At 46.4% G+C, this 115343-nt stretch carries 96 protein-coding genes, 2 tRNA genes, 1 other RNA gene and 2 pseudogenes (1 of these 101 running past the window's edge); 34 read left to right on the top strand and 67 right to left on the bottom strand.

From position 1 onward, the window contains the following. From clpX to VNN20_01520, 18 genes are all read right to left on the bottom strand, one after another. On the bottom strand, positions 1-1245 hold the 5' portion of the coding sequence (gene clpX, locus VNN20_01605) for an ATP-dependent Clp protease ATP-binding subunit ClpX (GenBank protein ID HWP90880.1). It extends 36 nt beyond the left edge of the window; the window shows 1245 of its 1281 coding nt (coding positions 1-1245); it begins with the start codon at positions 1243-1245; its stop codon lies off the left edge, out of view. Beyond that, the gene (clpP, locus tag VNN20_01600) at positions 1242-1841 is read right to left on the bottom strand and encodes an ATP-dependent Clp endopeptidase proteolytic subunit ClpP (protein HWP90879.1); all 600 of its coding nucleotides are present in this window, start codon (positions 1839-1841) and stop codon (positions 1242-1244) included. Before clpP ends, clpX begins: the two co-directional genes overlap by 4 nt. A 41-nt stretch (positions 1842-1882) precedes the next feature. Next, positions 1883-3169 carry a trigger factor gene (gene tig / locus VNN20_01595; GenBank protein HWP90878.1) on the bottom strand — a complete coding sequence of 429 codons (1287 nt, stop codon included), beginning with the start codon at positions 3167-3169 and terminating at the stop codon, positions 1883-1885. Positions 3170-3367: 198 nt separating this feature from the next. Continuing rightward, a tRNA-Leu gene (locus tag VNN20_01590) sits at positions 3368-3450 on the bottom strand. 65 nt (positions 3451-3515) lie between these two features. Next, positions 3516-3589 (bottom strand) — tRNA-Lys (locus VNN20_01585). Positions 3590-4032: 443 nt separating this feature from the next. Continuing rightward, entirely contained in the window at positions 4033-6723 is a 2691-nt protein-coding gene (locus VNN20_01580) for a pitrilysin family protein (protein HWP90877.1), read from the bottom strand. Between the two features lie 117 nt (positions 6724-6840). After that, positions 6841-7695, bottom strand: coding sequence for a CDP-diacylglycerol--serine O-phosphatidyltransferase (gene pssA, locus VNN20_01575; protein HWP90876.1), 855 nt, complete (start codon positions 7693-7695; stop codon positions 6841-6843). Beyond that, complete coding sequence (locus VNN20_01570) at positions 7692-8348, bottom strand: phosphatidylserine decarboxylase family protein (protein HWP90875.1); 657 nt, start codon at positions 8346-8348, stop codon at positions 7692-7694. Before VNN20_01570 ends, pssA begins: the two co-directional genes overlap by 4 nt. Positions 8349-8450: 102 nt before the next feature. Continuing rightward, a complete protein-coding gene (gene ilvC, locus VNN20_01565; protein HWP90874.1) occupies positions 8451-9467 on the bottom strand; it encodes a ketol-acid reductoisomerase in 1017 nt (338 codons plus the stop codon). A gap of 3 nt (positions 9468-9470) precedes the next feature. After that, positions 9471-9965, bottom strand: a complete 495-nt coding sequence (gene ilvN, locus VNN20_01560; GenBank protein ID HWP90873.1) for an acetolactate synthase small subunit — start codon at positions 9963-9965, stop codon at positions 9471-9473. A gap of 98 nt (positions 9966-10063) precedes the next feature. Beyond that, complete coding sequence (gene ilvB, locus VNN20_01555) at positions 10064-11794, bottom strand: biosynthetic-type acetolactate synthase large subunit (protein HWP90872.1); 1731 nt, start codon at positions 11792-11794, stop codon at positions 10064-10066. Positions 11795-11816: 22 nt separating this feature from the next. Continuing rightward, positions 11817-12038 (bottom strand): DUF465 domain-containing protein, encoded by a 222-nt coding sequence (locus VNN20_01550; protein HWP90871.1) that lies wholly within the window; start codon positions 12036-12038, stop codon positions 11817-11819. A gap of 4 nt (positions 12039-12042) precedes the next feature. Then, entirely contained in the window at positions 12043-12726 is a 684-nt protein-coding gene (tsaB, locus tag VNN20_01545; GenBank protein HWP90870.1) for a tRNA (adenosine(37)-N6)-threonylcarbamoyltransferase complex dimerization subunit type 1 TsaB, read from the bottom strand. A gap of 7 nt (positions 12727-12733) precedes the next feature. After that, positions 12734-13885, bottom strand: coding sequence for a type IV pilus twitching motility protein PilT (locus tag VNN20_01540; GenBank protein ID HWP90869.1), 1152 nt, complete (start codon positions 13883-13885; stop codon positions 12734-12736). Between the two features lie 9 nt (positions 13886-13894). After that, the gene (gene recA, locus VNN20_01535) at positions 13895-14938 is read right to left on the bottom strand and encodes a recombinase RecA (GenBank protein ID HWP90868.1); all 1044 of its coding nucleotides are present in this window, start codon (positions 14936-14938) and stop codon (positions 13895-13897) included. Positions 14939-14962: 24 nt separating this feature from the next. Next, entirely contained in the window at positions 14963-16204 is a 1242-nt protein-coding gene (locus tag VNN20_01530) for a competence/damage-inducible protein A (GenBank protein ID HWP90867.1), read from the bottom strand. Positions 16205-16335: 131 nt separating this feature from the next. Further along, on the bottom strand, positions 16336-16797 hold the full coding sequence (locus tag VNN20_01525) for a phosphatidylglycerophosphatase A (protein HWP90866.1): 462 nt from the start codon (positions 16795-16797) through the stop codon (positions 16336-16338). Further along, positions 16798-17289 (bottom strand): methylated-DNA--[protein]-cysteine S-methyltransferase, encoded by a 492-nt coding sequence (locus VNN20_01520; GenBank protein ID HWP90865.1) that lies wholly within the window; start codon positions 17287-17289, stop codon positions 16798-16800. It abuts the gene before it with no gap. Positions 17290-17422: 133 nt separating this feature from the next. Here VNN20_01520 and VNN20_01515 point away from each other — a divergent pair, with 133 nt between their 5' ends. From VNN20_01515 to cysS, 3 genes are all read left to right on the top strand, one after another. Next, positions 17423-18019 (top strand): hypothetical protein, encoded by a 597-nt coding sequence (locus tag VNN20_01515; GenBank protein HWP90864.1) that lies wholly within the window; start codon positions 17423-17425, stop codon positions 18017-18019. Between the two features lie 766 nt (positions 18020-18785). After that, positions 18786-19595 carry an SDR family oxidoreductase gene (locus VNN20_01510; GenBank protein HWP90863.1) on the top strand — a complete coding sequence of 270 codons (810 nt, stop codon included), beginning with the start codon at positions 18786-18788 and terminating at the stop codon, positions 19593-19595. A gap of 97 nt (positions 19596-19692) precedes the next feature. After that, positions 19693-21135, top strand: a complete 1443-nt coding sequence (gene cysS / locus VNN20_01505; GenBank protein HWP90862.1) for a cysteine--tRNA ligase — start codon at positions 19693-19695, stop codon at positions 21133-21135. Between the two features lie 577 nt (positions 21136-21712). On the opposite strand, the gene VNN20_01500 is transcribed toward cysS, so the two are convergent. Beyond that, complete coding sequence (locus tag VNN20_01500; GenBank protein ID HWP90861.1) at positions 21713-22681, bottom strand: radical SAM protein; 969 nt, start codon at positions 22679-22681, stop codon at positions 21713-21715. 215 nt (positions 22682-22896) lie between these two features. On the opposite strand from VNN20_01500, the gene VNN20_01495 reads away from it, so the two are divergent. The 7 genes from VNN20_01495 to cimA all read left to right on the top strand — a co-directional run bounded on the left by VNN20_01495 (position 22897) and on the right by cimA (position 29709). Continuing rightward, a complete protein-coding gene (locus tag VNN20_01495) occupies positions 22897-23193 on the top strand; it encodes a hypothetical protein (protein HWP90860.1) in 297 nt (98 codons plus the stop codon). Positions 23194-23281: 88 nt separating this feature from the next. Next, positions 23282-23449, top strand: coding sequence for a hypothetical protein (locus tag VNN20_01490; protein ID HWP90859.1), 168 nt, complete (start codon positions 23282-23284; stop codon positions 23447-23449). Positions 23450-23471: 22 nt separating this feature from the next. Further along, positions 23472-24476: an ectonucleotide pyrophosphatase/phosphodiesterase gene (locus VNN20_01485; GenBank protein ID HWP90858.1), complete on the top strand. Its 1005-nt coding sequence runs from the start codon at positions 23472-23474 to the stop codon at positions 24474-24476. A gap of 157 nt (positions 24477-24633) precedes the next feature. Beyond that, the gene (locus tag VNN20_01480; GenBank protein HWP90857.1) at positions 24634-26190 is read left to right on the top strand and encodes an NAD(P)H-hydrate dehydratase; all 1557 of its coding nucleotides are present in this window, start codon (positions 24634-24636) and stop codon (positions 26188-26190) included. A 46-nt stretch (positions 26191-26236) separates the two neighbouring features. After that, positions 26237-26773, top strand: coding sequence for a tRNA (adenosine(37)-N6)-threonylcarbamoyltransferase complex ATPase subunit type 1 TsaE (tsaE, locus tag VNN20_01475; protein HWP90856.1), 537 nt, complete (start codon positions 26237-26239; stop codon positions 26771-26773). After that, a complete protein-coding gene (locus tag VNN20_01470; protein HWP90855.1) occupies positions 26716-27945 on the top strand; it encodes an aspartate kinase in 1230 nt (409 codons plus the stop codon). The genes tsaE and VNN20_01470 overlap by 58 nt, the downstream gene beginning before the upstream one ends. A 162-nt stretch (positions 27946-28107) precedes the next feature. Further along, the gene (cimA, locus tag VNN20_01465; protein ID HWP90854.1) at positions 28108-29709 is read left to right on the top strand and encodes a citramalate synthase; all 1602 of its coding nucleotides are present in this window, start codon (positions 28108-28110) and stop codon (positions 29707-29709) included. 60 nt (positions 29710-29769) lie between these two features. Here the strand turns inward: cimA and VNN20_01460 are convergent, their stop codons facing one another. From VNN20_01460 to dtd, 20 genes are all read right to left on the bottom strand, one after another. Beyond that, complete coding sequence (locus tag VNN20_01460) at positions 29770-30480, bottom strand: hypothetical protein (GenBank protein ID HWP90853.1); 711 nt, start codon at positions 30478-30480, stop codon at positions 29770-29772. 213 nt (positions 30481-30693) lie between these two features. After that, positions 30694-31071: a PIN domain-containing protein gene (locus VNN20_01455; protein HWP90852.1), complete on the bottom strand. Its 378-nt coding sequence runs from the start codon at positions 31069-31071 to the stop codon at positions 30694-30696. Next, on the bottom strand, positions 31072-31290 hold the full coding sequence (locus VNN20_01450; GenBank protein ID HWP90851.1) for a DUF2191 domain-containing protein: 219 nt from the start codon (positions 31288-31290) through the stop codon (positions 31072-31074). Positions 31291-31408: 118 nt separating this feature from the next. Next, positions 31409-31942, bottom strand: coding sequence for a YIP1 family protein (locus VNN20_01445; protein ID HWP90850.1), 534 nt, complete (start codon positions 31940-31942; stop codon positions 31409-31411). A 329-nt stretch (positions 31943-32271) separates the two neighbouring features. Continuing rightward, complete coding sequence (locus VNN20_01440) at positions 32272-34437, bottom strand: amylo-alpha-1,6-glucosidase (protein HWP90849.1); 2166 nt, start codon at positions 34435-34437, stop codon at positions 32272-32274. 13 nt (positions 34438-34450) lie between these two features. Then, positions 34451-35491, bottom strand: a complete 1041-nt coding sequence (locus VNN20_01435; protein ID HWP90848.1) for a glycosyltransferase family 4 protein — start codon at positions 35489-35491, stop codon at positions 34451-34453. A gap of 184 nt (positions 35492-35675) precedes the next feature. Continuing rightward, positions 35676-36089, bottom strand: a complete 414-nt coding sequence (locus tag VNN20_01430; GenBank protein HWP90847.1) for a thiol-disulfide oxidoreductase DCC family protein — start codon at positions 36087-36089, stop codon at positions 35676-35678. Positions 36090-36720: 631 nt separating this feature from the next. Beyond that, positions 36721-38970 (bottom strand): penicillin-binding protein 1C, encoded by a 2250-nt coding sequence (pbpC, locus tag VNN20_01425; protein ID HWP90846.1) that lies wholly within the window; start codon positions 38968-38970, stop codon positions 36721-36723. A 262-nt stretch (positions 38971-39232) separates the two neighbouring features. Beyond that, positions 39233-44746 carry an alpha-2-macroglobulin gene (locus VNN20_01420; GenBank protein HWP90845.1) on the bottom strand — a complete coding sequence of 1838 codons (5514 nt, stop codon included), beginning with the start codon at positions 44744-44746 and terminating at the stop codon, positions 39233-39235. A gap of 722 nt (positions 44747-45468) precedes the next feature. Further along, positions 45469-46077, bottom strand: coding sequence for a hypothetical protein (locus VNN20_01415; protein HWP90844.1), 609 nt, complete (start codon positions 46075-46077; stop codon positions 45469-45471). 449 nt (positions 46078-46526) lie between these two features. Then, complete coding sequence (locus VNN20_01410) at positions 46527-47942, bottom strand: DEAD/DEAH box helicase (GenBank protein ID HWP90843.1); 1416 nt, start codon at positions 47940-47942, stop codon at positions 46527-46529. A 202-nt stretch (positions 47943-48144) separates the two neighbouring features. Beyond that, positions 48145-48411: an RNA-binding protein gene (locus VNN20_01405; protein HWP90842.1), complete on the bottom strand. Its 267-nt coding sequence runs from the start codon at positions 48409-48411 to the stop codon at positions 48145-48147. Positions 48412-48586: 175 nt separating this feature from the next. Then, the gene (gene malQ, locus VNN20_01400; protein ID HWP90841.1) at positions 48587-50080 is read right to left on the bottom strand and encodes a 4-alpha-glucanotransferase; all 1494 of its coding nucleotides are present in this window, start codon (positions 50078-50080) and stop codon (positions 48587-48589) included. A 171-nt stretch (positions 50081-50251) separates the two neighbouring features. Then, positions 50252-53104 (bottom strand): malto-oligosyltrehalose synthase, encoded by a 2853-nt coding sequence (treY, locus tag VNN20_01395; GenBank protein ID HWP90840.1) that lies wholly within the window; start codon positions 53102-53104, stop codon positions 50252-50254. After that, positions 53104-55530, bottom strand: coding sequence for a DUF3536 domain-containing protein (locus tag VNN20_01390; protein ID HWP90839.1), 2427 nt, complete (start codon positions 55528-55530; stop codon positions 53104-53106). Before VNN20_01390 ends, treY begins: the two co-directional genes overlap by 1 nt. A 303-nt stretch (positions 55531-55833) precedes the next feature. Beyond that, positions 55834-56199, bottom strand: coding sequence for a YXWGXW repeat-containing protein (locus VNN20_01385; GenBank protein HWP90838.1), 366 nt, complete (start codon positions 56197-56199; stop codon positions 55834-55836). Between the two features lie 426 nt (positions 56200-56625). Then, on the bottom strand, positions 56626-58527 hold the full coding sequence (treZ, locus tag VNN20_01380; protein ID HWP90837.1) for a malto-oligosyltrehalose trehalohydrolase: 1902 nt from the start codon (positions 58525-58527) through the stop codon (positions 56626-56628). A 614-nt stretch (positions 58528-59141) separates the two neighbouring features. Continuing rightward, positions 59142-59496, bottom strand: a transfer-messenger RNA (tmRNA) gene (ssrA, locus tag VNN20_01375). Positions 59497-59807: 311 nt separating this feature from the next. Then, complete coding sequence (smpB, locus tag VNN20_01370) at positions 59808-60260, bottom strand: SsrA-binding protein SmpB (GenBank protein HWP90836.1); 453 nt, start codon at positions 60258-60260, stop codon at positions 59808-59810. A gap of 181 nt (positions 60261-60441) precedes the next feature. Next, positions 60442-60891: a D-aminoacyl-tRNA deacylase gene (gene dtd, locus VNN20_01365; protein HWP90835.1), complete on the bottom strand. Its 450-nt coding sequence runs from the start codon at positions 60889-60891 to the stop codon at positions 60442-60444. A 150-nt stretch (positions 60892-61041) separates the two neighbouring features. Between dtd and VNN20_01360 the strand changes: the two genes are divergently transcribed. Next, positions 61042-61359: a hypothetical protein gene (locus tag VNN20_01360; protein ID HWP90834.1), complete on the top strand. Its 318-nt coding sequence runs from the start codon at positions 61042-61044 to the stop codon at positions 61357-61359. Between the two features lie 50 nt (positions 61360-61409). On the opposite strand, the gene VNN20_01355 is transcribed toward VNN20_01360, so the two are convergent. From VNN20_01355 to VNN20_01325, 7 genes are all read right to left on the bottom strand, one after another. Beyond that, positions 61410-62375: a ParB N-terminal domain-containing protein gene (locus VNN20_01355; GenBank protein ID HWP90833.1), complete on the bottom strand. Its 966-nt coding sequence runs from the start codon at positions 62373-62375 to the stop codon at positions 61410-61412. Next, positions 62376-63359 carry an MlaD family protein gene (locus tag VNN20_01350; protein ID HWP90832.1) on the bottom strand — a complete coding sequence of 328 codons (984 nt, stop codon included), beginning with the start codon at positions 63357-63359 and terminating at the stop codon, positions 62376-62378. Then, positions 63356-64186, bottom strand: a complete 831-nt coding sequence (locus VNN20_01345; GenBank protein HWP90831.1) for an ATP-binding cassette domain-containing protein — start codon at positions 64184-64186, stop codon at positions 63356-63358. Before VNN20_01345 ends, VNN20_01350 begins: the two co-directional genes overlap by 4 nt. Before the next feature lie 14 nt (positions 64187-64200). Further along, positions 64201-64968 carry an ABC transporter permease gene (locus tag VNN20_01340; GenBank protein HWP90830.1) on the bottom strand — a complete coding sequence of 256 codons (768 nt, stop codon included), beginning with the start codon at positions 64966-64968 and terminating at the stop codon, positions 64201-64203. Further along, positions 64961-66460 (bottom strand): hypothetical protein, encoded by a 1500-nt coding sequence (locus tag VNN20_01335; GenBank protein HWP90829.1) that lies wholly within the window; start codon positions 66458-66460, stop codon positions 64961-64963. The genes VNN20_01340 and VNN20_01335 overlap by 8 nt, the downstream gene beginning before the upstream one ends. Before the next feature lie 76 nt (positions 66461-66536). After that, positions 66537-67625, bottom strand: coding sequence for an alanine racemase (alr, locus tag VNN20_01330; GenBank protein HWP90828.1), 1089 nt, complete (start codon positions 67623-67625; stop codon positions 66537-66539). Positions 67626-67670: 45 nt separating this feature from the next. After that, positions 67671-69203: a VWA domain-containing protein gene (locus tag VNN20_01325; GenBank protein HWP90827.1), complete on the bottom strand. Its 1533-nt coding sequence runs from the start codon at positions 69201-69203 to the stop codon at positions 67671-67673. 265 nt (positions 69204-69468) lie between these two features. On the opposite strand from VNN20_01325, the gene VNN20_01320 reads away from it, so the two are divergent. The 4 genes from VNN20_01320 to VNN20_01305 all read left to right on the top strand — a co-directional run bounded on the left by VNN20_01320 (position 69469) and on the right by VNN20_01305 (position 73804). After that, on the top strand, positions 69469-70752 hold the full coding sequence (locus VNN20_01320) for an ABC transporter substrate-binding protein (GenBank protein HWP90826.1): 1284 nt from the start codon (positions 69469-69471) through the stop codon (positions 70750-70752). A 346-nt stretch (positions 70753-71098) separates the two neighbouring features. Then, the gene (locus VNN20_01315) at positions 71099-71947 is read left to right on the top strand and encodes a sugar ABC transporter permease (GenBank protein ID HWP90825.1); all 849 of its coding nucleotides are present in this window, start codon (positions 71099-71101) and stop codon (positions 71945-71947) included. Further along, positions 71944-72756 carry a carbohydrate ABC transporter permease gene (locus VNN20_01310; protein HWP90824.1) on the top strand — a complete coding sequence of 271 codons (813 nt, stop codon included), beginning with the start codon at positions 71944-71946 and terminating at the stop codon, positions 72754-72756. Before VNN20_01315 ends, VNN20_01310 begins: the two co-directional genes overlap by 4 nt. 4 nt (positions 72757-72760) lie before the next feature. After that, positions 72761-73804, top strand: a complete 1044-nt coding sequence (locus VNN20_01305) for an ABC transporter ATP-binding protein (protein HWP90823.1) — start codon at positions 72761-72763, stop codon at positions 73802-73804. A gap of 6 nt (positions 73805-73810) precedes the next feature. Here the strand turns inward: VNN20_01305 and VNN20_01300 are convergent, their stop codons facing one another. Beyond that, the gene (locus VNN20_01300; protein HWP90822.1) at positions 73811-74236 is read right to left on the bottom strand and encodes a putative toxin-antitoxin system toxin component, PIN family; all 426 of its coding nucleotides are present in this window, start codon (positions 74234-74236) and stop codon (positions 73811-73813) included. 12 nt (positions 74237-74248) lie between these two features. Beyond that, positions 74249-74518, bottom strand: a complete 270-nt coding sequence (locus tag VNN20_01295; GenBank protein HWP90821.1) for a type II toxin-antitoxin system prevent-host-death family antitoxin — start codon at positions 74516-74518, stop codon at positions 74249-74251. Between the two features lie 535 nt (positions 74519-75053). On the opposite strand from VNN20_01295, the pseudogene VNN20_01290 reads away from it, so the two are divergent. Further along, positions 75054-75385 (top strand): annotated as a pseudogene (locus VNN20_01290) (IS481 family transposase). A gap of 516 nt (positions 75386-75901) precedes the next feature. Here VNN20_01290 and VNN20_01285 read toward each other — a convergent pair. After that, positions 75902-76144 carry a hypothetical protein gene (locus VNN20_01285; protein ID HWP90820.1) on the bottom strand — a complete coding sequence of 81 codons (243 nt, stop codon included), beginning with the start codon at positions 76142-76144 and terminating at the stop codon, positions 75902-75904. 44 nt (positions 76145-76188) lie between these two features. On the opposite strand from VNN20_01285, the gene VNN20_01280 reads away from it, so the two are divergent. The 7 genes and pseudogenes from VNN20_01280 to VNN20_01250 all read left to right on the top strand — a co-directional run bounded on the left by VNN20_01280 (position 76189) and on the right by VNN20_01250 (position 79402). Further along, complete coding sequence (locus VNN20_01280) at positions 76189-76500, top strand: hypothetical protein (GenBank protein ID HWP90819.1); 312 nt, start codon at positions 76189-76191, stop codon at positions 76498-76500. Next, positions 76482-76724, top strand: coding sequence for a DUF2283 domain-containing protein (locus VNN20_01275; protein ID HWP90818.1), 243 nt, complete (start codon positions 76482-76484; stop codon positions 76722-76724). Before VNN20_01280 ends, VNN20_01275 begins: the two co-directional genes overlap by 19 nt. Next, on the top strand, positions 76724-77308 hold the full coding sequence (locus tag VNN20_01270) for a hypothetical protein (GenBank protein HWP90817.1): 585 nt from the start codon (positions 76724-76726) through the stop codon (positions 77306-77308). The genes VNN20_01275 and VNN20_01270 overlap by 1 nt, the downstream gene beginning before the upstream one ends. A 149-nt stretch (positions 77309-77457) precedes the next feature. Continuing rightward, positions 77458-77544, top strand: a pseudogene (locus VNN20_01265) (protease). A gap of 40 nt (positions 77545-77584) precedes the next feature. After that, on the top strand, positions 77585-77866 hold the full coding sequence (locus VNN20_01260; protein HWP90816.1) for a hypothetical protein: 282 nt from the start codon (positions 77585-77587) through the stop codon (positions 77864-77866). A gap of 114 nt (positions 77867-77980) precedes the next feature. Continuing rightward, complete coding sequence (locus VNN20_01255; GenBank protein ID HWP90815.1) at positions 77981-78562, top strand: DJ-1/PfpI family protein; 582 nt, start codon at positions 77981-77983, stop codon at positions 78560-78562. Between the two features lie 693 nt (positions 78563-79255). Continuing rightward, positions 79256-79402, top strand: coding sequence for a hypothetical protein (locus VNN20_01250; protein HWP90814.1), 147 nt, complete (start codon positions 79256-79258; stop codon positions 79400-79402). A 273-nt stretch (positions 79403-79675) separates the two neighbouring features. Here VNN20_01250 and VNN20_01245 read toward each other — a convergent pair whose 3' ends face one another. Further along, on the bottom strand, positions 79676-80167 hold the full coding sequence (locus VNN20_01245; GenBank protein HWP90813.1) for a caspase family protein: 492 nt from the start codon (positions 80165-80167) through the stop codon (positions 79676-79678). 227 nt (positions 80168-80394) lie between these two features. Between VNN20_01245 and VNN20_01240 the strand changes: the two genes are divergently transcribed. The 7 genes from VNN20_01240 (at position 80395) to VNN20_01210 (ending at position 88172) form a co-directional block, all read left to right on the top strand. Then, positions 80395-81561: an MFS transporter gene (locus VNN20_01240; protein HWP90812.1), complete on the top strand. Its 1167-nt coding sequence runs from the start codon at positions 80395-80397 to the stop codon at positions 81559-81561. 127 nt (positions 81562-81688) lie between these two features. Beyond that, the gene (locus VNN20_01235; protein HWP90811.1) at positions 81689-82174 is read left to right on the top strand and encodes a tetratricopeptide repeat protein; all 486 of its coding nucleotides are present in this window, start codon (positions 81689-81691) and stop codon (positions 82172-82174) included. A 227-nt stretch (positions 82175-82401) separates the two neighbouring features. Further along, positions 82402-83151 (top strand): 3-oxoacyl-ACP reductase family protein, encoded by a 750-nt coding sequence (locus VNN20_01230; GenBank protein ID HWP90810.1) that lies wholly within the window; start codon positions 82402-82404, stop codon positions 83149-83151. Positions 83152-83205: 54 nt separating this feature from the next. After that, positions 83206-83496: a HigA family addiction module antitoxin gene (locus VNN20_01225; protein HWP90809.1), complete on the top strand. Its 291-nt coding sequence runs from the start codon at positions 83206-83208 to the stop codon at positions 83494-83496. Between the two features lie 199 nt (positions 83497-83695). After that, the gene (locus tag VNN20_01220; GenBank protein HWP90808.1) at positions 83696-85159 is read left to right on the top strand and encodes an NADH-quinone oxidoreductase subunit N; all 1464 of its coding nucleotides are present in this window, start codon (positions 83696-83698) and stop codon (positions 85157-85159) included. A 37-nt stretch (positions 85160-85196) separates the two neighbouring features. Beyond that, positions 85197-86291 (top strand): calcium/sodium antiporter, encoded by a 1095-nt coding sequence (locus VNN20_01215; GenBank protein HWP90807.1) that lies wholly within the window; start codon positions 85197-85199, stop codon positions 86289-86291. Positions 86292-86432: 141 nt separating this feature from the next. Beyond that, positions 86433-88172, top strand: a complete 1740-nt coding sequence (locus tag VNN20_01210; GenBank protein HWP90806.1) for a hypothetical protein — start codon at positions 86433-86435, stop codon at positions 88170-88172. 369 nt (positions 88173-88541) lie between these two features. Here the strand turns inward: VNN20_01210 and VNN20_01205 are convergent, their stop codons facing one another. The 3 genes from VNN20_01205 to VNN20_01195 form a co-directional block, all read right to left on the bottom strand. Then, positions 88542-88997 (bottom strand): DUF488 domain-containing protein, encoded by a 456-nt coding sequence (locus VNN20_01205; GenBank protein ID HWP90805.1) that lies wholly within the window; start codon positions 88995-88997, stop codon positions 88542-88544. A 321-nt stretch (positions 88998-89318) separates the two neighbouring features. After that, positions 89319-90812 carry a multicopper oxidase domain-containing protein gene (locus VNN20_01200; protein HWP90804.1) on the bottom strand — a complete coding sequence of 498 codons (1494 nt, stop codon included), beginning with the start codon at positions 90810-90812 and terminating at the stop codon, positions 89319-89321. Between the two features lie 530 nt (positions 90813-91342). Further along, positions 91343-93307 (bottom strand): acetoacetate--CoA ligase, encoded by a 1965-nt coding sequence (locus VNN20_01195; protein ID HWP90803.1) that lies wholly within the window; start codon positions 93305-93307, stop codon positions 91343-91345. A 747-nt stretch (positions 93308-94054) separates the two neighbouring features. Between VNN20_01195 and VNN20_01190 the strand changes: the two genes are divergently transcribed. Continuing rightward, complete coding sequence (locus tag VNN20_01190) at positions 94055-94366, top strand: hypothetical protein (protein HWP90802.1); 312 nt, start codon at positions 94055-94057, stop codon at positions 94364-94366. A 72-nt stretch (positions 94367-94438) separates the two neighbouring features. On the opposite strand, the gene VNN20_01185 is transcribed toward VNN20_01190, so the two are convergent. The 8 genes from VNN20_01185 to VNN20_01150 form a co-directional block, all read right to left on the bottom strand. After that, positions 94439-94951, bottom strand: coding sequence for a quercetin 2,3-dioxygenase (locus VNN20_01185; GenBank protein ID HWP90801.1), 513 nt, complete (start codon positions 94949-94951; stop codon positions 94439-94441). Positions 94952-94968: 17 nt separating this feature from the next. Then, positions 94969-95829: a GNAT family N-acetyltransferase gene (locus VNN20_01180; protein HWP90800.1), complete on the bottom strand. Its 861-nt coding sequence runs from the start codon at positions 95827-95829 to the stop codon at positions 94969-94971. Between the two features lie 93 nt (positions 95830-95922). After that, positions 95923-97560, bottom strand: coding sequence for a hypothetical protein (locus VNN20_01175; GenBank protein HWP90799.1), 1638 nt, complete (start codon positions 97558-97560; stop codon positions 95923-95925). Between the two features lie 60 nt (positions 97561-97620). Then, complete coding sequence (locus VNN20_01170) at positions 97621-98346, bottom strand: MBL fold metallo-hydrolase (GenBank protein ID HWP90798.1); 726 nt, start codon at positions 98344-98346, stop codon at positions 97621-97623. Positions 98347-98389: 43 nt separating this feature from the next. Beyond that, entirely contained in the window at positions 98390-98914 is a 525-nt protein-coding gene (locus VNN20_01165; GenBank protein HWP90797.1) for a shikimate kinase, read from the bottom strand. Between the two features lie 142 nt (positions 98915-99056). Further along, the gene (locus VNN20_01160; protein HWP90796.1) at positions 99057-99689 is read right to left on the bottom strand and encodes a riboflavin synthase; all 633 of its coding nucleotides are present in this window, start codon (positions 99687-99689) and stop codon (positions 99057-99059) included. Between the two features lie 2 nt (positions 99690-99691). Beyond that, complete coding sequence (lspA, locus tag VNN20_01155; GenBank protein HWP90795.1) at positions 99692-100177, bottom strand: signal peptidase II; 486 nt, start codon at positions 100175-100177, stop codon at positions 99692-99694. A gap of 430 nt (positions 100178-100607) precedes the next feature. Then, a complete protein-coding gene (locus VNN20_01150; protein HWP90794.1) occupies positions 100608-102845 on the bottom strand; it encodes a hypothetical protein in 2238 nt (745 codons plus the stop codon). A gap of 215 nt (positions 102846-103060) precedes the next feature. Here VNN20_01150 and VNN20_01145 point away from each other — a divergent pair, with 215 nt between their 5' ends. After that, complete coding sequence (locus tag VNN20_01145) at positions 103061-104284, top strand: copper amine oxidase N-terminal domain-containing protein (GenBank protein ID HWP90793.1); 1224 nt, start codon at positions 103061-103063, stop codon at positions 104282-104284. Between the two features lie 79 nt (positions 104285-104363). Then, the gene (locus VNN20_01140) at positions 104364-104723 is read left to right on the top strand and encodes a plastocyanin/azurin family copper-binding protein (protein HWP90792.1); all 360 of its coding nucleotides are present in this window, start codon (positions 104364-104366) and stop codon (positions 104721-104723) included. 51 nt (positions 104724-104774) lie between these two features. On the opposite strand, the gene VNN20_01135 is transcribed toward VNN20_01140, so the two are convergent. The 3 genes from VNN20_01135 to VNN20_01125 all read right to left on the bottom strand — a co-directional run bounded on the left by VNN20_01135 (position 104775) and on the right by VNN20_01125 (position 109193). Next, positions 104775-105488 (bottom strand): TonB family protein, encoded by a 714-nt coding sequence (locus VNN20_01135; protein ID HWP90791.1) that lies wholly within the window; start codon positions 105486-105488, stop codon positions 104775-104777. Between the two features lie 120 nt (positions 105489-105608). Continuing rightward, on the bottom strand, positions 105609-106757 hold the full coding sequence (locus VNN20_01130; GenBank protein ID HWP90790.1) for a hypothetical protein: 1149 nt from the start codon (positions 106755-106757) through the stop codon (positions 105609-105611). Between the two features lie 312 nt (positions 106758-107069). Then, positions 107070-109193 (bottom strand): TonB-dependent receptor, encoded by a 2124-nt coding sequence (locus VNN20_01125; GenBank protein HWP90789.1) that lies wholly within the window; start codon positions 109191-109193, stop codon positions 107070-107072. A gap of 1160 nt (positions 109194-110353) precedes the next feature. Between VNN20_01125 and VNN20_01120 the strand changes: the two genes are divergently transcribed. Next, positions 110354-110704, top strand: a complete 351-nt coding sequence (locus tag VNN20_01120; protein HWP90788.1) for a DUF3147 family protein — start codon at positions 110354-110356, stop codon at positions 110702-110704. A gap of 12 nt (positions 110705-110716) precedes the next feature. Here VNN20_01120 and VNN20_01115 read toward each other — a convergent pair whose 3' ends face one another. The 3 genes from VNN20_01115 to VNN20_01105 form a co-directional block, all read right to left on the bottom strand. Next, positions 110717-111484, bottom strand: a complete 768-nt coding sequence (locus tag VNN20_01115; protein ID HWP90787.1) for a transporter — start codon at positions 111482-111484, stop codon at positions 110717-110719. A gap of 85 nt (positions 111485-111569) precedes the next feature. Further along, a complete protein-coding gene (locus VNN20_01110; protein HWP90786.1) occupies positions 111570-113945 on the bottom strand; it encodes a sulfite exporter TauE/SafE family protein in 2376 nt (791 codons plus the stop codon). After that, the coding region (locus VNN20_01105) for a tetratricopeptide repeat protein (protein ID HWP90785.1) at positions 113938-115343 on the bottom strand (1406 nt) is incomplete at its 5' end. The genes VNN20_01105 and VNN20_01110, both read right to left, overlap by 8 nt.

Here is a 115343-nt window from a genome sequence, read left to right as displayed (position 1 = left end):
GAAAAGGGGATTACCCGTGCCTTTTATTACTTCCTCGGTTATTATGCACCGTCTAAGGCCATTTATTGACGGAACTTCATAGGCTATATCAAGCATAGTGGACTCTATTATTGCCCGAAGCCCGCGTGCACCGGTCTTCCTCTTAATAGCCTCATTTGCAATAACCCGGAGTGCTTCCTCGGTAAACTCGAGCTCAACTCCTTCTAGTTCCATCAGTTTCTGGAACTGCTTAATGATTGCGTTTTTGGGCTTCGTAAGGATCTCAATAAATGCCTTTTCGTCGAGCTCATCCAGAGTGGCAATAACTGGGATTCTTCCGACAAATTCTGGAATAAGGCCAAATTTTATCAGGTCTTCCGGCTGAACCTCTTTAAGTGTCAACCCCAAGTCTTTTTCCTCATTTTTTCTTATATTAACCTCGAATCCGATAGACTTTTCTCCGATTCTATGCCTTATGATGTCCTCAAGTCCGCAAAAAGCGCCACCACATATAAACAATATATTAGTAGTATCGACCTGGATGAAATCCTGCTGAGGATGTTTTCTGCCACCCTTGGGTGGTACATTAGCTTTCGTACCCTCTATAACCTTCAATAGCGCCTGTTGAACACCCTCGCCCGAAACATCCCTGGTTATTGACGGACTGTCGCCCGATTTACGGGCCAACTTATCTACTTCATCTATATATATAATACCTTTAGATGCTCTTTCAAGGTCATAATCTGCAGCCTGAAGAAGGCTAACAATCATGTTTTCTACGTCTTCGCCTACATAACCAGCTTCGGTGTAGCAAGTTGCATCAACGATTGTGAATGGCACATCCAGAAATTTAGCCAAGGTTTGAGCCAGCAACGTCTTTCCGCATCCAGTGGGGCCGATCAAAAGTATGTTACTTTTCTGTATATCAACATCATTATTTCTCTTGCCATTGCTAAAAGCGCCAAGCTCTACCCTTTTATAGTGGTTGTAAACGGCTACCGCCAATATCTTTTTGGCTCTTTCTTGTCCAATCACATACTCATCCAAAAATAATTTGATATTTGAAGGAGTAGGCAGGGTCGAATAGCGCTTCCGGAGATGCCCCTCTTTCGCTTCTTCATCAGCTATGATCTCGTTGCATAACTCTATGCACTCGTTGCAAATATAAACAGTTGGGCCGGCAATCAGTTTTCTAACTTCTTTCTGGCTCTTGCCGCAGAATGAACAGTATAGCTTTCCGTCTTTTCCTTCACGCCTTGTGGTCACTTTACCGTTTCCTCCCTTCTAGTAATTATAGCATCAACAATTCCGTACTCCGAAGCGTCTTTAGCGTTGAGGAAGAAATCCCTCTCCGTATCTCTTGCGATTCTATCAATTGGCTGGCCAGTATGCTTAGCCAGAATTCGATTTAACTCCTCGCGTACTCTTAAGATCTCCTTCGCATGAATTTCCACATCAGTAGCCTGTCCTTCAAACCCGCCCAACACCTGATGAAGCATTATTCGGGCGTGAGGAAGAGCATATCTTTTACCCTTAGTACCCGCAGCCAGAAGCACCGCTCCCATGCTGGCCGCCTGTCCGATACACATCGTGGCGACGTCCGGTTTTATATATTGCATTGTATCGTAAATCGCCAAGCCGGCAGTGACATGGCCGCCTGGTGAATTAACATATACATAGACATCTTTTTCTGGATTCTCGGATTCCAGGAAAAGCAGTTGGGCAATTACCACATCCGCAACCGCATCGGTTATAGGAGAACCAATAAAAACGATTCTATCTTTTAGAAGACGGGAAAATATATCATATGCCCTCTCTCCCCGGCTTGTCTGCTCGATCACAATGGGCACGTAACTGGTCATTTCGTAGTTCTAGTATACTGATTATAGATTTTCTTGTCAATTTAATTTTGGTCTCCTTGTACCTCTTCAATATTAGATTTTTCTAGCAGGAAGTCGAATACCTTCTCCTCTATCAACTGCGCTTCCAGACTGGGGATCATGTTATTATTCTGGCAAACTTCCTTAACCTTCTCAACAGGAACTTCATAGGATTTGGCGATTTCCCGAAGCTTGTTGTTCAACTCCTCTTCACCAACTCTAATTCCCTCTTTCTTGGCAATTGCACTAAAGATAATAGAAATCCTGACGTTGCGTAATGCCCTTTCTCTAAACCGGTCCTCCCAGTCCTGGTCCAAATGTGGAATATCCAGCCCATGCCTCTGGAGGTTATGCAAGAACTCGCGTTTAATACGAATCAACTCATCTTCAACCAAGCTTGACGGGACATCAAAAGTGTTTTTCTCAAGAAGAAACTTGACGATTTCTTCCTTAAGCCTCTTCTGAGATTGTTCTTCTAATTTCTTCGCTATGTCCTCTCTGATCTTGTTTTTTAACCCTTCAAAATTTTCCTGACCCAAATCCTTTGCGAACTCGTCGTCTAATCCCGGTAAGATTCTCTGGAGTATATCTTTTACCTTTAGAGTGAATTTTACTGTTTTCCCGGCGACTTCCTTCATGGCAAAATCTTCCGGATAACGGACCTCAAACTCCTTTTCCTCTCCCTTTCCCATCCCTAGCAGTTTATCCTCGAACTCGGCTATAAGCTTTTCCTCGCCGACCAGAAACTGGACATCCGTCCTCTTCAAATCCTTAACCGGCTTCCCATCGAGCGAACCCTCATAATCAACTATGACATAATCCCCCTTTCTTACCTCTCGATCCTCTTCCAGCGGCTTTGCCTCCGCCTCCCGCTCCCTCAACTGATTAAGTGCCCGCTCAACGTCCTCTTCTTTCACCTCGTGCTTTTCCCTCTTTAATTCTATCCCGGTGTAGTCCGTTACCTCGAAGTCCGGGATCACTTCAAAGGCAGCCGTATAATGAAAATCCCTGCCTGATTCAACCTTGTCCGGTGTGATATTCGGCCTGGAAACAGGGATTACCGATACCTCGTTTAGCGCATTTTCGAATGATTCAGATACCAGTCTCGAAGATACTTCCTTCAGTATATCCTCTCGGTACATGGATTCGATTACACTTCGGGGAATCTTACCCGGGCGAAACCCCTTGACTTTAGCGTTCTTTTGAAGCTCCTTTATAACCGCCTCTATTTTCTCCTTCACCTGTTCCGCCGGAATAAACACCTCTAGCTTTCTCTCTACACTGCTTATAGATTCAACATCAACTCTCATGGAAATAATGCCCCTTTTTTGAGTTTGTTTAGCCACTAATGAACACGGATTTACACCAATAAGATGATACATGATACACGGTGCATGATTCACGATACATGAAAGTTTTTACATGCATCCTGTATCTTGCGTCGTACCACTAATTCTACTCATCCTTTGTGCCGTGGTGTCTTCGTGGTTGACTTATGCTTATCTTCATGCGGAAGGGGGGAGTTGAACCCCCACGGGTTTTGCCCACTGGATCCTAAGTCCAGCGCGTCTGCCAGTTCCGCCACTTCCGCTAACAGCAGGTCAAACCCACTATCTCAAGTGACCTACATTAAACCACTTTGTATTTATCCCAGAGTGGGCTGCGAGGGATTCGAACCCCCGACCCGGTGATTAAGAGTCACCTGCTCTACCAAACTGAGCTAGCAGCCCGCCATAAGCTAATTTAGCCACTAATTCACCCAGTGAGATAATCTTAAGCCATCTCTCTAAGCAAACACGAATTTACGCAAATAAGTTTCAGAAAGTCAAAGCTTTCCATCACTTACCGGGAGAATTTTATTATAAATGCGCTATTCCCAAAATCAACATTCCTTTGCCCATATCAAGGAAGGCAAGATTTTCGAAGCCTTCCTGTATCTCGTGACTGCCTGGAACGGAAATTGAGACGGGGCAAGGCTAGTGTTTAGCAATTAGTATTTAGAAAAGCGTCTTCCTTATTGTAGACTCAGATTTAGAAGCCGATAATAGCGAGGGGACGGTTTTCCCCCAAAACTAAACACCAAATACTAAAAACTCTCTTCTGAGATTGAATAAATGGAGATACGAGTTGTGAAGGAACGTACTTGTGCATTCCTATATCAAAAAATGATCTTCTAACTACTCCCCTCCGGCTTTACTATGGCCAGTGTATATTTGTCGAGGTGGATGTATTTTCGGGCAACCCTTTGAATGTCGTCCTTAGTTACCGAGTAAATCTCCTCCGGGTAGCGCTTGTACTCGTCCCAACCTAAGCCATAAAGCTCATCAAAGGCGATCTTTGCAGCCTGGGCGGAGTTCTGCTGTAGTCCTATCTCAAAATTTCCTACCAGGTAATTCTGGGCACGCTTTAATTCCTCATCTGTTACACCCTTTTCCAGCACCAGTGCAAGTTGTTCTTTTATTCCCTGAATGGCCTCCTCCTGTTTCTCCGGGGCGCATCCTATGTAGACGCCGAAAAAGCCCGGCTCGAGCCCGGGAGTAAAAAACGATGTAACAGTATAGGCAAGGCTTCTTTTATCCCTGAGTTCTAGGAAGAGCCTACCCCCCTGACCAGAGAGAATGGCATTCAAAACCTCGAATGGATACTGGTCCGGGTCTTTGAGCGTCGGGGCAAGAAAGCCGAGGATGATATGGGTCTGCGCTTTGTCTTTCTGTTCAACCTCGGCGGTCCTAATCCGACTGGGCGGTGACTCCGGCTGAACTTGGGGAGGAGAAAAACGCCCTTTTCCCATTTCTCCGAAATAGCTCTCGAGCATGCTCAAGACTCGGTTTTCATCGACATTCCCGACAACGGAGATAACCATATTCTCCGGGCGGACGTATTTTTGGTAAAAGTTTATCAAATCATCTCTGGTCATATTGGTAATAGTCTCTTTCGTTCCGAGAACATCAAAACGGTAAGGATTCTCTCGGTATAGCGTGCTGAGAAAAAGGTTTATGGTGGTCCTTAGGAGGTTGTCTCCCTGGCGATTTATGGCTGAGAGTATGTCCCTCCTTGCGCGCTCGATCTCCTCAGGGTCAAAAGACGGATTCATAATCACGTCTGCAAATATGTCTATAGCCTGGTCGAAGTTTCTGCTCAGTGATTCCACAGTCACTCCGAAGCTGTTTCTCCCAGAAAACCCGCTTACTTCTCCGGCAATAGACTCGATCTCCCTGGCTATATCTTCTGCGCTCCTGTTCTTGGTACCACGGGTAAACATCTCCGAGAGAAAATTAGACACACCGTTATCCTTTTCGTCCTCAAACCTAACCCCTCCCAAAAAAGCGGCTCGGGCGGCGAAGAGAGGAACGGAGTGATTTTGCTTGATGAGCACCGTTATGCCGTTGTCGAGCATCGCCTTTTTCACATCGCCGGACGACTTAATAGACAAAAGGCTAAGTTCCTTCTCGAGTGCTTGGGCCGAGCGGTTGGCTATGTCGATTATTTCTTTTTCTTCAATTGTCACCTGGCCGGTGGGTAGCAAAAAGGCGGTGGTCAGGTTAGAATTCCGGAAATACTTTCTGGCCACACGCATTATATCCTCTTGAGTTACCAGGGAAACCTTTTTCAAGTATTCATCCTCATACTTGTAATCACCAGCCTCTACCTCGTAATAGCCAAGCTTCTGCGCCTGTCCCTGCATCGTCTCCTTCGTGTATATAGAGTTGCTTTCTATATTAACCTTAGCCCGGGAAAGCTCCTCGTAACTGACCGGCTCGTATTTTAAAAGATAGGTCTCTTTTATAATCTCGGAAAAAGCACTGCTCGCTTTATCCGGGTCGAGAGTGCCGCCCACCGCAAAAAGTCCCGGATACTTGGGCGTGAAGGAATAACTATAAATGTTACTTACCAGCCCTTTATCCTCCTTTACTCTTCGGTAAAGCCGGGAACTGTCTCCCCCTCCGAGAATATTCGAAATCACGTCGAGGACCGGGGTATCATCGTTTCTGGCATCAGTAGTATGAAAGGCCAGAGAGAAATAACCCTCCTGTACTTTCTTGTCAAAAACGACCGCTCTCATTTCCTTTTGGACAGGTTCTTCAGGTATATGACAGTTCGGCAGGGTGCGTGGTTTGAGAGTGCCGAAGGTCTCCTTAATTTTAGGGACGACCTTGCGCGTATCGAAGTCGCCAACCACTACCAGAACCATGTTGTTCGGCGAATACCACTTCTTGTAGAAATTGACTATTTTCTCGCGGGTAAAACCGCTTACGCTTTCTTTGCTCCCTATAACCGGCCTTCTATAGGGGTGAGCAGTATAGGCCTCGGAGAAAAGCCTTTCACTAAGATTTCTCTGCGGAGAATCTTCTCCTCGCCTTATTTCTTCGAGCACCACCTGAAGCTCCTTTTGCAGCTCCTCAGCATCAAACGATGAATTTTCCATAGCATCGGAAAGGACATCTAGCGCAGTATCCAGAAAACGACCGGCAATGACAACGTAGTAAACCGTTTCGTCGAAAGAAGTGAAAGCGTTGATATCCCCGCCGTCGCCCTCGATGATCCGGGCTATCTCCCCTACGCCCCTCTTCTCCGTACCCTTAAAAACCATGTGCTCATGCACGTGGGCTATTCCGTATTCGCCATCTTCTTCGCACGCACTTCCAACCTTAACCCAAACATTCACCGCGACGACTGGCGCCGAATGATTTTCTTCGAGAAGCACGGTCAAGCCATTATCGAGCTTAAATTTGGTAACACCCGTATGATTTTGAGTAAAGTCAGCGAATTCCTCTCCCGACCTAGTCCTGTCATCGGTCATTCCTTTTCCCTCCAGAATATGTATGAACATCATTATACCCGCTATCAAGATGAAATAACGCATAAAACCTCCTTCATCATTAGGGCCTCCAGCAGATGCTTTTCATCAATTGTTGTTATGAGGTTGACCCCAGCGTTCAAAACTCGACGGATTCGGTTTTTCTGCTTTCAAAGCAAGCTATTATAAATTATCCTCGGGTTGTTTATTGGACTCAACTTCTGGAGTAATTTCAGGTTTTTTTCTGAGCTGCTCGATTAAATAGAACGACAAGCCAAGCAAGCAATAAAGGTATACTAAAAAGAGGAGCATGATTTCCGGGTTAGTGATAACGGCAGCTATGATAATCGAGGCCACAACCAAGGCGTTAAAGGGTCCGGAAAACCTTATCCGGGGATATTTCCAATATGGAACATCACTGACCATGAGAAGACCGACAAAAGGGGCGGAAACGAGATAAAACCACATTATTGCCTCATCCGAAGGAATTTTGAATCCGGAAAATAAAAGCACGGGTGAAAGCATAAGCCCAGCGGCCATTGGGCTAGGTAGACCTATGAAATTGTATCTCTCGACCGTCTTGGATTGAACATTGAATCTGGCGAGCCTTAGCGCTGTGCAGACAATATAGAACAAGACAGCCATCAGCCCGAGTTTTCCAGAATCAAGCAGCACCCAGACATAAATCAAGATACCGGGGGCAACGCCAAAAGAGACCAGGTCAGAGAGTGAATCATAGGAAATTCCGAAGTTGCTTTCTGACTTAAAGATCCTGGCTAACTTTCCATCAAGCATGTCCAAAAAGCCGGCAATCAAAATAAACGCCGCAGCCCACCAGAACTTCCGGTATACCCACTCGTTTGAAGTCTCCGGAATAGCATGTACAGTGGCCAGTTGAATGGAGGTCATGATAGAGAGGAGACCAAAAAAAAGATTTCCGGTAGTAAAAAGGTTAGGTAAAAGCGGTATTACCCTTTCTCTTCTCGATTTTTTCTTTTTGGCTTCGCCGAAACCTCCAGCCGTTACCGGTATTTTCATGCTTCTCCCTCTTTAAGCCATCCTATAACCGTCTCACCACCCCTAACCTTGTCCCCCAATACCGCAGTTATCTCGCACCTAGTTGGAAGGTACAAGTCCACCCTGGAACCGAATTTGATCATCCCGAACCTCTCCCCCTTTTCAACAATGTCACCAACCTTTAAGTAAGAAACTATCCTCCGAGCTATAAAGCCGGCAATCTGAACGATAACCATCTGCTCCTTGTCTTCGGTCTCGATTAATGTGGCCAGCCTTTCGTTCTCTTTGGAGGCAGTACCCGAGTAGGCTTTGTTAAACTGGCCGGGTGTATACTTGGTGCTAATCACCTTTCCGGTGACTGGAAACCGGTTTATGTGGCAGTCGGTAATGGATAGGAAAATACCTATGCGCATCATTTCTTGGTTCAAGAAATTGTCTTCAAAAGCCTTTCCAATCTCTAATACCTTTCCGTCTGCCGGGGCAATAACAGCATTAGGATCCGTAGGCGTTTCTCTGTCCGGGTCCCGGAAAAAATAGGCTGTAAAAAAAGTAGCCACTGCCAAGATCAATGAAAGTAAGGACAGTCCCAGGAGCGCAGTGAACCAGGCGAGAACTCCTAAAACCGCAATCATAGTAAATCCTTCGACGGCTATTTTGCTTCTTGGCTTAGTCATGGGATGTTGTTATTTGACCACCGACGGACAGAAACAAGGATGCACCATGTATATAAATATCATGTATCCTGCATCCTGCATCTCGCATCCTGTATTCCGCACTCAGTTTTTGGCCCTATCTACAAGCCTCTTTTTGAAGAGAGAGCCCATCATCTCGCGAAGCTTTTTCCCCACTTCCTCCACCTGATGAGATTCTCCCTTTTTGAGAAGCGCATTGTAGACCGGCCGTCCGGCCCTGTTCTCTAGTATCCACTCCCGGGCAAACTCCCCGGACTGGACCTCTTTGAGGATGCGCCTCATCTCCTGTTTCACTGCCTCGTTTACGACCCGTGGACCTCTGGTTATGTCTCCATACTTGGCAGTATCGCTTATAGAGTATCTCATGTTTGATATTCCGCCCTCGTAAATCAAATCAACTATGAGCTTTACCTCATGCAGACACTCAAAATAGGCCATTTCTGGCGGATATCCGGCCTCGACCAGGGTTTCAAACCCGGCCAGAATCAAAGCAGTGAGCCCCCCGCACAACACACACTGCTCACCAAAGAGGTCAGTCTCGGTCTCATCCTTGAACGTAGTCTCGATTATACCGGCTCGTCCCCCACCTATCGCCCCAGCATAGGCAAGGGCGGTCTCTTTGGCACTACCCGTTGCATCCTGGTATACCGCAACCAGCATAGGAACTCCTGCTCCTTGAGTATACTCGTTTCGCACGGTGTGACCGGGCGCTTTCGGCGCCACCATAAACACGTCCACGTTGGGTGGCGGGACGATTTGTCCGTAATGTATGTTAAATCCGTGTCCAAAGGAGATAGCGTCGCCCGGGTTGAGATTCTCCGAAATATGGTTTGAGTATATGCCTGGCTGGCTGGTATCGGGAGCGAGAATCATGATAACGTCCGCCCACTTCGAAGCCTCATCCACAGGAAGAACCTTAAAACCGGCGCTCACCGCCTTCTCCCAACTGCTACCCTCTTCCCTGAGGCCTACTACTACGCTCATTCCACTGTCTCTCAGGTTCTGAGCATGAGCATGTCCCTGGCTTCCATAGCCGATAACGGCAATTTTTCTGGATTTTAGTTTCTCGATATTGACGTCTCTTTCATAATAAACCTTCATCTCTCATCTCCTCTTGTTATTTTGGATTTCCCTGGCTAACGCTACAGAACCGGTACGGGCAATCTCCTTTATTCCCATCGGTCTCAGAATCTCTAGGAAAGCGGTTATCTTGTCCCGGTCACCGGTGAGCTCGAGCATGTAAGACCTGGGTCCAACATCTATTACCTTCGCTCTGAAGATATCGGCGGTTCTCAAGATCTCCGGCCTGGTTTCCGGGGTTGCCTCCATCCTTACCAGGACCATTTCCCGTTCCACATGGGTCAACTCGGAAAGGTCCTGAACCTTTATTACATTTATCATGTTGTTGAACCTTTTTATAATCTGTTCGATTATCCAGTCGTCACCGCTGGTGACCAGGGTTATACGGGATGTGGTCGGGTCGAGTGTTTCCCCAACGCAAAGGCTCTCGATGTTGAAACCCCTGGCGCTAAAAAGTCCAGCAATCCTGGCCAGAACACCAGGTTCGTTATCCACGAGAATCGAAATGGTATGCCTCAAAAGCTTTACCTCCAGAAAGTTTTAGGGGTATGGTAATAGGGATTTGAAACAAAGAGTCACAAAAGCCAACAATATAAATCCCGAACCTTTATCGCAGCCTAAGCCATATCCACGGACTCAACTATCATCTCTCTCTCGATGTCCTCGAGAATCATCTCATTCATCGCCCCTCCCGGAGCAATCATCGGGTAGACCATCTCCTCGTAATCAACGACAATCTCCATAAGAACGACTCCGTCAGAGTAAAGCCCTTCCTTGAGAGTAGCCTCTAGCTCTTCCGGCCTTTTTGCCCTCAATCCCTTAGCACCAAAGGCCTCCGCAAGCTTGACGAAGTCCGGCATCACGTCGAAATGGGAGGCGGAGTAGTTCTTGTTGAAGAACATGGTCTGCCACTGCCTTACCATTCCATGATGTTCGTTGTTGATCAGTACGATCTTCAAGTCCATCTTGTTCTCCACCGCTGTGGCTAACTCTTGCATATTCATCTGGAAGCTTCCGTCCCCGGCCACGCATATAACCATCTCATCCGGACGGGCAAATTTTGCACCCATAGCCGCAGGGAAGCCGAACCCCATTGTGCCCAGCCCGCCGGAGGTAATATGGGTCCTTGGGCGGTTAAACTTATAAAATTGAGCAACCCACATCTGATGCTGCCCTACATCGGACACAATTATGGCATCCCCATTAGTGATGTTGGAAAGCATATCTATAAGATGGGAGGTCATTATCTTATCACTATTTTCTTTGGGGAGAAGAGGATGTTGCCGCCCCCACTCGTCGATCTTTCCAAACCATTCCCTTCTATCTATATTCAGGTCCTTGGGGATAAACTCGAGCATCTGTCGTAAAACATGCTTCGCGTCCCCTACGATTGGGCAATGGACACGGATATTTTTGTCTATAGTCGATGGGTCGATATCTATGTGCACTATCTTAGCGTTGGGGGCAAATTTAGGGAAATTCCCACCGGTTGCCCTGTCGTCAAACCTGGCCCCTATGGAGATAATCACATCGCTCTCATGTACTGCCATATTTGCCTTGTAAGACCCGTGCATACCGAGCATGCTCATGAAATAAGGGTCGTTTGCCGGATAAGCCCCAAGGCCCATAAGGGTAAGGGCAACTGGAATTCTCAACCTATGAACTAATTCTATAAGCTCTGGAGTCGCCCCAGACCATATAAGCCCGCCGCCCCCAAAGACCACTGGCCTCTTTGCCGTCATTATGATTTCGACCGCTCGTTTTATCTGAGCTATATTTCCCCTGATAGTAGGCTTATATCCCCTTAAACTAATCTCATTCGGTATCTCTAGCTCGTCCTCACCAATAAGAACGTCCTTTGGCATATCCACCAGCACTGGCCCCGGACGACCGGTAGTTGCTATGTGAAACGCCTCCTTTATAGCCCGAGGCAGTTCTCTTGTACGTCTTACCAGGCTATTATGCTTTGTACACGGACGGGTAATTCCTATATGGTCTGCTTCCTGAAAAGCATCGCTTCCCAGATAGGGAGTGGGGACCTGCCCGGTGAATACCACTACCGGCGACGAATCCATCTGGGCCGTAGCAATTCCTGTAACCGTATTGGTTGCGGCTGGGCCAGAAGTACAGAGCACCACACCCGGCCTTCCCGAAGCCCGGGCGTAACCATCGGCCATGTGTGTCGCTCCCTGCTCGTGTCTTGATAGAACATGCTTGATGGCCTCACCGTACTTAGGCATAACGTCGTATACCTTGAGTACATATCCACCAGGGAGGCCAAATATTACGTCTACCCCCTCGTGGATTAAAGTTTCAAAAAACATCTCTGCACCAAGCATTCTGGCCATCTCCGTTTACCCCCGTAGAATTTTACGAACTTTTCTTTAATTTACTAATTTTTCTCTCCATCTCGTCCTTCAGGGAAAGCTTTAATTTCTTTAGTTTTTTGATCTCCACTTCCTCATCAAGTGAAAGGGAGCCCTTTTGTTCGAGGTCCTTTACCATACCATCCAATTTTCTATGTTCAAGGTAGAGCCTCTTAAACTCCTCATCCCCCTCCAGAAGACTTTCTATTATTTCTGATTCCTTCATCAGATCACCTCTCCCTAAGAATTTCAGTGTCAGCCCTTCGTAAATATCGAGGGACAAGATGTAACAAATCATCCCTATAACCCTTATTTAATTTTTGTGCACCTAGAAATGCGCAGCATGCCGCTCTGGGCATGTTAAGATGCGGCGGGCAAAAAAGGGCAAACCCTCCTAAGGCCGAATCAATAGAATCCCGGTAAATCATCGCTCCGTCACCAACAAATATGGTTTTCTCCTTAGTTATGTTGGGAATAATCTCCGGGGCAATTAGCATTTCATCAGAAACCCTTTCCAGTCTCCCGTCGGACGACCGGAAAAAACCAACAAAAACCTCCTTCTTCCTAGCATCTATTATAGAACATATAGTAAAAGGTGTAAAAATCAAATTTGAAGCCAGGACCTCGAGTGAAGAAACTCCCACGATTGGAATCTTCAGCGAAAAAGCCAGTGCCTTCGCCGTGGAAATGCCTATTCTTAATGCAGTGAAAGAGCCAGGACCTATAGATACTGAGACTGCTTCAATCCTTTTTTTATCTACATCCGCTTCCTTGAGGAGCCATTCAATTACGGGTAGGAGTTTTTCTGAGTGTACAGGTCCAACATTTAGAGATAACTCCCCCAGAACCCGGTCGTCATCTAAAATTGCCACACTTCCCGAAATGGTTGAGGTTTCAATTCCTAGAACTCTCATTTTTCTGCTAAATCTTGTCTACTTTCAACCCCCCCTCAAATTTGGGTTTATCCGCTTCCATCTGATCCCTGGCCAGCCCGGATGACCCTGAAGTAATACCCCTAATCCTGAGCGCAAGGTCGTCCTTATTGGTAGCTTGCCTCATGGCTTCATCGTAGGTAATTAAGCCGCTCTTATATAGATTGTATAGACACTGGTCAAAGGTTTGCATACCGTAGTGTAAGTGTCCTTCCTCAATCGCAGTTCTTATTTCTTTGGTTTTTAACGGGTCGGATATCAGGTCTTTGATTCTGGCAGTTCCAATTAGTACTTCGACTGCAGGAACCCTTCCCTTACCATCAGCCTTGGGCATTAGGCGCTGCGAGATAACAGCCTTCAGAACCTGGGCCAGCTGGTAGCGGATCTGATTCTGTTGATGGGACGGAAATACGGCGAGTATTCTATTAATTGTTTCTTGAGCATCCAAAGTGTGAAGCGTCGAAAATACGAGGTGCCCAGTTTCGGCGGCAGCTATGGCGATTTCTATGGTCTCCAGGTCACGCATTTCACCAACCAGTATCACATCCGGGTCTTCCCGGAGTGAAGCCCGGAGAGCATTGGCGAAAGAAAGTGTATCAATCCCCACTTCTCGTTGGTTTATGTAGCTCTTCTTATCTTGATGGGTAAACTCAAGCGGGTCTTCAATAGTGATTATGTGCCTAGCCTTCGTCTCGTTTATATAATCTACGATTGCCGCCAGCGTGGTCGATTTGCCACTACCAGTTGTCCCGGTGACGATTACCAAGCCGCGTTCCTCCTGGGCTATCTTTTCCAGTATTGGCGGTAGATTAAGGGATTGGAAGGACATAAGGTTAAAAGGAATTGCCCTTATAGCCATAGAGAGCGTTCCCCGCTGCTGGAAGACATTTACCCGGAACCGAGAAAGACCAGGGATGCTGTAAGCCAGGTCCATTTCATACGATTTTTCAAACTTTTCTTTCTGCAGGTTGTTCATCATAGAAAAAGCAATCTTTTTGATGTCGTCGCTGACGAGCTGAGGAGCCTCTTTTATGGGAATCAATCGCCCATTAACTCGAAAAACCGGGCAACTACCGGACTTAAGGTGAACATCGGAAGCTCCTACCTTGAGCGCACCCCTCAGAAGATCATCAATATTTATCTCGGCCATTCATTCCTCCTCGGGTTTTATCTCCTTTATAATCCCGGACTTTGAGAAAACCTCTTCTTTGATTTTCTGCATAATCTCGGGATTTTCTTTGAGAAAAACCCTTGCGTTTTCCCTTCCCTGTCCTAGTCTTTCTCCGTTATAAGAAAGCCAGGTCCCACTCTTTTCTATTACCCTATATTTAGTGCCGAGGTCTATCAACTCACCTTCCTGAGAGATTCCACTGCCAAAAATGACGTCAAACTCGGCTTCTCTAAACGGAGGAGCCACCTTGTTTTTCACCACTTTGGCTCTCACCCTATTTCCGGAAACCTCATCCCCGTCCTTTATAGACCCGATCCTTCTTATGTCTATTCTTACCGAGGCGTAAAACTTAAGCGCTGTCCCCCCAGTGGTAGTTTCTGGGTTGCTATAGGCCGGGGCACCGATTTTCATTCGAGTTTGATTCACAAAAACGACGATAGTTTTCGACCGGTTAACGTTGGCCGTGATTTTTCTCAAGGCCTGAGACATGAGCCTAGCTTGAAGCCCGACATGCGCGTCTCCCATATCTCCCTCTATTTCAGCCCTTGGAGTAAGCGCCGCTACCGAATCGAGAACGATCAGGTCAACGGCACCGCTTCTTACGAGTGTATCGACTATTTCTAGTGCTTGCTCTCCAAAATCGGGCTGCGAGATTAGGAGGTCCTCTACCTTCACGCCAAGCCCTTTAGCGTATTTTGGGTCAAGGGCATGCTCCGCATCGACAAAAGCGGCAATACCTCCCAGCCTTTGTGACTCGGCTATAGCGTGAAGAGCCAGCGTGGTCTTCCCAGAAGCTTCAGGGCCAAAGATCTCTACGATTCTCCCCCTCGGCAACCCTCTCACACCGAGAGCAATGTCTAACCCTATCGAACCAGTAGGAACCACAGAGATCTCCGGAACGGAGGTTTCTGCTCCCATGCGCATAATCGCGCCCTTACCGAATTGTTTTTCAATGGAAGATATAGCCAGATCTATTGCTTTTTCTTTACTTGCCGGCTCTTTTGAAGCTACTTCTTTGGACATACCATCCCCTCATTTATCATTGGATTATACACCATTTAACACAAATTTTCTAATCCAATCAAGGGCTACCTCCGAGCTGATCAGTTTTATCTCTTCTCTCGAACCCTTGAACTGAAACTTCTTAGAAAACGTTCCTCTTTCTCGATGAGAAATCCCTATACAGACAGTCCCAACCGGCTTTTCCTGTGTACCTCCGCCGGGCCCGGCGATACCAGAAATTGCCACGCCCAAATCTGCATTGGAAAGCTTCCTTACCCCATCCGCCATAGCTCGGACCACCTCTTCACTCACCGCGCCGTATGACTCTATAAGGAATCTAGGAACACCCAAAACTTCTATCTTAGCTTTGTTGCTGTATGAAACAATCCCCCTATCAAAGTAATCAGAACTTCCAGGAATATTAGTGACCCGGTTAGCAACGAGGCCGCCTGTACATGACTCGGCTAGGGCAAGGGTTAACCCTTTTTGAGATAGCAGTTTTCCTACGACCTCTTCCAGCGTTTCGCCCTCGGTGGAGAATACATATTCTCCTAACCTCAATTTAATCTCCTCAAGCCCATCGGTCATTATTTTTTTCGCTTCTAGCTCCGTATCTCCGAATGCCGAGAGCCTCAGGTGGATTTCCGGGAAATGAGCCCTATAACCTATAGTCAACCCATCCCTCTCTACTCCCTTAAGCTTCTCCGCAACCTCAGATTCCCTGAGACCGAAGGTCCTCACCAGTCTGAATTCATACCTTTTTCTGCCAACAGCCCTTCTCTCCAACTCAGGAACCACATAATTTTCCAACATCTCTTTGAATTCTTTTGGAACCCCGGGAAGAAAGAAAAACACCACGCCTTCTTTTTCGTACTGAAACCCCGGAGCGGTACCCCAGAAATTTTTTAGAACTTTAGAGCCCCGGGGTATGTAAGCTTGCTTCCTGTTTATATCGAGTAATGTTCGTCCCTGTTCCTTGAATCTATTCTCTATCATCTCAAGAGCTTCGTTATTAAGCTCTAAGGGAACACCAAAGAATGTAGAGGCGACGTTAGCGGTCAGGTCATCAGGGGTAGGGCCAAGACCCCCCGACACTATGACTGCCTTTGCTCTAACGTAAGCAGTCTTGAACGCTATCATAATATCCCCTTCATCGTCTCCTACACTGGTATGAAATCTCAGGTCAAAACCCAGGCTGGTCAGCTTTTCTGCAGCCCATCTGAAGTTGGTATCAAGGGTTATGCCGCTCATTATCTCATCACCAGTAGTTATAATCTCGATTTTCATAAAATCACTCCTTCACCACGATGCAAGTTAGAAGATGTAAAAGACGTTTGCGTATCGCGCATCATGCATCTTGAATCATGCATCGTGTTTCAAGCATCCTGTAACTTGTTTATTTTCATTCATGCGTCCAGTTAATTCGCTGGAAATATGAACCTCACAACAACCTGGAGTACTATATTCGCATATATGCCCGCAAGAACATCATCGGCCACTATTCCCAATCCACGAGGCAGGTTCTCGGCGCTTTTTATCGGAGGAGGCTTTAGGACATCGAAGAACCGGAAGAGAAAAAAGCCCAAGAATATGTTCAGTAAACTAGCCGGAACGAGAAACATCGTCACTAAATAACCGCAAACTTCATCCAGCACTACCGAAGAAGGATCGGTCTTGTTGAATATGGCGCTAGCCTCGGTGGAAATCCATACAGAAAAAATTATAAACCCGAAGAGAATTAAAAAATAGGATAAAGGTGACAGGTTTGATATCAGATAAAAAGGCAGGATTGCTCCAATCGTGCCGGCTGTACCCGGTGCAACCGGCGAGTAACCTAAATAAAAGAAGGTGGCCAGAAGCTTTACGACCCATTCTCTCAATTATCGGATTACCCCTTCAGTTCGAAGAAGCCTCTTCTTGATCTCGATGCCACCGGAATAACCGCCCAGGCCGTTTGTGGCGACCACCCTATGGCAGGGGATAATAATAGGAATTGGGTTTGCTCCTACCGCGTTGCCCACCGCCCTTGCCGCACCAGGTTTGCCAATCTTATCGGCGACCTGGCCGTAAGTCTTAACCTTGCCGTAAGGAATATTCAGCAATTCTCTCCAGACAGATATTTGAAATGATGTTCCGGAAGATAAATCTAACCTCGTGTGAAATTCTTTTAATTTGCCCTCGAGATAGAGTTTGATTTCATTCGCCGACTCTTGAACCCTGCCATCTTCGACAAGCGCAGTTCCATTAAGACCGCTCACATATTCTTCGAATTCATACCTCCCAAGCACAACCCTAGAAAGACCATTTTCTGTGCCGATAACAAAAATAGTTCCAATTTCAGTATCAAGCTTAGACAAACTATATGTATCCATATACACACCTCTTAATTAACGTGAACCAACCCATCGACTCATAGTTTTCATACACGTATAAGGCTTGTCAAGAAAAAGCTCTTTTCCCGCACGGAAATCCAATCTATAGTTAATGAAAATGGGAAAAAAGGATATGAAAAGGTTTATTCTCGGCCTAAGCCCAGGGAAAGCCGAGGGTCATGCGGCTATAGCCCTAGTGGAGACCTTCGGGAAGTATCGAATAAACAAAAGATACAACCTGAGACGTGTAGAGCGATTTAAGTTTAAATCCGATGACGATATCGTAAACCGAATCATTGAGTTTTTAGATAACGATCAGCTTAAAGAGAACCTCGACCTGATAGCAGATACCACCGTTTGTGGACAAAAATTAATTGACTCCTTAATTAAAGCCAAATTAAATCCCGTAGCCGTCACCATGATCGACGAGGGTACGGCAACAAGTAACGATGTGGACCGTGTTCTACTAAAGAAAGAACTTCTCACGAACTTGCAAATGTTATATGTTGCCGAAAGGTTAAGGATAAACCCCCAATCGGCTCTAGGAAGGGTAATCGCCGAAGAGATTTTGAGATTCCGCGTACACAAAACCCCAAAGAATGATGATATGGGCAAGTCTGATAAAAAACCAGAATATGAAGACCTCATTTTTGCCCTGGCCTTAGCCTGCTGGTATGGACAAGAAACTAGTAAAGAAGAAATAACATTTTCAAGCAATAAAAGAGCCTGAATCTCCAGCTTAGTCATTATTTCATAAAATCTGGAGGATTTTTTACAAAGCAATTTTCAAATCTCAACCTCTCATCCTCGGAAAAGTTTTGTGGCAGTTACACCAAACAGCTACTTGCATCACATAAGGCAAAGCATTGTGGGCATAGTTTTATCCAAAAGAAAGTCAATAGTGCTAACTTTCAGTGAGCAACTTAGAAATTTTCCGCCATCTACATAGTCAGGAGAGTCAGAAGCCTTTAACTGGGCAAAAAAACTCTCTTATATCCTCTTTTTCAACAATAGTAACAATAATATCCCAACCATAATCCTTCTCAGATACATTAATTACCCACACTGTGGGTGTACAATATCGAAATACATCAAGGGCTCTGTCCCCAATAACGTGTGTACGCGGTCTTTGAGGTAATTTTTCCTATGATTGGTCATTTCTTATATACTATTTTTTAATAATAAATCTCGGGCTATTATAATCTTAATAAGTAGCTTGCAAAAGCAAAACAATTGGGCAATTGTTAAATGTTAAGTTTACGTAATCTTTCCTAAATCAAATGAAAATAACTATCTATATGATCTGGAATAGAATTCAATATTTTTCCCAAGCATTATCGCCAAATAATACCTGAGGTATTGCGATTTATATTCCCTAGCCAGTATGCTTAAACCTTTATCACTAAGAAATTTGGATTCTTGAATTTCCACTCAAAATGCGTAGAATCTCTACTATTCTTAACCCATCTAAAGCAACAAAATGAGGAGGAAAGGCATTGACTGCCGATAATAGTTTGATAGACAAGTGGGCTCTTATACTGGGGGCTTCTAGCGGTTTTGGCGAAGCCATCAGCCTAGAACTGGCCGAAGCCGGAATGCACATCTTCGGCGTCCACTTAGACAGAAAATCCACCATGGAGAACGTAGAACGAATAATCGGTCAGATAAAGGATAAAGGGAGAAAAGCGGTTTTTTTCAACATTAACGCATCCGACCCGGAAAAAAGAAAAGAGACATTGGACCAGATAGAAGAGACCCTGAAAAAAAATGACAACCCTTCCGGAATAAGGGTTTTGGTTCACTCGCTTGCTTTTGGAACCCTTAAGCCGTACATTGCCTCCTCACAAAAGGAAATGGTGACCGATACGAATATGAATATGACCCTCGATGTCATGGCTCACAGCCTAGTCTACTGGACTCAAGAACTGGTCAGCCGGAAACTGATGGTCGAAGGGGGAAGAATATTTGCTATGACCAGCGCCGGAGGACACCGGGTTTGGAAAACCTATGGTCCCGTTTCCGCCGCCAAAGCAGCCCTTGAATCCCATATCAGACAACTTGCCGTGGAACTTGCCCCCTTGGGAATCACTGCCAACGCCATTCAAGCCGGGGTTACCGAAACCCCTGCCCTCAGTAAGATTCCAGGAAGCGATATTATCGTGGAGAATGCACTTCGGGTAAACCCGAGCGGAAGGCTAACCCGACCCAAGGATGTAGCGGAAGCCATTGTTTCGCTCTCCGCCAGGGGTACACACTGGATAACCGGAAACGTAATAAAGGTAGATGGAGGAGAGGACCTGATTTAAGCTGATTCAAGATAGGGGATGCGGGATACCAGGATTAATCATCTTGTATCCTGTATCATGCATCCTGCATCATGTATCTATATCCAAGCCACATTCCATGGAAAAAAAAATAAGGCTATACAACACTCTCACTCAAAAAAAGGAAGACCTGGCCCCATTCGAGGGTAAAAAGGTAAGAATATACGTATGCGGTCCGACCGTTTATAGCTCCGCTCACCTGGGTCATGCCCGGGCGGCGGTGACCTTTGATATTATACAGAGATTCCTTAAGAAGATAGGTTATGACGTAACCTACGTCCGAAACTTTACCGACATCGACGATAAAATAATAAACAAATCAAAGGAGACGGGAATCCCGTCAGAAGAAATATCGCGAATATATACGGAAGAATACATCGAGGACATGGCCTCCCTCGGGGTGCAAACGCCTGACTTTCAACCCAAGGTCACCGAACACATAGCTGAAATAATCGAGCTTATCAAGACCATCATTGATAAGGGTTACGCCTACCGATCCGGAGACGACGTTTTCTTTTCCATAAAGAAGTTTCCCGGATATGGAAAGCTTTCCAAAAGAACACCGGAGGAAATGTTGGCCGGGGCAAGGATAGACATAAACGAGCAGAAGGAGGATCCGCTTGATTTTGCCCTGTGGAAAGGAGCAAAGCCTGGAGAGCCGTGGTGGGAAAGCCCGTGGGGGAAAGGGCGCCCGGGTTGGCATATCGAATGCTCGGCGATGAGTATGAAGTATCTCGGAAAAAGTTTTGAGATACATGGGGGAGGAAAGGACTTAATATTCCCCCATCACGAGAATGAGATAGCCCAGTCCGAATCGGCAACCGGTGTCGAATTCGTCAGACACTGGGTGCATAATGGGCTTATCCAAATCAACCGGGAAAAGATGTCAAAATCCGTCGGCAACATCATAAATGTGAGGGAAGCCCTGTCCCGATGGAGTAAAGAAGCAATAAGGTTGTTTTTCCTATCCCATCACTACCAGAACCCGGCTGATTTCTCGGATAGCACCATGGACGAGAATGAGTCAGCATTAGAGAGAATCTATATAACTCTCAAACGGGCAGAAGACCTGAAAAAGGATAAGGAAAGAGTAGACGTCGAGCTGGCAAGCAATCTAGAAAGATTCAGGACGGCTTGGCTCGAAGCAATGTACGACGACTTTAACACAGCGGATGCACTCGGAAACCTATTTGACCTGGTCAGGGCAATCAACCGGTCTATCGACTCTACCGGATGGTCCTCCACCCTGTCTGAGAGTATAGAAGAACTGAGAGCTTTCGGAAGCACTATGGGAATATTAGAGCTTGCCCCGGATGACTATTTAAAGAGAGAGAAGCTGGCTAAGATAAACCTTGAAATCACCGAAAGAGAGATTCAGGAACTAATCAAAGAGAGAAATAAGGCCAGAACGGAGAAGAACTGGAAACGGGCGGACGAAATCAGAGAATACCTGAGCGAGAAAGGAATATTACTCGAAGATTCTAAAGAAGGAACCATCTGGCGGGTAAAAAGCCAAACATAAAAGGATGCAAGACTTGTCGTGAGCTCAGTCGAACGATGCACGGTACAGAACACATTGTATGTGTAATAGCCAGGATTTAATCAAACGGACACTACCTTAGCAAGTTGTATTTAATAGAATGATTTCCTTTTATAAATGTCACTCTGAGCAAAGCGAAGAGTCTGTTAATCGCATTTTCTAGTAAAACCCCGTTCATTCTGAGTAGGGCGGAAGGGCAAACACCTTAATAACCCATCCTTCGACCAGGCTCAGGATGAGCGGATATATATCAGCTAAAATGATTAATGAAATAAAAACCGTTCATTCTGAGCACAGTCGAAGAATGAACACCTCAAGAAATTTCGTACTTCTATCGACCCTTCGATAAATCCCAGGGCATGCTCAGAGCCTGTATCAAGTGAAACTAAGGAATGAGCGGATTTACAAAGTGATTGCGGTAATTTATTGGAAAAATGTAACTTATCCCGACGCTCTCTGACAAATTAAATCTTGATTTTTACACATATATGCTAGATAAGTTTTACATGCATCGTGCATCTTGAATCCTGCATCATGTATCCTGTATCCCGCATCTTGCTTAAAGCCATATTCCCATATACTCCAAACCTCTCCTAATGTTTATAGGAGTCTGGGTTTCGCCGCGACAGCTATACCAGCATGCTTCACACCTGGTCTTGCCGTATAAATCCGGACTGTAGTCGCTATAATGGGCAGTAACCGGCATCTCCGAGCATCTCTTTAGATGACCGCTTGGGGTTACCTGAATCATGTTTATACCGGCCAGACAATCGGGAACCCCACCCCTCTCGAAGTATTCCGGCACTTCTTTGAGATAGTATTCGGTGGAAACGATAACCCCTTTCCATTTTCTCCTGAGCTCTATCAAGTTATTGACCACTTCCCTAATTTTTTCCAACTTCTGCTGTTTAATGAAGTGGCTGCTGTTGTTGGTCTTCATCACCGAGTAGGAGCTGAAGGAAATACTTACTCCCCACTCTTTTGCCTTGTGTGCAATGTCGATTATCTGGTCCAGGTTGTCTTCCATAATTATGGTATTCAACACTATGCTCTTTTTACTGAATCTCCTTGAAAGCTCCGGAAGGAGATTGGACAGGTGATTCCATAATCCGGGAATTCCCCTATAGGAATCGTGTTTCTCCCCGGGAAAATCTAGGGATACGGCAATCTGGTCAATCCCGGCAGCGAAAAGCTCCTCTGCTTTCTCCAGGGTCAACAGGTCACCCTTAGTAACCATGGAGGTAAATATGAAGATCGAACACTCTTTCACCTGCCTGACTATGTCCGGCAGGTCCTTTCTGAGCATCGGCTCTCCGCCGGTAATCACTACAACCAGCGGATTAATCTTCTTTATTACCGGGCGATAATCGGATAGTCGGGTTTCATGTCTGGTCTGCCAATAGTCGCAAAAATCACACTTGGCGTTACAAAGCTTGGTTATCTCCAGATTAACCAGCTTGGGTCTTCCGGTGGCCTTGGTGTAAAGATACTTTAGTGCCCCGTTTACACCCTGTTTGACTGTAAGCATTTTGAAATTATTACAGAAGGGCCTCTAGTAATCAAGTGGTAATTTACCATGACAATCGAGAGAAGCCGGAGGACTCGCTCCATTTCAGGCTAAAAAACAACATCACTATTGACTTGTCATGCTATTTTGATTAATTTGAGAGAAAAATTTTATTTGAGCTGAGCCCGTAGCGGTTCTACAAGGTACCAGCCTGCAAGGATTTGATGGAGGGAGAAATGTCCAAGAAAATCGTGAATATAGAGGTATTCGAGTGCGACCACGTAGATGAGAAGGGGGTTCGGTGTGATAGCGAAGGACAGAGACAGGCAATAAAGGAATGCGCGGTGTGCAAGAAAGATTTATGCAGTAGACACTACCAAACCTTTTCCATATCCAGCCTCTCCAGCCCTGCCGGAACCGGGGTATCGCTTACCTATTTTCTCTGTTGGCAACACGCCGAAGAGTTTGTGAATACCGTGGTACAAACCCTCGGTGATTCAAGACCGGTTCCATACGGAGGAATGGCAAAGTAGAAGGTAGCGATATCGAATAATTTACGAGCAATCTTCTCCATGGCCTAATTTAGTTTTCCATCCGCCGGATCCAGGTTAGTATTAAAGTATGGGAGAAAGACATCGGAAGGATAAGATAAGGTCCAGATTTGAAGGCTTCTTTAAAATCAGGAAAAAAACTGCCAAAGCCGGAAAGGTCATAAAGTCAAAGAAGGACAAAGAGAAAGAAAAAAGGGTTAAACACCGGGAGTTAATCAGCGAATCAGAAGAGACTTAATCAACGTTTTTCCTGTCTCGCCTTGAGATATCCAAAATTTCCAACCAAAGCATTACTCATCATTATCATACTGATAAACATATCTAGCTGGGTTAGATACGCTCAAACCAACCAGCATAATCCGGACCCGGATCATACGAACGATGCAAAAGCAAAGTACGTTATAATCATAACCATCGACGGCTTGAGACCGGATGCAATTACTGAAGGGAATGTCCCGCACATACAGTCACTCATCAAGAAAGGTTCTTGCTCACTTGAAGCTAAGACAGTGATTCCTGCCCGCACCTTACCCGCACACACCTCATTACTTACCGGACTTACTCCCGAAAGACACGGCATGAAAATAAACTTTTGGGTGCCATTCATGAAGCATGTAGACATAGAGACAATCTTCAGCGTGGCAAAGGAGAAGGGATTAAAAACAGCTATGTTTGTGGGCAAGGATAAACTTCGATATCTGGCAAGGCCGAACACTGTAGACCACTTCGAATCTACCGGAGAGGCACCGGGTAGCAACGATACGATAGCATCTCGATTCTCCTCATACATGAAAACGGAGAGGCCAGAGCTAGTTCTTATCCATTTTCCCGAACCGGACCTCACCGGACACCAGATGGGCTGGATGTCGGAAGATTACATTAAAGCACTCGAACAGGTGGACAGAGCAATAAAAGTGATTCTCGAATCGCTCGATGAGGCGGGAATATACGAGCATACATTATTGATCATTACCTCCGACCACGGCGGACAGGGAAAGAATCATATCGGCTCTGATTCGGAGGTTATCACCATACCCTGGATTGCAGTTGGGCCGGGGGTCAAGAAAGGCTACCGGATTAACGGGAATGTTAACATCTACGATACGGCGGCAACTGTACTTGTTGCCCTGGGCATAAAACCACCTCCAAAGTGGGAAGGAAAACCTATAAAAGAGGTTTTTATAGCTCCGACTCAGCCTTTGGGAAAGACAAGATGTAAGCGAGGGGTATCTATACTCCTAAATATGATAGGTGCAAAACTTTAATTTGAGATACCCGATTCAACGAATCTGAGTTCGCCACAAATTTTGCAACTCCTACATACGCTTAAAAAGTCACAAATTCAAGGCAGGTTAGCTGATTTATTAAAAGTAATTTATCATATATACTTAATAACTTATCAAATTATTTACTTCTTCTCAGATGAAACTAGCGACCCGCGAGATTGTCAGGGAAATAGACAGAGCATCGATCGAGGAATACGGTATTACCGGTCTTATTCTCATGGAAAATGCCGGGCGGGCAGTGGCAAATGTGCTGCTCCAAGAATTTCCCCAGGCTAAAAGGGTGGCCATATTCGCCGGCGGCGGCAATAACGGGGGAGATGGCTTTGTTGTGGCCAGGCACCTTATCGGAGAGGGCTTGGATGTAACCACTTACGTCTTATCCGACCCCAAAAAGTATAAAGGTGATGCACTCACCAATTATCAGTCACTACGTAAAATCGGCGGCCTATTGGTCGAGAACAAGGGTACACTCTCGGAATACAAGCAAGCTGACGTCATAATCGATGCCATTTTTGGCACCGGACTGGATAGGGAGGTCGAGGGGTTTTATAAAGAAGCCATAGAATTCATAAACAGACAACCCGTCCCCCGAGTCTCGGTCGACCTCCCATCGGGACTGGATGCTAACACCGGGTATCCACTCGGTCTATCGGTAAAAGCGGACGTTACGGTGACATTTGTCTTACCAAAACTGGGACTGTCAATCTACCCGGGAATAGAGTACGCAGGAAAGGTTTATGTGGTCGACATTACCACACCTAAGTTTCTCGAAAAGGATATCCCTTACGAACTCATAACTTATGATACAGTTAGAAAAATATTAAAACCGAGACAGCCAAACACCCATAAAGGCACCTTTGGGCATCTATTCGTTCTCTCCGGCTCCCCCGGAAAAACAGGAGCCGCTACCCTTGTCGCGGAGGGAGCGCTTAGGGTTGGAACTGGCCTCGTCACAGTCGGAGTACCCAGGAGTCTTAACCCTATTCTGGAGGAGAAATTAACCGAAGCCATGACTGAGCCTCTCCCGGAAGCCAAAGATAGCACCTTTGGAAAAGAATCCGTAGAAGCAGCTCTTAGGATCATGTCTTCGAGAAAAACGGCGCTGGCGATAGGGCCGGGGATCTCCACAACCGAGGACACCGCCCATTTCTTCTACCAGATTCTCGGAAGGTCGACATTGCCGACGGTGGTCGATGCGGACGGGATTACCTTGATAGCGCAAAATCTTGATATTCTGAAGGACCTAAAAGCGCCCATCATCCTCACCCCTCATCCCGGTGAGATGTCCCGGTTAATTGGCAAGACCACCGAGGATATACAAAAGGACCGCATCGGCGTTGCTAGGGATTTTTCGTCTATGTATAATGTCTTCACTGTGCTTAAAGGCGCAAGGACAGTAGTTTCAACACCCGATGGAAGGGTATTCATAAACCCCACCGGTAACCCGGGTATGGCTTCAGGGGGTATGGGAGATGTACTAACCGGGATTATAGGGGGATTCCTGGCTCAAGGGTATAGCCCCGAATACGCCTGTATTTTGGGAGTTTTCTCCCACGGCTTGGCCGGTGATTTGGCCGCCGATAAAAGGGGGCAAGCCGGGATCATTGCCGGGGATGTTGCCGATTCTTTGCCTCAAACATTAAAAACGATTCTTCACGGGCAGAGGGAGCAGTTCTTCCATAGAATTCGCTAAATTGTAGGGAATGCATATATGCGCTCCCCACAGGTTTTCATCACAAATGTCATTAGTTGAGCATTCCAAAAGGAAAGCGGTAGCAGAAAGTATTTACATACACACCTCAAAGGTAGAGGAAACGATTAAACTGGGAGAGCTAATAGCTTCCTTGCTCAAGCCGGGTAGCATTATAGCCTTAAAAGGCGAACTTGGTGCCGGGAAAACGGTTCTGGTAAAGGGAATAGCAAAGGGATTAGATACCAGAGAGGAACCTAATAGCCCTACTTTTGTGATTATGAACGCCTATGAAGGAAGATTGCCCCTTTATCACTTTGACCTTTATCGAATTTCCGGGGTGGATGAACTCGAAGGAATAGGGTACGAGGACTACTTCTTCGGCGACGGCGTTTCAGTCATTGAATGGGCAGATCGCATAGAAGAGATTCTTCCCGAGGAAACCATAAGGATAGAAATTGTCATCCCGGAAGAAAATAACGGGGAATTTGAGACCGAACGCAATATAACAATCGAAGGAAACGAAAAATGGCTCTCATTGTTCAGAAGTACGGTGGAACGAGCGTTGCCAACATCGACAAGATAAAATGGGTTGCCGGGCACGTAATCAATACTAAGGAGAAGGGACACAAGGTAATAGCAGTTGTTTCGGCCATGGCCGGGGAAACGGACCGCTTGATTAAACTCTCCCGCTCGATCATGGACCCGCCCGATGAAAGGGAATTGGATGTGGTTACATCCAGCGGAGAACAGGTTTCAGCGGGGCTTTTAGCCATGATGATCAAAGCCCTGGGGCATGATGCTATATCTTTTCAGGGACATCAGGTGAGAATCATAACCGACAATTCACATTCAAAGGCAAGGATAGTGAGGATCGACGACCAGAAAATAAGAAAGGCACTCCTGGAGGGAAAGATTGTGGTCGTCGCCGGGTTTCAAGGAGTGGACGATGAGGGAAGCGTTACCACCCTGGGGAGAGGCGGCTCCGACCTCACCGCTGTCGCACTTGCCGCAGTGCTTAAAGCGGATGCCTGTGAACTATATAAGGATGACGTGGACGGGATTTACACCACAGACCCGGGCGTTTGCCGGAGTGCCCGGAAGCTGAGAAAGATTTCATACGAAGAGATGCTGGAGATGTCGAGCCTGGGGTCTAAGGTGCTACAGGCCAGGGCTGTTGAGTTTGCCAAGAAATTCGGCGTTCCGATACATGTGCGCCCGACGTCGAAACCAGACGCAGAAGGAACATGGGTCGTAGAAGAGGAGGAAGCAATGGCAGAAATGGAAGACATGGTCATATCCGGGGTCACATCCGACAAGAACCAGGCAAAGATCACCATAATGCAGGTCCCGGACCGGCCCGGCATTGCGGCAAGGCTTTTCACGCCGCTAGGCGATGAAGGCATTGTCGTTGACATGATAGTGCAGAACGTAAGCTCGGAGGGTTATACCGATATGACCTTTACCGTTCCCCGGACGGATTTCAAAAAGGCGATCAAGATAACCGAGAATTTGGCAAAGGAGCTCGGGGCGAAGGGCGTGGCATCAGACGATAAAATCGCTAAAATATCTCTAGTCGGATTGGGTATGAAAACCCACTCCGGGGTAGCTTCCCGGATGTTTTCGACACTTGCGCGCGAAGGAATAAACATTATTATGATAAGTACGTCTGAGATAAAGATATCATGCGTTATAGACGAGAAATACACGGAGTTGGCGGTCCGCTCGCTCCATGATGCATTTAATTTGGGAGAATGAACTTAGCTACCAAGACACGAAGGCACTAAGGAAATTGTTAACTAGTTTACGAGTTGATATGTTCACATGTTTGTTTTTAACCCGTTAACCAGTAAACACGCTAACACAGCAACATTAGTGTCTTGGGGCCTTTGTGATTAAATAATTAGCTTGGAGAAGGAAATGACGGAGAGGATGGTAAAGATATACGACGTAACGCTCAGGGACGGAACCCAGGGAGAGAATATTTCTTTTTCCATTCATGATAAAATCCGGATCGCCTCGAAGCTTGACGAGATGGGCATCCACTACATCGAAGGAGGCTGGCCCGGCTCCAACGAGAGGGACGAGGGATTCTTCAAAGAGGCTAAAAAGCTGAGACTAAATAAATCGAAGATCGCTGCATTCGGAAGCACCCGCCGGGCAGGCCAAAAGTGTCATGTAGATGGAAACATTCAATCGTTACTGGAAGCGGAAACCCCGGTCGTTACCATCGTGGGCAAGAGCTGGGACTTCCACGTAAGGGAAGCCCTCCGGATTTCTCTCGAAGAAAACTTGGAGATAATTCACGACTCCATCTCATATCTTAAGGAGAGGGTGGACGAGGTATTTTTTGATGCGGAGCATTTCTTTGACGGCTATAAGAAAAACCCCGAATACGCTCTAGCCGCCCTTAAAGCCGCCCTGGACGGCGGGGCGGATACGCTCGTTCTTTGTGATACCAATGGTGGGACTCTTCCCTGGGAGGTCGAATCAACAGTCCGGGAAGTGAATTTAAAACTGGGGAATCCCAGTCTTGGAATTCACACCCATAACGACGGAGAATTAGGGGTTGCCAATACCCTTTATGCCGTATTGGGCGGAGCGAGCCAAGTCCAGGGCACTATGAACGGATACGGAGAGAGATGCGGGAATGCCAATCTGTGCTCCATCATCCCCAATCTTAAGCTGAAACTAGGTATCAACTCTATAAGCGATGAAGGACTCAAGAAATTATATGAGGTTTCGCATTTTATTCACGAACTTACCAACCTACCTCCAATCAAAAACCGCCCCTTTGTGGGAGAAAGTGCCTTTGCCCACAAAGGGGGGCTACATGTTAGCGCGGTCATGAAGAATGCCGAGACCTACGAGCATATAAATCCGGAGGTCATCGGGAATAGAAGGCGTGTGCTTGTCTCCGACCTCTCCGGGAGAAGCAACATACTCTATAAAGCTAAAGAGCTGGGAATAGAGCTTGACCCCAACGACAAGAAGGTGCAGAAGATTTTAAGCGAGCTTAAGAAGCTGGAAAACCAGGGATACGAGTTTGAGGGTGCAGACGCATCGTTTGAACTTCTCATCAGAAAAACATTAGGTCAGTACAAAAAACACTTTGAACTCAAGGGTGCCAGGATAATAGTGGAAAAACACAAGGACGACGAGGAGCCTATCTCCGAGGCTACGGTCATCGTCCAGGTAGACGGAATAACCGAACATACGGCGGCGATCGGAAACGGACCGGTGAACGCGCTTGATAATGCCCTACGGAAAGCGCTTGAGAAGTTCTACCCGGCGCTAAAAGAGGTGAAGCTCAAGGATTACAGAGTGAGAGTGGTCTCGACGCTCCAGGGTACTGATGCGGTGGTTAGGGTGCTCATCGAATCGGGAGACGGCGAGAGCGACTGGAGCACAGTGGGCGTCTCCGAAAACATCGTCGAAGCAAGCTGGAAGGCCATGGTTGACAGCATTGATTACAAACTACTCAAGGATGAGGCGAAGAGGGCGGCGAAGGCAAGGGGATAAGCTGTTGATTATTTCAAATTTATGCTAGCATCGAACAATTTGACTGGCATAATCAGAAATTCATGGCTTAGATAGCAAACCCATTTCAAAATATGTACCAAATATTAAATTCTCAACACGCGAAATTTGATCACTCAGAACTGGTGTAAGCCTCACTGTGGCAATTTCTCCTTCTTGCAGAACCCGTGGTTCAATACCCACTTCAGAATCCCACGGACGAAGATTTTCTCCGCCACCACAAATGGCAATTAGAATCCGGTTACTACCATAAGCACGAGTAATGTTAAATACGCCCGCATCAACAGCTCTCCAGTGAGCAAGCTGGTCTCGTACAGATCTTTCCTTATTATCAGGAGGCAAAATGTCCGATAGTTTCCGCAAGGATTCTTCGAGTACTAAGCTAACCTTTTCACTGATATCTCTGGGCTCTGCTCCGGAAATGATATGTGCGAGCTTAGGGATTCTATGCACATCATGTTTGAAGAATGCACCGACCGAAACTGCAAAATATTCCAAAGTGCGCCGAAGAGCAAATACAAATGCCTGATACTCAAAGTTCATTCGGCGAGTATTACCTCCTGCAACTGCCGTTCCCTCACCGATTTGTATAATGGGCAAGTAAGCTTTTGCTAAGTTAAGCAATTGCTGTTCCATTGATTCGACAATAGCAAGATGGTAGTAAGATGCGGCAAGTCCCTCTTGAACATATCCCAGAACAGCTTCTGAAAAGATAGTTAGCCAGTCTCGACGTGAACCACCCTCAACAGTCAATCTCGCTAGATTGGGCAGGCGTGGAATAGCGGTGATCGAGACATGAACAGCAGTGAACTTCTATTTCGATAGATTGGGCAACTCAAAGCCTGCTATTTTCTCAAGAGCACTGAAAAGAGTTTGTACTCTAACCGCCATAGAATGAAGATCTAAATTTGGTTCGTTTTTAGCGTTCATATTTCTTTTGCTTAATATTAATCCGGCACGAGAGAACTACAACCTGAAAACTAATTCCTTATTTAAAAGTTTGAGAAGTTTCTTATCCAAGGTCCAAACGCTTGATTTTGCGCGTTTTGCTAAAACCAAAATTACAGTATCAATTAACCCAACACCCTTGGAAATCAAATTGTTTCTTCCCGAATACTCCCCAGCGTCGATCCAAACGTTTCTTTCGTTAACCTTAGGTACATTATGCCAATACGATCTTATTATGCTAATCTCTCTCTCAGTAGAACAACCTTGCAGTAGTTCACCAAATACACATTCAATTCCGACTATTTCTCTAGAGCTCAGCTTTTCTTCAAAAACGGAAAAAATTGGTTCTCTTTTCATTAGGAATTCAATCCAGACTGAAGTATCTGCTATTATCATTTAACCTAATTCTCTGTTAACAGACCTGACCTTATCAGCAGAAAAATCTTTCTTGAATTTGAGAGGTTCTTTTTTGATCCGTTGATTTAACTCCTTGATCTTCTGTAATGCAATCCAGTCTCTCAAGGCAATAATCAAAGACTCAGTAATATTTTTGCCTTTGGAATAACGTTTTATCTGATCAACCAAATCATCCGGTAAAATAGCAGTTACTTTCATACGACTTAATATACGATATATGGTCGTATTGTCAACTGAACCCTAATACAAGAATAAAAACAGAACAGTCCCGCTCACCATTTGCATAAAAGACTTTTCCCTATAAATAAAACCCCTTTTACTCGATCTGCGGTGCGCCGCCCATAAGGTAAAACAATCCTCCGAGGATTATCGCCTGGACGATCCAGCCGATTAGGCAAACTCCGACTGCCCTCCAGGTACTGCCGTAATCAAGCGCCTGTTTGACGGCGATTATCATCGCCACCAGCATCCAGATCGACGCAACAAAAAATATTATCCCCCCTATAACCGGGATAAAACCTAATACCCGGAGCAACCCCGGCGAACTGGAAAAGCCGATAGTCCTGAGCAACTCGCCGATATCGGCTTTGGTCTGCGGTTCAGGGAGGAGTCTTGTACCGATGATATAGGTGAGGAATGCCCATACCAGCCAGGCAACCAGAGCGGCTATTGCTCCTATAAAAACTCCGGAACCCCCCACCTCGCTAATACTGCCTATCCCCGCCGCTATACTGGCCAGAACAACAACTCCTAAAGCTTGCCCCATAGCGCCGGTGTCTGCCTCTACCTCTTCATACAGTGTTGAATCCAACTTTACCGCACGAACTATCCGATCTGTAAAACTAGCCATTGTAACCTCCTTAGGGTTTATTTACCGAAAAACGATATTGCCTTATTCTACCGGCATACTGTCGATAGCTAAGTCAAAAAGTAAGAGAGCGTTGAGCAGTATCGAAAAATCGTACCAATCAGAATAACCTGAGACTAATAGTGATAGCGGCGGTCAATTAGCTTGGAGCTTATTTTACTATTTTGCTCACTCCGAGTCTAGTAGGAATAAACCCATGATCTTTTATTTCTTGGATTTCCACCCGCGTCTTTTCCGACCCAGGCACAAAAACCGCTCGATAAATCAGAGTAATCCGTTATTACTCTTCTTTGACGGAACCGATTCAAAAACTACCTCGCCACAATTATTTTAACGTTGCCTACTTTCTTGGTTACATTGATTCCGACGTCATGTTCATATCTCTGTAGTGTAAGGTCTAACGAGCCACTTCCCACCCTCAGACTTTTGATATCGATTTTCTGAAGGAACTCCGGAAGCACCGGATAAGAAAAGCACACCCGCGACTTAGAGCCATCTATCGATAGTCCGAGACAGGACTGCAGAAGCAAAAATACCGAGGCGGCGGCCCAGGATTGCGGAGAACAAGCAACCGGATAAAGGGTTGGCCCCTCACCAGTCCGCCTGGCAAATCCACAGAATAACTCAGGCATTCGGTGAAGGTCAATGAAGAGGGAGGCATCAAAAAGACCGGTCAATATCTTGAGGACCAAGTCCTTGAAACCATAACTAGCTAGCCCCTCAGCGATGAGCGCATTATCATGAGGCCAAACGGAGCCGTTATGGTATGACATAGGATTATAGCGAACCTCCGAAGCCGCCAGTGTACGTATACCCCAACCGGAAAACAGGTCATAAGATAAAAGGGTTTCGGCAACCCGTTTCGCCCTTATCGGGCTGGCAATCTTGGCAAATAAACAGTGCCCAGCGTTTGATGTCTTAACGTAACAAGGACGCTTTTTGCCATCCAAAGCCAAGGCATATGTCGAAAGTTCTTCGCACCAAAAAGACCACTCGAATTTTTCCTGGAGATTTTGTGCTTGATGTTTAAGTTCCTCGGCCATTTGCTTTTGTCCCAACATGGAGGCTAGCTTTGCTACGGCAAGCTTTGCCGCATACACATATGCCTGCACTTCACAGAGCGCTACAGGACCCTCTGCCAACGTACCGTCGGAATGAGACACCGAATCCGCAGAATCTTTCCAGCCTTGGTTGACCAGGCCCTTTGGAGAGTGTCTGAAATATTCTACAAATCCATCACCGTCCAGGTCTCCGTAAGTATCGATCCACTTTAAGGCAAGCTCTATATTCGGCCATATCGATTGAATGAAATCCCGGTCACCGGTTCGGTCATAATATGCCCCGGCCAGCATACAAAATAAGGGGGTGGCATCCACACTGCCATAGTAGCGTCCGAATGGGACTTCTCCCAATGCAGCCATCTCTCCCTTTCTAGTCTCATGCAGTATCTTCCCAGGTTCCGCATCACCTTCCGGAATAGATTCCCTCGCCTGCGTCGACGATAGATACGCTAACACGCCCCTGGCAATTCCAGGATTAACCCATAAGCATTCCAGAGCGGTTATGATTCCATCTCGGCCAAAAGGGGTACTGAACCAAGGCACTCCGGCATAAGGATAAGGACCTTCCGGCAAATCGGTAATCATCATGTGAAGATCAGCTAAAGAGCGGCCAAGCCAATCGTTAAACTGCTCGTTAGATGTGTAGATCTTACATTCGCCAGTTCTTGCCGTCTTCAAAGCATAGCCGGCAGAGGAAAAGGCTTCGTCGTAAGATAGAGGGTGTGAAATCGAACCGTTTGATTCACAAGAAATGACCAGGAAAAGGGTTGTTTGCTCCTTTTGCTGAAGGGATACATCAAAAATAACCCCAGAGCCGGACATCTCCTTCGGGCTTGGAGAAAACTCTAGCCTCGTCCGCCGTGTTATATCATCAAGACCACGGTAACTCAGGAGAACTGTTCTCTCCTCTAAGATATCGTCTAGGTGCTGTCCCCTTTTCTCTCTCTTTAGCCCGCGTACCTCGAAGATGTCGGCAAAATCAGCCTGAAAATAAAAGGAAAGAGTGACGTTAATCGGGTTAAGACCGTAGTTCCATATTCGCAGACGCTCGTAGCAGACACCCTGCCAGATGAATTTGGCACGGAATATGTGGAGCGTGCCACGCGGTATTAAAACTTGGCTACCGAGATATAGGTCCGGATTTGTAAGGTCAACCGCTAAAAGTGCGTTATCTTCTTTCACCGTCGAGCTTAGGAGTAACGGACGATCCTTACCTAGCCTGAACTCCAGCCTGGATAAAAACCTTGTCCCTTCATGATAGATGCCCTGCTCGCCTACTCCAACCGGCTGTATGTCCCCGTAGCGGTCAAAAACAGCAAAGGTATCACCGTGTTTAAGCACCCGGGTCCGGTCATCGGCTAGGGACGAAGTTGCCAGTATATAAAACTGGTCCTTTACCCGAATTATCTCTTCCATAGCAGATTTTTGCTTATATCGTTTGCTTTTTCCTTTCAACTACCTGCTGATAGAGAGCTATGTAATCTCTGGCCATACGGGAGGCGGAGAAGCGTTCCTCAAAAACCTGTCGGCAGCGCTTACGGCTCAGGGTAGGAATTCGGTGCACAGCCTCAATGGCATCCTCAAGCCCCTGGACGATAAAACCGGTAGCTCCTTCTTCCATCACCTCCGGAACAGAGCCACGACGGTAAGCAATAACCGGAGTGCCGCAGGCCATTGCCTCTATCATTACCAGACCAAAGGGTTCGGGCCAGTTTATGGGAAAAAGCAGAGCATAGGCGTTCCCCAGAAACTCGTCCTTCTCCCCCTCTCCTATCTCCCCTACATATTCGACCAGCGGATTTCGAAGAAGAGGCTCCACAACATCCTCAAAGTAGTCTTTATCTACTTTGTCCACCTTGGCCGCGATTTTAATGGGCATGCCGATACGCTTGGCGATCTCGATTGCTCGATCCACCCGTTTTTCTGGAGCGATGCGGCCTAAAAACGCCAGATAGTCTCCCGGCTTTTCTCGGAAGTTATATAGATCCTCGGGCAATCCATGATAAACAGTCCCTAGCCAATTTAGCCAGGGAAGCGGCTCGCGCTGGGCATTAGAGATGGAAACCACGGGCATATCGCAAAATTCCTGATAGAGCGGAACCAGGTCCGGAATATCCAGACGCCCGTGTAGGGTAGTTAGATGTGGGATCTTGTATCTCCGCGAGAGCAAGAAATGTAAGTAATCAATATGGAAATGAATGATGTCAAATCGGTCTGGATCCCTGAACACCATCTCCAGCATCAAAACATGGTGGGCTAGCTGGTCTACGCAATGCTTGTCCAATCGTAGCGACCTTCGGCAAGGGGCGACAAGATGTGCCTTAGTCACCGAGTCTCCGCTGGCAAAAAGGGTCACCTCGTGTCCTTGTTTTAGCAGCTCCTCGGTAAGGTATGAAACAACGCGTTCCGTACCCCCATAATACTTGGGCGGGACACTCTCATAGAGCGGTGCAACCTGAGCAATCTTCATGACCGTCTACCTCCTCAGAAATTTATTCTAAAGGGATAAATGTAGTCCTAATAAACCTTCATTGCTCCGTTGCCAATATGTGACACAACCGGTTAAACAAAAGATTACGGAAGAATTACGACTAGTAGTAATCATAACAGTTAGAGGAAGAAAAAGGAATATTTCGATAAACCGCTTTACTTATTCATTCCAAAAACCGGCTTCTTATTTCAGGCGTTGGAATCAAGCATTCCTCTCTCTTCCCAAACCACTTATAACGATTCTTGACCACTATGTCGTAGATAAAATCCCTGACCGGTCTCGGAAATAACACAAACAGGTAAAGGAGGGGCCAGAGTCCTTCGATCCTCCTAGCTATCCTGAGAATCGCAGTTGATTTCTGATAACATTTATTTCCTTCAACCAGGATAAAAGAGTTAAAATCATCAGTAGGTAGACCAAAATGTCGCAATAAGCCCTGCCCCGCTTCTGATTGCAGGGGAGCGTATTTAAATATCCCTTCCGGGTCTCTTCTGATGGTGAATAGCACTATACCGCTACAAAAATTGCAGACACCGTCAAATAGGATTATGGGCTGTTCTTTGGGAATTTTATTCATTTGCTTGAATCAGCAATTCAAATTATTTTCACATTTCCAAACTTCATTGTCATGCCCGTCCCACAGTTTAACCGAGGGATCAATCGGTATCCTCTGCACATGTCATCCCCGAACGTTCCCCGCTAAAGCTTGTATCCGAAAGTATTAATCGGATAACACGCGGAGACAAGCTTAATCGGGAATCCTTCCTCCTTGTCATTCCCGAGATCTTTTAATCGGGAATCTATAAATGAACCACCCTGCAGCAAGGAGGCTGTCAGGGTATCCGAAAATTTCCCCTCCCTTGATGGGAGGGGATAAAGGGGAGGGTGAATCACCCCCACTCCTTCGGCTTCGCTCAGGACAGGCTTAATCCTCCCCCATCAAGGGGGAGGATGGATGGAGTGTAACCCTGTGCAAGCCACAGGGAATTCTCAAGTTAAAGAATGGATTCCCGTTTCCACGGGGATGACAAATTGGTGATTCCTACTCCCCGCTTGCCCGAGGACAAGTTTCGTGGGAATGAGGAGAAGGGGAGAACTCCCAAACCCGAATAAGATTCCTCACCTGCTCCCTCATATTCATTCGGGAAAGGGTTCGGAATGACGGTCCAATCCTGCTAATTGCAAGGATAATTGCACAACCATAATCATCAATTTGTTCCCTCAATCAATACCCTCTCATCTCCCTCTACTCGATAAGTAATACCATCCGACCGCCCCGTACAATCCACCACGACTAGCTGATGGACTCCTATTTCTAGCGGTATGAACAACCGAACATCTGGCTTCGTGCTTGCCACGAGCTTTCCGTCCTGATACCAGTAGAGACGCTCAACTTCCGGGCTTGTCCTGGCGATAAGCTGAACCTTCTGATAATCAGTAGGCGTGCTCATAAGCATCCGGTAGGGGGTTGCTTCATCGGGCGACACGATCTTCGGTGGAAGCTGTGGAGGCACGTCCTTGCAAAAAGGACTAAGAGGAGGAACGGATGGAACATCTCTTCCCTCTGCCCTCCACCAGGCAACAAGCTCCGGAGGATAGGTGTTAATGATTTCGGCCCGGTGTGGACGGATGGCAATACAGTCGCCGAGCAGCATCTCGCCGGTTTCAGAATCTATAAATACCTGCTTTGAGTAATTATCCACCGGTATACGCGAACGGCCGGGGATATAAGTCACCAAGACCCTTTCCTTACAAAAAGGGGTGGGAAGCATATGACTCTCCTTGCATACCTCGATTGTTCCCAGCCTGAGCCCCACCGGCTTCTCCGGTTTTGCACCGTTTCCCTCTATGGCCCGGAAAAGGTCAAAAAGAAGAGGAGCGGCATGCTCCCCTCCTGAGATTCCCTTTTGTCCCCTTCCGCTAGGATTTCCCACCCACACACCTATCGTGTACTTACCCGAATATCCGACCGCCCAGGCGTCTCTATGTCCGTATGAGGTACCTGTCTTCCAAGCCACCTGCGGTACATCCCTGGTCAGCTCCCAGGTAGGAGAAGGCATGTCCGGACGGCCAAGCTCGGTAAGTGTCTGTGTAATAAGGTATGACGCCTCTTTAGAAAAAAGCTCTTTTTCTTCATAACCGCTGCTCTCATCGGTCGTGATTCTCACCGGGTAATGAATACCTCCCTGGGCAAGCGTTGCGTAGAGGTTGGTGAGGTCAAGGAGTGTTACTTCCCCAGACCCTAATATCAAAGGAAGACCATATTGCGACACGGGTCTATCCAGTGTGGTGAGCCCACCCTCCAGAAGAAGCTTATGAAAATCATCGAGGCCGACTTCAGAAAGCAGTCTCGCCGCCGGTACGTTTAACGACCTTATCAGCGCCTCACGCATGGTGACCTGTCCCCGGTATACGCCGTCATAGTTTTTTGGTACGTAGCCGGAGAAATCTGTGGGTATGTCTAGCATGAACGTTGCCGGAATTACCAACCCCCGGTCAAGCGCCATAGCGTATAGAAAGGGCTTGAGGGCCGAGCCCGGCGAGCGCCTGGCCAATGCATTATTCACCTGCCCGGCGTAATGCTTTTCAAAGAAATCACTCGAACCTACCATTGCCCTCAACTTACGCTCCTTGTTTTCGATAACTACTATCGCTAGGTTATCAATCCCCTGCCCTCTCAATCCCTCGATTCTTCTCCTCGCGGATTCCTCAGAAATTTTCTGTATGGATAAATCGAGTGTGGTTTCTATTCGGTCCTTATGGCGATACTTATCCCAGGCAAACTGAGTAAAGTGAGGAGCATTAAAAGGAGCATTCCTACGTCTCATGGGCACAGATTCTTTCATTGCCTCCTTAACCCTACTCGCCGTGAATACCCCTCGTTTTTGTAGTTGCATCAACACTCGGTTTCTCGCTCCAAGCGCTTTCGAGGGATTGACCACGGGGTCGTATGCGGTGGGTGAGCGAGGGAGAACAGTGAGAAGGGCAACGTCTGCCGGAGAGAGCGCCCTGGGGTCCTTGCCCAGGTAAAAATATGACGCTGCCCCTATGCCTTCTATGTTCCCTCCATAGGGTGTAATGTTCAGGTATATTTCGATCAACTGGCTATCGTTAAGGTGCCACTTGAGCTGAAGCGCACGAAAACCCTCTTCCAACTTAGATAGAAGTGTTCTTGGCTTTGGGTTAGAAATACGCGCTATCTGCATGGGGATAGTGGAGGCGCCAGACACTACCTTCCCGGCTTTTATGTTTGTGTATAGCGCCCTTATCACCGCAAACGGGTTGATACCTGGATGATAATGAAACCACCTGTCCTCGGAAGCTATAACCGCTTTGATCAGGTCTGGGGATATATCCTCTAGCCTTATCGGAAGACGCCAGTGTTCATCTCTGGGCAGGAAAAACCTGACCGGGTTCCCGTCCTTATCGGTTACGACAACAGTCGGAGCCCTTCTCAACGAATCTCCAGGAAAAGGGAAGAGGAAATCAAGGGTGATGAATAGGGGTAAAGGTGCAAGAATCGCAATGAAAAACAGTCTGAGTGAAATGCGGGGAGAAGAAAATGTACATCTTGTCAACTTCTTATCTCCACAGCGATTACTCCTTCCCCACCTGTGGGGGAAGGTCGGGATGGTGTTTCTCCCCCTCAAGTGGGGAGAACGTATCATTTATCGTAGTAATGCCGGTTTGTTTCAATCCGCTGCCAATTCAAAAACTTCTTCAATTCTTTATCTCCACCCTAAATGGCTTTTCTAAGCCTCCGGTAAAACGAATATTGGGCGCATACATGGCCTCCGCTTGAACCGGCGGGACAGAAAATACACCCGGGTTGACCACACGAAGAAGCGTGTAGTAGCTGTACCACTTATTATCGTTCAAATCCGTAAATATGAGCACCCGGTCATCGCGGATGTCCTGATAATCCGGTTCTAGCTTCTCACCTGTGGCCCAGGGCAGAATCTCGGTGGTCTTTAGCCTTGGGTTTTCTACCTCAAATCCCGAAGGTAATAGATTCTGGATCACCACGTTTTGCAATCTTCCGGACATGCTCCTTACATCCGTGCGTACTACTAGGAGGTCTCCCTGCTTGATATTGTTCGGGTCGATGGGGACTCCGTCCTGCGTGTGGTATTCCTTCTTTAGCTCAAGCCCGTTTTGTACCGGCTTAAACCCCTTGTCCGTTGGAACCGCGCTGGTAATGATGGAGTAGAAAGCGCTCCCCTCCTTGTATCCGTTATCCATGACTATCTTGACCGGCTCCGTACCCTCGATCTCCGGGATGGCGAGGACCTTGTCGCTTTTAAACTCAGCGATTGATTTGTCACCAAGATAGACAGTGCCGGTGTAGGGGGGAGCCTGGGTTTGCCTTTTTATAAACTGCCCGATTGCCAAGAGCGCAAACGAGGTTTCCTGGGTTGTCCACCAGGTATCAACCGTAGCATCACGAGCTAGTCTTTCCACTAGCTCGGGCGCACGCGGGTCGTTTGGTGCAGCATCCATGAGCGCCAACAGAAAAAGGGCGCGGTTACGAACGGTGGAGTTAAAGTTTCCTCCGGTTTCTCTATTAATGCGCTCTACGTCTTCTAAACCTTTAGTCATCTCCTTGATCGCCTCGGTGTTTCCCATAGACGCATACGTAGCGCCGAGTAACGCCCGGGATTCCACACCGAGCTGGTCTTTACCGTTCTTACGAATGTAATCCATAGTACCAGTATCGGCCTTACCTGCTCTCCCCAGCACATAAAGCGCATATACCGCCCGCTCAAGCTCGCCGGTGCCGTAGGATTGCTTAGCCTTCGCCTCGCTTTTTGTGAAATCTATGGCCCCGGAGTAAAGGGAGTTCTCGACGTAATATCCGGCGCGTCTGGCTTCTACCAGGAAATGGGCCGCATAAATGCTTGCCCATGGTTCCACAGAGGTTCCTCCCGGCCATAGAGAAAACCCTCCTCCGGTTATCTGCATGGTTACCATACGCCTTATCCCCTCTTGCACCAAAGCCTCCGGGTTTGATTTCTCGAATAATTCCGGCTCAAGCTCTCTCGATATATCCGCTAGATATAGCAACGGAAACACCGTGGAAGTTACCTGCTCAAGACATCCGTAAGGATAGTTGAGAAGATAATCCAGCTTCCCGGAAAACTGTATAAGCGGGAGACGGCTTAACCGAAGTTCTCTCTTGATGGTCTCTGGCCGGAACGAGCCTTCGTCCTCGATTCCTAGTTCAGTTGTTTGACCGGCAATTCTTCCCGCTTTCTCCATTCTCTCTACCGGCAAATCCGGGCGTATAGAGAGGTCAGTTGTCGAACTTGTAGTCTCGCCGTTCCCGGATGCACTGATATTGAGACTGACATTCCCAGTCTCATCAAAGGTTGTTATCGTAAAGTAAACCGTCCTCTCGCTTCCGTTTGGTATGGCTATCTCTTTTATCGACTGCTTCTTTTGTTCATTGTCTCGTTCTCCCTCGATTCCGAGAGCCCCAAGCAGGTCTAATTGCACTTTAAACGTCCCGTCCTTTCCAGTGTCGTTTCTCACCGATACGGGTATTACCACGGTCTCGTTCAAGGACAAAAACCGGGGTATCGTCGGAAACATCACCAGAGGCGATTTAACTCCGGTAAAACTCTCGCCCGAGCCAAATCTTTTGTCCTTTGAGGCCACCGCCATGATGCGTATCGCTCCCTGAAACTCCGGTATATCGAATTTAACCTTCAACCTTCCATTGGCATCGGTCTTCAATACCCCAGACCAGAAGGCCACGGGCTTCACCCGCCTTATTCCTTCTGTACGCACGAATTGTCCAGCCTTTAGCGCATCGGCTCCTCCGCCTGGCGGCGAGGCCCCCTCTATCTTGGGCACATCGGGTAAGAGAAGTGAAAATGTATCGTACTCCATCACGCCGAGGGCTAATTTTTGATAAAAGAAGGAAAAAGGGTCGGGTGTCTTCTGGGCTATCAACTGTAATATTCCCTCATCCACCGCCGCCACGGTGACGGAGGCTTCGGGAATAGTGCTCACCTCTATCTCCAGCGGGGTGAGCGGCCTTATTTCTTCAGGCGCCTTGATATCCACGCCTATCCGGTTAGCACTTCGGTCTACGTTTATAGGAATCGCGCCAAACGCCCTGCCCGGAGAGCCAGGCTCGAGGTCCTTTGCGCTTCTTATCACCGTAGCAGTGATATAGGCGTTAGGGCGATATAACTCCGTTACTGGAATGGAGAGCTTGGCACTGTTCCCAGAGAGGGTATGAATTTCGGTGTGATAAATCTCGTCACGCTCCACGGTAACTAGTAGTTTTCCGCTGAAAGGAGCGCGAACCTGTAGCACCGCCCGCTCGCCGGGCATGTACTCATCCTCTTCCAGGTCTAGTTCAACCCGTGCCGGATTTTCAATAGCCCATGCTGAAAACCCCCAACCGCTGGCATAGAATTGAACCTCGGTAGAGGCGCCCCCTTTAGGATCGGTGAGCACGACACGGTAGCTTCCAAACTCGGAGGGGGTGAAACCGAAGCTTCCCTTGGAACTTCCCCCCTCCAGGATTTTTGATTCCAAAAGAGCAGAGTCACGGATAGATTCGTATTTATAATTTCCGGCAGGGGTACGCCTCAAAACGGTGTTCCACCTGTCGATGAAGAATTCGGCGCGAAGTGTATCCGTTTTTACCTCCTTTAATTCACTATCCGCCTCACCAGGAGAAAGCGCAACATATTCTAACACCACCTCTTTTCCCGGGTCCGCATACTGACTGCGGTCCTTACGCTTAATTCCGAGGTAAAAGGGATAAGGGTGGACATTAATTATATTTCTGGCGGCAACTCCTCGACCGCCCGTTTCCTGGACACGCGCAGTGATCCAGGCTTCGAGTGATGAAGGTGGCCTCAAATCCTCGGGAACCTTAGCCGCAAATTCCTTTATCCCCTCCTCGTTTAATTTCCCTCTTTCCGAGAATATCTGTCTAGGGTCGAATTTCCTCTCCGGATTGATGAAGACATACGCCTCGTATCCCTTGGGTGCAAAATCCTTGGGAATGAGCGTTACCTGAGTGTCGACGGATAAACCCGCTGCCGGAGGACCGAATAAGTATGTACCCCTCACCTTATAACGCATCTCTTCACCGGGAAGGACACTTTTCTTTTCCTCCTCGACCGCAACCTTTATCCGGTCAGGCACGAATTCCTCTACCTGAAAACGGTATTGTCCGATTGTTTCATCCCCGGCAACTATCTCTACCGTGTGATATCCGGTAGGAGCATAAGCCGGAACGGATAGGGAAAAAGGCAATAGCCCGCCTGCGGTCACATTCTCTTTCATGGTCTTGCTTATCCTTCCCTTGGGGTCCTTATGGCCAATGATGAGCGGCATCGGTTCGGGAACATTTAGGTTAGAATCCCTGACGATTGCTACAGCTTCCAGGGTTTCACCGGGACGGTATATGTCCCTCTCCCCATAAACATATGCTGTGTATCCCTTAGCCGTGAATGTTGCGCCTCCGACATCAAGCCCGGATGTGTCTATGGCCATTTGCTCGGTGAGGAGAAAACTAAAATCCCTTCCCTTCTCTACTGTTATCATGTACGGAGTATTTTTCTCAAACGGCTTTTGAAGACCTTCTAAACGTAGGAGACCGTTAGCATCCGTAATCCCCTTAGCAATAAGCTGGTTCTGGTTGCTTATGACCTTAACCTCAGCACCGGAGATTGGCTGAAGATTAGCAAAAGAGGAAACCCAAACCAGGAATTCGCCGCTTCCTTTCTTCGCCACTATTCCCAGGTCGGTTATGAGAACCCACTTCTGTACGCCTTCATAAAGTCCTTCAGGGGTGATGCCTATTCGGTAAAGACCCGGCTCTCCTTCCGGTATGTATTTATTCAGATTGAGGGTGGTAACCACTTCCTCATTTTGCTTTTTTTGCATTTTTATTTCCTTATTCACAATGGAGTTACCCAAAGAGTAGTTAAGGTCACCCTTATAGTAATTGTCTCTCCATACCGAGTACCCATATGAATCGAACAGGAAAAAAAGGTTGTTGAGATAAACCCGGTCAATGTCAAGCTCCAGGCTATCTATATTGATTGTTTTAAGCTTTACCGCATGCGTGCCTTTAGCGTCGAGAAACATCCCCTTGCTTTCAAACTCCACCGAAGGCTCTAAGTCGGGAATGGTAACTTCAGTCTTGTATTCCTCCCGCAAAACCGCATCATCGATCGCCGGAAGCCCCTTACCCATAGCCAATTCGTATGTCTCTCCCGGTTTAAATTCACCTCTCAGGTTTAGTCGGTTTCGGTCTCTCTCTAGGGTGTACTTAACCTCGGGCTTTACTGTTATATAGCTTGCGGCAATCTCCGGGTTTACCGAGGATGAAAAGGTGATTTTAAGGGATGATTTTTTATACGCCGCTTCCGGGGAAACCTCGCGGACTACGAGCTTATCTTTTGACCCCAGTAGAATAGTCTCAGTATAATCCTGTCCTAGCGGGACGTTACCCTGAGCAGGAACGAGGTCTCCCAGGATTATGAGCTTAAGCTTCCTCTCATCCTTCTCCTTCTCTATGGGGTCACTTTTGAAATTGATTACGTCGCTCCAGTATGTAGTTTCGAGCTTTATGGGTATTCGCTTTTCCTGACCATCCACTCCTCCTTTAAGGTCGATAAGCTTTATTTTCCGGGCCAAGACCTCCGGGTCCACCGAGTAGTTAAATCTAACCTCTCCGACAAGGGCAAGGGTGTTTTTCTTCTCCAGGAATGGTTCTTCGTTTATGGTTACCTGCTCCACTTTGAATTCATCAGTGCGAAAGCTTATTTCCTTCTTTCCCTTAAACACCTGCCCTTGAGAGATTATTTGCTCGGGAATTATGGTGATAGTGTAATCAGTAGCCGGGGCGAAATTCCCCGATGGCTCGAACCTGAGCACATTTGAGCCCTGCCATTTCCAGACTCCGCCTATGGTCGGGGTTATCTTGGCAGGGTCACGTCCTAGTATCTCGCCTTCTTTGTCCTTTCCAATCGGCTTGTCAAACACAATGTCGACGAAGCTCTGGTTCTCCCGGTCAAACTTAACATCGAATATTGCCACCCCCTCTCCCTTACCATCAACACCGGTCTCCTTTACTCCTCCACCCAATCTATCCTTTCCCAGTATAAAACCCATCACGACCACGACTATGACCAGTATTGCTATTGCAATGTTCTTCCAATCCTGAAATATCCGCTTAGGTTTGTCCGAGTTTGGTTCAGACATGCTTGCGCCTCCTGATGATTTAAATCGATTTAAAATACAGCTTGATAAATTTCTAAATTATATCTTTCTTTTTCTCTAAGCGAAAAGCAAATAGTCTGGAAAGTTTATTTGAGAGCCAAGACTATAGTCTGCTTTGGATGGTTCGCTTCTCCATGTGATAAACTAAAGACACATTTGATGGAATGAGTGGGCTAAGATATTCCGATGTCTTTGAGTTAGCCATTCCGACTGTGTCTGCCTCTGTCTCACTACGGACGGAATATCCGCTACAATTGTAAGGAGCGCATATATGCGTTCCCTACAAATTTACACTACTACTTCGGGATTACATCTCCACATATCATCAGCTTTTTAATAATTGAATACTTCTATTCTCAAATCAAGATTTTTCAATTGATTAGCATTCCTGCGGACGTTTTTGTCTAATCCGATGTTAAACCCAAAGTAATAATCTTCTATTTTCGATAATCCTTTTTTCATTCAAAAAATAAATCTTGATGAGTTGTTTCCATTATGATTCAATAAATTCAAAGGTGCTATAATGAAAAAAGGTTACAATCTACTTGATCTAGCGACATGGTCGATAATAATCGCCGGTATTATCATCATGACCCTAGGTTAATAACAACCAATAATCAATATTCTTTTCCAATTGCGGCAAGATTGGCTTATCGGAAAAATTTGCATTCCGTCATAACTAATTGAGCTCCATTTTAAATCTATCAAAACCGTTTCTGTCTTAACCCAAAAACATACCTTCTCTCCTGGATATCGCTAACATAGTGAAAGGGTCTCTCTTTAGTAGAGAGAAAGCCTGGGGCTCTCATCAAAATTACATTGCCTGGGGAGGCATCGATTTCGACTGAATCTCTTCCAGACCTATCGGAACAGATGAAGAATCTACCCCGGCCCTCGATAATAAAAAGGCAAACCAGATTTATGTAGCTCAATCCATCCCGGTGTGGGGTAATTCCAATCGAGCCCCTTTCATACTTCTGAAGTACAATAGAGTTAAAAGCCAGTCTTGTCTCGAATGGATAAGGTTTAATGAGTGTCAAGTATTCATCTAAAAAGTACTGAAGGGAATGCTTGAGCAAATTACATTTGCTGTCGTCGGGAAAATCTTCAAACGAGCTCATCTGCTGTCTTACGATTTTATCTCCAGTGCCAACGACCTCGTCCTCCGGTTTATAGGCGTAACACTCAGCCTCTTCCAGGAGCGACTCTCTGAAACCCTCGTTTAGAATTTTTACTGAAGTCGCACCAACGGTAGAGAGCTTCTCCAGAATTCTATGTATGTCAAAATAGTCCGGAAGAAAAAGCCCTTCCATAAGTTTAAATATAGCGTGAAACTTTAATAATTAAGCGGACCTTGTTACCAGCTTTACATCGTCTATCCAGACGGTTCCCTTCCCTTCGATTACCAGATTAAGCTTAATCGGGTATCCAGTCCTTATGTCATCCCCGAATGCATTAATCGGGGATCCATCTTCTAAAAAACTGGATTCCCGTTTGCACGGGAATGACAGATCAGTGGATTCACACTCCCCGCGTGCGCAAGGACACGCTTCGTGGGAATGACAAATCAGAGGGCCTAAGTTTAAGCTTGTACCCAAAAGTATTAATCGTGTAACATGTGGGAATGACCAGAGGCCCTGGTCAGAAGCTCTTGCTACGATGTGTGTAATATTAAATCCAGGTTATCACAAATCATTTTCAAAAGGGATCGTTACCTCCCATCGGTCGTTTTGGATTTAATTTTAGTGGATTCGCCATATCATTAGAAACCATGCCATCCGTTTTTCCCATTCTTGTAGATAGTCCTGTTCTTTCTCCGTGCTCTCCGATTATTATCACTCCCATGGCTTTCTATGAGAACATCCTGGACAACGCTATATTTTCTTTTATTGAGTTCATCCTTAAAAGAGCGATTTAATAGAGCCGCAAGAACTTTTTCTGCCTCGTTTTCTTCCAGGAGCTCTTTGGCCGTCTTGATATAATCCTGGTGGCCGCCAGACTCAATAATATCCTCGATCTCCCTTTTTATTCTGGTTAATTTTGCTTTTATTACATCCTCCATTTCCGGCAGCTTCTCTCTTCGGATATTGGTCTTGGCGATCCTCTTTATGAAATGGAGCCTTCTCTGGTCCTCCGGGGTAACGAAGGTTATAGCCGTTCCCTCCTTCCCCGCTCTCCCCGTCCTTCCTATCCGGTGCACGTAAGATTCAGGGTCATGGGGCAAAGCATAATTAATGACATGGGTGAGGTCGTTAATATCTATCCCCCTGGCCGCAACATCCGTAGCCACAAGGACGTTAATCCTCTTATTCCTGAACCTATTCAATATCCTCTCTCTTTGATTTTGGGATATATCACCGTGCAAAGCTTTGGCGTTGTACCCCATTTCCATCAGCTTATTGGCAACATTTTCCACGTCCAGCTTTGTCCTGCAGAATACGAGTCCGTAAAATTCCTTTTCCACATCGATTATCCTGCATAACGCCTTGAACTTATCCGAAGAGGAAATTTCAAAATAAATCTGGTCTGTCAGGTCCGTGGTAAGCTGTTGTTTAAGTGTTATAAGTTCATAGCGCCTCATATAATTCTTGGCAATATCCAATATTCTCTCCGGCATTGTTGCCGAAAATAGCAGCATCCTCTTCTCCGTAGCGGCACTATTCAAAATCTCCTCTACATCCTCTATGAAACCCATATTCAGCATTTCATCCGCCTCATCCAATATCAGATGGGAAATACTGCCCAGCTTCAAACTTTTTCTTTTTACATGGTCCAGTATCCTGCCCGGGGTTCCAACCACAATATCCACTCCTTCCCTCAGCCATCTGAGCTGAAGCTCCATAGAGTGGCCACCGTATATGGGGACTACCCGCAGCTTTTTATTTCCTTTGAGCGAGTTAATCTCTTCCGAAACCTGAACGGCCAATTCCCTGGTGGGGACAAGAACGAGCGCCTGAACAAACCCGGCTTCTTCTAACCTTTCAATCAGAGGAAGCGCAAACGCCGCTGTCTTTCCTGTTCCGGTTTGAGCCTGTCCCACGACATCGATATCCCCTCTCAAAAGTATGGGGATAGTTCTTTCCTGAATTGCCGTAGGTTCAAGAAAACCTTTATCTTTTATTGCTCTTAATGTATTTTCGGATAAACCGAGCGCCCTGAATTTTTCTAACTTCTCCATGTTATTCTCGATGCCTCTCTAGATTTTTTAAGCTAAATATACCTCTCCTATATTTCTCAACTTGACTAGGAGATTCACGTATCTTCTATTTTGTGGAGTTGTACTTGATATTTTTAGAATATGCGACTTCTCTCTGTCAGATTTTAAAAAGGTGGCTTTTGAAGGAATGCCTTATTATCCGAGGGATTATCGTTACATAAACCTATCTTCGGAAGTTCCTCTTTCCTCCACCGCTTAACTGAGGACGGGCTTCGTTAACTTTCAGGTTCCGGCCCTGCAAAATTGAACCGTCCAATGCTTCCTTAGCCTTTTCCGCCTCTGACTGGCTGGACATCTCCACGAATCCAAAACCCTTTCCTTCGATTATCTTTATTTCGCTAACCGAACCGTAATTGGAAAACAATTCTTTTAACTGCTCCTTTGTTACCGAATAACTAAGATTTCCTACATAAAGTTTACTGCCATGCATGCTTATATCTCCTTTTTGTTTGTTATCGTTCGATCTTAATCAGCTTAAAATCGCCTGAACAGTCCCCAAAGTAATCTCAGCCCCTATTTCTCAGCCCCATAACCACTTTCGAGATTGAACGGTTAAATCATACACGTAAAAAGCACTTAAAGCAAAGAACAAAGTTGATAAACCCTTACCCCCTCCCATAGGTCTCGGTCATTTCTTTCAACTTCCCTTCTACATCCGCCGTTAACTGGCCAGGCTGAAGCCTCCACCCCCAGTTCCCCTTGGAGGTTGCCGGGAGGTTCATTCTGGCCTCCTGGCCAAGACCGAGCAGGTCCTGCATCGGAATTATGCAATAATCGGCTACGGACATCATAGCCAACCTGATGAATTCCCAGTGTATTTCCTCTTCATCTATCTCCCTTCCTATGTACCTAAAAAAGCGCGCTTTATCCTCCGGGGTAGCCTCAGTCCTGAACCATCCTTTAATCGTGTTGTTGTCATGAGTCCCGGTATAAACCACGTTCCTCTTTTCATGGTTGTGGGGAAGATAGGAACCCTTGGGGAAATCGTCACCAAACGCAAAAATAAGGAGTTTCATCCCCGGAAATCCATAACGGTCCATAACTTCCTTCACATCAGGGGTTATGTATCCCAGGTCCTCGGCAATAATAGGGAGGCGGGTAAAATGCCTGGTCAATATATCAAAGAAGTCTACGGCCGGCGCCTCCACCCATTTTCCGTTTATAGCAGTTTTTTCCTTTGCCGGGACCTCCCAATAGGCAACGAACCCTCTGAAGTGGTCGAGCCGGACAGCGTCAAAGAGCGTTAAGCTGTGTTCCATCCGTTTAATCCACCATGAGTATCCTTGATCCTTAAGGACATCCCATCGGTACACCGGATTCCCCCAACGCTGTCCGCTCTTGCTGAAATAATCCGGTGGAACCCCGGCCACAAATGTGGGCTTCTTTTTCTCATCCAATTTAAATATCTCCGGGTTAGCCCACACCTCGGCACTATCAAAACTAACGTATATCGGAATATCCCCTATGATGTGGATTCCCTTGTTATTGCTATAGCTTTTGAGGTAAAACCACTGCTTATAGAAGATATACTGTAGAAATTTCTCCATCCCAATCCTGTGCTTAAATTTGTCATTCAACTCTCTAACCACACCGGGTTTTCTATCCCTAATATCCTCTGACCAATTATTCCAGGAACTTTTAAATTGCCCTTTCAAGACAACGAATAGAGCGTAATCCTCCAGCCAGAAAGAATTCTCCTGGCAAAATCTCTCGAACTCAGATAGCTCGCCTTTTCTGCTGAAATTCTCGTAGGCCAGGGTAAATAGCCTGGATTTGTACTTGGTCACAACCTCATAATCAACCCTCCCATTAGCAGAGGACGGAGCGGTTTCAATATCCGAACTGGATAGTAATCCCCATTCCGATAAAACTTGAGGACTTATAAGGAGCGGGTTTCCGGCAAAGGCGGAAGAACTGCTGTAGGGAGAATTCCCGAAAACGGTGAGTGTCGGGGTTAACGGGAGTATCTGCCAGTAGCTCTGCCTGGCTTCGGAAAGAAAATCCACAAATCTATATGCATCCGGTCCCAGGTCTCCTATGCCAAAAGGAGACGGTAAAGAGGTAATGTGAAGAAGTATCCCGCTTCCGCGTTTATTCATTTTTCCTCCTTAAAATATTGAACCACAAAGACACCAAGGAAGTTGTTAGCGAGTTTATCTGTAATGTGTTCACGAGTTTGTTTTTTAACCATAGACCCACAAACCGTCTAACACGTAAACATTCTTTCTTCGTGCCGTTTTGCCTTGGTGGTTAAATAATCTACTTCCATCCTACTCGCTTAATAACAACGCCACCGGAAAGTGCTTAAGGATTTCACCGACAGCAACCTCACTTTCCACCCTTATTATCTTTTCGGTAAAGCGATCTTTCCACGACTGACCCAAGCCTTCCGGTATTACAATCCTAGTATCTTTCCAAACATTAATGCCAAAAGGATATTCCTTCTCTTTTGCCAGGTAAGTTATAAATCTCGGTGCTACTGTTATCGCAGAGCCATTTTTATCCCTTCGGGCATAGGCAATGACGTGGTGGTTATACCTGCCCTCGACCGGCAACGGCAAATACTCACCGTTCTCAAATAGTTCTATTCTACGGTTTCTTGCTTCAAGCGACTTATAGATTAGAAATAGCTTTATCCTTCCATCCTCTTTTCTTGAGATAAGTTCGCCGATGAGCTCAAGTATATTTCCTTCCCCAAGCTCTTTTATTTCCCGAAGAAACCTCTTTCTCTTCTCGAAATCAACCGGGCGGCGATTATCCGGGTCTACCAAATTCAAATCCCATAGCTCGGTCCCCTGATAGAAATCCGGAACACCGGGGGAGGTTATCTTGATGAGGGTCTGGGATAGAGAATTAAATATCCCGTAATAGGCCACTTTATTTTGAAATGCCAGAAAATCCTTGAGGAATTCATTCCTTTCTGACGGGTTGAGAATCTCATGGACAAATGAAATAAATGCCTCTTCATAATCGGTATCCGGCTTGAGCCATGCCGTGTAAACCTTGGCTTCCCTAATAGCCTTTACCGTATACTGCTTTATTCTTTCTACAAAATCGTGATATTTCCCGTTGCCCTCTATCCAGCCGGTTATGAGGGAAGATTGGGAAGAAGCCGCCTCGTAGAATGGAAATGCCCCTATCAGGGTTTGGTAGAGAAAGTATTCGTCATTCCTGTCCGGCACGCTCTTTCCATTTATCATCCTCTTTTTCTTCTCGTTTAGCTTGCTCCATTTCTTAATTTTTGCTTTCCATTCCTCGGGCATTTCCGAAAGAACGTTTATCCTCGCCCTTACATCCTCACCTCTTTTGGTGTCATGAGTTGACAAAGCGTTCATGGTGTATGGCCAACCCTTAGCCCTCTTCAAATTAAAACGGTGAAACTCATCCGACGAAATCCCGAATTTCTTGGGATCCCCGCCAACCTCGTTCAAAGAGATAAGCCGGTTATATACATAAAGGGTAGTGTCCTCAAAGCCCTTTGCCATTAGAGGACCGGTAAACTGCTGGAACCGAGAGATAAAATCTAAACATTCCTTTTTTTCATCTTCGCTTAAGTACTCTCCCGGCTTGACCAGCAGAAACTGCTCTATAAAATCAAGCTCGTTGTAAAGCACTGGGTTGGCGGCAAGAGCCTTTTTCACCGCTTCTTTTATGTAAGCTCTATCCTTTTCGCTAAAATGGTCCTCACTGATATATGTACGATAAACCGGGAAATGCGCCATTACCTCTACCAGCGCCCTTCTGAGACCATAAAGGGTGATATCGTATCCGTGCCTGTGCTTACTGGAAATCCTTTTCATAAGATGCGCCAGGTTGTCTATATCCCCGGCCATATGCTTACCCATGATTAACCTTTTTTTCTCTGCCACCAAGTCTTCAAAGGGATTGGTTAACCCGGTAAATTCTGTGTACAGGCGAGTGAATGCGTTTTCATTATTACCGTCACAAAAAATTCCATTCACATAATTCAGGAAGTCATAACCGGTTGTTCCCTCCACCGGCCAGAATTCGGGGAGCTCTTCCTCCGGGTGGAGAATCTTTTCCACAACCGTATAAACATCTCCGATATTCTCCTTGAGCCTTTGGAGGTAACCAGTCGGGTCATATAGTCCATCTATATGGTCTATCCGTACCCCGTTGAATTTACCCTCTCTAGCCATTCTAAAAATCAGAGAATGGGTCTGATTGAAAACACCCATATCCTCTATCCTCAACGATATGAGCTGGTTTATGTTAAAGAACCTCCGGTAGTTTATCTCCTCGGTGGCCACCTTCCAGAAACACAACCGAAAGTTCTGCTCCGAGAGCAGGGTATGAAAAAGGTTAAAACTCTCTGGATTCCCCACTTCGCCGTTAAAAATCTTGATATTCTCATCTATGAAGCTCTTTATTTCCTCGTTCCTGTTATAGAGCTCCCAAAGCATTCTCTTCACAAACATTATCTGGTCGTACCGGTCATTAACGTCTTCCCTCGAGGCCGGCAGATTTTTTAGCGAATAAAGAATGCCCAGAAAATTTATGAAATCGGGGCTGTCGTCTCCCACCCTCTTCTTGAGATTACCCAACCGGTAAGAGACAACACTTATGTAGGACTCTATTTTCAGAGGAAACTTTAGGTCGTAGTAGTTGACGGTGAAACCATCCCTATCGTACTTTAAGGTGATTTCACCGTCCTCCAGGGACTCTCCGTAAAGTCTTCCCAGGAACGGAGCGATGACCTTTCCTTTGAGCGTTTCGTAGGGGTGATTCCATTCTATGTCGAAGAAATCAAAGTATTTGGAGCTCTGGCCGTTCTCCAGGACATCCATCAGTACACGATTTTCCCCGTCGTAGGCCATATGATTTGGCACTATATCCTGGAGCCATCCGATACCGTGGTTTTGACAGTTCGTTAATAGTTCTTCCAGGTTCTCTGGAGTGCCTAGCTCCGGGTTAAACTCATTTTGGTCGACCACGTCGTAGCCGTGATCACTTCCCTTCTTTGGCTTGAAGATGGGAGAGGCATAAATATAAGAGATTCCAAGCTCAGAAAGATATTCCACAACCCGGTTTCCTTGTTTAAACCCGAAAGATGGATTAAACTGCAGTCTGTAGGTAGCGGCTGGTATTTTTAGGGTGGACATCAGGCAACCCGTATAGAGAGCTTATCCCCAAGAGACCTAAAATGGTTAACCCACTCCCTGGCACCCTCGTCGCCTTGCTCAGCCAGGCTTTGAAACCGGGGATAGACCCTCTCCAGTATTTCATAATAGATATTCTGTGGCCTCCACAGATTAATCCCAAATGGCAGAGAACGGGTGAGGCCCAGGACCGCGTCGAGCTTCCGGAGATGAGAGGTGTCGTCCGGACTGGCCAGCAACCGTTCGGTCATCCGCTCGATATTCTTTCGTAGAGCGTACTCCAGGGTTTGTACATCGAGTGCTATTCCTTCTAACTTGGCCTCGGTTAGCAGAGTTTCGACCCGTTCAATGTCAACATCTAGGTTCTCGAACGCCCGTCTTAGATTACTATTCAAGACGAACTCGGCAGCGGCGTAAAATGCTTTAGGCGGAGGGATACCCAGGCTGGTAATAAAACGCATCATCAGGGCGTTGCGCTCGTAGAGCTGACGATATACTGCCTCTGCCTCGGATAATGTAGATTCCAGCAGTAGGTTTAACACCTTACGCTGTTCATCCCGGAAGAGAGACCTGATCGAGTATGTAGATTCCCCAAAGTGTTTGTCCAGGAGTCGTATGACCTCGCTGAAGTCTCCGATCTTGAAAGCATTACTCAATTCCTCGATGGTAGAGCTGTAGATTTCCTCACCGAGAAACTTCCGAGCTCCTCCATTTAGGTTATGATCCCCGAAGTGCAAGATACCAAACGTCAGCATCGCTGATTCAAAGGTTATTTCAGAGGTCATATTGACCCGGCCAAATGCCAGTTTTGACTTTCCGGCCTCAAACACCTGGAAGTCCTCGCGTTCCACTCTATAACAATATATCTTTGCCCTCTCCGTATACTCCTCGAACAAGGAACTCACTGCATAGTGGGCGGCTAACTTCTCCCAGTCGACCACAGCCGGCTTTACGAACTTTTCATAGACCAGACGGCCGTCGCCATGCTCCGGGATATTGCTCTTGGCCTTCTCCAGTAACTCCAGAAAACCAGACTCGGTACCGTTACCAAATAACTCCTCGGCCAGTTGAACCACACGCCCTGCATACTGAATGACCTGAACCGTTTCAATCCCGGAGAGCTCATCAAAAAACCAGCCGCAACTGGTGTACATGAGCATGGCATGACGCTGAAGCTCGAGGAGTTTCAGTACGGTTATCTTCTCAGTCTGACTGAGCCTGCGTATAGAGTGTTGATTAAGAAATCGTTCAACACTATCCGTAGAACGATCAAGTATTACGTCTAAATAGTCATCTCTAGCCTTCCAAGGGTCCTTCAGGTACTCTCCTACTTTTTCCTGATAAGCAGGGGCCAGTGTGTCACGTAACCAATCAAGGGCTGTCCTCAGCGGGGCCCGCCAATTTTGGTTCCATGCCGGATGCCCTCCCGAATTACACCCGCAGTTGCTTCGCCACCTTTCAATGCCGTGTGCACAACTCCAGGAGCTATTCTCGAATATCTCTACCTGATTGGCCGGAGGATGTTTTTCCAAATACTCACCGTAATTAGTGAGCCGGGCAAGGTTGTTATGTTCTATATGGTGGAGTGCATAGGCAAGAGCCATATCCCCAAACCTATGATGATGACCGTAGGTCTCCCCGTCTGTAGCAATATGCACGAGCTGGGGCACATCATCCGATGCAGAAAACCCGTTTTTAAGACGGCGGGCAAAATTTTCACCGTTACTTAGTAAGCCCTCGAAGGCAACGGCACGGGAGATAAAACCGTCATAGAAAAAAACACTTATCTTCCTGCCGGAAGGGAGGCGCAGTTCATAAGCCACCTTAGGGTCTATACGTCCGCCGCTGACATCCCGCCAGGCCCGGGCGCCTATCCTACGCACCCGGCTTGCCTGAAATGGAGAAAGAATGGTAAACCTAATCCCACGCTGGGCCATGATCTCCAATGTTTCCAGGTCTACCGCGGTCTCCGGAAGCCACATTCCCTCCGGGGTTCGTCCGAAATGATGTTCAAAGTTCTTGATTCCCCATAAAACCTGCGTGTATTTGTCTCGACTGTTTGCCAGGGGCATGATCATATGGTTGTAAGCCTGAGCCAGGGCAGAGCCGTGTCCGGAGAAGTTCTTCTGGCTTTCCTGGTCTGCCTCCAGAATCCTTTGATGGACGTCAGGGGATTTTTCTTTTATCCAATCTAGAAGGGTTGGCCCGAAGTTAAAACTGATCTTGGAGTAGTTATTCACTATTCCCAGTATCTTTCCCTGCGGGTCGAGTATGCGTGAGACTGCATTCGGGGCATAGCACTCCGCAGTAATTCTTTCATTCCAATCGTGGTATGGATATGCCGAGTCCTGTTGCTCGATCTCCTCAAGCCATGGGTTTTCCCTTGGCGGCTGGTAGAAGTGCCCATGAATGCAGATGTATTTATTCATATTTCCTATTATACACAAGAATCGAAGGGAAGAGTGAAAGAGATTTCTCAGAAATTGGGGGAGATGGTTTAAATCCTAAACGTATTCTCACAACTTTAGCAAAGAAAAATAATCCCGCCTAGTTTGGAAAGTCCAAACAGTATACTTAGCTCGTTACCCTTTATGCGCATCATATAAACTGATATTAGGATTAGAAGTAGTTTTTATGTCGCGGGGAATAAACACTCAGATAATACACCCCTTCCATAATAAATAGGTCATGTTGGTAGGAGACTAATTCAATGAGCACTAGCCTGCCTTAATTCACTGCCTCCAGTAACCAGAGACCCATATCCATTCGTGCCCATTCCATTCCCAATGACCGGGCACCCATACTGCGTTGGGGTAGGGAAGCTGAGTCCACTTCCCACTTATCCACACCCATTCACGTCCATTCCAATCCCAGTAACCCGGGGCCCAAACATAGTCCGGTGATGGTGGCACACCGCGGATTTCCACTCGAGGCGTAGGGACTATAGGTGGTTGGTCCTTCACTATTACCTCCTTCTCCACGACGGTTGGTCCAGGTACCGGTTTCTCCACAACTTCTTTAGTCGATGATATACAACCGGCGGTGAGCATAAAGGGGGCTAGCATCAGAAAAGTAGATAGCAACATCGTTTGTCGCATGGTCTCACCTCCACATAAATTTATACTAACTATCTAACCGCAATTTCTATGCCAGAAGCGTTAGTATTCTTAATCCTTAATATTTACGATGGGTTCAATATAGAAAGGTTTTGAGGAGAAGATAAATAATACTGAAATTCAACGTGGGAATTCAAATAATTATAGAGGATTACAAATAATAATGGTGGTTGGGATAAAGTCATACTCAAGGCTCTAGCAGTTTAACTAATTGTGATAACTAGCGATTTTATATTGAACTCATTAATGGGGTTACTAAACTGTGTAAAAATACATGCTAAGGCTGTGTAGATTTGCACAAATATAAATTCTGAGCTATACCAACCCCCCGAGAAAAACTACATAAATCTTTAACAAAGCCATTCTCAAACTCAGGTAGAATGGTTGATTATACCCCTGTCCAACTCTCTAAATTTCCTCTCTCTGATAAAGAGCCATGCTTAACCCTCTTATGATAATTTCATCGTTCGACCGAGCTCCCATATTAAAGCGAGAGGTCTCATCATTGCTCATCGAGTTTATTTTCTCCGGAAGGAGGGTTCCAGAACCGCTCCATGTTTGTTCGGATGAGTCCAGCACCTTTTTCCATGCACCCTCGGGGAAAAAAGGCTTGAGATTTAGGTCGGATTTGTTCAGGTTGAAAACAGCCAAAACCTGGCCTTCTCCCCCCTTTTCCCACCGTCGCATGATTACCACCCTCTCCTTCTCTAAACCCCAGGCATCGAGGTTTTCTTTACTGAGAGATCTTAATGCCGGAATCCTCTTCCTGAGCGCTATCAACTGCTTATAAAAATCGAGAAGGACTTTATGTCTTCCCTCCTTCCTTCTTTCCCAGTTTATCCTTGATTTAAGGAAGGTCTTCTCGCATTGAGGGTCCGGCGGCTCTCCCCGCCAATTAAATTCTATGAATTCCTCCCTTCTGCCCTTTCTCACCGCTTCGATGAGGTCGGGGTCGGAGTGGCTCACAAAATAGAGAAAAGGGGCTTCCTCTCCGTACTCTTCCCCCATGAACAGGAGCGGGACATAGGGAGAGAGAATAATTACGGCCGCGGCTAGCTTTAATCCCTCAAACGGCACCAGCCTGGAAAGCCTTTCTCCTAGCATACGATTGCCTATCTGGTCATGGTTCTGGGAGAAAACGACGAATTGCTGGCCCGGTCTATCTTTGGAAGAATTTCCGTGCCTCCGTTTTCTGAACGCAGAAAATTGGCCGGAATATACAAACCCTTCTTTCAAGGACTTTACCAGGTGGTCCACCTGGCCAAAATCTATATAGTAACCCTCATCCTCCCCGGTGAGCAGGGTGTGAAGAGAGTGATGAAGGTCATCACACCACTGAGAATCGATTCCATATCCTCCAATTTCTCTCGGCCTTACAACTCTGGCATCGTTCAAATTGCTCTCGGCTATAAGATAAAATTTCCTTCCCTCCCTTTCGGAAAATTCCTCAACCCTGTCCGCCAGCTCTTCCAGGAAATGTTTAGCACTCATGTCGAATATAGCATGAATCGCATCCAGACGCAGGGCATCGATGTGATAGTTTTTAAACCAATATAGAGCGTTCTCTATGAAAAAATTTCTGACCTCATCGCTGTAGGCACTGTCGAAGTTTACGGCGCTGCCCCAGGGGGTTTTATATTTGTCGGTAAAATACGGTCCGAAATCCCAGAGATAATTTCCCTCCGGGCCTAGATGGTTGTAAACCACATCGAGCACCACTGCGATTTCCTTTTTGTGGCATTCGTTAACCAACCTTTTCAGTCCGTCGGGCCCGCCGTAAGAATTATGGACGGCGTAAATATACACTCCGTCATAGCCCCAGTTTCTCTCTCCCGGAAACTGGGCCACAGGCATAATCTCTATAGCGTTAATACCCAATTCCCTGAATTCATCGAGCCTGGGGATTATTGCATCAAACGTTCCTTCCATCGTAAAGGTCCCTACATGTAACTCGTACATTATCATCTGGGAAATATCCAACCCATTCCAAAGCCCGTCTTCCCAGGCAAAGTGCCCGTGTTCGACAACCTGAGAAGGCTGATGAACCCCTCTTGGTTGAGAATGAGATGCCGGATCCGGCCTCTCCTTCTCTCCATCGAGCCTGTAGAGGTAGAGCGTTCCCGGGAATACGTCCCCGGCTATAACTCGCCAATATCCTGACTCACCTTTCTTCATGGGGATATAACCCGAAGATAATGTCCCTCTAGCGTCCGCAGAGGATGCTATCTTTAGTTCTACATTCTTCAGAAAAGGGGCCCAGACAATAAACTCGCACTTTCCATTTCCCAAATAATTAGCACCGATCTTCATCTTCTTTAGCTCGGCTTTGATTAGTTTCGGGTCAAAACTGGTTTTGTAGTTCTATTAAGACCGCATTCTTCTTGAAAATATTTTAAGCTTCTTTGGAATAGTCTAATGCTCTATTCCAATTCTACCATAAATAGCAGATTCAAATTTATTTTGATCTTATTTCCGGTCGCAAACTTATCCTAGGTAAGACATTTCATCGCAGCCAAAAGAAGATGGCTTGCCATAACACCCCAGTCTTACTCTGAGGGAGCCCTTCGGTTTCATTCAGTGTGAACTCGGTGAAATAATCTTGAACTAAGTGTCATCACCTGTTTTGAGTCCTTTAGTTAAGTTTGTACTGAGTGTATCGAATGTGCCGGATGACCCAAGGTGAAGTAATAAACTCTGTAAACAGGAGGAGTTCATTCTTTGACTACGCTCAGAATGAACGGTTTTCTTGTTTCTTAAAGCATTTTTAGCGGATGCATTCATCCGCTCATTCCTTCGTTGTACTCAAGATAGGTTCTGAGCCATGTTCGAACCCTGTGCAGATAGCCGAAGAGATAAATTTTTTGATTTCTGATTATCTTGGACAGTAGTGGTAGTTGATAAAGATTGAATAAATTTAGTATTTCTGGTGGAGGCGCTGGGAATCGAACCCAGGTCCGAAAAAGGGCGTCACCCAGCATCTACATGTTTATCCCATGTTTAGTTCTCACGCTGAAAAATCCCATGGGCAGGCTTTTCAACGCCAGCTTGAGTGCTGGTTTCATCCGCATATGCCCCAAGCATCATTTGCGGACTATCCCGTCTTGCTCACGCCCCATGAAAACCCAACGGGCAAGGTTTTCCGAGACGTCACTGCTTTAATTAAGCAGCGAGTGCGTAGTTTGTTTCGGCACTTATATGTGCTCTGCCAGTTTTTCGAGTTAGCAGAAACTCGACATGCCGCTTAGGCTATCCCATTCCTCGTCGAAGCCGATCGCCCCCGAATTGTCAAAGATTAAAACATTTTTGATTTTAATAATTTGTCTTAGCTTTACCACATAAGACTAACTTATAAATTGCATTAAGTATAATATTCTCATCCTGTCCTTCTACTCAAAAATTACCGTTGTCATCCCCGAAGGTTCCCCGCTAAAAGCAGGCAGGGGTAAAGCTTAATCGGGGATCCATTTTTTGAAAAACTGGATTCCCACTCCCCGTGTACACGAGGAGAAGCTCCGTGGGAATGACAACCTCTTGTAATATTCGAGTAAGGCGTTCAATATTATACCCGATTAATATATCAAACGCGTATATCAATTACGGGCCTTTTTAAACGCCTTGTCCATCTCCCTCTGGGCCTCGCGGCGTTTTATATCCTCCCGCCTGTCATAAGCCTTTTTCCCTTTAGCCAGAGCAAGCTCAACCTTAGCTCGTCCGTTTTTGAAATAAATCTTAACCGGAATTAAGGTATAACCCTTTATCTGTGTCCTCCCGATCAATCGGTTAATCTCCCGTCGGTGGAGAAGAAGCTTCCTGCTCCTATTTGGGTCGTGGTTAAACTGGTTTGCGCCCTCATAAGGTGCAATGTAGCTGTTTACCAGAAACACCTCACCGTCTTCGATCAAAGCAAAGCTTTCCTTGACGCTGGCCTTTCCCTCACGAAGGGACTTAACCTCGGAACCCTTTAGTTCTAACCCAGCTTCGTATTTCTCTTCCAGAAAAAAATCCCGATGCGCTTTCGGGTTTTGACAGACTATCTTCTCCATTTCTCTAATATAATAATCGAAATCTACAAAATCAACTCGACCAGCCCGTAGGAAGATATCGAAGTTTACCAAGACAAATGGTGGTAATAATAATAGAGGAAACTGTGGATGAGTAGGGACGAACGTCCTTTCACCCTTTTTGGACTCAAATCTTTCCTTATAATCTCTGTGTCATCTGTGGCTAGAACAACTTTCCACTATCTAGCAAAATAGTGACCGGTCCCCAGTTGATGAGATGAACATCCATAAGAGCACGGAACCTGCCGACCTCAACCCTTATGCCTCTTTCCCTAATCCTTTCCACAAAGAGATTGTATAGTTTTTCAGCTACCTCCGGCCGGGCTGCCTGGTCGAATGAAGGGCGCCTTCCCTTTCTGCAGTCGCCGTAGAGGGTAAACTGAGAAACAACCAATATCTCCCCCTTAACATCTATGACCGAGAGATTCATCTTGCCCTCTTCGTCTTCGAAGATTCTGAGCCCAGATACTTTATCCACTAAATACTCTACATCCACTTCCCCATCATCTTTAGCTATGCCGATAAGAATAGCTAGCCCCTTTCCGATCCTTCCTACTTCCTGGCCATCTACATTTACCCTCGCTTCCTTGACCCTTTGAACAACGGCTCTCATTTAATTGTCCTATACAAGCTTTCTTAGATTTTCAACTATTTTCACTATCAATATGGAAAAATCAACTCCTATCAACAGGCGATTTACCAATGTCTAAAAAGGGAGTAAAATTAAGGACATTCTAAAAAGAGGATGGGAGGAATCAATCCGATGAGGCTTCTAAAAATAACCCTGTTTATACTCTCGCTTTTAGTGTTCGTTTCGCCTTACTCTAGAGCGGAGATGGCGCCCGAAACCGGCAAACGTATAATCGTGCACAAAGTAGGCAAAGGGGAGGAACTGCATCTCCTGGCGGGCTATTATCTTCTCAATGCCAGAGAATGGGGCAAAATCTATGTATGGAATTCAGATGTAATTAACAACCAGAACCGAATCTATCCGGGGCAAGAATTGATAGTCTATGTAGATGAAAACTGGCAGCCACCCTATGACCTCGATGAATACTTAAGGAGCATCGGAAGAAGATAACTTAAAGTAAAGAGTAAAGATTTAAATGATACTGGCCAGGAACTTTTAACTCACGCCGTCTTGCCAGGGCTACCTTCTCTTACAATAGTCAACAACCTATCTATCTCTCCCTTTGCCAGTGCTGAAGAAAGATAAGAAAGGACTCTAGATAATTTCTCTACGCTCTCCACTCTAATCCTGAACTCAAGGTGATTTCCCTCAAAAAAGGGAGCGTGGAAAACATTTACCTCCTTGGGCAGGTCAAGACCCATTAAGCAGTCTCGAAACTCCTCCTCGGCCTGGGTCAGCACCGGATATCGCATCAGCTTGAGTTCACGTCTAAAGGCATTTTTTAATTCTCCTCCCCCACACTTCGACTCTATTTCATCTATTATTTTTCCCACACCTCTCTTATCCCTCGATGCCACCTCCTGAATTTCTTTGACTACATCGCGAGTTTCATTGGTATTGAGCCTCATCCTTAGAAGCACCCTTCTGAATATCTCCATTCGATTAGCACCCGCTGTTTCGCTCAATATCAAAGCTTGTTCTAGGGTAATTCGCTGAGAGTAAATGCCGTCCTTAATTTCATGCTCCAGTTTGCCCAAGCGTACATATTTTTCAATACTCCTCCGGGCAGGAGGTATCCCCAGATACGGAAGCACCCTTTTGGTAAGCTCCATTTCATCCAGGCCGCAGATATCCCTGAACTTGAGGAGAAGCTCAGCCTTCTCTAATTCACCTATCCTTTCTTGATTGTCGTATAATACCAGCTTCAGGCAGTCCTCATCGGAGATTTCGTGAGTCTCATAAGTCTTCGAGAAAACCCGGCTAAATCCAAGCTCTTTACAGGCTTCGAGTCTTCTTCGACCAGAGATTATTTGATATTTATCCCCCGTCCTCCTCAAAACCGGAGGGTTTATAAGTCCGACCTCTTTGATGGAATCCTCGAGTGAGCCGATATCCCTTTCCGGACCTACGAAGAACGAGTGGTTTTGGAAGTCTACTAAGGCTAAAGGTACATACTCAAATTTCATCTAAAAGATGGTTAATATTCCGAATGCCGCACCTAGCGTACTCAGAGGTGCTAGGTCTTCTTGTATTTCCACCGACTTTTCCAGCTTTTTTACCGCATTCTTACTGTCGAAATAAAGAGAGTCGTCACTCACCAGCTTGCCCAGCGTGCCTTCTCCGTTGTTTACCTTCTTCAGTATAGAATTAAGGTTGGTCGCCGCCTCGGACACCTGAACGTAAAGGGTATCATCGTTTAGCAGCTTCCCGAACGTCCCTTCGGCTTTATTCAGCTTACTGGCAAGTTGACCCAGGTTTTGCATGGTTGTTTTAGTCTCGTTATAAAGGGATTCATCCGTTACCAGTTTTCCCAGGGTGCCTCTTCCCTCTTTTATGGAGACGGCAACATCATTAATGCTGGAAAGAGCCCCCTTCGCCTCGTAATAAAGGGAATCATCTTTCAATAATTTCCCTATAGTTCCCTCGCCCCGTGCCGCCGAACCCAGGACCGAATCCAGACCATTCAATATGCTGCTTATTCTTTCTTTATTATCGCCCAATGCACCGAATGCCGCCTCTATCGAGGTCACAGAGGACTGTACTTTGGCCAGTATCTCGTTTATATCCGCGGGTTCTTCGCTGGCAAGCACGCTTCCCGGAGGGGCAAGAGGGCTTTCCGGAGAGCCGAAGGTAAGGTTTATGTAACTTGTTCCCAGGAGGCTGGTAAGCCTTATGCTGGCAACCGAGTCCTTTTTGACCGGGACATCCTTCTTGACATTGAAAGTTACCTCTATCTTCTCATCCCCTATCTTTATCTTAGAGACCTTCCCTACTTCAACACCGGAAAACTTTACCGGATTTCCCTCTTTAAGCTCGTCTATAGATTTGAAATAGGCCCGGAGAGAATATTCCTTCCTCAGGAACGGGATCTCCCCTATGAACTCAAAAACGGCGAGTAGTATCAATAAGCCCACGATAAAAAAGAGTCCCACCTTAAACTCTGTCCTCATCTGTCTCTACCTCCTTCTGCCATTTCGAAATGGGTGTCGATAAAACCCTTTACCACCGGGTTGGTGCTGTTCCTGATATCTTCTGGAGTGCCCGTCTCCACTATCTTTCCTTCGCTCAGCACCGCTATTCTATCGGCGATGTAATAAGCCAGGTCAACATCGTGCGTGACCACTATTTGGGTAACTTCGACGTATTTTCTTAGATTAAGTATTACATCGCCTATGGTTCGAGTCATCATTGGGTCGAGCTCAGCGGTCGGCTCATCAAAAAGAATCAGCTCCGGACTCATAGCCAAGGCCCGCGCTATGGCTACCCTCTTTTTCATCCCGCCGCTTAACTGTGAGGGCATTATATTTTCTTTCTCATCGAGCCCCACTATGGAAAGTACACCTTTTACTATCCTGGTAATCTCGTCTTCATCCTTCACTACTCCGTGTTCCTTTAGATAGAGCGCCACATTTTCCCTGACCGAAAGTGAGTTAAAAAGGGCCGAGGATTGAAATACCATAGCCAGCCGGTGCTTCTTCTTGAAATTTGACTCGTTTATATTCTCTCCGTTTATAAAAATCGTTCCGGAATCAGGTTTTTCCAGCCCAATTATATGGCGCAAGAGAACGCTTTTTCCCGACCCGCTCTTCCCCAGGATAACCAGCGTTTCACCCGGTTTAATCTCCAGGCTTAAATCTCTAAGGACATGATTGTCTCCAAAGGACTTATTTAGTTTTATTACCTTTACCGATACCGGTTTACTTTCTAAGTTGTGGTGAAATAAAGTATCCGGAGATTTTTCTTCTTTAGGATTTTTATTCTCAGTGTTTACTTGCATTATTCGAATAAAGTCTAATCTAAATTGAGTAGTATTAAAAGCCTGGTGATGTAATAATCAAAGATCAAAATCAGGATAAAGGACAATACTACCGCTTTTGTCACCGACGTTCCGATCTCTCTAGGCCCTCCCTTTGTTTTAAGGCCGACATAGCAGCATACAATGGAGATTATGACCCCGAAAACCATTGCCTTGACTAACCCATTGAGCACGTCCGAGAATTCCACCAGCTCGGAAAGGTTCCTAAAATAGACGCTCATACTAACGTGGATATCCGGATTAACCGACGAGACCACCGCACCGCCAAACCATCCTATCACGTCCATGTAAATCACCAGAAAGGGAAGCGCGATGAAGCTGGCCAGAAACCTGGGCATGACCAGAAACCTTACCGGGTTTATATCCATGGTTTTGAGGGCATCTATCTCTTCATAAACGCTCATTGAGCCTATCTCCGCAGTCATAGCCGAGCCCACCCGTCCGGCGACGAGTATAGATGCCATGACCGGGCCGAGTTCTTTCACCATAGAGAGTCCGACAATCCCTCCTATATTCTCCTCGATTCCAAACTGCGCAAGCTGTGGACCTGATTGTAACGCCAGCACGCCTCCAATGAATAGCGAAATAAGAGCGGCTACGGGCAAGGTATTATTCCCGATTTCCACCATCTGTCTGAACACCTTATCTCGATTGCGGATAGCGGTCTTGCACCAGTATATGCTCTCTACTAGAAGCCCAAGGATCTCCCCGGTTGTTTGAAAAAATGCGTTCACGCTATTCATTTTTTAATCCTCCCTCCTCTTCTTTCACCTCATCTTTAGAAATATTAATGGGAATGAAAAATAGTTTGAATGTTTTTTTTCGTTGGTCTGATTTATAGCCGAAAAGACCGCCTAAAAAATAAAATTTTGACTTCTCCTCCGAGTCTACATAAGAGAAGATGGGAATTATCGGCCGCAGGTCAACCTTGGTCATATCCTTACTCTTTTCCATCCTATAAGTATTCCACAGAAAAGATGAAACGCTCCTGCCGTCCTCGTATTTATTCCATTCGAATAGTCTCCATAACGGAGCATAGTTTCTTTCGATGCCCTTGTTGTTGGAGAAAAAAGGCTCGAGGAGTGAAAGGAAGTGAAAACTACGGTTTCCTTTCTCGTCTCTCTTGTAGCTGAATAACGGCCAGAAATCTATTCTTCTTCCCTCCCTTCCGCCATCCATAGTCGGCTCTTCCTTTATATCCGAGTAGAGAAAGAGGAGAAATGTCTTTCTCTTTCTCACGTGGTCTTCAAGGGTCAGGTTACTGTATCGGTAGAGCGGCCAGAGAAAGAATCCTTCCTCACTATTCTTGTCTTCCTCGCTGGCATAAAATGGGAAAACCCTATTCCCGGTTTTCTTCCCCCTGGTGAAATTGATGAGGGGCCAGGGGGTATCCCATCTCTCAATCTCCTTTTCCCCGTCCACCAGGCGGTTAAACAGGGGCCACAGATAAGTGCTCTGTGTTCTCTCCGGGGACTCCAGGGTAGAGTAAAAGGGAAAGATCATGAACGACCTTCTTTCCTCTCCAAAGAACTCCCACCTTTTCGATACGTAAATAGGCCAGAGTGCAAATTTCTCATCAAGCGTTCCTTCTCTTTTTCTGTATCCAAAAAGGGGCCAGAGCCTGAAGCCCTCTTGACCTCCTCCGGTGTAATAGCCGAATATGGGCCAGAGGAAACTGTTATTGGTGAATTCTCCCTTCTTAGTTTGTAAAAAGAGTGGAAATAGAAAAAAGTTAATCTCATCCCGGCCAAACTTATCCTTTAACCCTCCATAGATGGGGAAGAGAGCAAAGTAGCTCTTATCCCTATCCTCTGCCCTCTTGCTGAAGATAAGGGGGAAGAGGGTAAATTCAGTCTCCCGGAAACCGCTCGGCTTTTTCTCGGATTCATACGAGAGTAAATAGAGGAGAAATTGAAAATCCCAGTCCCCCTCCCTTCTATCGTAGGTTGCAACCGGATAAAGAAAATCAAACTCGGTGGAATCCTTTTCGCTGTCTCTAAGAAGATAGAAAAGCGGGCGTAAGCCGAATTCAGAGCTGTCCTTGTCCCTTTTTGAGGTTATGAAAGGGCCGAGGAGGTCTACTTCTTGTGATTCCTGAGACTCGTCTTCTTCAATATTCAAAAGCGGCCCAAGACTAAAATCATCTCTTCCGGATGAAATAGCCGGGCTATAGAGCAAAAAAAAGAAGACGGTGATTAGAAAAAAACCAATAGATATTGGAGAGGTCTTGAGCATGTCATCTTTCCCTAACTCTGGATGTGCAAAAAGCCAGGAAATATTTAGAAAGAGGCAACTGACTGGCCTCTATTCATCAGACATAAACACGAGGTACTCTCTTTCCGGTTATGGAGAGGACCTCGTAGGAGATGGTATCTGCCCATTTGGCAACGTCTTCGACCGAAACCCTTTCATCTCCAAATAGAACTACATCGCCCCCAACCTCTACCCCCGGAACCTCGGTAACATCAACCATTATTAAATCCATGCACACCGTACCCACAACCGGGGCAGTGAAGCCATTGATTGAAACCCTGGCCCGATTGGAAAGCCTCCTCATGTACCCATCGGCATACCCTACGGGGAGTGTGGCTATGACAGCAGGCCTCGCCGTCACGAAAGTGCCCCCGTAGCTAACCGGGGTTCCCGCCGGAACACTCTTCAGTTGAATTATTTGTGTTTTAAGCCTCATAGCCGGCTTAAGTTCGCAATCGCTTATCTTCCCGGAACCGTATAGCATTATTCCCGGACGGACCAGATTCATGTGGGATTGGGGATAAGCTTGGATTCCGGCGCTATTGGCCAAGTGCGTATATTTCGGGCAAAAACCCGCTTGGATGATGAATGAAAGCATATTCCTGAAAACTGCAATCTGTTTTAGCGTAAAATCCCCGACCTCCTTATCCGCATTGGCAAAGTGGGTGAACACACCTTCCATCTCCAGGTTGTTCAAGCCCCTAAGCTCGCTCAGGAAATGAGGAATTTCCTCAACCCCGGCGCCGAGCCTGCTCATCCCGGTATCCACCTTAAGATGATACTTCACCCTCTTCCCTACTTTATAAGCGTATTCATCTATGGCTCTTGCTGTGGGAATGGAGAACAAGGAGGGGGTTAAATCGTATTTGACCACCCGTTCTGCTTCATAGGGCTGAACCCCACCGAGTAAAATAATGGGAGACTTTATGCCGGACTCTCTTAGCTCAACGGCCTCTTCCACCGTCGCCACCCCGAGCATATCGGAGCCGGATTCAATTAAAGCCAAGCTGACCTCAACCGACCCGTGCCCGTAGGCATCGGCCTTTACGATGGACATAACCCCGACATTCTCGCCCACTATTCTTTTAACTTGGAGAAAATTGGACTTTAAGGCATCGATATCTATTTCTGCCCAGGTGGGTCTCATTGATTTTAATTTTATAACTCTTTTTAATTACGAGGTCAAGAATTCTTAGGCCAAGCTTAAGAAAATATCCCGGGCATCTTTAGAAGTTAGCTTCGATATCGCGGTTATTTTATCGCTGAATTTCTTGAGAGACTCTTGCGACTCCCGGCCGGTCAGGTCTATGAGGATCGAAAGCACTTGAAAGTCGAGCCTTTTCTTTTCTCCGAGAAACGTCTCCAACCAATCACCTCTTACATCACATTCACCGTCGGTTATGAAAACGATGTCGCCCCTCTTGAATTTTGACTGATTGAGGAACTCCAGGGCTTTATCCAGCGGGTCTTCAAAGTCCGTCCCCCCGCCGGGGAAGTAATCGGCTAGCTCGATGATGTCATTCTCTTTCATTCCCCAACCCTCCTTGACGTCGGAGCCGAAAATCTTGAGAGGCGAGCCTTTTGAAGAAAACACAATTACGACGAACTTTCTTCTCTGCCTTTTTGCAATATCCAGTAAGGTTAAACAAACACCTTTCGACCACACCTCTTTGTTTCCGTCCATAGAGGAGCTGCCGTCGATACAGACGATGAGCGGGCCTCTTCCCCTTTCTTCCCTGAGGTAGTACTGAAGGAGCTTCTCTTCAAGAAACCTTCTCATAAAATCCCTTCTTAAAACCCGGTGTTTCAAGAAAGAAAGCTCGCTGGGAATGACCCTTCCTATGTCGTCTCCGATGGCAATGTCATAAACCTCTGTTCCCCTTTTCGACCAGAGCTTTCTCCTGGATGTCAACATCTCTTCTTTGAGGCTCCCGACCATGAGAGAGAGCTTTCTCAATTTTTCGTTCTTGAGCAACTTGGCGGCCAGGTCAAGTTTTTCTCCGGCTGTTTTCTCCTGAGGTATTCCCATCGAGGCTCCCCATTCCATAAGCTCGCTTTCTGCTTCGTCTACACCTTCCGAAGCCTGCTGTAACGCCGACTTAGTAAGTTTCTGGAGTTTCATCTCCATATTTTCCAGTCTCTTCTTTTGCTCCTCCTGAAGCTCCTTTAGCTCACCCTCCTGCTTTCGCAATTCCAGTTGAGCCTTTTTCTTTCCTTCTTTAAATGATTTATCCGCTGACTTATCGAGGGGATTTTCCTTCTCAACATCCTCCCAGGTTTTAGCCTCCTCCTTTAACTCTTCATAATCCTCCTCCGCTTTGTCCAGCTCCCACTCTTTAACGAGAGAACTCTGTGAAGGTCCCTCCTCGGATTTTACCCATCTAATAACCTCTTTACCCAGGGTCAGGGTGGCAATCGCGGACTTGAAACCGTCGAGTATAGTTTCTTCCCTTAATTCCTTATAACCCTCGCTGGCAACGGCTTTCTCGATGAGTTTTCTTCCAATCAACACGCCCCTTTTCACCTCGTCCTCCGGATGAAGTAAGACGTTGTACTTGAAGAAGCTGGCAAAAAGGTCGAGGACAAAGGAGCGGAAATTGGGCAGGAGATGAGAACCGCTTTCGATAAGGTTTTTAAGTTCTTCGGAAGAGGCTACCAGTTCCTCGAAAAGAGCCCGGTCAAAGGAATCGGTCTCGATATTTTGGGAGAGTTTCCTTGAATCCACTAAATTTAGGGTAGCATAGGTCGTAGAGGGTAGCAATTTTGAATGGATTGAAGGTGAATAGAGAATAGGCACGCACTTGGGGCCCAGGGCGAACGGCATTTAAACATGGCATTCCCGAAGTAAGCCGTTCGTCAGTGCTCACGACAGGCCGTTCATGGTTCGACAGGCTCACCACGAACGGCCAGTCATAAGCCTATTTCAAATATGCGCCCTCTTCATATACAATCGATATTAGGAAGATATTTTTTTACGAGTTTGCGAAGCTATGTTTAGCCCGGTAAAGAACATAATTCCATATTTTTTGTTGTGTACAATTCTTGTGCTTCAAGGTTGCACACAGGAGCCCCAGCCGGATGGAAAAGAGAAGACCACCATCGTTTTCAAATACGGAAGGGTGCTTGGAGACCTCGAGCCAATCAAAAACTTGATCAAAAGGTTTGAAGAGGAGAATCCAGATATCCGGGTAAAGGATGAAACCCTGCCAGCGGAAACAGGCGAACAACACCAGTTCTATGTGATCAACCTTCAAGGAAAATCATCGGATTTTGACGTCTTTGCCCTGGATGTTATCTGGGTACAGGAGTTTGCCAAGGCCGGATGGCTGAGAGACATAAGCCATATCCTGCCCCCGGGGCAAAGGGATGAATTTTTCCAGGGCCCGATGAGGGTATCGACCTATAATAACAGCGTCTATGCTATACCATGGTACATAGATGCCGGTGTTCTCTATTATAGAAAGGATTTGCTCGATAAGCATGGCTTTTCCCCGCCAAAGACCTGGTATGAGCTTATACAAATCGCCTCCGAGATTACCCGGAATGAGCCCGGGCTCTACGGCTTTATCTGGCAGGGAAAACAGTACGAAGGCCTGGTATGCAATGTCCTAGAGTATATCTGGGGTAACGGCGGGGACATTATCAAGAACGGTAACGTTGCCATCGACAGCCCGGAAAACCAGCAGGCACTCACGCTAATGAGAGACCTCATTTACCACTATGGTGTCACTCCCGAGCTAGTCACGACCACTATTGAAGACTCCGCAAGGCACATCTTCGGCAAGGGAAAAGCGGTCTTCATGCGAAACTGGCCCTATGCCTGGAATCTTTTCGAAAGGGATGGTTCACCGATAAAGGGCAAGGTCGGTGTTTCCGCTCTGCCCAGTTTTCCCGGCCATCAATCTGTGCCAACCTTGGGCGGATGGCAGTTGGGTATCAATAAATATTCTAGACATCCGGAAAAAGCCGAAAGGTTCATCAGGTTCTTAACGTCCTACGAGGTCCAAAAGACCCTTTCTTTGACCGTCGGCTATAAGCCCACGCTAAAGAAGCTGTATAACGACAAGGACCTGATCCGAGCTCAACCTTTTACCGCAAGCCTTTATGTCGTGTTTGAGCAGGCCAGGCCAAGACCCGTCACTCCATTCTATATGATGATATCCCAGGTCATGCAGCCTGAGTTCAGCGCCGTACTATCGAGGGTCAAGAAGCCGGAAGAAGCGTTAAAATCTGCAAGGAATCAGATTGAATTTATCTTAAGTGCAGAGGAGTGATAACGATTCTGTTGATTATATACTGTATCGGATAAGGACTGTCATTGCGAGGAGCCCTTCGGCGGGCCCAGGATAAATTCCACGACGAAGCAATCTAATTAGATTCCTCACGTTCGTTCGGAATGACAAAAGCGGTTTTGTAGTATCGGAAGTGCAAAGAGGGCTCTGTCATTTCGACCCTGAGCACAGTCGAAGGGGAGAAATCTTAGATTTGGAGAAATAACACCTTTTATCAGATTGCTTTGCGGAGTTTACACTGAGCACTTCGATTCCCTCAGTGCAGGCTAGGCGAATGTGCTCGCAATGACATCTTTATTCTTGCACAATAAATACTCTAATTGGTGTAATGACTACTAAAGGAAAACCCTATCTTTTTTTGGCTCCTACACTGCTTATTCTAGCCGTGGTAACGCTCTATCCCCTTTTCTACGTTTTCTGGTTGAGCCTTCACCGCCGCCTGCTCATCTTCGATATTTCGAAGTTCATCGGGCTGGAGAACTACGGCTTTCTGCTCAGGGATGACCGGTTCTGGAACGCCCTTTACAACACCGTTTATTTCACCGCCGTCTCGGTCTTCCTGGAACTCATACTCGGCCTGGCCATAGCCATGCTTTTGAATAGAGGGTTTAAGGGGAAGGGTATCATGCGCTCCATCATCTTAGTCCCGTGGGTCATCCCCACCGTGGTTTCCGCCAAGATGTGGGGGTGGATGTATAACCCGGACTTCGGCATTTTGAATCACCTGCTGGGAGTCAACATCAACTGGCTGGGAAGCCCGTTCTGGGCGTTAAATGCCGCGGTTTTTGTGGATGTATGGAAAACGACCCCGTTTGTTGTCCTTCTTCTCATGGCCAGGCTTCAGACTATACCGGTTGATTTATACCGGGCAGCCCGGGTTGACGGCGCCTCGAATTGGTATATCTTCAGACGCATAACCCTTCCCCTTCTTATGCCGATGATCCTTATCGTGCTCATCTTTAGGACACTGGATGCCTTCAGGGTCTTTGACGTTATTTATGTACTCACCGGGGGAGGCCCTGGGAATACGACCGAGACCTTATCCATATATGCCTACAAGACACTCTTTCAGACATTACAGTTTGGATATGGCTCCGCGCTCGCAGTAACGATATTTCTCTCCGTGGCCATAACTACCACCTTTTATGTAAAACTTTTAAAAAGGGGGACGGAATGAGACGGTTGGGCTTTTATGTTCTTGTGATTATTGTTGTCCTTTATTGCCTCGGTCCGTCTTTCTGGCAGTTGATTACATCTCTAAAGCCGGAAGTAGAACTAACCAGATTACCGCCTATCCTTCCGCATGACCCGACCAGTGTGAATTACATCTCCATTTTTACGGGTCATCCATTTCTCAGAATCATGGCAAATAGCTTTATAGTGGCAACCTCTACCACTATCCTCTCGGTTGTCGTCGGCTCGCTGGCGGCATTTGCCCTGGCAAAGCTGAATGTAAAAGGGAAAGGGCTCATTCTAGCTTTTGTTCTATCCGCCTCCATGTTTCCCCCTATTGCCACGGTAAGCCCTCTATACATCATCATTGGAGCCTTGAAACTGAGGGATACGCTATTTGCGCTGATCATCACCTACACAACCTTTTCCCTTCCCCTGACCATCTGGGTGCTGACCAGCTTTTTCAGAGACATTCCCCATGAAATCTACCTGGCATCGAGGGTGGATGGCTGTACACCCTTTCAATCTTTTTACAAGATCATTTTGCCTTTATCCACACCGGGGCTTTTTGCCACCGCTATATTGGTGTTCATTTTTTCCTGGAATGAGTTTCTCTTTGCCCTGACCTTCACCTCGACTATCGATTCGAGGACAATACCGGTCGGGATCGCGCTTTTTCCGGGGCTTCATGAAATACCCTGGGGCGAGATTGCGGCAGCCTCCATCGTGGTGACCATGCCTATCATCATACTGGCCTTTGCATTCCAGAGGAGGATTATCGAAGGATTAACTGCAGGGGCAATCAAAGGATAGAACCTTGGCAGAGATAAGGTTTCAAGGAGTCGAGAAAAGATTCAAGGATGTACTGGTGGTGAAGAACCTCGACTTAACCATCGAGGATAGGGAATTCTTTACCTTCGTCGGGCCGAGCGGTTGTGGGAAGTCAACCATAATGAACATGATTGCCGGGCTTGAGGAGGTAAGCAGCGGTATCATACATTTTGACGGGGTCCCCATCAACAACCTGTCCCCGGGCGAGCGGGACGTGGCCATGGTTTTCCAGAGCTACGCCCTCTATCCCCACATGACCGTATATGAAAACATCTCTTTCCCTTTGCGTGTGAAAAAATTGCCCAAGGAAAAAATAGACGAAGAGATCAATCGCGTGGCCGCAATCCTGGATTTGAAACCCCTTTTAAGAAGAAAGCCACGAGAGCTATCCGGCGGACAAAGACAACGGGTGGCTCTGGGCCGTGCTCTCATCAGAAAGCCCCGAGTATTTTTGATGGACGAGCCCCTGTCTAATCTGGATGCAAGGCTGAGGATAGAGACAAGGGCGGAGTTAAAGAGGCTCCATCAAGAACTACAGATAACAACCGTATATGTTACCCACGACCAGGAAGAGGCGATGGTACTCTCAGACCGGATCGCCGTGCTCTACCAGGGAAAGATTCAACAATGCGGCCACCCTATGGAGGTATACGCAAAACCGGCAAACCTGTTCGTCGCCTGGTTTATCGGGAGTCCGCCGATGAATATGATCGACGGCTCGCTGTTAAAAGACATAACCATTTTTAAACCTGTCCTTGAGCAGTTCGAGAATAGACAGATTATCGTCGGGATAAGGCCATCCGATGTGGCTGTTAGTGCTAAGGGTGATGAGACAACACTTGAGGGAAAAGTGCTCCTTTTAGAGCCGACCGGTAGTGACACTTGGGTAGATTTTCTGTGGAAGGAGAAAACAATGAAGGGCATATTGCTTGCCGAAGAAAAGATGAACCCCGGAACAAGAGTCTTCTTCAAAATCCCTTTAGAAAAGCTCCACTTCTTTGATAAATCCAGCGGAGAGAGGCTTGTTTGAATCCCGCTATCTTTTTTCTTGTGCTTTTAGTTCTTCTAAGAATTTCCTAGGTGTAATTATCTTTATACCTTTATAATCCCGAATGTGAAGAAGGTCAGAGTCACCAGTTACAAGAAAACTTGCGCCTCCCTCCAGTGCCGCGATAAGGTATTTATCATCTGAAGGATCATTCGCCACGACAGATAGGGGAAGTTTCCCTGGTACAAGAAAAGCGAGTATTTCAAAATCTTCTAAGAAGAGGTCAATTTCTTTGGGGTTCTTTTTATGGATTTTGTAGAGTTTCGGATAGTTAAGCACACGCCTAATCTCACTTATGATGGATGGCGATATTACCAGTTCAAAAAGACCCTCACGCCATGCGTTGAGTGCCTTGGCGGGAAGTCCATCCGGATGGAGTATAGCGCTCACGAACTGATTGGCATCGAGAACCACCCTGAACAAAGGTTATTTGCTCTTTACTGATTTTACAGCCTTAGCTATCGCTGATTCAATCTCGTTCTTTCTTACCTTTTTCCCTTCTTCACGAAACTCTTCAACTTTATTCCAGAAAGCCTTTTTCCTTTCTTCGATCTGCTTAAGCTTCCAGATAGGAACTATTGCAGCCATCGGCTTCCCATCCCTTTCGATAACATACTCGTCGTCTTGCAACGAAACCTCATTCATTATCTGCCCAAGGCGTTTCCTTAAATCCATTGCTGATATACGCTTCGCCATTTTACGTTTCTCTCTTTTGTATTGGTACTTTACCCGTGAAATTAATATAATCATTATAACTCAGAGGCCTGAAATTTGCTATCAAAGTGATTCTTGAGCGGCAAGAAAGACTGATCAGTTTTGAATTTGTTAGAAAGGGTAAGACGCAATCTAAGCAACTTATATTATGCACTCGATAGGTTAACGACTTTGAACAAGCTACGAAATGCTGTCATTCCCGCGTAAGCGGGAATCCAGTTTTTCAAAAGATGGATCCCGGATTAAGCTTGTCCCCGCATGTTATCCGATTAATACTTTCGGATACAAGCTTTAGCGGGGAACGTTCGGGGATGACAAAAAGCACGGATGCCCGATTGATCCCCCGGTTTAACCGCTTTATTCTTCCTATTAAAAAAAGGAATAAAGACTTTATTACTCTCGATCCTATTGAAAATAAAAAGTTTTTTGAGTGTTGAATAAAGTGAGAATAAAGAAAGAATAAAAAAGTAGACACAATGAAAAAGAATAAAGTGGTCTAAAAAGGAGACACTAACATGAGTACTGTGGTAGGGCAGAGCACATCCGTATGAGTTGTATCTTCACCTCAACGACATAGAGCATACGAAGACCAACGGAGCTGTGGAGAGGCTCAACCAGACCATAGAGAATAAGTTCTACCAGGTATCGTTCCGAAAGAAGCTTTACCGGACTCTTGAGGAGATTCAGAGTGACCTTGGTGCGTTTATGGATTATTATAACAAGGAGCGTACGAATCAGGGAAGGTACTGTCGGGGAAGGACTCCCTATGAAACTTTCACCGATGGACTCAGCCTATATCAGCAGTATGTCTTTGAAAATCCCGTTGAACTCAGGGAGGTGATGGAGTAGAATAGAAAAAACGCTAACCGAAAGACCTACTGTAAACGCTTTTGTAGTTCAGGACATGTCATGTTATTCTTTAGGGCGTTCCCTTCTATATTTACACAATTTACATAGACCATATCCATAATATTGGTCACACAAGCAACATAGATAAGACCGATGATTTATTATTTCAGATAAACCAGCACCCCAAGTACGTCTCTCGCACAGCATGTGACAATTATCACACTCAAAAACAAAAAGCACTGTCTCACCTTCAACCTTACCACCTAAAGAACCCATTTTTTATAACAACACCACAGCCGAACCATCCAAATATTCTTCATATTATACGGGGCATAGCTCTCCCATCAAGCAATTCAAGAGAGCTATGCCTATCTTGTCATTAAGTATATTTTTAGCTAACTTATAGTCACTCCGTATCCTCATTTTGTCTTTCCAAGATTTCAATTACCTGTTTATCACTCCCCATTACAGCAACAGATAGTAACATAGTGGCTAACTTAATAGCTCCTTCACGGTCTATCTGCTTACCACCACCTTCAAACCATACTCCTCTAGGGCCATATGTACTTTTATTCGGATGACATGACAAGGAATGGAGCAGAAGAGTGAACCGCTTTTGATAAGGTTTTTAAGTTCCCTATCAAAGAAATCTGTCTCGATATTTTGTAAGAGTTCTCTTGAATTCACTATATTCAAGACAGCACAGGCGGTGAATTGCGGCAATCTGACATTTATCTTGAAAGCCAATAAGGTAATCAAGTACACTACCCCTATCAGAAAGACATTGAAAAAGATGTGTGAGCATGGATTCAGTCAGGTCAAAAAATAAGGTTTTAATTAGGTTAACAAAAGAGAGATGGTTCCACATTACGGAAGAACACTCAGAGATGGCCGGATATTACTTTGAAGTTCTTGAAACGGTGGAAGAACCAGAGGCAATTTATGAGGGTAAAATGGGTGAGCATATAGCAGTCAGAAAAATAGAAAAAGGTAAGTACATTGTGGTAGTATATAAGGAAATAAGCAGGGAAGATGGATTTGTGATTACCGCCTTTTTAACGAGACGGAAAAGACAGCTTGAAAGGAGACAAAAGATATGGGAGCAACAGAAGTAAAAGAAATATTGACTCTCGTACCAGGCTTACTCAAGATTCCCTATTCAAGAATTTGGACCACATACGACGAAGATGTTGATGTTTTATACATTAACTTTAAAAAACCTAGTCACGCAGATGATTCCCAAATCACGGATGATGATGTGATAATCAGGTATGAGAAAGGAAAAGTTGTCGGGATTACTGTGCTTAATGCGAGTAAGAGGAAAGTGGGAAAGGTGTGATGAAAGTTGTGGAAAATTTCCAATGCCTACACTGCCTTCCAGGCTTCCCTTTAAATTGGAAGTATATCTCTAATACAAATGTGAATGAACTATTAGCTATTTGTAAAGAGGATAAAGATATTTGGATTAAATGTAGAAACCAAAATTGCCAAGAAAGAACTTGGGCAAACGATATTGTTGATTTGATTGATAACCATACCGACACAAGAGGGAGATTAAAGTGCTCTAAATGTGGAATCTCTGATGCCTATATTTATCGTAAAAGTAATCTCCAGGAAAAAGATAAAGTTTTTGAACGATGGATTAAAGGAGTCATTAGGATAACAACCCCATACCAGACCTACTCTCCTTACGTTTACTTAATATCTGATGAGGAAAACGGAGATATAACTGGAATACATTTTAACTACTACAAAGATGCTCGTTCCAAACCGGGTGGGAAACTAAAGCATGGTCACGGTCCTGGTGGAGTTCCCGTATTAAGTCAGAAGGAGTTGCTAGATTTGATTGAAAAGCTTATTTCTTTTTGTTGTTTATCAGTTCAAGATATTAAGAACCTACTTGATAGGTTTGAAAAGAATTAGAGATTGCAAATTTATATAACAAGGAGATAGAACAGCGTAACTACTTCTGCTAAGCCTTGTCTTTGGGGACACTTGCCTATAACTAATATCGGTTATGTTGTAACGTTATACGCAATTCGTAAAAAATAAAACAAAGGATGTAATCAAACATGGCACCAAAGAAAATATTAGTGTTAGTCGGTGACTACGTGGAAGACTATGAAGTGATGGTGCCTTTCCAGACGCTGCTGATCGTGCTACCCTCAGCTAAGATAGTATTATCACGGGATGGCCGATATGAAGAAGAAAAAACTCTCTGAAAAAAAGATTGACGAGATAGTCACGAGGGAAGCCGATGATCTCACCAAGTGGGAAGATCCCATATTCGTCAAGCCTGCCAGCGCAACCTCAATCCGCCTTTCTCCGGAGATGGTCAGAAAGGCCAAGTACTTAGCCAAGATTCACAAATTCAAGGGTTACCAAACCTGGCTAAAGAGAATCATTGAAGAGAGAATTCGGATAGAAGAAGAAATTCTGAGCGAGTTAAAACAGGAACTCGACAAGGGTACCAGTAAATAATTCTATGCCAGTGGGCTCCACTTCGTTCCTCACCAAGATTTCTTGGCTCGGCGATTACGAGACCGTTAAGCATTATTTCCAAAACATAAAACAACAATAAGGAGGTACCCAAACATGGCGGCAAAGAAAATTTTGATGTTAGTTGGCGACTATGTGGAAGACTATGAAGTGATGGTGCCTTTTCAGGCGCTATTGATGGTGGGGCATACCGTCCACGCAGCTTGTCCAGATAAGAAAGCCGGGGACAAAGTCAGGACTGCCGTTCATGACTTTGAGGGCGACCAGACCTATAGCGAAAAACCCGGACATAACTTCGCCCTCAATGCTACATTCAACGAGATAAAACCCGAAGATTATGACGCTCTGGTAATCCCCGGTGGGCGTGCGCCGGAATACATTCGTCTGAACGAAAAGGTTCTCGATATCGTTCGGCACTTTGCCAAGGCCAATAAGCCCATTGCGGCGATTTGCCATGCGGCACAGGTCTTAGTAGCAGCAGGTGTAGTAGAGGGAAGAACTTGCTCCTGCTATCCGGCAGTTGGTCCTGATGTAAAACGGGCAGGGGGAGAATACGTTAATATCCCGGTAGATAAGGCGCACGTTGACGGCAACCTGGTTACAGCGCCGGCCTGGCCCGCACACCCAGAGTGGCTGGCGAAGTTTTTGAAAGTACTGGGGACGAAGGTTGAGCCATAGGCCGTGGATAAATCTGATGCTATAGCAGTTCGGTTTTCCTGTTTCTTTTTAGTGCAAGGAACGCAGACCCGTCCTGAGCACTTCGGCCTCGCAGTGTAAACTCCGTCGAAGGAGCTGCGTTCCCTACAAGAATGCTTGTGCGGGGAGAGGGTTATTTCACAGTTATTCTCGTACTCCGCTTTAACCCGGGGCTAATCGGGATCTATAACCAAAAAACTGGATTCCCGTCCCCGCCTACGCGAGGACACGCTTGCGCGGGAATGACAAAGAGGTGGCGACCTTCCTTCGGGTGTACAGATAAGGCAGCCAACGTAATGAAAAAGGTCGAGTTGATGATAGACGACATTGATCGATTGCAAGTTTTACTATCATTTGTAAGGAACGCATATATGCGTTCCCTACATCTCATAAATTTAGGACCGATTTACACTACGTCCCAAATCAAGTGAGAACTCAAGTGCCCACAATCTGGCAGTGGATTCCCGCTTCCGCGGGAATGACAAATGGTGGCGACCTTTGGGCCGCAACGATTTGTAGAGCTAAAAGTTTTCTACCTTTGAATCTGCAATAAATTATGCACGTGTTCCCAGCAGCATATAAGGTTTTATCTAACAGGTATAAGTCAGTTAGAATAGCTTAGCAGTTGCGGTGAAAACTATGGCCCAAATTGATCTAACACCTGAGGAAGCGGGAATGCTGAGTGAGATCCTTACGGAAAACCTCGGAGACCTCCGAATGGAAATCGCCGGAACGGAGAACATGACTTTTCGGGAGGAGCTTAAGAGGAAGGAAGAGTTCCTGAGAAAGCTCATCCAACACTTAGAAGGAAAGGGCTCCTAAAATTAGAAGAAAATCTTAAGACTTCCGAACCTTTAGTCCTTCCAGCTCGGCGAGATAAGTTTGGTTATCTGGGTCCAACTTCAGGGCGTCAAGAAGTTTAACCTCTGCTTCCTTAATCATCCCCTTGGCGTAGTATGCCAGATATAGATTATGGTGGACGACCGGGTCATTAGTTAAGCCCAGTTCTAATGCTTGTTTATACTCCTCAATAGCCCGGTCATCACCGGCTGAACATTTTCTCCCCTTTCACTCAAAGTTTCTACCTTAGGTCCCTTAGGTTTCCCTCTCTTTTACCACCTTAATACTTCTGGCGATATTAACCTTACCCTCTCCCTTTTTTGTAGGGACCTGCTTATCTTTGGTCTCATTTCCCACGTTCTTTTTAACATAGTCGTATAGTTCATCTACAGATATATAACCGTCCTTGTCATAGTCAATTTCTCCATCCTCCAAGCCTTTGACCAGGTAGTGGGTAAAAATCCCATGCTCCAGGTCATCACGTTCTATCGCCTCCTCTAAGGCGCCTGTGGCTGAAATTATTGTTGCTCCCCGCCCGGAAATCTGTTCAAGAGATTTAGTGACTATATCCGGGCTTCGAGGGGATTGTCCTACTGCCCCGCTATAACAGCTATCGATTATGAAGACTAATTTCTCACAATCGCTTTGGTCTATAATCGCCTTGACAGTTTCCGGGCGAAGCGAGGTTGAGACGAGTCTATTGATATTAGTGTTCTGAGACTGAAGTCGAAAGTGATAGGTAAACAAGGCAAAGTGTATTTTATCTGCAGGTCGATCCTCAACGCCTGTACCAAGTCTGATTATATCAATTTGGCAGAATGGGTGTCAATAATTTTAAGTCTCTATAACCATCCGAAAATTCACGATTTTTGGCTTAAACTGCCCCGTTTATCAAGATACTTACTTTAACTAAAACCCGACTGTGGTAAATTAACAGGCTCATATTCATAGCCGTCACATAGTCATATCGATAAATGAGACTAACCCGCCAAGAAAGAGAAGCAGTCACCATAACCAGCCTGATCATCGCCCTCCGCCTTTTAGGAATATTTCTAATACTCCCCATTTTCAGCACATATGCCATAAAATACCCCGGAGCAACCCTGACCCTTGCCGGAATAGCGTTCGGCATATACGCCCTAGCCCAGAGCATACTCCAAATCCCGTTCGGCTGGGCCAGCGACCGTTTCGGGAGAAAACCCGTCATTCTCGTCGGTCTCTTCCTCCTGGCATTTGGAAGCATCATCTGTGGAATAGCCGACAACATAACCCAACTGATCTTTGCCCGTTTCCTCCAGGGATGCGGTGCAGTAGGCGCGGTGGCCATGGCCGCCCTGGGCGACTTAACCCGCCCCCAAGTGAGGGCCCAGGCGTTCACTATAAGCGGCATAGCTATAGGAGTTTCATTTGTGGTAGGTCTTTTGGGCGGCCCATTCCTGGCGGCGCACTTCGGCTTCAGCAGCCTTTTCTACATACTTGCGGGACTGAGCATATTTACCATGCTGGTTACCGTACTCTTTTTTCCTGAAATCAAGTCGGACAACTCCAAACGGGAGGAATTCCGATTTTGGGGATTGATGAATCGTGTCGAAGTTAAGAAGCTTTATCTTTCCTCCTTCGTAGTCTCTTTCTGCTTGAACATGTTCTTCTTCATCTACCCCTTGAGCTGGACCCTTCGCGGTTTCGATGAAGGAGAGCTTTGGAAGGTGTACCTCCTGATTTTGATACCGAGCGCTTTGATCGTCTTTCCGTATGTCCGACATGCCGAGAGACAGGGAAAGCTGAGACTGCCGACCTGGGCTGGATGGTTTTTCATGATATCGAGCTTTCTTGTCTATCTGGCCGGAGGAATACAAAAATGGATGCTTTACGCAACCGGGAGCATTTTCTTCCTGGGGCACACCCTTTTCCAATCCCTGCTCCCCGCCTTTTTAACCCAGCGGGTGACGCCGGAGAACCGAGGCTCCGCCACCGGTCTATACAACTTAGCCAGCTTCCTGGGCTCGGCCGTAGGAGGGATGCTCGCCGGGGCGCTTTACGATTACAACCATAAGCTTCCCCTAGTCATCAGCCTGGTCTTTCTGGTAGCATGGGGATACATCGGCCTTCCCACCCCCCCTGACCCCGACAGCATGAAATAATAAGATGTAGGGAACGCACATGCTTCAACAGTGCTCAGCACAGGTGTGCGTTCGATACATTAAGCTTTCACATTGACTCAAATTACCCTGAGTGCTAGAATGAAAAAAGTGGAGGGATATAAGCGGAATGTCCGAAAAAGACCCTTTAACAAAGGCAATAGAGCTTTTTCAACAGGCTTACCAGTATCAAATGAACGGTCAATTAGACCTGGCCATTGAGTTCTATAAAAGATCGATAGAGGCCTATCCGACAGCCGAGGCGTACACCTTTCTAGGGTGGACATACAGTTTTCAGGGGAAGCTTCGAGAAGCTATAGCCGAATGCAAAAAGGCCATAGATACAGACCCCGATTTTGGAAATCCTTATAACGATATAGGAGCGTATTTAATCGAGCTTGGATATTATGATGAGGCCATTCCCTGGCTGGAAAGGGCCACTCTGGCTAAACGTTATGAACCTAGGCACTATCCCCATTTTAATCTAGGCCGTGTTTATCTAATTAAGGGTATGGTGAAGAAGGCGCTCGAAGAATTCCAAAAGGCTTTGGATATATATCCCGACTATCCCGCGGCTAAAGAAACAATTGACAAGTTGAAGTACACTCTGCAGTAACGGCAATTCAAATTGAGCCATACCATCTGTAAAATTTTGATGACCGGTCACAATATGTCATTAGCGAAACCTGTCCCCATGTAAGCGGGGAACATTCGGGCATGGCAGAGAGTAGTGAACCCCCGATTGATCTCCCGTTTAACCGGGTATAGGTATGAGACAGGCGTGGAATAATTGTTTTAATTCATCATGTGTACTGCTTAAACTCGTGTTAACCTAATTTCCTCATGGACATCAAAGACAAAGTCGCACTGGTCACCGGCGGGGCCAGACGTGTTGGTAGGGCCATTTCCCTCGGCCTGGCCGAGAAAGGCGCCAATCTAGTCGTCAATTACAACCACTCGGCAGAAGAAGCCAAAGAGGTTGTGAAGTTAATCCGCAAAATGGGAAGAGAGGCTATCGCCGTAAAGGCGGATGTCTCTAAAAAGCCTGAAGTATATAAGTTGGTGGATAAAGCTCTAAACCGGTTCGGGCGTATCGACATCCTGGTGAATAACGCCGGTATTTTCTTTCACACCCCGTTTCTGGAAATCCCGGAAGAGGACTGGGACTTATTCATGGACGTAAACCTGAAGAGCGTTTTTCTCTGCTCTCAGCGAGTAGCCATAACCATGAACAAACAGAGCTCCGGAAAGATAATCAACATCGCCGACTCCGCCGGCGGAATAAGGGGATGGAAGGACTATATCCCTTATTGTGTCTCCAAGGCCGGAGTAATAATGCTTACTAAGACCATGGCAAAGGCGCTCGCACCCAATGTCCAGGTTAATGCCGTCGCACCGGGGCCGGTGCTTCTTCCTGCATACTACCTCGATAGAGAAAAGAAACGGGCTATTGATAGCACCCTTCTAAAGAGAGTGGGGTCTCCGGAGGATGTGGCCAAGGCGGTGATATTCTTGGTTGAATCCGATTACATTACCGGTGAGATAATCGCCGTCGACGGCGGCAGCCTGATTGCGTTTCCATTACGACCCTGAAGAAAACGAAATTTATGATCTGGATTTTGATGATTACCATTAGGAGGTAAAACAATGCGTATGTATGATCCGCCGCATCCAGGCATTTTTCTGAAAGAAGAGGTTATAGAACCTTTAGGCCTGACCATTACAAGCGCCTCTCAGGTTCTCGGGGTGACCAGACCAGCCTTGTCCCATCTGTTAAATGGTAAGGCATCCCTGTCGCCAGAAATGGCCCTTCGCCTCGAAAAGGCCTTTGGCCTTAAGATGGATACTCTGCTAAGGATGCAGACATCATTTGATATTGCCCAAGCCAGAAAGACGGCCGGTAAAATAAAAGTAAAACGCTATGAAGCCCGGGCTTAGGCATTTTCCAGACCATGTGAAAAAAGACATCAAGTACTAGGCTAACTTTGGTACATAATCCTCTATGTAAAGTTTGAACACGCCGCTGCGTGTTCCTACATCGGGCGGAACCAAACTTGACAACATATCCACCCTTACCCATACTACCTAATCTCAAAATAATCGCCCCAAACCACCAGTAAACTAAGGTCAAAACTACATGGATTTAACTGAAGTTTTTAAAAGCACTCTTCTTATATCCCCGGAAATTTCATTGATACTCGCGGGCATTATCTTGATAGTGGTTGATCCTCTAATTAAAGGGGAAGGAAAGAGGCAGCTTTTCTGGATAGCGCTCCTCGGGCTGGCAGTTGGCTTTATTCTAAACCTGAACAGGTTCGACCAATCTGAAAGCGCCTTCGCCGGCGCTCTCTCTTTAGACAGTTTCGCCGCTTACTTTAACCTCATTTTTCTAATCGGCGCCTTCCTGGCTACTGTTCTATCCAAAGATTACGTAGAAAACATGAACTTAAGGTCTAGTGAATACTATGCCCTGATACTATTTTCCACCTCCGGCATGATGATACTTAGCTCCGCCCGGGAGTTCATGACTTTGTTCCTGGGCTTTGAAATAATGTCCGTCTCCGTTTACGTGCTCTCCGGTTTTAACCGGGCATCGGTACGCTCGGCCGAGTCCGGAATAAAGTATCTCGTCCTGGGAGGGTTCTCTTCGGCCATACTGCTCTACGGAATAGCCCTGGTCTACGGGGCATCGGGAACGATATTTCTGGACCAGATAGCATCCCGGTTTGATATAAATAACCCGCTATACATAGCCGGTACTGCGCTCATCCTAGCCGGGTTTATTTTCAAGATTGGCGCGTTTCCCCTTCACCAATGGGTCCCGGACATCTACGAGGGAGCCCCGGTTACCGTAACCGGATTTATGTCCGTAGGGGTTAAAGCAGCGGCATTCGCCATCCTGATAAGGGTTCTATTCGAGGGATTCTCCGGATTAGAAACCAACTGGACGCAGGTTCTATGGGTCGTTTCTCTCTTCACCATGACCATAGGGAACCTGGCCGCCGTTGTTCAGACCAGCATAAAACGTATGCTGGCCTATTCAAGCATCGCTCACGCCGGATATGCTCTTATAGGAGTAGTGTCCGCCTATGGAGGAAAAGAACTGGGCTTAAGCAGTGTGTTCTATTACCTTTTTGCATACACCTTCATGAACCTGGGAGCGTTCGGAGTCCTGGCCTATCTAGCAAAAGAGGGGAAGGAGTGTGAGACGTTTGACGATGTGTCCGGTCTTTGGCAGAGAAAGCCGCTCACCGCCTTAGCTCTGGGCGTATTCATGTTCTCCCTGGCCGGTATTCCACCCACCGTTGGATTCTTCGCAAAATATAGAGTATTCCTCTCGGCGGTGAAGGCAGAGTTCTACTGGCTGGCCATAATCGGTATATTAAACAGCGTCATATCTGCTTACTACTATCTGAGGGTTTTAGTCTATGCGTATATGAGGGATGAAAAAGTGGAATTTCCTTCTTTCAAGCCAGTTTCAGCCGTTGCCCTTACCATCCTCACATTGGGGACACTAATATTGGGAATCGTTCCCTTCTATTCGTGGGACCTGGCCATTAAGGCTGCGGGTGATTTCCTTCCGGCATTCTTGGCAAAATAGGTCACAAGCTTCAGAAGATAAAGGGAGAAATTAAAGGATAATGATTGTTACACTGGTATTTTTCATCGCCGGCCTGGTGCTTCTCATCGTTGGAGCGGAGGCCCTGGTGAGGGGAGCTTCACGGTTGGCGTCGGCTGTCGGTATATCTCCTCTGGTGATAGGGCTTACCGTCGTTGCTTTCGGCACAAGCTCGCCCGAATTAGCCATCAGCATCTTTTCGGCAGTGACCGGGAAACCGGACATTGCACTGGGCAATGTAGTAGGAAGCAATATATTTAACGTTTTATTCATACTCGGCGCTTCGGCCATCATCGTGCCCCTCCTGGTCTCACAACAACTGGTACGCCTGGACGTGCCGCTGATGATTGGAGTCTCTTTCCTAATGGTGATCATGGGTTATGACGGCAATATCGGTCGGATCGAAGGCCTCTTACTCGTCGGAATTGGGGTGGCATATACCATATTTATCATCAAGAAGAGCTACCAGGATAATAAAGCGGCGAATAATGAGGAAAATGAACAAACGGGCGAAAGTAAATCTACGGGAATTGGCAACTTGCCGGTTAACCTCGGTCTCATAATAGTCGGGCTGGTAATGCTGGTGTTTGGTTCCCGCTTTCTGGTGGATAGTGCAATTACCATTGCCGGGGCCATGGGAGTAAGCCAACTGATTATCGGGCTTACCATCATCGCCGCCGGCACATCGCTACCCGAGGTGGCCACTTCCATAATGGCCAGCATACGCGGAGAGCGCGATATTGCCGTGGGAAACGTCGTAGGAAGCAACATCTTTAACATTCTATTCGTACTAGGATTAAGCTCCATCGTCGCTCCCAACGGCCTTTCCGTCACCCCTTCTATTATGGGTTTTGATTTGCCGGTGATGATTGCGGTGGCTATAGCCTGCCTGCCTATTTTCTTCACCGGTAATCTGATTGCAAGGTGGGAAGGGTTTGTTTTCCTGGGTTATTACGTAGCATACACTCTCTATTTAATCCTCGATGCCTCCGAGCATGATTCTCTGCCCGTCTTCAATAACATAATGGCTTTATTCGTCATACCGTTAACCGTCCTCACCATCGCTATAGTGGTGTCCAGGGAAATTCACAGAAATCATTTTAGAGTGAATTGACGGTGTGTTTCATCTGACCTTGAACTAACCCCTTCATTAATGATAAACTGGTCATTAACAGTAAGTGGTGTGAGATAAAATGTAAGCTACAAGATTGGCTATTTATACCATCGCTAAAATAACTTAGAGAGGGAGGGAGCCATGAGAAAATATAATAAATTATTTGCCAATAACATATTTCATCTTACTTTAATAATTTTGTTATCAATCCTTATAGAATTTAATTCACAACCGGGCATAGCCCAAGCTCAGCACCAGGATGTAGCGGCTACGCAAACCCAACTGGCTGATGCAGAAGAACACGAGCATAGCTACTCCGGGACTATCTCCACGGAGGGCCTGGGCAAGGTTGATTTTTCGGTCTCCTGTAATGAACAGGCTCGGCACAAGTTCAACCGTGGATTAGCGTTGCTCCATCACATGATGTACGAGCAGGCAGAGAAGGAATTCGTATCCGCTTCGGAAGCCGACCCCAACTGTGCCATGGCCTACTGGGGCATCGCCATGACCATTTTCCATCCACTTTGGCCCGGACAGCCCAGCGCCGAAGATCTGACCAAGGGTTCGGCTGCTGTAGAAAAAGCAAAGGCGTTTAAGCCTAAGACCGAACGCGAGCAGGCCTATATTGATGCGGTCGAGGCATTCTACAAGGACTCGGATAAGCTTGATTATAAAACACGGCTTGTCGCCTTCGAGGCCGGAATGAAAAAGGTTTACGAGTCCTACCCAGACGATATCGACGCTGCCGCTTTATACGCGCTCTCCCACCTGGCAACAGCATCCAAAACCGACAAGACATTCTCCCACCAGAAAAAGGCCGGAGAAATTTTGGAAGTAATTTATAAGAAGGAGCCCACCCACCCCGGAGCGATTCATTACACCATTCACGCATACGACGTTCCGCCACTGGCCAACCGCGGGGTCGAGGCGGCCCGGAGCTATGACAAGATTGCCCCGGAAGTCCCTCATGCCCTACATATGCCTTCTCACATCTTTGTAAGGCTCGGATACTGGCCGGAGACGGCCTCCTGGAACCTTCGGTCTGCAGATGCGGCTTTGAAACAGCCGGTAAACGGCTCCATCTCTATACATTATTTACACGCCATGGACTACGTGATGTACTCATACATGCAGGAGGGAAAGGATAAGGAGGCGGAGAAACTGGTAAAAGAGGTGCTGGCGAACGAGAACTATCAGGATAACTTCATAAGCGCCTACGCCCTTGCTGCCATCCCTGCGCGGTATCCGCTCGAACAAGGGGACTGGACAAGCGCTTCTACTCTTGAAGTGAGAGTCCCTGCTTCGTTTCCCTGGGAGCGGTACCCGGCGGCAGAAGCGATTATCTATTTTGCCCGTGGAATAGGCGCGGCAAGAAACGGCGACCCCGCCTCCGCACAAAAAGCATTAAAGAGTTTAGAAGAACTCAAACAAGCAGCATTAAACTCCAAAGACGAGTATTGGACAACCCAGATTGAAATACAACGCCTGGCACTAGCGGCATGGACCGCTTATGCCGAAGGGAAGAAAGATGAGGCACTCAAGCTGATGCAGTCTGCCGCCGACCTGGAAGACTCTACCGACAAACACCCGGTAACACCGGGAGCAGTATTGCCGGCCAGAGAACTGCTCGGAGATATGTATATGGAATTAGGCAAGCCTAATGAGGCGCTGGCGGCGTATGAAGGCACATTAAAGCTCTCGCCAAACCGTTTCCGAAGCACCTATGGGTCGGCCAAAGCGGCCAAAGTTTCCGGTAACAATCAGAAGGCGGGGTTGTATTATGCGAAGCTTTTGGCGTTGACCGGAGAGTCGGACAGCGATAGGCCGCAGGTCAAAGAAGCTAAGGCATTCATAGCCCAGCAGGCGAAAGGTGGTTATTAGGCTTTGTTGTAGTTTGAATTGACATTTCCTCCGGAAGGGGGATCAAATAATGTAGAGACGCAAAATGTTGCGTCTCTACAGAATACATGCCCGATAAAGCGTGTCCATGAATACCTTGATCGGGGAACATTCGGTCATATAAGCTTTGGTAAGTATCCGGTAATTTGTCATTCCCACTTAACTTGCCCTCGACCTCAATTGGGGAACGGGAATCCCCCGATCTGTCATTCCCGTGAAAACGGGAATCCAGTTTTTTAAGTGATAGATCCCCGATTGATCCTCCGGTTAATCGGGGGACGGGGATGACATGTGCAGAGGACACCCGGTTGATCTCACGGTTACCGATGTCTGGGCACTGCGATCCGCTAATCAAAACAGGCTATCCACAAACTTGTGCTTATCTAATTTCTTCTCGTCGTAAATATGAATTACCTCCCAGCCCAGCCTGGTAAGGGCAGTGGCAATAAAGTTACGGTGGCACCTAAACCACAGAAGCTCGGCGCACATCACTGCCGTCCTCTTTTGTTTTGCAATCTCGATTAATTTCTCCAACTCATCCCTGAATTCCTTCGTTTCCGTATATTCCACGTACCCGCCTTTCCTGAACCCTCCCAGATTCTCAATCCAGGCGTATTCAATTCCACTTTCCGGTAGTTTGTTCTCAAGAACGTCTTTTTTAAACTGCGGATTATGCCGGGAAGTAGGAAACCGCCTCACATCCGCAAGGACTTTAATGTCGTAGTATTTTAGAACTCTAATCAAATCTTCGAGACTGCGGTTTGAGTGGCCGATAGTGTGGATTTGGTTATTTACTTCGTTACTCATTGATCATCCTCTATTTAACATACTGAAAAAATCCCCATCCAAAGTGAAATAGGATTCGCTAATTAATGTCGCTTTCTATAAGAAATCCCTGACGATGACTAAGCTTGGAAATTGACAGTCTATAATTCAACCCGGTCATCTGTGAAAAAGTTGTGCGGGTGACTTTCTACAATTGTTTATCCCTTCACTTTGTTTTTGACCCAAACTTTTGCCGGTAACCTTTCGGCCTAGTCACTTATAACCAGTCATTCAAACGAAAATGATGTATTTATGCTTAACTTCCGCTTACCTACCCATGTAAAGAACAATTGTTATAACGCCTCACACCTTGTAGTGAATTTCCCGGGCCATCCCGGTTTCCAGATGGTAAAGATTGTGGCAATGAAAAAACCATCTCCCCGGGTTATCGGTAAAAAATTCAAACGCTATCTTCTTTAAGGGTGGCACACTGACCGTATCCAAGAGGGGCGCATGGGTTTCCCCTGCTTTTAATCCCATTACTCGGAAGAAATGCCCGTGCAAATGCATGGGATGATACATGGACGTGGTATTGGTAAGTTCCACACGTACCCGCTCGCCCGACTTCACTATCAGCGGATCCGCTTTCGGATACACCTGATTTCCCATCATCCATACATATTTCGGCATATTCCCATCAAGGGTGAGGTTATATACACGATTGGGAGCCTCCGGAGGTAAAGTGGATACTGGTGAGACTAAATCATCAATATTTAATCCCCGTCCGGTAATTTTAGGAATCTCTTTTGATACCTGGCTTTTTGCGCCCTTAGTTCTTAATATTCCCAAGGCTTGTAGAGAGCCATCCTGCGCCACACCGCGTATGCCGAATGCCCCTGAACTCCTCAATCTTACCAGCACATCGTATCGTTCCCCGCTGGCAACCAAAATATTATCTACAGGAACGGGATTAACCGGCTGGCCGCTTACGTGCGTCACGGAGAGCTCATGGTCGTCCACCATGAAGTAGAAATAGGAGGAGGCACAGGCGTTGATGATGCGAAACCGAATTAAATCACCTGGTTTAGCCTTAAATTCCGACGGATTATTTATTCCATGTCCATTCATGAGAAAGCTAGGATAATTAACATCGGCCAGGTCCGGTTTTTCCATCTCCATCTCGCCGGCCATAGGCTTCATGCTTTGCTTGCGCAGATTGGGGACGATCTGATAGGGGTCGGAATGAAGCCAGTCGTTTATCATGATTACGTATTCCTGGTCGTAGGACATGGGTTCTCTACGTGGTTCAATGATAAGCGGGCCGAATAAGCCTATTTGCTCTTGCAACTGATAACGGGAGTGATACCAATAAGTGCCGGTTTGACGCACCAGGTATTGATATACGAACTCTTCCCCGGGATAGACCGGACGCTGGGAAATTTTCGGCACGCCGTCCATACTGCTCGGCAATATCAAGCCATGGCTATGTATCGTAACCGGCTGGTCTTCAAGCCCGTTCTTTACGACGAAGCGCAATAAATCCCCCTCGGTTACTCGAATCTCCGGCCCGGGTATTTGACCGTTTATGGTGAGCGCAGTGACCGGGGTACCGTCGGGATTTACCTCCTTTTTCGTAATCTCAAATTGATACTCCCTATAGGGCAAATTAACAGGCAGGGAGCCTGTCCCGGGAACGGCGGGAACCGTCTTATCCGCTTTTGCTAATGCGGGCATACCCGGCACATTCATACCCTCTACCGCAACTATTCCCAATCCGCTAAGTCGTAAGAAATTACGACGGGAGAGGCCGTTACCAGATGTAGGTTTATTGTCGCTTTTATACTCATCACTCTTCATATCAAGTTCTCCTCGATTATTTGTATCATCTAAAGTAGCTTTCACAAAGCTTCTTTTCTCGCTCTATTTATTTTTTTTACAGGCTTCTTGAGGAAAGCATTCATACAGGGTATATCTTCCAACACGAAAGAGTCTTTACTTGTACATAGAGAAATAAGGATAGAGCTGTTACGCTACAAAAATGAACTGCCCCGCGGTATATGGAACAGTTTGGATATTCAATTTCATGATACTATAGATAATCATCAGACAATCTCCAAGCCGCAGTGTATCAATACATACGCAAGTACTCTAACATGTCATTGCGAGCACATTCGCTCTGTTCAGTGTAAAATCAGCGAAGCAATCTGACACAAGTTGTCATTCTGAGGAAGCGAAGAATCTAATTGGATTGCTCCGTCGAGGAGTTTATCCTGAGTCTACCGAAGGACTCCTCGCAATGACAGCGGAAACCCCTGGGCAAGCCACCGGGAATTCTCAAGTTAATGAATAGGCTTACCAGAAACCTATGCCAAACATGTACCCTCTTCCTAACTTTGAAGTTCAGGTAAATTCTTATAATACTCTAGAGCCTCCGGGTTAGCCAGAGCGTCCTTGTTAAGCACCGGTTCTCCGTGGATAACATTCCTCACCGCCAATTCCACCTTCTTCATGTTGATGGTGTAAGGAATATCCCTGACCGCGATTATCTTTGCCGGAACGTGACGAGGAGAAGCATTTTCCCTTATGGCTTTTTTAATCTTGCTCTCCAGTTCCGAAGTGAGTTCCTTACCCTCGACTAGTTTTACGAATAGTATAACCCTCTCGTCATCCCGCCATCTCTGGCCAACCACGATGCTATCGGCAACCTCGGGAAAGGATTCTACCTGTCGATAAATTTCCGCCGTGCCGATTCTCACGCCGCCCGGGTTTAGGGTGGCATCGGAGCGGCCGTAGATGACTGCTCCGCCGTTCTCCGTAATCTCTATGTAATCCCCATGAGTCCATACGTTAGGATATTTACTAAAATAAGCATTAAGGTACTTCCGGTTGTCCGGGTCATTCCAGAAGTAAATGGGCATCGAAGGAAAAGGAGCGGTACAGACAAGCTCGCCCTTCTGCCCTATCACCGATTTGCCATTCTCATCAAAGGCTTCAACTTTCATGCCCAGTCCGCGGCACTGTATCTCCCCCGGATATACCGGTCCGATTGGATTTCCTAAAACGAAACATCCGATAATATCGGTACCCCCGGAGATGGAGGAAAGTTGTACATCCGGTTTTATATGCCGATAAACGTAGTAGAAGCTCTCTAGAATCAGGGGCGACCCGGTAGAGAGAATAGTCCTCAAACTACTCAAGTCATAATTATCGCCGGGTTTTATTCCTTCACTTTCCAGTGCGGCAATATACCTGGCACTGGTGCCAAATATGGTTATCTTCACATCCTCGACCAGTTTCCATAAAGCCCCCGGGTCAGGATGGAATGGGGATCCGTCGTATAACACTAAAGTTGCTCCCAGTGATAACGAACTAACCAGCCAGTTCCACATCATCCAGCCGCAGGTGGTGTAGTAAAAAATGACGTCTTCGCGTTTGAGGTCGGTATGGAGCTTTAACTCCTTAAGATGCTGGACTAGAGTGCCGCCTACGCTGTGCACCATGCATTTGGGCAGTCCGGTCGTACCGGAGGAGTACATTATGTAAAGGGGATGATCAAAGGGCAGTTGCTCAAACTCTAGAGTAGGGGCAAGGCATGCCTTGCCCCTACAAAATATGAAATCGTCATAGAGAATTGAATTGGGAATACGAGTTATATCTGGCTTTTTTTCTGTATAAGAAACTACTATAACTTTTTCGATTGAAGGCAGCTCCTTGATGATGCCGGAGATTCTTTCCAAAGAGTCAAACCTTTTTCCCTTGAAATAGTAGCCGTCTGCGGTGAATAACACCTTTGGCTCTATTTGTCCAAAGCGGTCAAGCACACCCTTTATCCCGAAGTCGGGTGAACAAGAAGACCATATCGCCCCGATACTGGTAGCAGCCAGCATAGCAACAACCGTTTCTATCATGTTGGGCATGAATCCGGCCACTCTATCTCCCTTTTTTACTCCGATATCGCGTAAGGACCTAGCCAAGCGGGCAACATTATCATAAAGCTCTGCATAGTTGACTACGACCGGTTCTTTTTCCTCACCCTTGAAGATTAATGCAACCCGGTCATCTCTATAGCGAAGAAGGTTTTCCGCAAAATTAAGCCTGGCGCCAATGAACCATCTTGCCCCGGGCATTTTAGTCAAATCATCGACAACGGTCTCATACCCGCTCGATGCCCTTACCTCTCCAAATTCCCACATCGCTTCCCAGAAGTCGGGAATACTCTCTATAGACCACCGGTAAAGCTCATCATAGTTACTGAAGTCCTTTCCATATTTCTTATCGACGAACTGCATAAAGCGAGTCATGTTGGCTTTTTTTATTCTCTCCTCTGACGGGGTCCAGAGCGGTTCTTTCATTATTTATCTCCCATATCCATAGTTGCTGTCTCCTCATTCATAAATATTGTAATAGCCAGGATTTAATCAAACGGACACCGCCTTAGCAAGTTGTATCTGATAGAATGATTTCACTTTTACTAAGGTCACTCTGAGTCTTTCTTAAACAAGGCCTGTCCTGAGCTGATCCCCGATTAAATCGGGGAAGGAGTAAGCTCAGCGAACCGCCTATCTTGTCATGCTGAACGAAGTGAAGCATCTAAAAATTAGATTCTTCGCTTCGCTCAGAATGACAGCGTTGAAAGTTACTTCCAGATTTAACTTATGCTGACATTGCCCGAAATCTCAAATTCTGACTATAAATATTGTATATTAATCTCGTAAGTATTCATAAGCACGGTTTCGATTCCAGATATTTTATTCATATTTTGCGTAAACAAAGGTGAATTATTGAAAAAATCTCGCCGTGAAATGTCCACTCGTTATGTAGGACTCGACCTGGCCGCGGTTAATCACCGCCCATCCGGATTTTGTACGCTTAGTAACAATCTAGTTCATACGAAACTACTTTTTTAGGATTCAGAAATCCTGGAGGAGATTGTTAATTTCAGACCGTCCTTGGTAGCAATAGATGCTCCTTTAACCCTTCCTCGAGGGCGCTGTTGCCTCAAGGACGATTGCTCCTGCCGAGGTAACGGTCATCTTCGAGAATGCGATAGGGCAGTGCGCCGCTTGGGTATCCCAATCTTTGCACTGAGCTTAGGTCCGATGCGGACGCTTACGATTAGAGGAACGAAAATTTGGGACTGGCTTGCCAGAGAAAGGATTCCGGTTGTCGAAACCTATCCCGGAGGGGCTCAAGACATTTGGGGAATTCCCCGGCAAAAGGACCCTGCCGGTTTAAAAAAGGGTTTGAAAAAATTCCGGCTGGAAGGGGATATCAAAAGAAGGAAGATCAGTTGCCACGAGCTTGACGCTATCACCTGCGCTATCGTCGCCCAAGAACATCACACCGGCCGTTCCTTAATCCTGGGCGACCCGGATGAGGGGCTGATGATATTATCATGGCGTATTTCTTAGCTGACTTAACAATCCGTTGTAGGTCTATGCATTCTCTATTGTTATGAAAGAATCACCACCTCAATCGAGAGCCTAATCTCCAGATGGGGGCAGTTTGACTTCGAGATGGTATTTGGGGGCCAGTTTTAAGAGCTTCTCCACAGTAGCCGGGTCGAATGGAGGAGGAGTTGTTTTGTCTTCCGCCGGCGCGCCGACTTCCTCGAAGAATTTCTCAAACCCGGCTGGTGTTAAAAGAAATACCAATCTGCCGATATCCCTGCCTACATTCTTGTATGTATGAAGCGTGCCTTTAGGAATGTAGATAAACGACTCGGGGCCAGCACTAAATGTAGTATCGCCATGCAAGAACGAAAACTCCCCCTCCAACACATAAAAGGTTTCATCTTCTCGATGATGTATATGCGGCGGTGGTCCGTTCTGAGGTTGCACCGTATTCTCGACCAAAGCGAATGCCCCTCCAGTATCATCCCCGGTCAGTTTGAACGTATAAAGGTCGCCAAGCAACCAGTACGATTTCCCTTCGCCCGGTCTCAACGCAATTTTCTTGTCGTTTCTAATCCCACCATTATTATTAATCGAACTCATCCCAGCCTCCTTTTCATCTAGTAAAGAATGGAAGGCATCCAGACATCTTGAGGAGGCTCGTACGGCCCTACCGCCATCAGGTTCATAACCTTTATCGCCCTACATCCATTCCTCAGAGCAGTACGGAAAAACTTTTCCTGACGGAGTGGGCAGAAAAAGCGGGCAAACTCAGGCGGAATTCGACGGGCCGACTCTCCGATGAGCGCAAGGGCATCCTCCTCGGTCTCTGCAACTCCATGACCAAAAAAGCCAGGCAACAAATAACCGGTCACACGCCCGTCACGCTCCCTTAAAAACGCAGGGAAACCATAAACAAACGCTGAGGCAACCTCGTTTATTCGGCTGACCTTGTAAATTCGTCTGGATAACCCTTCGATGACGGCCAGGTCATTCTCCGTGATTGAGCGCACTGTCTGATCAGCCTTCGATGCAGGTACTGCTTCCATCAGGACTACCGTCTCTTTCACATCAAAACCGAGTGAGGTATATAAGGAAAGCGATGCCATGTTGAATGAGTCCTGGAGTAATCTAATTTTTTCTATGTTATTCCGCTTCGCATAATTCACCACACCCTCCATTAAAGCCCTTCCGATACCCCGTGTCTGGCAAGCTGGGTCCACGGTGATCGGGCCTATGCCAGACACCTCGTCCATCAAAGATGAAAAGTTTGAGCCCACCGGCTTTCCCTCCAGGAGTGCAACAACCCCATAAAAATCCTTACGTTCGACAAGCATACCTACCACCTTAATGGCCAATTCGACATCCGGAAAATCCCTCGGAAAAACATGCTTATCATGAATGGACTTGAATGCCTCAAAACATATTCTTCCTATTTCATTTATGTGCTTAGGTTCCGCAGGAACTAATTCAAGAGCCAAGTTCACTTCTCCTCAATCATAATTGTAGCCTTTAATATGACCAACTTAATAACCCACCTTTATTTTATTTGTCATCTTTAATTTATCCTGACTTCAAATCAGGTCTTCAACCTTGAGTGGGCCGTCCGCATTCTTCCAAGCGGTTTCGAATTCCTTCTGTACCAGTTGAGAGGAGTATCCCTTTCCCTGGGCCTTTAAACTCTCGGACAGGCCGAATAGCGAGCGGCCGCTTCTCGGATTACGTTCCAAGTCGGCACGAAAAACCCCTTCCGCCTCTGCATAATCACCATTCAGTAGAAGGACGGCGCCGAGCGATTCCCTCACCGGTATATACCAGCCGGGAGGCTCGGCGTAATTGAGAGCGTCTTCCGCCTCCGCTGCCTTTCTCAAAATTTCGATTGCCGATTTTTTATCTCCCCGGGCTAGCGCTATTCTGGCATCAAGAACCATTCCGGCGATATTCAGTACGCTGCTAGCACTATTGAGGTCCCAGGTTGCATCTCCAGGCACTGCCTTCGCTACGGATGCAAATTGAGTTCGTTCATTCTCCGCTTCATTAACTTTGTCCGCTGCCGCATAGGCCATGCCCCGGGCGAAATGCCACATGGCCGTGGTGATGAGCATACCCGAATCCGGCTTTGGCGACGCTAAGATGTCGTCCCATCGTCCGAAACGAACCATGATGAGAGTGGAGGTGGGCATGAAAAATTCAAGCATGGGCATTTCCTTGACGTGAGGACCGACGTGTTCCCCAAGCTGGTCTGCCGCCCTCTTCGCATCCAGATACCGGCCTTGCATAGCATGGGCCACCGATAGGAAGTGAAGGTTATGGCTGTAGTACATGAGCGGATATATGCCCTTCACCCCGCCGTTCTTGATGTAGTCACGGTCGGCCTCCGCCCCCTCCAGGTTGGCTTGAACGGCAGATTTATAATCGCCGGTACGCATGTAGATATGAGCAGGCATGTGCACCAGATGGCCTGCCGACGGTGCCAGTGTTTTAAGCCTCTCCGCACTTGGAAGTGCCCTACCCGGCGTCGATGAGGCTTCGACAGCATGAATGTAATAGTGATTGGCGCCTATGTGGTCAGGATTTCTATCGAGAACCGATTCTAGCACTAAAATGATTTCTTCCGTGCCCTCGGCCGGGGTTCCGTCTTTATTCCATAATTGCCAAGGGCGTAGATTCATCATACTCTCGGCATAGAGCGTGGCCGCATCCAGGTCATCAGGATAGTTCTTAGATAATTCCCCCATCGCGTTCTTGTAGTCCAAAGCTAATTTATTCAAATCCGCTTCCGGGTCGTTTGAGTATCTTTTTGCCAGCGCATTGATATAGGCTTTTTCCTGGTCAGGCGCATTCGTAGACAACTGGATGGCCTTTTGAATAGCCTCATACGCCGCCTTCTCCCGTTCCGGGTCTGCCGGAAGATTGATATTAGCCCCGAGCGCCAGGGCTATTCCCCAATAGGCCATAGCTAAATTGGGGTCAAGCTCGGCAGCGCGTTTAAAAGAGCGCACCGCCTCATCATGATTAAACGCATAAATCAAAGTGAGTCCCTGGTCAAAAAAACGCTGAGCATCCGGGTTTGTAGTCGAGACCGGATGATGATGGTCTCCCATGCCGTATATCAACTCGGCTTTGTTAGTTTGATCGGTAGAATGGTGCTCCTGGCACATAGCTGAGCCTGAAATCAATAAAAAGGTAACGGCTAAAATCATATGTCTCATCTTAACCCTCCTTTTTAACTAAATGAAGAGTTAAAAATCCTAGCAATTTAATCCAAGTCTTTAAGGTTCACCAAGGGTTTCTTTTATGACTACATCTAGGTCGAGTAACGCTTGCTTGCAGTTCCCAGTGAAGCTAGAACCGTGCATCGTTGCCAACGTTTTCGGCTCGAGTTGAGCTAGCCTACTAAGAATCTTATGTGTTTGAGGTGTATATGGCATATAATAGGCAAAAGGGCTGGCCTGCATTTCAAGCAGCGACTTTTGTGCTCTCCCCACCACATCCGAATCAGTTAATGGTTCCACTTCCCCGAAATGGGTAAAAAGATCAGAACACAGCAGGGTCTTATTTTTCTCCTCAAGCATCACCCCGGCATCCCAACCATGTGGAAGATGAACAGTCGAGCAGAACCGAAAACGGTACTTACCGGTAGCAAGCATCTCGCCGTCTGCCATACCCTTCGCCGGCCTTATCGCAAAGTCATTGACGCTAACCAACGCCCCAACCACACTACATACCGCCTGGGCGGAAGGAGCTACCTCGAGCCAATGATTCAAAGCCCCGCACTCGTCCGATTCAAAATGGCTGAAACCAATCCACTTAATCTCTGACGGTTTAATTATGGTTGACACTGCTTCCCTTAACTGAGGAAACATAGCCTTTAAGCCAGTATGAAATAAGAGGGGTTCGTCATCTTTCACCAGAAAGTGATTGAACTGAAGGTCATACTCAGGGACGTATATAGAGATTCGATAAAGATCAGGGGCGATTTCATTAATTTTTGTCATATTAATCCTCCATTTAACTGTAGTTAAACCCTAATTCCGAAAATCAAAAATTTTCCAATTTTGCGGTTATCTCTAAAGCCACTTCATGTGGAGTAAGATTCTCCGTATCTATGACCAAATCTGCTCTTTCGTATAAAGGAATCCTCCCAGAAAGAATCTCAACCGCTTTCTTAAACGGGTCTTCTACTTGAAGGAGCGGACGTGTAGTGTTGTGCTTAATTCTGTTCCAGAGAGCCTCTGCCGACGCCTTCAAGTAAACTGTAACTCCGTTCTCCCTCATGGTATCCCAATTCTCATCCCGAAGAACTATACCCCCGCCTGTGGCGATTACCTGCGCTCCATTTCCGGAGACAACTCTAAGCATTTTTGTCTCGGCATCCCTGAAATAGTCCTCTCCCCACTTTGAGAATATTTGAGAAATAGTCATACCCAGCTCTTTCTCTATCCTATCGTCAATATCCACAAAACCCATCCTGAGACTTTTAGCCAGTATTCTCCCTACACTCGTTTTTCCAGCGCCCATGAAGCCGATGAGGTAGATGTTATTTAAGTTTCTGTTCTTATTCACGATTTCAAATATCAGATCACTGATAAATATGAATAATCGCCAGGCTTCTAGTTCCGAGTTTTGCGTTTCGTGTTTGTTTATACCCGAAACTCGGAAACTTGAAACCCGAAACCGGTTTAGTCAACCTGGTCATGACTAACTACTACAACTTCTCGATTAACTCCCTGATATCTCTCTTTCCGCCCCCACCCGTCACGAGCTTCTCCACATATTTCCCGATTATATCGCATTCTATGTTAACCATCTGCCCTTTTTTCATGTGCGAGAATATCGTAGCCTCCTGTGTGTACGGAATTATATTCACTGAAAACCTGTTTCCATTCACTTCGTTTACCGTAAGACTAACGCCGTCAACGGCTACCGAGCCTTTCTCCACTACGTATCTAGAAAGCCCTTCCGGGATAGAAAACCATACCTCGATTGATTTTCCCCTATTCGCCGTGGATTCTATCTTTCCTACCCCATCTATATGCCCGTTGACGATATGCCCGCCCAGCCTATCCCCTAACTTAAGGGAGCGTTCCAGGTTTACCTGGCTCCCGACCTTCAGCTTGGAAAGGTTAGTCCTGGCCAAGGTCTCTTGCGAAGCTTCGACGGTGAACGTGTTTTTCCGGACGGAAGTCACGGTCAGGCAAGTGCCGTTTACAGCGATACTCTCTCCGAGCTTTATTTCCTTCGCGTCAATATTTTTTACCTCGATGGTAAAAAGAACCTCTTTAGCGCGGCTCTTTATATCTCTAACCTTACCCACGTCCTCAACTATACCGGTGAACATAATTATCTACCTCTCTTCAGGAAGAAAGCATCGAATAGGATTAAGATTACGCCGATAGTGATTGCCGAATCGGCGACATTAAAAGGAGGCCAGTGATACCGGGTATCACCAAACCAATGAAAATCTATGAAGTCGGTGACGTATCCCAGCCTGAATCTATCGATGGAATTCCCTATAGCCCCGCCCAGGATAAGAGATAGAGAATAAATCAGAATCCTATCTCTAGGATCGGTTTTGTTAAGAAAAACAAAAATTACTATGACTGCAAGAACCAGCACCAGGACAAAAAGGGGCATCCTCAAATTCTCGGGCAGGTCATTAAAAATTCCGAAAGCCGCCCCTTTGTTCCGGATATGGGTTATATCCAGGAATGGCAGCACCGGTACCCTCTCTAAGAGGGACAGATTCGCTCTTATCGCCCACTTGGTTATCTGGTCTGCTATCACAATGAATAATGAAACAAAAATGACGACTTTATATTTATTCATTCCACTAGATTATATCGGACAAAGAGATTACTTCAACAGATTTTATCTTGATTTAGGTGTCAGCATGTACCGGTCCACAAAAAACTGTCACCAGATTTTATCGAAGCAATACAAACTATGGGAAATAACCTCCTGAAGAAATAATCAGTAGGTATTCTAATCTAACTAAAATTGAACCACCTCAGCATCTCTCGACACTGCTCAGAGTCTGCTCTGAGTACGTTCGATGAATTCGGTGCAAATTCCACTGAAGGAATAAGGAGTGAAAAACCCGTTCGTCCTGAGCGGAGTCGAAGGACGAACTCCTCTTTCTTTAAATCATCCTTCCATACTTATTTAGTTTAGACGAACCAATCCCTTATACCTCGGACAAGTCTGAGATATACTAGAGTTGTATTGGAAGGAATGCATAACTCAGAAAGAGTTGCTTTTACTTCCTGCCTTCCGCCCACCGGCATCTTTCCATAAAATCGAGGGCAAAGTCCTTTAATGCACCGTCCTGGTTTGTTTCCACTATACGATAAAATCGGTACATCGCACCAGCATAATCGCCTACCGCAAAAAGTGATACGCCGAGAATACGGGAGTTCTCCTGTTGCAGGTTGATCGATGGAAGGAGGAGCAAATCGGCCTCGGTAAGGAAGGGTACCGCCATCCAATAGTTTTTATCCGCATAGAATATTCTTCCGAGAAGGTAATAGGCAGGGGCGTAAGAGGGAAAATCTCTTATGATTTCCTGAAGCACGACTACTTGCGTAAGCTTGTCCCTGGTGCCGAAGTACTTACGCATCTTCTCCTCAATTTCCCCTCCAGCCGATATGGAGCTAAGCTTTATTTCCAGCTCCCTTTTTATATCATCGGGTAGTGTTTTTTCTAGAAGTGAACGGAAAACGGACTCTGCCTGCCCTGCCTTACCCGACTGCCATAATGCGTTTCCGCGAAGGTTCTCCAGGATATTCTTATCCACTGCCGGAACGGAGTCTGCTCCTTCGACTATATCAAGAAGCTTATCGTAGTCCTGGTCATAGTAATAAACATAGGCCAGGCTGTCTATAAGCACAGGGTCCTTACCGCTATAATTCAAGGCCTGGATGAAGTAATTCTTAGCCTCGTACAAATTGCCCCCGTTTAGCGCCCTGAAGCCGGCCTCTTTCAAAGCAGCTACCTTCCTGGGACAAGTGGCCTTGAAAATACTGGGCTCGCTGAACCTGTACTCGGCCAGGATGGGTGCATTCTCCGGAATGGGAACGGTGCTGAGAAAGGCCTTCCATTCGGAGATCAGTTCATCAAGGCTCTTTCCATAAACCGAAAAATCTCCGGTTCTATAAACGGTCTTAAATTTTTCAATTCCATAGGTATCGATCAGGTAGCGGCAAAACGAGCCCATCAGGGTGTAACTTTTCTTGGGCGGGGCATACCAGAAACCAAACCCCACCATATCCCTAACATCCGGTGCAGTACCGGCTTTAAACATCGACTCCGACCATTGATGAGGAGTAAGCCCGTTAGCAACACCCCAATCAGCGGCAACGGCCAGTCCCTCCAAGAGACCGACCTTGGGACTTATCCTTAAAACCCTCATGCCAAACTCGGACGACATGACGTGGGTGAGCTCGTGTTTAAGCACCGGGTTTGGGAATGAATCGTAAACCAGGTGTATTTCCCTGTGAATCGGGTTGGCGATGGTTGTTTCCCCGGCCCCGATTAGTCTTTTCCTCATCTGCTCATTCGGGTAGATGTAGGACTGAATCTTCTCCTCTGATTTGATATCAAGAAAATGCTTCAGTTGGTTGTAGCGCCATTCATGGTCGCCAGCAATCAGGTCTATTTGCTTGGCTTCCGGCGTGCCGGGGACGTAATAAATCACAAAATGCTCGGTTTCAAGGGAACCCTTCAGGAAGTTCCGGGTAATGTAATCCCGGGTGTAGCTCACTCCCAGTTCCTCCCTTTTTACATGAAAAACGGCCAGGAGCAGAACAATAAATAAAAGGCCAAAGATGCTTCCCCACCTCACCGCACCGAACCTTAAACCTCGTATGAGTTTCAACAATAGCAAGAAAAGTATGCCCCAGCAAACGACGCTTAACCGGTATATCACCAGTGTAGGGGTTATCGGTATTGCCTGGTCATAGAGCGGGCCCGGGAAAAAACCGACCACCGCATTATAGAAAAAAATGGGCGGATTAACGTAGAGTTGCCAGAGCGAGTAGCAAATCGTGCCGATCAGTATAATAGCCCCCAGAAAAAATCCTCTTCTGGGGAATACTATTCCCAGAAAAAGACCCAACGAGGTGGAAAAGAAAACGGTAACGACCGGTATCAAGACATAGAAGATTATTCCCTCCTTTATATAACAGTCTTTCCTGACGATAGAGCTTATGGACGCGATACAAAAAGGGAGGGCAATCAGTATGAAATTAATTATGAAGATAGAGGACGCCAGGTCTGAGAACCTTCTCTCCTTAGCGAATCTTTTGCTAAGGTCTAGGTTTATATATTCGGCGGAAATAAAAACCGAAATAAATGCGGCGATGAAAGCAATCACTATAGAGAATTCAAACCCTAGAGTTCCCACAAGCGGAAAAAAAAGCAGTATGAACGATACGAAAACTATTATGAATAGCGATATGAGCACTCTATTTGAAAAGAACATTTCTACGAAGGTCAATTGGGTTTAATCCCTGCCTACTTAAATTTAATTCCGTGATTCAAAAAGTAATTTAGTCAACCGCAGATAGAAATATACTACAAATCCGATATTTGAGATACCACTGCCTGGAATTATTTCCCTTTCCAATTTAATTGCTGCCCCATCAATTAATCCAAACACAACTATATAACCGTATATATAGGAAAAGAAATTTAATTATAGGAGGAGATGACATGTACATTCTCTCAACAAAGCTTAAAGCGGTCTCGATGGCCTTAACGCTGATGCTCGTTACGCTAATCGGATGTGCATCCGCTACCAATAAGGAGATGACCAAGGAATCAGTGGAAGCTACGTCCGCTACCCCTGCGGCAGCGCTCCGCACCAAACTTAACGGCCTACTCCAGGAGCATGTATTCCTGGCCGCTGACGCTACCGGAGCGGCGCTTGGCGGGCGCCAGGCAGAGTTTGAGGCGGCAGCGGCAGCCCTTGACGGCAACTCGATTGACCTGGCCAATGCGAACGGCTCGGTATATGGACCTGAGGCCGGTGAGGCATTTCTACCGTTATGGAGAAAGCACATAGGGTTTGTTGTCGACTATACCACCGGGGTAGCCACAAATGACAAAGCCAAACAGGACCAAGCTGTTGCCAACCTCATACAGTACAGCCAGGATTTCGCCGCTTTCATAAACTCGGCCAGCCCTTCGCTCCCGGTGGATGTCGTGGCTGAGTTGGTCAAGGGACACATCCTAACCCTGAAGGAGGTCATTGACGCACAGGCGGCCGGCGATTATGGGAAAGCATACACTTCTCTTCGCACAGCGGCGGCCCACATGCCCATGATTGCTGATGCCCATGCCGGGGCTATCGCCAAGCAGTTCCCGGACAAGTTCCCTGGATCGACCGACTCTTCCGCCGCCACACTCCGTTCTAATTTGAATCTCCTCCTCCGTGAGCACGTTTTCTTAGCCGCATCAGCCACCGGGGCGGCATTAGGCGGTAGGCAAGCCGAATTTGAGGCAGCAGCGGCAGCCCTTGACGCCAATTCCGTTGACGTAGCCAAGGCAATTGGCTCAGTTTATGGGGCAGAGGCCGGTGAAGCGTTTCTTCCGCTGTGGCGTAAGCACATCGGCTTTGTCGTCGATTATACCACTGGTGTAGCAACGAAAGACCAGGCAAAGCAGGAGAAAGCAGTTGCCGATTTGGTACAGTACACCCAGGATTTTGGTGCATTCTTAAACTCTGCAAGCCCCGCCCTACCCACAGATGTAGTGGCTGACCTGGTAAAAACACACGTTCTAACTCTCAAAACGGTGATCGACGCTCAAGCTGGAGGAGATCAAGCCAAAGCCTATTCTGACTTAAGGACGGCAGCCAGCCACATGCAGATGATCGGCGACCCGCTGGCCGAAACCATAGTCAAACAGTTCCCCAATAACTTTGCTATGAAGTAAATTGTTGCCTAAAAAATTCGCTCCAGGAAGTAACAGGCAAATCTTTAAAGCCTGTTACTTCCTGTGTGAGGGCTAACGAATGAAGAATCTCATGCTAGTTTTACTCATGGCTGTAATACTCACAAACAATTTAACCAACCTTTCAGCCTTTACCGGAGATACCAAACAATCTAATACTACCAATGTGGACATAAAACTTTTTACCTATAAACCAAAGACGCTGCAAGTCGAAGTTGGCACTACTGTGGTTTGGACAAATGGAGATGCAATAGAGCACAGCGTTACAAACGGCACGCCGGATAAACCGGGGGATGCTTTTGATTCCGGCTTTTTCACGAAGGGACAAAGCTATTCATTCACATTTGAGAAACCCGGAGAATATCCTTACTTTTGCAAGAGGCATAATTCAATGACCGGTGCTATCAAGGTGATTCCTTAAAACTATCTCTGACAATGATTTGTATATAGGTACATGCGCTCCTCGATTTTATCACCCACTACTCAACTGAAATTTAACAGGAACCGTTACCCAACTGGAAATGGGTTCTCCGTTCTTCTTTCCGGGTATAAATATCCAATTCTCAACGGCCTTCATGGCCGATTTATCCAGCATCTCGTAGTTTGACGACTTTTGCAGTTCAATCTTTCCCACCCTTCCATTTTCCAGAACCCAAACCTTCAGTAGAACTACTCCCTCGTAGCCTTTTCTCCTGGCTATCATCGGGTAATTGGGCTTCGGGTTTATCTTGTAATCCGGATAGGCAAGCTCATCACTCTTTTGAGAATCATGACCGGATATATACTCCGTTACCTGCTCACTGATACTTGTAACGGTGGTGTTTTCAACCTTCTCTATCGACTCAAAAATCCCATTTCGGGTCGGATTTGTTTCGCTTTGCTCGACTACAGGCTCGTTAACCTTCTTTGCTATTTCTTTTTTCTTCTGTGTTTCCCTTTTTTCCTTGATAGGAACAACTGGCTTTTCAACCCTCTTCTCCGGCTTGGGTAGTTCTTTAGGAAAAGACTCTAAAGAGTTTGTTCTTTCGGAGGGGTTTGTATAGGTGGCGACGATTCCTACCTCAATTGGACTTGGTCTTGTAAACTCCTCTATGGATTCCACCAGAAAAGCAGAAGCTAGAGACAACAAAACGATATGTAAAACTAAGGATATTATGAGGAAATTCCTGAGATTGATACCGAACATAAAGTTAACCCCGTATCCTGCGTAGATGCATTCTTAATTAATCAAGCCTAATAATCCATCCTTTTCGTTTCCATATAAACTAAACAAAACCTAATATAATCTCAACCGCCTAGATTTCGCTCAATCCGCACCTTTAAGACTGAAATGCTGGACTATAGTCTTCGTTACCGGAAATTGCTCCTCGTGCCATGAAACCACAAAATCGCCATCCGCTGTTGTTGAGATATCAGGAGCATAAGCCTTTACCGCCTGAGAAAGCACCCGAATGGGACTAAAGCTCTTCCCCCGGTCGGTAGTGTATCTCAATAGAACCCGGCGGCGAACCGCAGTTGAATCTTCCCAGACCATAACCGCCTGGCCATCTTTATTAACCGCCATTCGCAGATGATCGGGAATTGAACCGGCAGATTCGTCTAAACGCTTTGGCGGGGAGAAATTCTCACCATCCGATGAAACCGCGAAGAGAAGACTTGGCTTTTCACCGTTTCCCTCGGTGTACCAGACGACATACTTATTCCCTTCCCGGTCAATGGCTACACTGCCGCCCCGATGCGGGCAGGCATTAATCTTCCATCCGTCGGCATGAACGAGCCTTGGCTGGGTTATTAGACCGCCTGAAGATGCTGCCATCACCATGTCGCGTATGTTCTCCGGGAACACTTTCCTCCAGAGAACGGCTACCTCGTTTTTGGGGCCTGTAGCCACATCTATACGACAGCAAACACAGGTGCTATCGTCCAGCTTTACAGTCCTATCAATCTTAGTGCCCCTATCAATAATACGTGCCAGAAAAGTAGCCGGATTATTCCAGCCTTCACGGCTGTCTATCCAGGATATATACAATGTACCATCGGGAGAGACGTCAAGCCCCTCGAACGAGTGGGAAATAGGAAGGTCTTCGTTAACGCGCAAATGATGGTCAATGCTCAACCTTCCATTCGATGACCGGGATATATAAAGGTCTGATGCAAACAGCACCCCTTCCGGCATTGGTTTTTTCGAGGACCATGAAACGTAAACCTCTCCTCCAGGCCCTGTTGCTATCCCCGGTGCCTGGTGAATAGAATCCGCACTGGTGCCATCCGGATTGACCCGGACAAACTTTCCTTCCCCCTCCCCGGGACTGGTTATGTAAACATTGTTAGTCTCCCCATCCTGTGAAATCCAGGCTATTAAGGTCTTCCCTTCCGGAGTGACCGCGACTGAAGCATCGGAGATATGTACTTCGTGTCCCTTGCCGGGATGGGTTATTTCATAGCGAGGTCCCAAGCTAATATTCTCCTCCGAAGCTTTTGAGCAACCGAAGAGCAAGAACAGAGAAGCGAGGAGAAATAAGATTGAAAACAAACGAATGAACCCCCCTGTAAGCTGCCGAGTATCAAAACCTACATAAACAGACTTATATGTCATTGCGAGGAGTCCTTCGATTTCACTCAGGATAGACTCTGCGACGAAGCAATCTAAACCAGGAAAAAATGAAGAGATTGCTTCGCTCCGCTCGCAATGACAGTGGGATCCCCGTGGTAAACCACAACTAATTCTCAAGTTAGATCTAATTCTACTCAATTTTCCCTCCTCAGTTTAATTCCATCCCCATTGAAGGCCGGCATAGAATGCCCGTCCGTCCCCTGGTTCAAAGAATCTTCCATCCGCCGAATCAACTACCACCGCGGAAACATAGTTTTTATCGAAAAGGTTACTCGCCTCAAAGAAGGCCAGTAGATTCCAGGGTTTATATTTCCATCCCAGCTCGAAATTGAACAAAATGTATGGGTCCGTTTTCACCGTATTCTCGCTATTGACAAAATAGCCCTCGGGAATCGCCTCGATATTAGGTGCTATCCACAATCCTACCGGATTATCGTAGCGTAGCTCGCTCCGAATATAGTGCCGAGGCGCGCCGGGAAGGTCGTTGTCGCCAAACTCAGGATCGTTGACAAACACAAAGTATGAGAACGTATAGGCGTTTCGTATACCCAAAGAATCGCCGGTATAACCAAGCCCGATACGCGGCAGTAAATCCTTCATCAGTACCACGTCTAACCCGAACTCAATACCGGCATGTCTGGAACGAGGGATGTTTTGGAAACGAGGGATGGTGAAAGGCGCGTCCGGGAAAGGCAAGATATTGACGTTCTGTATCTCGTCCCAGAGTTCTATATCGTATACCGATATGTCCCATGCAACCCTCTGGTACAACTCACCCCGGGTCCCCAACTCAAACTGCCAGGCCTTCTGTGCCTTGAGCTCACCCAAATCTCCGTCGAGCTGCCCCGGTGCGGTTAGCTCGATCAAAATAGGAGGCTCGTAGGCGCTACTGATGTTGCCAAAAATCTGCACGGTCGGAGCTGCATTCCAAATAAAGCCAAACCTCGGAGTAACCGAAAAGAAATCAGTGGAGTCCGAATCATCCGGGCGCGAATCCTCGTCCGCAAAGAAATGGTCGTTTACCGAGAATTCGTAATACTGCATCCGCCCGCCAAATACTAAAGTGAAGTTTTCCGTCACATCAAGCTGGTTTTCAGCACAAAGAGCAACACTGGTAGCCTTGGCAAGCTGGTCTTTAACCTTCTCACCGCGTTTGCCAAAATCATTCGCAAAATTCAGGTCATCCAAATTTGTATAAGCAAGTTGAAGACCTATGGTCAGCCGGTTGCCATGTCCAGAAATGGGTGCTGACACAAGGTAGCGAAGCTCTCCGCTAACATTATAGGTATCATTATCGATCACTGCAAAGCTCAGCGGATGGTCTAAGTCCAGAAAATTAAACTGCGTATTAAATTCGAGAACCTGATTTGTCGTCAAGGGGTGCCACACGGTGAACGCGGCACGGTAATAGTTGTAGTCGTGACGTTCATCAAATAGCACGCTATCGGGATTCGCCTGTCTGGGGTTCTCTTTAAACTCTTCTAGGGTAAGCGCCCCCGGCAGTTCTTCATCATTCCTCACATAATTGAAATCGAAACGAAGCCTCGTCCCATTCGGTAATTGGTAGCCGATGTTGGAATAAATGCGCCTTCGCGCTTGTTCGCTATGCTGCCGGTAATTATCGAACAACTCGGTATCGCTTCCCGCCAGATAAAAATCTACCGGTTCGTAAACCTGCCCGGTCCCCAGGTAGCCCTTCAGGAATCCAAAAGAGCCTGCCTCACCCCTAGCCTCCACCAGGTCGGCGTCATAGCCTGTTTTAGTTACCACATTTATTGCCCCTCCCAGTGTGTTTGCTCCAAAACGAAGCGCATTGGCACCTTTGTACACCTCGATTCGCTTTGCGGAAAGGAGTTCCAGAAGCCCAAAAACTCCGAAACCGTCGGCGTTATTGATGGCAAAACCGTCTATTAGTATATTCACCCCGCGAAGGTGAAAATTGTTGCGTAGCCCAGAGCCCCGGATGGATATCTGGCTCTCCTCTGCTCCGAAACGAGGTCTAATAAAAACACCCGGTATGAAATCCAGGACATCCTTCTCGTTAAAAGCACGTGATTCTTCGATGGCCTCTTCACCAACGAAGCCTACCCCCCCCGGCGTGCGTTCGAGCTCATCACGTGCCTCCTCCTCCGAGAGTTCTCGGTCCGGTCTTTCTCCGAACTCAACGGGCGGCGCATCCACGACAACCGGCGGAAGCCGGAAAATCTCCGGCTCCTCTTGGGCATACGCAAGTGCTAACGTAAAACTGATTAATACCAAGATTAGTATCCCATACATAGTAGTTCTCCTCCTTGATAAGAGATGGTCAAAAGTGAAGGGGCAAATCACCGCACTCACGCCAGGAACCCAACCGTGGTGAGAAGATTTACACCCATGAGTGATTTAACTTGTGCAGATTCCAGGAACTACTTATGAAAGGATTGGAGGAGAACGGACGGAGAGGATTTTACTAAATTCATTTTGGTAAAGGCTTTCCTCTAGAGGAAACAAATAAACTGAATATTGATTAGTCAAAGCCTTGAGAGAGGGTTTAAAGCTGACAAATGAGCCGCTTTGAATACCCCTGCGGTTAAAGCAGAAGCAGTGCTTTTCTGTCCCTTCATTGTTCTCAGATTTGGTTATGTGCTTAATTACATGGGATAAGTGATTTTGAATAGAGTGTGAAGGACAGCTCTGGATTGAGTAAGATGCCGAGTGCTCAACTATTGACGGCGGAACGTAAGGCTGAATTGCATAAGATAAAAAGTTGATAGAAAAGGCTATCGAGAAAGCAAAAGAAACTAATCGGGGAATGTACCTCGCATACATGACTATTTTCTACACTCTAATTAATATATTCTGGAATTACAAGTTTAGATGAAAATTTATGAAAACGGTTCACTTTCAATTTTTATATTACAGCACTGCTGTCCAGAATAATTAGAAACCGGAGGTTCATAATAGTAAAACAAGGCCTTTATATAGATAAAAACGCCTTTTTAAAGTCAGGTCACACTCCTTCATATTTGCCATGCAAGCGCCATCCTAATCCTATTGTTGAAATAGCTTATAACCCTATTACCCTTCTTCGTAGTTTATCCCGAGCCTTTCGGCTACGCCCAAGATGAACTACGCCGAGGGGCTAAGGGTGAAGGGCATGGTGCTGCTGTGAGTTTTAGATCCGCCTTCATGGTGAGCGGAGTCGAACCATGAGCCTTTCGACTGCACTGAAGATAAACTCAGTCGAGCCATGGACCCTTCGTCAATACCACCACAGGGCAGGTTTCCCACACAAGGTCAAGGGATTATTCTTTTTATACCGTCGTTGTTGAGCCGCCCTCTTTTAGCGACAACCAATCTCTTATTTTGGATAAGTTACATATTAAAGTATAGATGAAAATATGTTATTCCATTAACCACGAAAAGTGAAACTTTTTTATCTCACTCGGAGGTTAAACATGTTATACATATTGGTTAAGATAATTCTTACTGCACTTATCGTAGTAGGGGTTTCCGAAATCGCTAAAAGATACACGACATTCGCTGCTCTATTGGCTGCTCTGCCACTAACATCAATACTAGCTATGATATGGCTATATATAGACACTAAAGACTCCGGACGCATCGCCGACCTATCTGTCGGCATATTCTGGCTGGTTCTTCCTACCTTGTGTTTCTTTTTGGTCTTGCCCTGGCTATTGAGGCACCAAATTAATTTCTGGGTATCAATGCTTATATCATGCGTCGTGATGATCCTATTCTACTCACTCTATGCTGCTTTGGGAAAGAAGCTGGGGCTGCCGATATAGCTATACAGTTCATCAATAACTGAGCGTCACTCCCGCCAGCCCGGTCACTGCTGACTGAACACCCTTTAACCCGAACTCCAGCCCCAGGTTAAAAGCTACGTTTTCAGTGACCGTAAAAACAAGACCGGTTAAGGTGAATAAAGTATTTCTATCTCCCGAGCCAAATCCACCGGTCAACTCCTGGCCCAAGAGCAGTCTCTCGGACAGGGGAAGGTCAACCTCAAATCCGTAAAAAAACCGGTCTTCAAAATTTTCGTCTACGACCGGGATATTGGTCGCAAAGTAACCTATATTTGCCCTTCCGGTAAATCTCCAGAGTTTCTTCTCAAGAGCCAGAAGAAGTCCAAGTTCCAATTCACCCGAGCCGAGGCCTTTATCTTCATTCCCGGTAGGAATTAAAACGGACGGCTCTAAAACAAGGTCGGGGAAATAATCCCTTTGGCCGAGTATTCCGCCCTCGCCCAGAATTTTAATCTTGGATAATATTAGAATATCGGCAAAGCCAGTCTCATCTTCACCGGAATCCGGCAGGAGGTATAAAAGGGCAAAGTTTATGTCAATTTCAATCCAATTTGCAATACCGTAAATCAAGTTGAGTCCAATAAAGTCCTGTTTACCATCATCCCGGCGAGTGAACTCATTTCCTAATTCTATCCCTATGCCGCCCTTGGGCGTGGTCCCGGCGTCCTCGGTTCTAAAGGGCGGAAAAGCAAAAGAAAAGGAGGTTGATATGCAAATTAAAACGCTGATCAGAAGAAAAGTCCTGGCCCTGGTGGACAATATAAGAGTTCTCTCAAAGCTATGGTATATGAAGAAGTTCTAAATATATAACTTTTTTGTAATCTTGAGAAGAAGATTTTTCGGTTTAAAGAAATAGACCTTCGACTATGCCGATCTCCCATCCCAAGAATATGCCGAAAGCCACGCTCAGCACCCCGGCTACGGCCTTTATTCGCTCGTTTAAGGGCACAAGCCGGCTTGCAGTCAAAACAAATGGGAGCCCTATCAACGAGCTCATTATCAGCATCCCCCCAACAGAGCCTATACCAAATATCAGTATGTAGATAAGCCCTGCCAATGGCGTGGGTACGGTGGCTAACACTAAAAGCATCAGGGCGGCGCTACCGGCCACACCATGCACGAGACCTACTAGGAAAGGCTTTTTGCCAAGACTGATCAAATGATTATGTTTATGCTCTTCTTTCCTACCCTCATGAACGTGCAGATGACTATGGGTTATCCCGTGGTGTTCATGTGTATGAACATGGACTCTGGTTCCGTGAAAAACCTTCCAGATGATATTCATCCCTAATAAAACCAGCATCACCGCCACTCCGAACTCCATAAGCAGTGCCAGCTTAGCCGGAATGGTGAGCCTCAGGAGAATGACAACCAAACCGACCAACAATAGAGATGCTGTGTGACCTAGTCCCCAGAACGTACCTATTAAGGAGGACTTAGATATGCTCTTGTACTCGCTCACAATTGTGGACACAGCGACTATATGGTCGGCATCGAGCGCGTGCTTCAGACCGAAAATGAAACCCAGACCCAGTGTGGCAATTAAAGTAGGACTTAAATTAATGTTCTTGAAGCTTATCTGCAAAATCTCTCCGCCTACCAAGGACTGAACGGCAATGGCAAATCCGAGAATGCTTATAACGATGGACGAAATAAGAGGAAGAGTACGCATCAATCTCTCCTGGTCGTTGAATCTTTCCATAAATCGCCTGGCATAGACCATCATCAGACCGATGGCCATCAATACCAGTGCAAGACCGATGCTGAAAGCCAGAATAAGCACAAGCCCGAACCCAACCCGCTGTAGCGATATAGCGCTTAGAAGCACAATCAAGGCCTCAGGGCAAGGGATTATCCCACCGCTTACACCAAGGGCGAAGAGACCTCCCCAAGTTACCCTCTCTGGAATCTCATGGTGGTGATGTCCATGCTCGTGGTCATGGCTGTGCGAATGTTGATGTTGATGACTATGAGGATGTCCGTGGACGTGTGCGCCTTTCCGGCTGAATAATGCCCGGTAGCGCTTGCTGAATAAAAACATGCCCATCACCAAGATTATAAGACCTGAAGTAAATCCGAGCCATGGATAGAGCTTCTCAGGAAGTATGTATTTGGATGCAAAAAGGGTAACAAAACCGAGTGCAAAAACTCCAATTGTATGAGTGAGTGTAACAACAGCGCCGAGAAGAAGCGCATGCCCCGCCGTCCCACGGGAGCCTACAAGATATGCGGCTACCACAGTCTTGCCATGACCGGGAGAAAGGGCATGAAAAGCGCCAAGACCGAATGCTATGACTAAAGATAAAAGTATTATCTGGGGTGTGAGTTTCTTATTGGTGACAAGCTCGGCGAAGGAATCTTTTGGAGTTTTTGCTACGCCTGTGCCGGTATCTACTTCTCGATTATCCGTAGAAGCTATGCCCATCTGCCCGTCCTCTAGAGAAAATGAGAAAGCCGCCTGGACATCCTGGGGCAGGCTGGAAAGGGCATCCTCCGGATAGCTGGCTAGCTCATTACTGATGTCACTCGATGGTGCGGAGGAATTGGCAATAGTTACTCCATCTTTACCCAAGACGATTATTTCCTTCCAACCGGTCCTGCCGCTATAGTTATTATCTACATACCGAGCAGTATTTAATTCCGATAGTTCGGCTTGTCCGAACTCTCCGCTGTATTCGACAGTTATCTTGATCGTGGGAAGGCCGCCCGCACCGGGGATGAAAATCATATCGACGGATTCGGGCTTAAGATTGATCGGCTCTTCATTTAACTTTAGAGAGATGCCGTTTTTTAATTCCTCTACCTTGCGGGACAGATAAGCTTTTTCCTCCTCCGGTGAGGTTATCTTGTCTCCGTTTGTGTCTATTTCCCCTAATTCCTGGAAAGTGGGAATTTCGGCCAGGTCGATTATGTATCTCAGTTTCAACCCGTTTTTATCAACTTCGATTTTGGAGTAGTGGTTGATACTGAAGTTCCCCATGGGATGGGCATAAGCCTGATGGGGATAGAAAAGAAATAGACCTAAAAACAACAGTATGAAAAAGTTAAGGCCGAAGTGTGCAATTTCTCGCCCCTTCTCCCTTACCCCCCACCTTAATCCTCCCCCGCAAGGGGGGAGGAGATAACCTTCAATTCGCTCCTTGAAGTGATATGAAACACAGCGAATTAAGAATGAAGAATGTCCTGCTCTTAAAACTTTTGATTCTTTATTCTCACTCATAACTCTCAACTCTCAACTTCTTATTCATAACTCCCGTCACTCCCTTCTCGCAGATGAAGTTTCGTTTTCTATTGTCCTTGAGTGTATTCGCCGCAACGTCAGAATAAATTACGTGAAAATAAGGATTGATCGATAGTGCCTGACTAAGATGATCTTTGGCTTTACCCATTTCTCCGAGCTTATAGTGAATCATCCCGGCATGATAATGTAGCTTTGCATCCTTAGTGCCTAAACTAAGCGATTTTTGAGAAACATCGAGGGCTTCTTCCAATTGATTCTTTTTATAATAGACCCAGGCCAGGGTATCATAGCTGTAAATATCTTTTTTCGCTTTCAACTCTCTACTCGCTAAATCGAGCGCCTTATCCAATTTCACGTCACGGTCGGCATAAAAAAGGGCAAGCTCCCGGTTATATATCACCTTGTTGACCTCGCTCAGAAGTCCGATGTATTCTACGAGGTCGTATTGTTTTTTCGCTTCCTTCATATTGCCGGTTTTCTCATATATCTCTCCCAAAGAAGAAATAAAAATGGGGAGAGGAACTATTGCAACTGCCTTATTGTATAACTCTATAGCCTCTTCATACTTTTTCTGTCCGGCTTTTACCTTTCCCAAACCGGCCAGTGCATAATAGTAGTTTTCGTATTTGTTGAGCGATTTTCGGTAATGCTCTTCGGCTTTTTTTAATTCTCCTTGATTAAAATACATTTCTCCCAGAATATAATGGGCCCAGGCCATATTTTCTTCAGGCAGTCTTTGCTTCGTGCCGTAATCAATTGCCTTTTGCATCGTCTGAACTGCTCCTTCCGTATCGCCCCTTAATTCCTTTATATAGGACAAGCGGCTGCAGGAATAAAAGTCGGGGCTTAAGCTCAACATCTTTTCATACGCCCTCTCCGCTTCGTCGTACTCTCCAAGCTCTATATAGGCATCGCCAAGAATGCCGTAGGCATAACTGTCTTCGGGTTTTAGCTTTACCGCCTTCTCCGCATAATAGAGTGCGCTTTGAAAGTCATGCTTGGACGAACTTACCTGTCCCAGGAAAACAATTGTAGCGTAGCTATCCGGATAAAGTTCTAAAGCCTTTTTAAGCGCCTCCTCAGCCTTATCATAATAGGCCGTGTCCCCGGTCTCTCTGGCCTTCTGTATGTAAGCCTCACCCAGCTTCGTATAGCTAGAGTAGCTATACGGGTCTAACTTTATTCGAGCCAGATAAGATTTGATTATATTATCGGTGTTTGTTAGCTCCCTTTGGATGCTTTCATCATCAACCTTATTCTCTGTCTCCTCCCTTTTCGACTGAGAGCATCCAGGAATAAGTAGAGCAGATATAATAAGAATTACCAAAACTATTTTTTTCATTGTGATAGAAGAAGACCAAAAAAGTAGGGGCGGTT

The organism is Thermodesulfobacteriota bacterium, assembly GCA_035559815.1.
Classification (GTDB): domain Bacteria; phylum Desulfobacterota_D; class UBA1144; order Nemesobacterales; family CSP1-2; genus DATMAT01.
This window is presented reverse-complemented; position numbering and strand designations above follow the sequence as displayed.

Bases quoted from the DNA above. Each gene is read 5' to 3' on its own strand.
- VNN20_01350 (HWP90832.1), bottom strand. From the start codon at position 63,359: ATGAGGACAGAGTTTAAGGTGGGACTCTTTTTTATCGTGGGCTTATTG.
- VNN20_01530 (HWP90867.1), bottom strand. From the start codon at position 16,204: ATGAAAATCGAGATTATAACTACTGGTGATGAGATAATGAGCGGCATA.
- cysS (HWP90862.1), top strand. From the start codon at position 19,693: ATGGAAAAAAAAATAAGGCTATACAACACTCTCACTCAAAAAAAGGAA.
- VNN20_01255 (HWP90815.1), top strand. From the start codon at position 77,981: ATGGCGGCAAAGAAAATTTTGATGTTAGTTGGCGACTATGTGGAAGAC.
- VNN20_01390 (HWP90839.1), bottom strand. From the start codon at position 55,530: ATGAATAAATACATCTGCATTCATGGGCACTTCTACCAGCCGCCAAGG.
- VNN20_01440 (HWP90849.1), bottom strand. From the start codon at position 34,437: ATGGAAGAGATAATTCGGGTAAAGGACCAGTTTTATATACTGGCAACT.
- VNN20_01520 (HWP90865.1), bottom strand. From the start codon at position 17,289: ATGGATACATATAGTTTGTCTAAGCTTGATACTGAAATTGGAACTATT.
- VNN20_01345 (HWP90831.1), bottom strand. From the start codon at position 64,186: ATGCAAGTAAACACTGAGAATAAAAATCCTAAAGAAGAAAAATCTCCG.
- VNN20_01490 (HWP90859.1), top strand. From the start codon at position 23,282: ATGGGAGAAAGACATCGGAAGGATAAGATAAGGTCCAGATTTGAAGGC.
- VNN20_01310 (HWP90824.1), top strand. From the start codon at position 71,944: ATGAGACGGTTGGGCTTTTATGTTCTTGTGATTATTGTTGTCCTTTAT.
- VNN20_01270 (HWP90817.1), top strand. From the start codon at position 76,724: ATGAAAGTTGTGGAAAATTTCCAATGCCTACACTGCCTTCCAGGCTTC.
- treZ (HWP90837.1), bottom strand. From the start codon at position 58,527: ATGAAGATCGGTGCTAATTATTTGGGAAATGGAAAGTGCGAGTTTATT.
- VNN20_01420 (HWP90845.1), bottom strand. From the start codon at position 44,746: ATGTCTGAACCAAACTCGGACAAACCTAAGCGGATATTTCAGGATTGG.
- VNN20_01340 (HWP90830.1), bottom strand. From the start codon at position 64,968: ATGAATAGCGTGAACGCATTTTTTCAAACAACCGGGGAGATCCTTGGG.
- VNN20_01175 (HWP90799.1), bottom strand. From the start codon at position 97,560: ATGAGACATATGATTTTAGCCGTTACCTTTTTATTGATTTCAGGCTCA.
- VNN20_01320 (HWP90826.1), top strand. From the start codon at position 69,469: ATGTTTAGCCCGGTAAAGAACATAATTCCATATTTTTTGTTGTGTACA.
- VNN20_01455 (HWP90852.1), bottom strand. From the start codon at position 31,071: ATGATAATAGCAGATACTTCAGTCTGGATTGAATTCCTAATGAAAAGA.
- VNN20_01120 (HWP90788.1), top strand. From the start codon at position 110,354: ATGTTATACATATTGGTTAAGATAATTCTTACTGCACTTATCGTAGTA.
- VNN20_01200 (HWP90804.1), bottom strand. From the start codon at position 90,812: ATGAAGAGTGATGAGTATAAAAGCGACAATAAACCTACATCTGGTAAC.
- tsaE (HWP90856.1), top strand. From the start codon at position 26,237: ATGTCATTAGTTGAGCATTCCAAAAGGAAAGCGGTAGCAGAAAGTATT.
- VNN20_01550 (HWP90871.1), bottom strand. From the start codon at position 12,038: ATGAAGGAATCAGAAATAATAGAAAGTCTTCTGGAGGGGGATGAGGAG.
- VNN20_01230 (HWP90810.1), top strand. From the start codon at position 82,402: ATGGACATCAAAGACAAAGTCGCACTGGTCACCGGCGGGGCCAGACGT.
- VNN20_01335 (HWP90829.1), bottom strand. From the start codon at position 66,460: ATGCTCAAGACCTCTCCAATATCTATTGGTTTTTTTCTAATCACCGTC.
- VNN20_01450 (HWP90851.1), bottom strand. From the start codon at position 31,290: ATGAAAGTAACTGCTATTTTACCGGATGATTTGGTTGATCAGATAAAA.
- VNN20_01360 (HWP90834.1), top strand. From the start codon at position 61,042: ATGAGGCTTCTAAAAATAACCCTGTTTATACTCTCGCTTTTAGTGTTC.
- dtd (HWP90835.1), bottom strand. From the start codon at position 60,891: ATGAGAGCCGTTGTTCAAAGGGTCAAGGAAGCGAGGGTAAATGTAGAT.
- VNN20_01260 (HWP90816.1), top strand. From the start codon at position 77,585: ATGAAGAAGAAAAAACTCTCTGAAAAAAAGATTGACGAGATAGTCACG.
- VNN20_01280 (HWP90819.1), top strand. From the start codon at position 76,189: ATGGATTCAGTCAGGTCAAAAAATAAGGTTTTAATTAGGTTAACAAAA.
- VNN20_01405 (HWP90842.1), bottom strand. From the start codon at position 48,411: ATGCATGGCAGTAAACTTTATGTAGGAAATCTTAGTTATTCGGTAACA.
- VNN20_01185 (HWP90801.1), bottom strand. From the start codon at position 94,951: ATGAGTTCGATTAATAATAATGGTGGGATTAGAAACGACAAGAAAATT.
- VNN20_01110 (HWP90786.1), bottom strand. From the start codon at position 113,945: ATGAGTGAGAATAAAGAATCAAAAGTTTTAAGAGCAGGACATTCTTCA.
- smpB (HWP90836.1), bottom strand. From the start codon at position 60,260: ATGGAGAAGATAGTCTGTCAAAACCCGAAAGCGCATCGGGATTTTTTT.
- VNN20_01445 (HWP90850.1), bottom strand. From the start codon at position 31,942: ATGGCTAGTTTTACAGATCGGATAGTTCGTGCGGTAAAGTTGGATTCA.
- VNN20_01220 (HWP90808.1), top strand. From the start codon at position 83,696: ATGGATTTAACTGAAGTTTTTAAAAGCACTCTTCTTATATCCCCGGAA.
- recA (HWP90868.1), bottom strand. From the start codon at position 14,938: ATGTCCAAAGAAGTAGCTTCAAAAGAGCCGGCAAGTAAAGAAAAAGCA.
- VNN20_01410 (HWP90843.1), bottom strand. From the start codon at position 47,942: ATGGAGAAGTTAGAAAAATTCAGGGCGCTCGGTTTATCCGAAAATACA.
- VNN20_01480 (HWP90857.1), top strand. From the start codon at position 24,634: ATGAAACTAGCGACCCGCGAGATTGTCAGGGAAATAGACAGAGCATCG.
- tig (HWP90878.1), bottom strand. From the start codon at position 3,169: ATGAGAGTTGATGTTGAATCTATAAGCAGTGTAGAGAGAAAGCTAGAG.
- VNN20_01250 (HWP90814.1), top strand. From the start codon at position 79,256: ATGCTGAGTGAGATCCTTACGGAAAACCTCGGAGACCTCCGAATGGAA.
- VNN20_01275 (HWP90818.1), top strand. From the start codon at position 76,482: ATGGGAGCAACAGAAGTAAAAGAAATATTGACTCTCGTACCAGGCTTA.
- VNN20_01195 (HWP90803.1), bottom strand. From the start codon at position 93,307: ATGAAAGAACCGCTCTGGACCCCGTCAGAGGAGAGAATAAAAAAAGCC.
- ilvB (HWP90872.1), bottom strand. From the start codon at position 11,794: ATGGCCAGAATGCTTGGTGCAGAGATGTTTTTTGAAACTTTAATCCAC.
- VNN20_01355 (HWP90833.1), bottom strand. From the start codon at position 62,375: ATGAAATTTGAGTATGTACCTTTAGCCTTAGTAGACTTCCAAAACCAC.
- VNN20_01495 (HWP90860.1), top strand. From the start codon at position 22,897: ATGTCCAAGAAAATCGTGAATATAGAGGTATTCGAGTGCGACCACGTA.
- VNN20_01515 (HWP90864.1), top strand. From the start codon at position 17,423: ATGAAAAGGTTTATTCTCGGCCTAAGCCCAGGGAAAGCCGAGGGTCAT.
- VNN20_01140 (HWP90792.1), top strand. From the start codon at position 104,364: ATGAAGAATCTCATGCTAGTTTTACTCATGGCTGTAATACTCACAAAC.
- VNN20_01125 (HWP90789.1), bottom strand. From the start codon at position 109,193: ATGTATGGGATACTAATCTTGGTATTAATCAGTTTTACGTTAGCACTT.
- VNN20_01145 (HWP90793.1), top strand. From the start codon at position 103,061: ATGTACATTCTCTCAACAAAGCTTAAAGCGGTCTCGATGGCCTTAACG.
- VNN20_01160 (HWP90796.1), bottom strand. From the start codon at position 99,689: ATGTTCACCGGTATAGTTGAGGACGTGGGTAAGGTTAGAGATATAAAG.
- VNN20_01240 (HWP90812.1), top strand. From the start codon at position 80,395: ATGAGACTAACCCGCCAAGAAAGAGAAGCAGTCACCATAACCAGCCTG.
- malQ (HWP90841.1), bottom strand. From the start codon at position 50,080: ATGAATAAACGCGGAAGCGGGATACTTCTTCACATTACCTCTTTACCG.
- ilvC (HWP90874.1), bottom strand. From the start codon at position 9,467: ATGAAGGTTTATTATGAAAGAGACGTCAATATCGAGAAACTAAAATCC.
- VNN20_01415 (HWP90844.1), bottom strand. From the start codon at position 46,077: ATGGAAGGGCTTTTTCTTCCGGACTATTTTGACATACATAGAATTCTG.
- VNN20_01470 (HWP90855.1), top strand. From the start codon at position 26,716: ATGGCTCTCATTGTTCAGAAGTACGGTGGAACGAGCGTTGCCAACATC.
- alr (HWP90828.1), bottom strand. From the start codon at position 67,625: ATGAGACCCACCTGGGCAGAAATAGATATCGATGCCTTAAAGTCCAAT.
- VNN20_01435 (HWP90848.1), bottom strand. From the start codon at position 35,491: ATGAAGATTGCTCAGGTTGCACCGCTCTATGAGAGTGTCCCGCCCAAG.
- pssA (HWP90876.1), bottom strand. From the start codon at position 7,695: ATGAAAATACCGGTAACGGCTGGAGGTTTCGGCGAAGCCAAAAAGAAA.
- tsaB (HWP90870.1), bottom strand. From the start codon at position 12,726: ATGAGAGTTCTAGGAATTGAAACCTCAACCATTTCGGGAAGTGTGGCA.
- VNN20_01190 (HWP90802.1), top strand. From the start codon at position 94,055: ATGCGGACGCTTACGATTAGAGGAACGAAAATTTGGGACTGGCTTGCC.
- VNN20_01135 (HWP90791.1), bottom strand. From the start codon at position 105,488: ATGTTCGGTATCAATCTCAGGAATTTCCTCATAATATCCTTAGTTTTA.
- VNN20_01500 (HWP90861.1), bottom strand. From the start codon at position 22,681: ATGCTTACAGTCAAACAGGGTGTAAACGGGGCACTAAAGTATCTTTAC.
- clpP (HWP90879.1), bottom strand. From the start codon at position 1,841: ATGACCAGTTACGTGCCCATTGTGATCGAGCAGACAAGCCGGGGAGAG.
- cimA (HWP90854.1), top strand. From the start codon at position 28,108: ATGACGGAGAGGATGGTAAAGATATACGACGTAACGCTCAGGGACGGA.
- treY (HWP90840.1), bottom strand. From the start codon at position 53,104: ATGTCCACCCTAAAAATACCAGCCGCTACCTACAGACTGCAGTTTAAT.
- lspA (HWP90795.1), bottom strand. From the start codon at position 100,177: ATGAATAAATATAAAGTCGTCATTTTTGTTTCATTATTCATTGTGATA.
- VNN20_01210 (HWP90806.1), top strand. From the start codon at position 86,433: ATGAGAAAATATAATAAATTATTTGCCAATAACATATTTCATCTTACT.
- VNN20_01580 (HWP90877.1), bottom strand. From the start codon at position 6,723: ATGCGTTATTTCATCTTGATAGCGGGTATAATGATGTTCATACATATT.
- VNN20_01570 (HWP90875.1), bottom strand. From the start codon at position 8,348: ATGACTAAGCCAAGAAGCAAAATAGCCGTCGAAGGATTTACTATGATT.
- VNN20_01205 (HWP90805.1), bottom strand. From the start codon at position 88,997: ATGAGTAACGAAGTAAATAACCAAATCCACACTATCGGCCACTCAAAC.
- VNN20_01295 (HWP90821.1), bottom strand. From the start codon at position 74,518: ATGGCGAAGCGTATATCAGCAATGGATTTAAGGAAACGCCTTGGGCAG.
- VNN20_01430 (HWP90847.1), bottom strand. From the start codon at position 36,089: ATGAATAAAATTCCCAAAGAACAGCCCATAATCCTATTTGACGGTGTC.
- VNN20_01235 (HWP90811.1), top strand. From the start codon at position 81,689: ATGTCCGAAAAAGACCCTTTAACAAAGGCAATAGAGCTTTTTCAACAG.
- VNN20_01385 (HWP90838.1), bottom strand. From the start codon at position 56,199: ATGCGACAAACGATGTTGCTATCTACTTTTCTGATGCTAGCCCCCTTT.
- VNN20_01170 (HWP90798.1), bottom strand. From the start codon at position 98,346: ATGACAAAAATTAATGAAATCGCCCCTGATCTTTATCGAATCTCTATA.
- VNN20_01225 (HWP90809.1), top strand. From the start codon at position 83,206: ATGCGTATGTATGATCCGCCGCATCCAGGCATTTTTCTGAAAGAAGAG.
- VNN20_01315 (HWP90825.1), top strand. From the start codon at position 71,099: ATGACTACTAAAGGAAAACCCTATCTTTTTTTGGCTCCTACACTGCTT.